This is a genomic window from Sciscionella sediminilitoris (assembly GCF_000737195.2).
GTDB classification, from domain to species: Bacteria; Actinomycetota; Actinomycetes; order Mycobacteriales; family Pseudonocardiaceae; genus Sciscionella; species Sciscionella sediminilitoris.
Genome location: NZ_JALM01000067.1, coordinates 1 through 103,113, shown reverse-complemented (window position 1 = coordinate 103,113; position 103,113 = coordinate 1). Strand labels below are relative to the sequence as shown.

The window sequence follows — 103,113 nt, the reverse complement described above, 5'->3', positions numbered from 1 at the left end:
TGCCGTCCATGGTGGTGGCGTGGCCGATGCCTTCGCGCAGGGCTTGTTCGGTCATGGTGACCATGATGGTGAACGGTTCGCCGCCTGATTCGGGAAGATTATCCGGATTCGCTGCAAGTTGGACGATCTCGGCGAACGCGTCCGCATCCCGTTTACTCGGGTGTCGACCTTCCGGGCTGCGGTTCTTGCCCAGCGCGTCGAGGACACCGCGCAGCTTCAAGCCCGTTTCGTTGTCCAGGTGTCCTTCGATGAGCCAATCACTGTTGCGCTGCTGTAGCCAGATTTCTCGGCGTGGGCGCGAGGGTTCGTGGTCATTGGGTTCCTGACCGTCCGGATTCAGCCGCGCGTGTAGTTCCCGGATCGGACGACTCAGCCCACGTGGCCCGGTCTCGGTAGCAATCGTGGCCAGACACTTTTCCGCGATCGGCCAGGACTCACCGGTCAACACATCCGCGGGCAGTTCGGCGGCGAACTTGCGGATCCGATCCACATGCTCAGCACCAACCTCACCATGCGCATACGCTTCCGCCGTGTTCGGCAGATCCGGCGGCAACGGTTCCCCGCTGATCCCCAGCGAACCGAACAACGCCCGCGCACGCTCGGCGATCCGCCGCGCCTCGGCCAAACCCACCCGCGCCACATCCTCGACCATCCGCGCGGGCGAACCCCGATACCCGAACTCCACCGCCGCACCGCGCTTGTCAAGCAGCGCAACAAGATCCAGCATCTCCGCCTCCGCGCGCCGCACCATCACGGCCTGTTCACGGAGCCGATCAAGCAACTCCCGATTCGACAACACCGCCGAACACTCCCCAGCGTTCATGACATCTATAGTACCGGAGATTTGCGCGCTCTTCCGCGGTTCGCACCGGAACCACCCGAACGGACCAGCGTGGTTATTCTGAAATCGTGGTGGGTTTCCAGACCGCTACCGGGTAGTCAGCGGTGAGCTTCCCGTGCTCGGCTCGGGTTTGCTGTTGCCATGGTCGCGTTCTTCGTGTCCCAAACTGCCCGGCGTTCCAGGAGCGGCCCGCCGCTTGCGAAACCTTGGCGACCGGTTCGCACCGGAACCGCCCGAACGGACCAGCAGCCCGAACTATCCCGTGCGTTCGTGATCGATGAACGCGGTCAACGCGTCCACGAGTGCCCCGGGTTGCTCGTCCGGAATGAAGTGCCCGGAATCCGGGATGACGGTACCTGTCGTGTTTTTCGCCCAGGGGCCGAGGGAGGCGGCCATGTCGGGTGTCGAGCCGTGGGAACCGGAGATTCCCATGACCGGGACGGTCAGGTGCTGGCGTTCGAGCGCTTCGTGGTTTTTCCGGGCCGATTCCGCGGCATCGCGGTAGTAGGCGAGCGAAGCCCGGAGGCCGCCCTCGGCTGCGATCGCGGCGGCGTAATGCTCGATCTCGGTGCTGTCGAAGGTGTCCGGGGACAGTGCTTTGACGTTCAGGAACCATTCGAGGTACTCGCGTTCACGGCCGGTGAGCAGTGTTTCGGGGAGATCGGTCACCAGATGGAACGCGAAATGCCAGGTCTTCCAGGCGTGATCGGGGTCCGTCGGGATGGTGTCGGGAAGGGTGATTCCGGGAATGCCCGCATCGAGCAGGGCGACGCCGTGCAGCTGCTCTTCGTACTTCAGTGCCAGGGAGAAGGCGACCCAAGCGCCGATGTCGTGGGCGACGAGCCAGTATTTCGGCACGTCGAGCGCGGTCACCGCGGCCTGGACGCGCGAAGCGACGGTGTGCGTGTCGTAGCTGTCCTGCGGGCGATCGGAGTGGCCCTGTCCTGGCAGATCGATGGCGATCACACGGAAGCGCTCGGCAAGGCCCGGCATCGTTTGGCGCCACGCCCACCAGGTCTGCGGGAATCCGGCCAGCAGGACGACAGCGGGGCCGCCCGGCCGACCGCCTTCCACGGCATGCAGCCGGATACCCGCCGCGTCGACCCAGCGGTGGGTGAACCCCGCGAGGTCGTGCAGTGGCAAGCCGGAGATCGGGTTCTGGCCCTCGGAGTGGTTCGTGGTGGTTGCGGATTCGGTCATGCCCCGAGTCTACCTCATCTTGGAACAACTAGTCCAAGATGAGGTCATGTGTCGCAGACATGTTCAGCTATACCGAACATGTGATATGTTCGGTATAGCTGAACATGTCGAGGAGGAACCGATGGACTCCACGGAAATCGAGGCTGCCTATCGCGCACTGCTGGCCGCGGCCGAATCGATCGGTGACCCGGCCGATCTGCCGGCGGAAACGCGCGCCAGCGTCGACTGGACGCTGAGCCACATCGCGCTCAGCGATCGCATCCTCGCCGAGGCCGTCCGCGATATCCGGGATGGTCGTGCGCCGGTCGTCGACAACCGCGATGCCATGGATGACACAGTCATCGGGGAGCTCATCGCATCGACGAGTCACCGGCAGCGGGTCGAACTGGTACGGCGCAATGCCGCCACTCTCGCCGAGGCGATCCGGACGATCCCGGAGCACGCCGCCGCTACGCCGGTCCTGGTCCGGTTGGTAGGCAGGAAGGACCAGTGGCTGCCGTGGTGGGACCTGGCCCGGATCCGGGCCGCTGAACACATTCCCGGGCACGCCGCGCGGCTCGTCTCGGCCGGGAGTGCGACCGGCTGAGTCAGCCGCGTACCGCGTCGAATTCGGCGACCGCGGACATCGCGGTCGGATCCTTGGCGTGGCTGCTGAGCACTTTCATGGCGAGGTGGCGGACCGTGGTCGGGGCGAATCGGACCACGGTTTCGGCCTCGGTGTCCGGGAATTCGCCCTTGGTGAGGCTGTGCCAGTTCTTCCCGTCCGGGGAACCGAGGATCTCGTAGCCGCGCACCGGAACATCCACGGAGGCACCGATATACGGTGGCAGGTAACGGATTCCGGACACCCGTTCGTTCTTGCCGAGGTCCACCCGCAGCACGGGCGAGCTCTCCGGGCGTGCGTTCCATGCGGTGTACGGGTCGTTGTCGATGGCCGGGCCGCCGTCATTGGTGCCGTCGGTGGCCCGCCAGCCCTGCTGGCTGAGCATTCCCGGATTGGCGCCGTAGTCCCGGTTCGCCGGATCCGCATCGCCGACCCGGTCGTAACGGTCGAAGAAGGCGCGCACATCCCCGGCGGGCTCGCCCCAGGTGCGCGCGGCGAGCACGGCGATCGGGCGCCTGGCGTAGAAATCGAACCAGGAGGCCGGGCTGTTGTGCGCCCGATCGGACCAGCGTGAGACCTTGTACCCGAGAATGTTCCGCTGCGCCGAGAAGTCGTAGGAGCCGTAGACCTCGCGCGGATCGAAATAGCCGTAGGTGCCGGGCCGCTTGCCGAACCCCGCGCTCACATAGAGTTTGGCTTCCTCGGTGCCGATGGTCGGGTACCCTTTCTGCGCCCGGTGCGGGGCCGCGCTCTTCCATTCGTCGACCACGACATTGCGGTCCGGCTTGATCGCGGTGTCATGTTCGAGGTCCCACCACTGCCAGACCTCGGTCTGTTTGCCGTGTGCGCGGATCACCGGATTGAGTTGGTTGATGAAATCGGCGAACACATCGGCGGTGGAGGAGAAGCCGCGCTTTTTCGCGTAGTCCACCAGTTCCGGGCATTTCTGTTGTTCGGCCTCGTTGGGAAGTTCGTCGCCGCCGATGTGGAACCGGGGAGAATCGAAGAGCGGCACGATTTCGTCGAGCAGGCTACGCAGGAAATCCAGGGTCTTCTTCTTGGTGACGTCGAGCATCCAGTGCCCGGTTCCCGCGCCCTCCCAGCCGGTGTCCGCCGGGTAGGAAAGGGAGCGGCAGCTGAACGACAGATCGGGCCGGTAGGCGCCGATGCGCGAGGCGTGCCCGGGAAGGTCGATCTCCGGAATGATCGTCACGTGATAGCGGCGCGCGTAATCCTGTAGCTCGCGCAGATCCCGTTTGCTGTACGCCTGTTTCGAGGTGAGCCCGGGGAATCGGTCGCTCTGGATGCGGAATGCGTTCCAGTCCGAGAGGTGCAGATGGAAGGTGTTCATCTTCCACCAGGACATCTGCCTGATCTGCTGTTTGAGATAGGAGACCGGATAGAACTTGCGGATGTCGAGCATCTGCCCGCGCTCGCCGACCTTCGGCACATCCCGCGCGGTTCCCTTCGGCAGGCTGGCCCGGTCCTTCGCGGTGCGCAATGCCTGCAGCAGGGTGCGCGTTCCGTAGAACACCCCGGCGGAACGGTTTCCGGTGATCGCCGCGGTGTCCCCGATCGCGAGCCGGTATCCCTCTGTGCCGAGGTCCTTCTCGCCCGGTGCCAGGGAGAGCGCGACATCACCGGGGCGCGCCTTGTCCGTGGTCACTGGGATTCCGCGCAATCCCTGCTCGGCGAGCTCGCCGCTGAGTTGTTCGCCGAGGCCGCGCAGGCTCGGATCGGCGACCGCGATCCGGGAACCGGAACCGAGGTGCAGGCTTCCGGTGCCGCCCTGCCAGCTGCTGATCGCGGGCACCGTGACCGGCGCCGGATTCGGCTTCTGGGCGGCGATCGCGGTACCGGGCAGCACCGTGGCGAGGACGGCGGACGCGATGATCAGCCGGATGCTCTTGCGTGGATTCCGATGCATGGCGGGCTCCTCACGGCACGATAGGCACCGACGTTAACTGTCCGAATATGCGTAGTCAACGCTGCCTTCACGCAACTTCAATCAGTAATCGGCCTCCAGGGGAGGGCAAGTCGTTCCGGAAGTGAGGGGCCGGGATTGCTTGTCGCGGTGACCCCAGCGCGTGATCGCGTGATCGCAATGAGGTAAAAGCATTCACCTGTAGGCGGCTAGTGCATGGTTTCGTTCGCAGGTTCGTGTCCACGTGATACTTTTCGTTCCCGTGACCGCCCGTGCGTTGGAGCCGGACGAACTCGATCTCGTCGCCGCACTCCAGGTGAACCCGCGCGCCTCGCTGAGCCTGCTCGCCGAGGCGCTCGACGTATCGGTGAACACCGTCCGCAGGCGGCTCAGCAGGCTCTACGAACAGCGGCTCGTACGTGTGATCGGGCAGCTCGACTGGTCCCAGTCCGGCGACGGGAACCCGTGGCACGTCTGGATCGCGGCCGAGTGCGGTAAGGCGGAGCAGGTGGCCGCCGCGCTGGCCGCCCTCGACGAGGTGCAGATGGTCGCCACCACGGCCGGGCGCTCCGATGTCTACGCCACGGTGCAGCCCGCGCACCGGGAAACCGTGCACACCCTGCTCACCGAGGGAATCCAGGAGCTGCCCGGGATCCGCTCGGCGCGCTCGGAGCTGGTGCTGCGTGCGTTCACCAAATCGAGTTCCTGGCGGCTGCCCAGGCTGGGGGAACGGCAGCTCGCCGTGCTGCGCGCCGAGGAACCGCCGGAACCCGAGACCGGGGAGATCGGCGCCGATGAGCTCACCGCGGTGCGCCTGCTGCACGAGGACGGCAGGATCAGCGCCGCCCAGGTCGCACGCGAACTCGGGGTCGCGCCCTCGACCGCGTACCGGATGACGCGCTCCCTGCTGGACCGCGGGATCGTGCGCCCGAGCGTGGAGGTGGAACCGCGGCTGCTCGGGTACCGGCTCGAAGCCCTGATCGCGCTCGATGTGGCACCGGGCGCGATCGACACGGTCGCGGAGACGCTCGCCGGGCACTCGTCCGCGCGCTATGTCACCACGGTCGCGGGAACCTCCTCGGTGATCCACGGCGGGATGTTCACCGACGAGGAGGCGCTCACCGAATTCCTCACCACCGATCTGGCCGCATTGCCGGGGATCGGTTCCTTCGAGGTTTCCATCCAACTAAATGTCCACAAGAGACATTGGCTGCGCCGGATGGATGGCTGTATCGAATCGCCACAAGGCAGGAAAGGCACATCGCATGAATGATCGTCAGCCGGCCGCGCTCGCCGAGGTAGTGCGCGGCGAACTCGTCGAGTCGGTGCATTTCGGCTCGGTGATCGCCGTGGACCCGGCGGGCACGGTGCTCTTCGAGGCGGGGGACACGCGTTCGCCGATGTATCCGCGTTCCTCGATGAAACCCTTGCAGAGCACGGCGATGCTGCGCGCGGGGCTCGCACTGGACGATGAACTGCTCGCGCTCGCCTGCGCCTCGCACGGTGGCGAGTCGTTCCACCTCGACGGGGTGCGGCGCATCCTGGACGGTGCCGGGCTCGCCGAGGCGGATCTGCAGAACACGCCTGGATTCCCGCTCGATGAGCGGGCGCGCGCGGAGTACGGGAACGTGGCCAGTTCGCTGGCGCAGAACTGCTCGGGAAAGCACGCGGCCATGCTCGCCACCTGTGTGGCCAACGACTGGCCGACCGTGACCTACCGGGCGCCCGAACATCCGCTGCAGCAGGCAATCGCGGCCACCATCACCGAACTCGCGGGTGAGCAGGTCACCGAGACCACCGTGGACGGTTGCGGTGCTCCGCTGTTCGCGATCAGCCTGCGCGGTCTCGCCACCGGATTCGGTGCGCTGCGCAAGGCGGAAACCGAGGCCGCGAAACGGATTTCGGCCGCCGTCTCCGGTTATCCGGAATGGGTCGCGATGACCAATCACGTGAACACCGGGCTGCTGCGCGCGATCCCGGGAAGCATCGGCAAGGGCGGCGCCGAAGGAGTGCTCGCCTTCGCGATCCCGGACGGTCCCGCGATCGCGATCAAGATCGGGGACGGTAATCCGCGTGCGCTGCCCGTGGTGCTGGTCGAGGTGCTGCGCAGGCTCGGCATCAGCGGGGAACGGCTGGACGAACTCGGCACGGTTCCGGTGTTCGGCCACGGGAAACCGGTCGGTGCGGTGCGCCCGGGCGTTGGGCTGTCCGGATCATGACCGCGCAGACGACGGAGAAGCAGGGGCCGCTGCTGCGGTTCCTCGGCGGAGTGGAGCGGGTCGGGAACAAGCTCCCGCACCCGTTCTGGTTGTTCGTGATCCTGTCCGTGGTGCTGGTGCTGGTTTCCTGGCTGCTCGCCGCGTTCGACGTCAGCGTGGTCTCCCCGGCCGATGGCAAGACGCTGCACGTGCGCAGCCTCGTCTCCAACGACGGCGTGCACATGATGGTCAGCGATCTGGTGGACAACTATGTGAACTTCCCGCCGCTCGGGCTGATCACGGTGGTCATGCTCGGGGTGGCGGTCGCGGACAAGTCCGGGCTGCTCCCCGCGATGATGCGGGCGGCGCTGTCCAGGGTGCCCGCCAAGTTCGTCACCTTCGCGGTCGCGCTGACCTGTATGTTCGCCCAGATCGCCGGGGATGCCGCGTTCGTGGTGATGATCCCGCTGGCGATGATCGCCTTCCGCGCGGTCGGCCGGAACCCGATCATCGGCGCGATCATCGCCTATGTCGCGGTCGGCGGGACGAGCAGCGTCGGCATGCTGCCCAGCGGAAGCGATGCGGTCATGGCCGGGATCAGCACCGCGGCCGCGCGCGCGATCGACCCGAACTATCAGGTCGGCACGCTGTCGAACTACTTCTTCTCGCTCGCCTCCGCGATCATGCTCGCGGTGGTGATCACCGTGGTCACCGAACTGGTCGTGGCCAAGCGGGTCAACGCGATGGACGCGCGGTCCCCGGAGCAGATCGAGCTCGAGGAACTGCCGGACATGTCGGTCTCGGACCTGGAGCGCAAGGGAATCCGGCGCGCCATGCTCGCCGCGGTGATCTATCTCGGCCTGCTCGTGCTCGCCATGGTGCCGAGCGGTTCGCCGCTGCGCGGGGACGGCGGGGCGATCATCGACTCGCCGCTGTTCGACGGCATCGTGGTGTTCCTGATGCTGTTCTTCATGATCATCGGTGTCACCTACGGGATCACCGTCGGCACGATCAGCAAGCCCAAGGACTTCCCGGACTACATGGGGCAGGGGCTCCGCGATCTGATTCCCGCGCTCATCCTGTTCTTCGCGATCTCCCAGTTCCTCGGCTACTTCAAGTGGTCCAATCTCGGCCAGGTCATTTCCATCGCCATGGCCCAGTTCCTGAAGGACCTCGGGGCGACGCCGGTGCTCGTGTTCCTCGGCACCGTGCTGCTGATCTGCGTGATGGATCTGTTCATCACCAGTGGTTCGGCGATGTGGTCACTGGTCGCGCCGATCCTGGTGCCGATGCTCATGCTGCTGCACATTCACCCGGAGACCACCCAGGCGCTGTTCCGCATGGCCGATGCCCCGCTGAACAGCATCACCCCGATGAGCCCGTACTTCGGGGTGGCACTCGGGTTCATCCGGCGGACCCGGCCATCGGCGGGGATCGGCACCCTCATGTCGCTCGTGCTCCCGCTCGCGGTGGTCAATCTGGTCGTGTGGTTCCTGATGTTCCTCGGCTGGTACGCGCTCGGGATTCCGCTTGGTCCGGGTGCTCCGGTCGATTAGGACGAACGGCCTAACCACGTAACATCGAAAACCTCCGATGCGATGGGCGCTGTGTTCGACGGCGTCAGCATCGGAGGTTTTCGTGTCCGGCAGATCGCGGATCGTGGGCGTACTCGGCACACTCGGCATCGTCACGCTCGCGCTCGCGGGCTGCGACACCCCGGAAAACCCGGCACCGCCACCGAGTACGTCCGCCAGTGTGCCGTCGACTGCGCCGTCGAGTGTTCCGGAATCCACGCCCACTCCGGAACCGACCACCGCGGCCCCGATCACCCCGGAGCCGACGACTCCCGTGCCGACCACGGTGGAACACACCCCGGCAGCGGCCGCCCCGCCGAAGCCCCGGACCCATCCCCGGCCCGCCAATCACGCCCCGCTGCTGACCCCGGCCGCGCCCGGCGGCGCCACCGCGCGATGCGCGGACGGCACCTACAGCCATTCCGCGCATCGGCGGGGAACCTGCTCGCATCACGGTGGCGTCGCGGAGTGGTTGTAGCTCACGGCACCCGCGAAGGCAGCCGCTTGCGTACCAGGAGATAGACGAGCAGGGCCACGGCGGCGATGCCGAGTGCGATGCCCAGATCGCGCACCGATTGCTGGCCGAGCGCGATGAGCACTCCGGCGATCGCGATCAGCGGTGGGAGCGGCCAGACCGGCATCCGGAAGGCGCGTTCGCGATCCCGGTCCCGCACCCGGCAGACGAGCGCGGAAACGGCGACGGTCAGATAGATGGTGCCGATGATGACGCTGGTGAAGGTGATCAGCGTGGTGAGAGAACTGAAGATGCACAGCAATCCGTTGCCCACGAACAGGAAGGCGAAGGCGTAGCTGGGCACTTTGGACTTGGCGGAGACGTGCGCGAAAAACCGGCCGATGGCACCGGGCAGCATCCCGTCCCGCGCGGCCGCGTAGTAGATCCGCGCGTAGCCGAGGTTCGCGGCGAGGCCGGTGTCGAACATGGCGATGACCACGCCGATGAGCAGCACGGTGGCCCCGACCGGGCCCATGACCTGTGAGGCGATCAGGGCGAGCGGGGAATCGCTTGCCATGCTCGCGCCGAGGTCCCCGATCGCGAAGGTCGCGCTGATCACGGCGAGCACTTCGACCACGATCGCGATGAGCGCGGCCAGTAGGACGGCGCGCGGCAGGCTGCGCCGGGTTCCGCGGGATTCCTCGGCGAAGTACAGCGGCCAGTCGTAGCCGTTGAACGCGAACAGGGCCGGAACCACGGCGGCGAGCACTCCGAAGATCCCGATCCCGTGCAGTGTTCCGCCCTCGCCCCGCATCGGTGCGGTGAACGGATTCCCGGTGAACTGCGGGTGCGCGAAGGCAAGCACGATGAACACCAGGATGACGCCGAGTTCGAGCACGAGCATCGCCGCGGCGACCCAGCTGGCCGGGGAGATCCGGCCCAGCGACAGCGCGGTCACCAGGACCATCATGGCCAGGGCGACCCAGCTGACCGGGAGCCCGCCGGGGATCAGCGCGGAAAGATAGGTGGCCGCGGAGGTGAGGATCGAGGCGGTGGAGGTGAGGCCGAGCAACAGGAACAGCACGGCCACCATCCCGCCGACAACGGGACCGAGTGCGCGCGTCACGATGGTGTACGCCCCGCCCGCCGACGGGAAGACCGAGCCGACCTCGGCATAGCACAGCGACATGCACAGCGCGATCACCGCGCCGATCAGGAAGGCGAGCACCACACCGGTTCCCGCGGCCTGTAATCCGGTGCCGTACACCAGGAACACCGAGGTGGTCGGGGATATCGCGGAGACCGCGATGGCGAGAACGTTCCACGGACGCAGCGCGGACTCGGCGAGCTTGCTTGTCATGCCGGGAAAATCTAGTCGCCCCGGCAGGTTCGGGTCAGCCCTGTTCCGCCTTGCTTTCCGCGGGCTGGCCCCGGTGCACCGCCTCGAGCAGCAGCTGCGAGACATCCCGGACATCCACCCCGGCGCCCTTGTCCTCGCTCTGCCGCTGGGTGAGCCCGTCGGAGATCATCACCTTGCAGAACGGGCACCCGGTGACCACGGTGCTCGCCTCGGTGGCCAGCGCCTCGTCCACCCGCTCCACGTTGATGCGCTTGCCGATCTTCTCCTCCATCCACATCCGCGCTCCGCCCGCTCCACAGCACAGCGATCGATCCGCGTGCCGGGGCATCTCGGTCAATCGCGCGCCCGTGGCGCCGGCCAGCTCCCGCGGCGGCGTGTAGACCTTGTTGTGCCTGCCCAGATAGCAGGGATCGTGATAGGTGACCGAGGCGGCGTCGGCGGGCGCGACCGGGGTGAGTTTGCCGTCCCGGACAAGGGTATTGAGCAGCTGGGTGTGGTGGGTGACCGTGTAGTTCCCGCCGAGCTGCGGGTATTCCCGGCCCAGCGTGTTCAGGCAGTGCGGGCAGGTGGTGACGATCCGGCGCTGCGCCGGTTCGCGGCCCTCGAACAGTGCGTTCAGGTTCTCCGCGGTCTCCTGGGCCTGCATCTGGAACAGGAACTCGTTGCCCGAACGGCGCGCCGGATCCCCGGTGCAGGTCTCGTTCTTGCCCAGCACCGCGAAGTTCACCCCGGCGATGTGCAGCAGTTCCGCGGTGGCGCGCACGGTCTTGCGCGCGTTGTCGTCGAAGGCGCCCGCGCAGCCGATCCAGAACAGGTACTCCACGTCCTCGGGGATCTCGCCGTCCAGCACGGGGACCTCGAAGCCGAGATCCTTGGCCCAGTCCATCCGCTCGGAATTGTTCTGGCCCCAGGGATTGCCCTTGTTCTCCAGGTTCTTGAACAGGGTGCCGAGCTCGGTGGGGAATTCGGACTCGATGAGCACCTGGTGGCGGCGCATGTCCATGATGTGGTCCACGTGCTCGATATCGACCGGGCACTGCTCGACACAGGCCCCGCAACTGGTGCAGGACCACAGCACATCCGGATCGATCACGCCGCCGTCTTCCTTCTTCCCGACCAGCGCGGTGAACTCGTGGTCCTCCTTGCCGTTCAGCAGATACGGCGCCTCCGCGGAAAGCTGATCGCGCAGATCCATGATCAACAGCTTGGGAGAAAGGGGCTTCCCGGTGTTCCAGGCGGGGCACTGGCTCTGGCAGCGCCCGCATTCGGTGCACGTCTCGAAATCGAGCATGCCCTTCCAGGTGAAGTCGGCGATCGTGCCGCGCCCGAAGGTGTCGTCCTCGCCGGGATCCTCGAAATCGATCGGCTTCCCGCCGGATTCCATCGGCAGCAGCGGGCCGAGCCCGTCCGGCATGCGCTTGGTGGTCACGTTCAGCGGGGCGAGGAAGATGTGCAGGTGCTTGGAATGCAGCACCAGGATCAGGAAACCGAAGGCGACGCCCAGGTGCGCGAGCAGGGCCACGGTCTCCAGCACTTCGAGACCGGTCGTGCCGATCCCGGAAAGCGCGTGTCCCATGCCGATCGAGACCCAGGCGCCCGATTTGTACGGGAACGTGCCGAGTGCCGCCGAGGAACCGCGGAACAGGAACATCGTCAGGATCACCAGGAAGATCAGCAGCAGCACCAGCCAGGCACCGCCCAGATGCGAGCCGAAGAACCGGGATTTGCGCTCGATGCGGGCCGGATTCTGCCGGATCCGGATGATCGCGAACACGATCAGCGAGCAGAAGGTGAGGGTGGCGATGGCGTCCTGCAGGAAACCGAGCGGTGGCCAGCTGCCGATGCCCCACCAGATCGCGAAACCGGACTGGAACAGCGAACCGTACGCTTCCAGATACACGGTCAGCAGGATGACGAAGGCCCAGAACGTGAAGAAGTGCGCGATTCCGGGTACCGACCACTTCAGCAGTTTCCGCTGTCCGAACACCTCGGTCAGCTGGGCCCAGGCGCGCGCGCCGATGTCCTTGGTGCGCCCGGTGGTGGGCTGTCCGGACCGGATCAGCCGGACCAGCCAGCGGATCCGCACTCCGGCGAAGCCGAGTCCGACGATGGTGATGAGCCAACCGATGATCAATCGAACAACCACGAGCCCCTCCACGTTGAGAGCCGAGTGCCGATCACGCTACCGCCTGGTAGCGTGATCGTGAAGTAGGACACGATACGCACCGGCCGCGCGGGATCACCGTGCGTTCGCGTAATAGTGGCTGGCCAGCGCCGCACAGCGCATTTTGCGCACCTGCCAGTGTTTGCGGAACAGGCGCGGCGCGCGCATCCGCGCCGGGTGCAGGCCGAGCCGGGAATAGTGCCGGATTCCGAAATGCCGCCGGGGTCTGCTCGCCTCGAATCGGTCGGTGACCCAGCCGAGCCAGGCCCGCCGCAACATGGTGTCCCCGCCCGATCCGGCGCGCAGTGCACTCGCGCAGAACCGGTGCAGTACCTCGAGGCCGGGCAGGGTCATCGGCTCACCCGATTTCATGAGCTCCTCGACGACACCGTGGCCCGGATGTCGCGGGTCGCCCTCGAGCCGCACCCGCAGTCCGCAGTAGGCACACTGATAACCCAAGCGAGACACCATCGTCCGCCCTCCGCCAGTCCGGGATACTCAGTGTGACACGGCTAACAGGTCGGGTGTCAATCATTCGTGTTGCGTGACTGCGCCGAGGGTGTGCCTGACGGTCCTCTGTCGTCGCGAGCGGGAGCCAGATCGGATGCATCGCAAGGCGGACGACGACAGCGCAGCGGCGCTGCGCGGGAGGAGGGCAACGCCGCGAGGCGCCGATATGGCCCCGCGCAGCAGGCTATGGGGCCGTCAGGCGCGCCCGAGTTCAAGGGCGAGTACGCCGCCGATGACGAGGGCGATGCCGATGCCCTGAACGAAACTGAGCGGTTCGTGGAACACCGTCGCGCCGATGACCGCCACGATCGCCACCCCGGCCGCGGCCCAGATGCCGTAGGCCACGCCCAGGCTCATCCCGTGTTTGAGGGAGAGGGAGAGCAGTACATAGGCGCCGAGCACGCCGATCACCACGATCGCCGAGGGCAGGATCCGGGTGAATCCATCGGTGTACCGGGTGGCCAGGGTTCCGGTCGTCTCGGCGAGGATCGCGCCGATCAGCAACAGGTAGGCCACGGGATCTCCACTCCAACAAGTTGAACATTCGCGCAACTAGTTCGAGCGTAGCTAAATGTGGGCAGATGTTCAACTAGTTTCGGTGTCGATGCGCAGGGCGTTGCGCAGCACTGAGCGGATCAGGTCGAGATCCGGCTGTTCCTCCTCCAGCAGGAAACCGACGCACATCCCGTCCACGACGGCGAGCGTTTCGCAGACGGCGGCCGGGTCCGCGGTGAACCGGTGCGCGAGTTCGGCCACGGCCTCCCGCCAGGTGCGCGCGACCGGGCGCAGTGCGGGGCGCCGGGTGGCGAGCAGATTGAGTTCCCGCTCCGCGATGGCGCGCGCCCGTCCGGATTCGGTCGGGCATTCCGCGATGAGCTGGGCAAGCGCCTCCAGCTGGTCCCCGGTCTGTTCGGTGAGCTCGCGCAGCCGGTCGGTGTAGTCCTCGGTCGCGCTGGTGAGCGCGGCGATGAGCAGATCGTCGAGGGTGGCGAAATAATAGGAGACCGAGCCGGAAGGAACCCCGGCCTCGGCCGCGACGGCCCGGTGGGTCACCTTGCTGACACCCTCGCGCTCCACAAGGCGCAGTGCCGCCGCGATGATCGATTCCCGTTTGCGCGCGCCGCGCAATCGCCTGCCATCCGTCTCGCTCATCCCCCCACGTTAGGCGAATCCGCCCCGATCGCAGCTATCGGCAAGCGGTACTCATCGGATTAGGAGTGTGCCTGGGGGCTCTCGTCCGTCGCGAGCGGGAGCCAGATCGGATGAGCCGCAAGGCGGACGACGACAGCGCAGCGGCGCTGCGCGGGAGGAGGACAACGCCGCGGATCGCCGATATGGCCCCGCGCAGCAGGACATGGAGCCCCCAGGCGCGCTCTATTAGGGTCATGGTCATGACGGAACCGCAGCGCGCGCACATCGAGGTGCCGCGACCGCCCGACTTCGACGAGTTCTGGACGGAGACGCTCCGGCTCGCCGAATCCATCGACCCAGAACCGCGGCTGATCGAACGGCCGGATCTGTCCTCCCCGGAAATACTGGTCACCGAACTGCGCTATGTGAGCTTCGGGCACGTCGAGGTCGCCGCCTGGTGCGCCCGGCCGCGAACCACGACGGGACCGCTACCGGTCGCGATGCACATTCCCGGTTATGTCTCCGAACCCGCGATCCTGAAATCCTGGGCCCGGCGCGGGTATTTCGCGGTGGATCTCGCGACGCGCGGGAAGCTGCGGGCGAATGCGGTGGTGAATCCGGGATTTCCCGGGCTGCTGGTGGACAACATCGTGGACCGCTACAGCTATACCTATCGCGGTTTCTACATGGATGTGGTGCGCGGGATCGATGTGCTCGCCGGGCTGGGGGAGACCGATGAAACCCGGTTCGGGGTGTTCGGTTCGAGCCAGGGCGGCGGGCTCGGTCTCCTGGCGGGCGCGCTGCGGCCGGAAACGGTGCGCTGTATCGCCTCGGGCTGCCCGTATCTGTGCGGGATCGCGGACGCGCCCCGGCTCACCCATTCCTATCCCTATGAGGAGATCAACGAGTTCCTGCGGATCCATCCGGAACAGGCCGCCGCGCTCGGGGAGACGGTTTCCTACTACGACGTGGTGAATTTCGCGCCCGCGGTGCGTGCCCCGGTGTTCATGCACATCGGGCTGGAGGACGATGTCTGCCCGCCGGAGACCGGGTTCGCCGTGTTCCGCGAACTGGACTGCCCGAAGGAACTGGCCACCTTTCCCGGAGCGGGGCACGATGCCGGGCAGCCGGGCGTGCAGCAGCGGATCGAGGAGTTCATGGACAAGCAGCTGGGGGTGCGGGCATGAGTTTCTGGGCCGAGCTCGACGCGGAACTGGCCGGGTTTCCCGCGCGGCCACTCGTGGAACGGTACGAACGGATGTGCACCGAGCACTTCACCGGGTACCGGGTGTGGTTCAGCGGGCTGGACGGGCACCGGCTGTTCGGTTTCCTCAGCGTGCCCGCGGGGGAGGGACCCTTCCCCGCACTGCTGGAGACCCCGCGGCACGGCAGCGTGAACAACCCGCCGCACTACAACGACCGGTTGCGCTATGTCATGTTCACCATGATGCATCGCGGCCAGCGGCTCGCCGATGTTCCGTTCGCCGCCGCCTATCCCGGGCTGTTCACCCTCGGGGTGAGCGATCCGCGCACCTATGTCTACCGCGCGATCATCGCCGACTGCCTGCGCGGCGCGGAGTTTCTTGCCGCGCACCCGCAGGCCGATCCCGCGCGGCTCGCGGTGAGCGGGGAGGATCTCGTGCTGCACACCGTGGCGCGGCGCCCGCTTTTCCGGGCCGCCGTGGTGAACACCCCGCTGCTGCACGACGCGCTGCACCGGCGTGAACACGGGCAGAGCTATCCGCTCGAGGAGCTCAACGATCTGCTGCGCGCCCACCCGGAGCGGGAAACCGCGGTGCGGGAGACCTTCGCGGTGTACGAACCCGCAACGCTGGCCCGCGACATCCGGGCCGAGGTGCTGCTCGCCGCGCCCGCCGAAGGACCGGGATGGAACGGTGAACTGCTCGCCGCGCTCGGCGATCGGGGCACCGTGTACCAGCGCGGTGCACAGGACGCCTCGGACACGCGCGCCATCGACGCCTGGCTTTCCGGACGGCTCGGCATGCCGGGAATGGCGCGGTTCGCCTCATGACCGGCTACTCCGCACCGGCCTATCGCGAACTCGGCCTGCGCCCGGTGGTGAACGCGGCCGCCACGCTCACCGTGCTCGGTGGTTCCCGGCTGGCTCCCGGTGCCGCCGAAGCGATGCGCGAGGCCTCGGCGGATTTCGTCGACCTCCCCGAGCTGCAGCGGGCCGTCGGCGCCCGCCTTGCCGAACTGACCGGGAACGCGGCGGGATACGTGACCAGCGGTGGTTCGGCCGCGGTCACCCTCTCCGTTGCCGCCTGCCTGAGCAAGGACATCACCGTGTTCGGCCCGCCGCGCCCGGCCGCGGCGGTGGCCATGTTCTCCGGGCACCGCAATCCCTATGACTACGCGGTCCGCCAGCTCGGCGCGCCGATCGTGGAATTCGGCGCGAACCGGGAGGAAATCGCGGCCGCGCTCGGACCGGAGACCGCCTGCGTGCTCTGGTTCGCCGGGGCACACTATGCCGAAGGCGCCCCGGAACTGCCGCTCGTCCTGGAACTCGCGCACCGGGCGGGGATTCCGGTGCTCGTGGACGCGGCCGCGCAGATTCCCCCGGTCTCCTCGCTGTGGCGGTTCACCACCGAACTCGGCGCCGATGCGGTGATCGTGAGCGGGGGCAAGGGATTGCGCGGCCCGCAGTCCAGCGGATTGCTGCTGGGCAGCGCGGAGATCATCGAGGGCGCCCGCGCGCACGGCGCCCCGCATCACGCCGTCGGGCGCGGGATGAAGGTGGGCAAGGAGGAACTGCTCGGCCTGCTCGCCGCCGTGCAGTGGACCCTCGGCCAGGACGAGGCCGCGCTGCTGGCCCGCTACGAACAGGCCGTCGCGCTGTGGGTGGCGGGGATCGGGGCGCTGCGCGGACTATCCGCCTGGCGCGACTATCCGAGCGAGGCCGGGCAACCGCACGGGCGCGCCATGGTGCGCCCCGATCCGGATTCCGGCTGGCGCACCGAATCGCTCGTGGACGCACTCTGGGACCGGGATCCGCGCATCGCCGTGCTCGTCGTGGACGGCGCGATCGCGCTGAACCCGCAGACCGTCGACCCCGGCGAGGAGCGCCTTGTGCTGCAAGCCTTCCGGGAAGTCTTCGGATGACTCAGCCCGGTTCCATGGCTTCGAGGATCTTCGCGAAGGCCGACTGCGCGGTCGCGGATGTGAAGGGCCCGACCGCGACCAGCGCGGCCACGAGCGCGGAGGCCTCGCCGGGGGAGAACCGGATGGGCGGGAGCTCGGCGCGGGCGTCGATGCGGTAACCGCCGCCCGGGCCGCTGCGCACGGTCAGCGGCAGCCCGGCCGCGCGCAGGGCGAGCACATCCCGCTCCACGGTCCGGGTGCTGACCCCGAGTTCCTCGGCCAGCCGCTTGCCGGTTGTGGTCTTGGGCGCGCGGATCCGGAGGTATTCGATCAGCGCGTGCTGGCGTTCGACCAGCGGCAGCACCTGATGCAGTTGCGCGGTCGGCTCCAGATCGCTCATGTTCGCTCCTTCGATTGACCGACACAGCCTTGTCGGCCACCACCGGTTAGCGTCGCATTCAGTGCCGGACGGCGCAGCACGGACACCGATGGGAGCCTCCGATGACCTGGCGCGAGGAACTGCTCGATCAGCTCGACTTCTACTGGGACTATCACCTGATGCCGCGACTGGAGGGGCTCACCGACGCGGAATACCTGTGGGAGCCCGTTCCGGACTGCTGGACGGTGCGCGCCACCGCGGACGGACCGCCGATGATCGACTGGCAGTGGCCGGTCCGGGAACCGCCGCCGCTGACCACGATCGCCTGGCGGCTGGCGCACATCGCGGTGCAGGTGTTCGGGATCCGCGCCAGCGCGCACTTCGGTGACGGATCGCTGACCATCACCACCGCGAGCTGGCCGATCACCGCGGAACAGGGACTCGCCGCCCTGCGCGAGTACCACGACGCGTGGCGCGCGGGCGTGGCTTCCCTGGACGATGCGGCCCTGCAGCGCCCGGTCGGCGAGGCCGAGGGACCGTGGGCGGACCGTTCGATGGCCACCCTGGTCCTGCACCTGAACCGGGAAGTCATGCACCACGGCGCGGAGATCTGCCTGCTGCGCGATCTCTACCGGGCCAAGCTCTAGCCCTTCAGCGTCCGGTTCAGGAACTCGAACACCAGCGCCCATTTGGTCGCCGACTGCGCATTGTCCGCGGCCCCGCCGTGCCCGCCCTCGATGTTCTCGTAGTAGCGCACATCGTGGCCGTACTCCCGCAGCCGGGCGACGAACTTGCGCGCGTGCCCCGGATGCACCCGGTCATCCCGTGTCGAGGTGAGCACGAAGATCGGCGGGTACTCCGCGTCCGCGGTGAGGTTCTGGTACGGCGAATAGTCGGCGAGCCAGGCCCACTGTTCGGGATCCTCGGGGTCGCCGTACTCGGCCATCCAGGACGCGCCGGCGAGCAGCAGGTGGTACCGGCGCATGTCCAGCAGCGGTACCTGGCAGACGATCGCGCCGAACAGTTCCGGGTACCTGGTCAGCATGACGCCCATGAGCAGTCCGCCGTTGCTGCCGCCCTGGATGCCCAGCTGCGCGGTGGTGGTGATGCCGCGCGTCACGAGGTCTCCGGCCACGGCTGCGAAGTCCTCGTACACCCGATGCCGGTGCGCTCCCTTGGCCCCGGTGTGCCACGCGGGACCGTATTCCCCGCCGCCGCGCAGGTTCGCCACCACATAGGTGCCGCCTTCGGCGAGCCAGCCGCGCCCGATGATCCCGCTGTAGTTCGGGGTGAGCGAGATCTCGAAGCCGCCGTACCCGGTGAGCAGGGTGCGCCCGTCGGCGTTCGCGGGGCGCACCACGGTGTAGGGGATCCGCGTCCCGTCCAGGGAGGTCGCGAAGTACTGGGTGATCTCCGCCCCGGAAGCGTCGAACAGGTGTGGCGCGGACTTCACCGGTTCCGGGGCCGCGCCCACGGTTCCGCGCCACAGCGTGGACGGGGTGGTGTAGCCGCACACGTCCACGAGGTAGTCGTTGCCGTGCAGCGAATCGGTGCCCACGATGTCCGCGCTGCCCAGATCGGCGAACTCCGCGGCGAGCGGTTCGGCGCGCCAGCCATCGGATGGCCGCAGCAGGCGCAGTTCCGGGCGCACATCGGTGAGCACGGTCAGCAGCAGGAAATCCCGTGTCGCGCTGAAGTCCTCGAGGCTGGAGTGCGCGTCCGGGGCGAACAGCACGGTGAACTCGCGGGCCCCGTGCAGGAAGTCGTCCAGCCGGATCGCGAGCAGGCTGCCGGTCGGGTACTCGCCCCAGTCCGAGCGCGGGTGCACGAGCAACCATTCCCGGTGCAGCGAGACGACCGCGTCCCCGGGCAGTTCGAGCTCGACCAGTTCGCCGTCGAGCACCAGATAGCGCTGCGCGGTGAAGAAATCCACCCTGCGCACGATCAGGTCCCGGGTGAATCCGGGGGTGGGATCGTGCACCGCGGACACGGCGACATCCGTCTGCTCACCCTCGAAAACCGTGCTCGCCTCGGCAAGCGGAGTACCGCGGCGCCAGCGCTTCACGATCCGCGGATATCCGGAATCGGTCAGTGAACCCGGCCCGAAATCGGTGCCGAGATAGACGGTTTCCGCGTCGATCCAGCCGATCCGGTGCTTGGCCTCGGGAAGCACGAAGCCATCCGGGAGGAATTCGCGGGTGCGCAGATCGAACTCGCGCACCACCGTCGCGTCCGCGCCGCCCCTGGAGAGCTCGACGAGGCAGCGGTCGTCCGCCGGTCGGCGCACCGTGGCCCCGCCCCACACCCAGTTCTCGCCCTCGGCTTCGGCGAGCGCGTCGACATCGATGAGTACTTCCCAGTCCGGCGTGGTACCGCGGTACTTGGCGAGCGTGGTGCGCCGCCAGATCCCCTTCGGGTGCTCGGCATCGCGCCAGAAGTTGTAGAGATACTCGCCACGCATCCGGACGTAGGGGATGCGGTCATCGGTGTCCAGCGCGTCCAGCAGTGCGGCGCGGGTCTTGGTATACCGCTCGGCTTCGGTCAGCTCGGCAAGGGATTCCGCATTGCGTTCCCGGGCCCAGTCGAGCGCTTCGGTTCCGGTGACGTCTTCGAGGTACAGATATGGATCGGTGGTCACTCGTTGCGATCGTAGTAGCGGCCGTGCGGGTGGTGGTGCCTGCGGTGCTGATCCGGGCGGTTCGAGCCCTGCCGTGCCCTGCTCACGATCAGCAGCACCGGGATCAGGATGAACAGGAAACCGGCGTGGTGCAGCACCACGGAGAGCACGGTCAGCGCGATCACCGCGACCGCGGCCACCCCGACGATCGCCGGGATGCCCATGCCCTGCCTGGCCGGTGGTTTCGGTTGCTGCCCCGCGGCCGGGGTGCCGTACCGCCCGGCCTCGAAGCCGCCGGCACCGAGCGGATCGGTCAGGAAGGCCGGTTTCGGGTCCGGCAGATCGGCGAACTCGCGCAGCACATCCCCGCGGGTGCGTGCCGTGGTCACCCGCGCCGAGCGCTGGCCGTACTCCTCGACGTCGATACGCCCGGCCGTCATGTGCTCACCGAGCGCGGAAACGGCCGATTCGCGCTCGGTGTCGCTCACCCGCAGTTTGTCCCCGCTCGATTCGGTCATGCTCTCGATGATAGGCGCATCGGAGCCACTATGCCCATGACAAACGGCAGAACCTACGGGGTTATGACTGACTGGACTTCGCCGCTGAAAAACGGGTGCCGGATCACAGCCGGTTCTGCAGCGCGTCGGCCGCGGCGAGCAGATCCTGCGCCCAGCGCGCGCCCGGGCGGCGGCCGATGCGTTCCACGGGGCCGGAAACCGAGACGGCGGCGATCACGGTGGAGGTGGAATCCCGCACCGGAGCGGAGACACTGGCCACTCCGGGCTCGCGCTCGGCGACACTCTGCGCCCAGCCACGCCTGCGCACCTCGAGCAGGGTCCGCTCACCGAACACCGCATCGGTCACGACCGCGCGCTGGGTCGCCTGATCCGCCCACGCGGTGAGGACTTTCGCTCCGGAACCCGCGGTCATCGGCAGCCGGGTACCGATCGGAACGGTGTCCCGCAGCCCGCTCGGCGGTTCCGCGGTGGCGATGCAGATGCGCTGTGTTCCATCCCTGCGGTAGAGCTGCACGCTCTCCCCGGTGATGTCGCGCAGCCTCGGCAGCACCGAGTTCGCCGCGTCCAGCAGTGGATCCGTTGCGCCCCCGGCGAGTTCGGCGAGCGCGGCACCGGGACGCCAGCGCCCGTCCGGGCCCCTGCGCAGCAAGCGGTGCACCTCGAGGCCAACGGCGAGCCGATGCGCCGTCGCACGGGGCAGATCCGTGCGTGCGCACAGTTCCGCGAGGCCGCACGGTTCCTTGGCCACCGCTTCGAGTACGGCCACCGCTTTGTCCAGAACTCCGATACCGCTAGACTGTCCCACGTCTCGATATTAGCGTCCCGAGATATGAGAAGTCCAGAAAGAACTGATCGGGAGCAGGGAACAAACCGGATTCGGTCTTGAGAAAACCCGCTCCGACCACCAGAAGACCCAAGGAGGAGCGATGGGCAAGACGCTTGCCGAGAAAGTGTGGGACGCACACGTCGTCCGGAAGGGAGACGGTGCGGAACCGGATCTGCTCTACATCGACCTCCATCTCGTGCACGAGGTCACCAGCCCGCAGGCCTTCGACGGGCTGCGGCTGCAGGGGCGTGGGGTTCGCCGTCCGGACCTGACGATCGCCACCGAGGACCACAACGTGCCGACCGAGGGCATCGATCTGCCGATCGCCGACGAGGTCTCCCGCACCCAGGTGGACACGCTCCGGCGCAACTGCGCGGAATTCGGTGTCCGGCTGCACCCGATGGGAGACGCGGAACAGGGCATCGTGCACGTGATCGGCCCGCAGCTCGGGCTCACCCAGCCCGGAATGACCGTGGTGTGCGGTGATTCGCACACCTCGACGCACGGGGCCTTCGGCTCGATCGCGTTCGGTATCGGCACATCCGAGGTGGAGCACGTGCTCGCCACCCAGACGCTTCCGCTGCGCCCTTTCAAGACCATGGCCATCAACGTGAACGGCACCCTGCGCGAGGGCGTCACCGCCAAGGACATCATCCTCGCGGTGATCGCGAAGATCGGCACCGGAGGCGGGCAGGGCTACATCCTCGAGTACCGCGGCGAGGCCATCCGCGCGCTGTCCATGGAAGCGCGGATGACGATCTGCAACATGTCCATCGAAGCGGGCGCGCGGGCCGGGATGATCGCACCGGACGAGACGACCTTCGAGTACGTGCGGGACAAGCCGCACGCCCCGAAGGGCGCCGAATGGGATGCCGCGGTGGAAGCCTGGAAGCAGCTGCGCACCGATGCGGACGCGAGCTTCGACACCGAGGTGGACATCGACGCCGATGCCCTCACCCCGTACGTGACCTGGGGCACCAACCCGGGGCAGGGACTTCCGCTCGGGGAACGGGTTCCGGATCCCGAGCAGATCGCCGACGAGACCGCGCGCGCCGCCGCCGAGAAGGCGATCGCCTACATGGGCCTGACTCCGGGCACCCCGCTGCGCGAGATCGGGGTGGACACGGTGTTCCTCGGTTCGTGCACCAACGGCCGGATCGAGGATCTGCGGGCCGCGGCCGAGGTGCTGCGCGGGCACAAGATCGCGCCGAGCCTGCGTATGCTCGTGGTTCCCGGCTCGATGCGGGTGCGCGCGCAGGCCGAGGCCGAGGGGCTGCACGAGGTGTTCCTCGCCGCGGGCGCGGAGTGGCGCCAGGCGGGTTGCTCGATGTGTCTTGGCATGAACCCGGATCAGCTCGCCCCCGGTGAGCGCTCGGCATCCACCTCGAACCGGAACTTCGAGGGCAGGCAAGGAAAGGGTGGGCGGACCCACCTGGTCTCGCCGACGGTCGCCGCGGCGACCGCGGTGCGCGGCAAGCTGTCCGCGCCATCGGACCTGACCGCGGACGCGGCCGAATACGTGGAGGTGTAACGACAATGGAACCGTTCACGAACTACACCGGGATCGGGGTCCCGCTGCGCAGCTCCAACGTGGATACCGATCAGATCATCCCGGCCGTCTACCTCAAGCGGGTAACCCGAAGCGGCTTCGAGGACGGGCTGTTCTCCGCGTGGCGCTCCGATGAGCACTTCGTGCTGAACCAGGCGCCCTTCGACAAGGGCAGCGTGCTCGTCGCGGGACCGGACTTCGGCACCGGATCCTCGCGGGAGCACGCGGTCTGGGCGCTGCTGGACTACGGCTTCCGCGTGGTGATCTCGGCCCGCTTCGGGGACATCTTCCGGGGCAACGCGGGCAAGCAGGGCCTGCTCGCGGCGCTGTGCGAACAGTCCGATGTGGAGCAGTTGTGGAAGTTGCTGGAGACCGAACCGGGCACCGAGGTGACCGTGGATCTCGAGCAGAAGACCGTTCGCGCCAAGGACTTCCAGGCGCGGTTCGAGATCGACGAGTACACCCGCTGGCGGCTGCTCGAAGGCCTCGACGACATCGGTCTGACGATGCGCTCGGCGGACCAGATCGACGCTTTCGAAGCCGCGCGCGAACCCTGGAAGCCAGTCACGACACCCCTTCCGGCCTGACGGCGGTTACGGGATCCCTTGCTACGGCGGGGATCCCGTGTCGTGTCGGGTCACATTTACTTCACCGCCCGCAAGGCGCTCACCTGCACATTTATCCCGCGACCGGGTGGATGTGTGTGTTCTGCGCAAAAAAATAGGGCGTGGCGCTTGGAAAAATCTCCTCTGAGCCTTTACCGTGTGCAATCAAGTCGGCCCGACCGGGCCGTTTTCGTAGTCTCTGGAGGGACCACGGTGAATAAGGCCCAGCTCATCGAAGAGCTCACAGATCGCCTCGGCGACAAGAAAACCGCGACGGCAGCGGTCGATGGCATGGTCGATGTCATCGTTCGTACCGTCAACAAGGGTGACAAGGTGAACATCACCGGGTTCGGTGTGTTCGAGAAGCGTGCCCGCGCCGCTCGGACCGCCCGCAACCCGCGCACCGGCGAGCCGGTGAAGGTGAAGAAGACCAACGTTCCCGCCTTCCGCGCGGGCACGAACTTCAAGGAAGTCATCAGCGGGGCCAAGAAGCTCCCGCGCGCCACCGCCGCCAAGAGCGGTTCGCGCACGACGACCGCTCGCGCCACCACTCGCCCGACCACCACCCGCAGCACCGCCGCCAAGCCGGCCACCGGTACCCGGCGCGCTGCGACCACCAAGACCGCCACCAAGTCGACGGCCAAGACCGCGACCAAGGCCGCACCGAAGACCGCAGCCAAGGCCGCGCCGAAGACCGCCGCGAAGAAGGCCACCACGGCCAAGGCGGCCCCGAAGACCGCGGCCAAGAAGACCACCACGGCCAAGGCGGCTCCGAAGGCCACGGCCAAGAAGACCACCACGGCCAAGGCGGCCCCGAAGAAGGCCACCACGACCCGCAGCAGGGCCAAGAAGTAACCTTCTTCGCAGCTGACCAAAGTGCCCCTCGGCATCGCCGAGGGGCACTTTGACTATTCAGAGTGCGGTTTTGTGGGTGGTTGGGTAGGGGAACCTGAGTGGCTCCCCGGCTCCGGGCACCGAGACTCGAGTATGCCCATACGACACGCTACGGCGGTCCTCGTCAGGGAACCACTCAGAACCCCCGCTGGTTGCGCGGCGAGGGCCGTCGCGGGGGCGGCACACCTGACCACGTGGCCACGAACTTTCGAACAACGCTCTCGTTATCTTATGCCGGTTTGGGTAATGCACTCGGGTAATAGTCGGCCGCTTCGAGCGATAATCCGTTCTCCGACTGCCGAAGGGTCAGCACCCAGACACTGCCCTTTTTGCTGCGCACCTGCCCGGTGACCGGAATACCGGCCGCGTCCATCAGGCGCTCGACCACATCCGGGATGACCCCGCCCTGACTGCAGATCGCGGTCACCGCCGCGGTTCCGGCGATCTCCAGCAGCCGCCGCGTTCCGGCGGCGCGATCCGGCCAGTACCCTTCCTCGGAAAGCAACGGTTCCTCGCCGATCTCCGCGCCCAGATCCCGCGCGAGCGGGGCGATCGTGTCCACACAGCGCACCCGTGGCGCGGAGTACACCCGTTCCGGGCCCCACAGGGCGAGCAGGCCGCGCAGGGCCTCCGCCTGGCGGAGCCCGGCATCCGCGAGCGGGCGTTCGGTGTCCGGGCCGTCCCAGTCCGCCCTGCTGCCCGCTTTCGCGTGCCGCACCAGGAGCACGGTCGCGCTGCGGGTGCCGAGTGCGGCCGCGCGTTCGAGCACCCCGGCATCGTGCGGGTAGCTCAGCAACTCGCGCGCCTGCGCCAGATCGCACCAGCGCAGTTCGTCGACCTCGTCGTTGGCGGCGAACTCGCCCCCGGTCATCCGGGCGGCGTAGTAGTGCACACTCTTCGTGCTGCCGTTGTCCGGCAGCGGATAGCGGATCTCCCCGAGACCGGCGCCGAGCGCGCAGGAATAACCGGTCTCCTCCCGGGTCTCGCGCACCGCGGCGAACGCGTGCGTCTCACCCCGGTCGAGCTTTCCCTTCGGCAGCGACCAATCGGACCGGTGCGGCCGGTGCACGATCGCGAACTGCCGTCCCTGGCCGTTCTCCCGCCAGAGCGCGACCCCGGCGGCCTGTATCTCACTCACGTGTTCTCCTCGCCGTGCCTGCGCATCATCGCGACCTGGTGATCGCGCACATTCGAACCGTCGGCGGGGGAGGCGGACCATTCCCCGCTCGCGTCCAGCACCCAGCAGCGGGTTCGCGGATCCAGGCAGGAATCGAAGACATCCCCGAGCTGCGCGGTGAGCCGGTGATCGGTGACCGCGACGAGCACTTCGACGCGGCGGTCCAGGTTGCGGTGCATCATGTCCGCGCTGCCGATCCAGTACTCGTCCGCGCCGAGGAAGTGGAACACCCGGGAGTGCTCGAGGAAACTGCCCAGGATCGAGCGCACGTGGATGCGCTCGGAGAGCCCCGGCTTGCCCGGTTTGAGGCAGCAGATACCGCGCACCACCACGTCCACGTCGACGCCCGCCTGTGCCGCGCGATAGAGCGCGTCGATCACCTGCTCGTCGACGAGCGAGTTCACCTTGATCCGGATCCCCGCGGTTTTCCCGGCGCGCGCGCGGGCCGCCTCCGCGTCGATGCGTTCGATGATGCCGCGCCGGATGCCCTGCGGGGAGGTGAGGATGCGCCGGTAGCTCGCCTGGTTCGAGTAACCGGTCAGCACGTTGAACAGATCCGTGAGATCCGCGCCGATATCCGGTTCGGCGGTGAGCAGTCCCAGATCCTCGTAGGTGCGCGCGGTCTTCGGGTTGTAGTTCCCGGTGCCGATATGGCAGTAGCGGCGGATCGTGGAACCCTCCTGGCGCACCACGAGGGCGATCTTGCAGTGCGTCTTCAGGCCGACGAGCCCGTACACCACGTGCACCCCGCTGCGCTCCAGGGTGCGGGCCCAGCCGATGTTGGCCTGCTCGTCGAACCGGGCCTTGATCTCCACGAGCGCGACGACCTGTTTGCCTTCCTCGGCAGCGGTGGTGAGCGCGTCCACGATGGGCGAGTCACCGGAGGTGCGGTACAGCGTCTGCTTGATCGCGAGCACCTTCGGATCGTGCGCGGCCTGTTCGATGAACCGCTGCACGCTCGTGGAGAAGGAATCGAAGGGATGGTGCACGAGCACATCGCCCTCGCGCAGGGTGTGGAACACGCTCTTCGGGGTTTCCCGCTCACCGAAGGCCGGATGGGTCGCGGGCACGAACGGGCGGCTTTTCAGATCCCTGCGGTCCACGCCGTAGATCTGCCACAGGAAGGAGAGGTCGAGCAGTCCGCGCACCTCGACCACATCGCGCGGATCGACCTCCATCTCGCGCTGCAGGAGTTCGAGCATGTGCTCGCTCATGTCCTCGGCGACCTCGAGCCGGACCGGTGGACCGAACCGGCGCTGCGCGAGCTCGCGTTCCATGGCCTGCAACAGGTCCTCGTCGCGGTCCTCTTCCACCTCGAAGTCCGCGTTGCGGGTGACCCGGAAGGCGCGGGCCTCGGTGACCTCCATCCCGGTGAACAGCTCGCCGAGATGCGCGGCGACGAGTTCCTCGAGCGGGAGGAAAACGGTGGGCCGGGCGCCGGGGTCCTCGCTCACATCCAGCAGCCGCGGCACGTTGTTCGGGATCTTCACCCGCGCGAACCGTTCGGTGCCCTCTTTCGGGTCGCGCACGGTGACCGCGAGGTTCAGGGAGAGCCCGGAAATGTACGGGAAGGGGTGCGCCGGGTCGACCGCGAGCGGGGTGAGCACGGGGAAGATGTGATCGCGGAAGTACCGGGACTGCCGCGTCTGGGCGTCCGCGTCCAGTTCGTGCCAGCGCACCAGGCGGATGCCGTGCGGCTCGAGCGCGGGCAGGATGTGGTCCAGGAAGGCCGTGGAGGTCTGCTCGGTCAGTTCCTGGGTGCGTTTGCCGATATAGCCGAGTTGTTCGCGCGGTGTGAGCCCGTCCGCGCTGCGCACCGAGAGTCCGGTCTCGTCGCGGCGTTTCAGCCCGGCGACCCGCACCATGTAGAACTCGTCCAGATTCGAGGCGAAGATCGCCAGGAATTTGACCCGCTCGAGCAGCGGAAGCGACTCGTCCTCGGCGAGGGCGAGAATGCGCGTATTGAAGTCGAGCCAGGAAAGCTCCCGGTTGATATACCGGTCCTCGGGCAGGTCGATGTCGACCGGTTCCACATTGTCGGTGGACGCGGGCGGGGCGGCGGGTAGCTGCCTCGGCACCTCCTCGACCGGTGGCTGGGTTTCTTCACGCTGCTCAGTGCTCACACCGTGCATTGTCGCCCATGATCAGGATATGTCGAGTTGGCCACCGCACGACGATTCGGTGAAGAGTGCGGCCGCGGTCCGTTTACCGACCCCGAGCCCGCGGGCCAGTTCCAGATCCGCCGCGGTGTCCACATCGGTACGCAGCCCGGGCAGCGCGGCGCGCAGCGGGCGGGCACCGGTCGCCTCGTGCGCGGCGGCGGAACCCTCGCCGAACCGTGGATCGAGAGCCCCACCCGGCGTGCTGAGCAGCAGCGAGGTCCCGGTTCCGTGCCGGTCCGCGCAGTAGGCCCGCCCTCCGGCGGCCTCGGTGAGCGCCGCGCCGAGCTCGGTACCGCGCAGCGCGGGCAGATCCGACTGCAGCGCACCGATGACCGAATTCGCGTCCCGGGCGCGCAGCACGGCGAAACCATGGCGCAGCGCGGCATTGAGCCCGGCGCCGGGATCGGGAACCACGTCGATGCCGAGTTCGTTCGCGCCCGCGCGCACGGCATCGTCCGAGGAGACCACGAGCACGCTGCGCACGCTCTCGGTCGTGGCCGCGGTCTCCATGGTGTCGGTGCCGATGGCGAGCGCGAGCGCCTCGTGGTCGCAGCTCACCCCGCGCAACCGGGTCTTGGCGCGGTCCAGGTTCTTGATCGCCAGGACGAGGTCGACACCGCTCGGATAGGAGACTCCCACGTGGTCGATGATAGAGCGCGTTACTCTGCAGTGGTTCCCGAGAGTGGTTCCCGAGCGTGAAGGAGTGGCATGGTCAACCCCCTGTGGCTCAACCTGGCCAGGTCGGTGTTCTACCCGGTCACGACGGGTTTGGCGAAGACCGAGGTGATCGACGGCGCGAAGCTGCCGCGTACCGGTGGGGCGATCCTGGTGCTGAACCACATCACGCACATCGACCCGCTCTACGATTCGGTGATCGTCGATAAACTCGGCAGGCGGCCGCATTTCCTCGCGAAGCATTCGCTGTTCGAGAAACCACTCGCGAAACAGGTGCTGTACGGCACCGGTCAGATTCCGGTCTACCGCGGCACCGACAAGGCGGTGGACAGCCTCGCCGAGGCGCGGTCCATGCTCGCCGACGGCGCACTGGTGATCATCTACCCGGAGGGCACCTGCACCAAGGACCCGCTCGGCTGGCCGATGATCTCGCGCAGCGGGGTCGCGCGGCTCGCACTGGACACCGATGTTCCGGTGATTCCGGCGGCGCGCTGGGGAACCCTGTCGATCATGAACCTGTACGAGAAGCGGTTCAGCCCGTTGCCCAGGTCCAAGGTCAGCGTCAAGTTCGGTGATCCGCTCGATCTCTCCGCCGAGCGCGCGGCCGGGGTGAGCGGGCGCAATCTGCTCGCGGTGACCGATACCGCCATGCGCGCGGTGCGGGACCTGGTCGGTGAACTGCGCGGGGAAACCCCTCCGGAGGAGTTCTACAACCCGCGCAAGGAGAAGAACAAAGCGAAGAACAAGGCCAACCCGGATGCCTAGCCGGATCACCGTGCTCGGGGCCGGCTCCTGGGGGACCGCCTACGCCAAGGTGCTCGCCGATGCGGGCAACGAGGTCACCGTGCTCGCCAGGCGCACCGAGGTCGCCGAAGCGCTCAGCGCGGGCAGCAATCCCGGTTATCTGCCCGATGTCGCGCTGCCCCGGATGCGCGCGGTGACCGAACCGGGTGCCGCGCTGGATGGTGCGGAGCTCGTGGTGCTCGCGGTGCCGAGCCAGTCACTGCGGGAGAACCTCGCCGCGTGGCGCGGATTGCTGCCCCCGGATGTCAGCATCGTGAGTCTGGCCAAGGGAATCGAGCTCGGCACCCTGCAGCGGTGCAGCGAGGTGATCGCGGACGCGGGCGCGATCGAACCCGAACGGATCATCGCGGTCTCCGGCCCCAATCTGGCCCGCGAGGTCGCCGCGGAACAACCGACCGCGGTCGTCTATGGCGCCCGGGAACACGAGCGCGCGGTGCGGCTGCAGGAACTCAGCAAGACCGCGTATTTCCGCCCGTACACCAACCAGGATGTCATCGGCTGCGAGATCGGCGGCGCGTGCAAGAACGTGATCGCGCTCGCCTGTGGGATCGCCACCGGACTCGGTTTCGGCGCGAACACCACGGCCACCCTGGTCACTCGCGGGCTCGCCGAGATCACCCGGCTCGCCGTGGCGCTCGGCGCGGACCCGATGACGCTGTCCGGTCTCGCCGGGCTCGGTGATCTGGTGGCGACCTGTTCCTCCCCGCTGTCCCGTAACCGGACCTTCGGCACCCGGCTCGCCGCGGGGGAAACCGTGGCCATGGCGCAGAAGGCGGCGCACGGACAGGTCGCGGAGGGGGTGAAGTCGTGTTCCTCGGCGCGCGAGCTCGGCAGGCGCTCGCACGTCGACATGCCGATCGCCGATGTGGTGCACCGGGTCTGCCATGAGGGCGCGGTGCCCCGCGCGATGGTGGCCGAACTACTCGGCCGCGAAGCGAAACCGGAACGGGATTGAGGAACCATGGAACACGGTGACGGCACCCGCTGTGCCCACGCGGGACTCGAAGTGGCACCCGGCGCGACCTTCGTGCCCAGCCCGGTTTTCGGTTCGGCCTTTCATCTTGGCGGGGCGGACTACTACGGCGGGGCTTCGAATCCGAGCTGGCGGGCCCTGGAATCCGCGCTCGGCGAGCTGGACGGCGGGCACTGCGTGAGCTTCGCCTCCGGGATGGCCGCGATCGCCACCCTGGTGCGCACCGTGGTCTCGGCGGGCGATCTCGTGGTGCTGCCCAGCGATGGCTACTACCTCGCCCGGGACTACGTGCGCACGGAGCTCGGCCGCTTCGGGGTACTGGTGCGCGAGGTGCCGACCGCGGAGATCGGCGCGGACTCGGTGGACGGTGCCGCGCTGGTGCTGCTGGAGACCCCGGCCAATCCGGGACTGGATGTGGCCGACATCGCGCGGATCGCCGAGGCGGTGCACGCGCGCGGCGGGCTGCTCGCGGTGGACAACACCACGGCGACCCCGCTCGGCCAGCGCCCGCTCGAACTCGGCGCGGATGTGTGCCTTTCCAGTGACACCAAGGCCGTCGCCGGGCATTCCGATGTGGTGCTCGGCCATGTGTCCTGTGTCTCCGGGGAACTGGCGCAGCAGCTGCGCACCGCGCGCAGGGGAGCGGGCGCGACGCCGGGATCCTTCGAGGTGTGGATGGTGCACCGCGGGCTGCAGACTCTCGATCTGCGGCTGCAGCGGCAGGCGGAGAACGCCGCCGCGCTCGCCGGGGCACTGCGCGAACTCGGGGTTCCCGGTCTGCGCTGGCCGGGAGCGGACTGGGATCCCGCGCATGCGGTGGCCGAGCGGCAGATGCGCCGCTACAACGGGGTGCTGTGTTTCGAACTGGAATCCGAGGCCGCGTTCACCCGGTTCCTGGAGCGCACCACCCTGGTCGCCGATGCCACCAGTTTCGGCGGGGTGCACAGCAGCGCCGACCGCCGCGCCCGGTTCGGAGACCCCGTTCCCGAGGGCTTCGTGCGGTTCTCCTGCGGCATCGAGAACACCGCGGACCTGGTCGCGGACGTTGTTCACGGAGTGGGACAGAGTTGACCCTGGGTGGCCGGGCCGCCATGGTGGGTGCCATGAACACGCGCGCCAGCAGCACGAGGCGGGGTCTGCTCGACCTGCGCCGGTGTGCCAGCGCGCTGTGTCTTGCTGGGTGAACTTCCCGTCCTTTCCGTTCACATCCAGCATTTTCCGAGGTATTCCCAGCGATGTTCGCCGTTCCCGAGAACACCATTGCCCTGCGCCCTGCCGTCTCCGCCGCCCATCCGGCGCGGATCGCCGCCGAGTACGCCCGTGACCGGGACCGGTGGGCGCACCTGCTGCGCTACGACCCCGATGAGCGGTACGCCGCGCTGATCACCGCCGACGAGCTGTTCGAGGTGTGGCTGCTCTCCTGGCTGCCCGGCCAGACGACCGGCCTGCACGATCACGGTGGCGCCGAGGGCGCGTTCACCGTGGTCACCGGGACCGTGAGCGAGCGGGTGATCCGCGGCGGGACCGAGGTACTGCACGAGGTCGGCGCGGGCCAGTCCCGGGTGTTCGGCATCGACTACGTGCACCAGGTGCACAACGCGGGCGTGGACCCCGCGGTCACCATTCACGTGTACCGGCCGAGCCGGGTCCCGATGCGCGAATACCGCTTCGATCCGGTCGGCGGGCTCGCCACGCTCGAATCCTAGGCACGTTCCGGGAACAGCAGACCGGCGATCGCCCGCGTGGTGGCCCCGGCGTCGTCGACCCGGACCACCCCGCTGAGCACCAGGGTCGCGAACCCGTGCACGAGTGACCAGGCCGCGGTCCCGGCCAGCCCGGAATCCGGGCCGCAGCGTGGATCGGCCGCGACCCCGCGCTGTAGTGCCTGGAGCGCCCGAACTCGCGCGGCGATCAGCTTCTCGTCCTCGGCGTGCAGCAGCCCGGGCTGGAACATCACCTCGAAATGGGCGCGGTGCTCCAGGGCGAAGGACACGTAGCGAACCCCCATCTCGATGATCCCGCCGCCGGATTCCCACGCCTGTTCGACCGTCTCGGCGAGGAGTGCGTAGCCCTCCGTGGCCAGCGCGGTGAACAGGCCCGCCTTGTCCCCGAAGTGATGGGTGGGCGCGGCATTGGACACGCCCGCCCGGCGGGCGAGCTCGCGCAGGCTCAGCGCCGAGGGGCCCGATTCGAGGATCGCCTCGCTCGCCGCGTCGAGCATGGCCCGGCGCAGATCTCCATGGTGATACGGCATACCCGCACCTTATCCCCCATCTGAACATTGACAAGATCCGCTAACGCGGGCATCTTGTCAGTGTAAAGATTGTTGATGGGGAAGGATCCCGCGATGGCACCGTTGGTCTTCTTGTTGCTCGGCACCGTGATTCCGCTGCTCGCGGGTCGCTTCGGGGTGCGCTGGCTGCGCGGCTGGCCGATCGCCGCGCGCTGCGGGCTCGCCGTGATGTTCACCGTTACCGGGATCACGCATTTCGTGGGGATGCGCGCCGAGATGATCGCGATGGTGCCGCCCGCCCTGCCCGCCCCGGAACTGCTCGTCGACATCACCGGGGTTCTCGAACTCGCCGGGGCGGTGGGCGTACTGCTGCCGTTGACCGCGCCACTGGCCACGGCGGGCCTCGGGGTGATGCTGCTCGGCATGTTCCCGGCCAATGTGTACAAGGCGCTCACCGGAACCGGGCTCGCCTTCGAGGATCAGCTGGTGCCGCGCACCGTGCTCCAGCTGCTCTATCTGGTCCCGGTGGCCGCCCTGATCCGGCATTACCTGCGCACCGGGTGGCCGCGCCGCGCGCAGTTACAGCATTCGTGAGTGCACGTGCTCCGGAACCGGGAAATCGGCGTGCAGATCGGCGGAGGGGGCCGGTTTCGTGAACGACCGCGCGATCGGCAGCACGCCGGCCCAGGTGGGCAGTTCGAGATCGGCGTCCTCGTCCTTGGGGTCCCCGGTGCGGATCTTCACCGCGGCCTCTTCGAGGGAAAGGGCGAGCACGGTGGTCTGCGCGAGTTCCTTCTTGTTCGGGCGCCGCGCGTGCTCCCAGGAACCGGGAGCCAGATGCTCGGTGAGCACCCGCAGTGCGTCGAGTTTTCGTTGCCCGGCAAGGGTTTCCGGAACCCCGTGGATGACCGCGGATGCGTAGTTGACCGAGAAGTGGAACACCGAGCGGGCGTAGACGATGCCGTTCAGTTCGGTGACGGTCACGCACACCTGGTCGCCGGTGCGCAGGCTGCGCGCCCCCGAGGAACCGTGGATGTAGAGGGTGTCGCCCTCACGCGCGTACCCGGTCGGCAGCACGCGCGGTGCCCCGTCCACGATGACTCCGAGGTGGCAGACCAGATTGCGGTCGAGCACCTCGTAGAGCGCCGAGCGGTCGGTGGCGGCTCGCTCCTTGGCGCGCCGGATGGTGGAGCGATCAGTCGGGGAGAGGGTCATACCGCCACCCTCGCCGAGAAAAGTGGCATTCTGGAACGGCCACCTGTACCGAAACTCCGAAGGCCAGTCCGTGACCCATCCGCGCGCCACCACCCCGATCACCAATCTGCCGATCACGCTCGAGCGCGATGCGGCGACCCCGCTCGCGGTGCAGCTGGCCGAGACGATCCGCACCGCGGCCGCGGACGGGGTGCTGCGTGCGGGGGACCGGTTGCCGTCCACGCGGGCGCTCGCCGCGGAACTCGGGGTCAGCCGCACCGTCACCGCGGCGGCCTATGACCAGTTGCACGCCGAGGGATGGATCGACGGCAAACACGGTTCGGGCACGTATGTCACCACCACCCCGCCGCGCGGCATCCCGCACGGCAGGGTTTCCGGGCAGGGCAAGGGCGAGCGCGAGTACATCGACCTGGCCCCGGGGGCCCCGCTGATCGAGGACATGGACCGCGCGGCATGGCGGCGGGCCTGGCGCGCGGCCGCCGACGAGGAACCGCTGCTGCGCCCGGTGCGCGCGGGCCTTCCGGAATACCGCGAGGTGATCGCCGAACACCTGCTGCGCCACCGCGGGCTCTCCGTGGCACCCGCGCGGATCGCCGAGGTGGTGCTGGCCACCGCGGGCACCACCGCGGCGGTCAACGAACTCGCCTGCGCGGTGTTCGAACCCGGTGACGTGCTCGCCATGGAGGATCCCGGGTATCAGCGCGCCGTTCAGGTGCTGCGCTCGGCGGGGGTGCGGGTGGTTCCGGTGCCCGTGGACGAGGGCGGGGTCCGGGTGGACGAGATCGATCCCGCGGCGAAGGCGGTGTACTGCTCGCCATCACATCAGTACCCGCTCGGCGGGCGGATGGCCGCGAGCAGGCGGGTGCAGCTGGTGGAACGGGCCCGGGAGCGCGGCTGGCTGGTGATCGAGGACGACTACGACGGCGAACTGCGCTACGACGTGGCCCCGCTGCCCCTGCTCGCCTCGCTCGCCCCGGATGTGGTCGTGCATCTGGGCACCACGAGCAAGATCTTCACCTCCACACTCGGCGCCGGGTGGATGATCGCCCCGCAACAGGTCACCGGGAAAGTGCTCGACTACCGCGAGCGCACCGGGGTGGCCCCGGCCGCGGCCGGACAGCAGGTGCTCGTGCAGCTGGCCCGCAACGGCGACCTCGGGCGGCACCTGCGCAAGATCCGCCGGGTACTGCACCAGCGCCGCGAGCTCGTGGTGCACACCCTGCGCGCGGCGGGGGCGGATGTGCTCGGCGACGATGCGGGCGCGCACGTCGTCGTGCCGCTGGAGAACCCCCTGCACGAGGACGCCGTCGTGCGGGGCGCGCGGGAACAGGGAATCTGGATCGACGGGCTGGCCCGCCACCACATCGGTACCCAGCAGTGGCACGGGGTCGCGCTCGGGTACACCGCCTGCACTCACGCGGAGCTGGAGCAGGCATTACCCGTGGTGGCCGGGCTGCTGAAGCGGTGCGGGTACGCTGGCTCGCCAGGTGGGCGAGGCCATTAAGGAGTCGAGTTGACGAAGAAGATCCGGGTCGCCGTGGTGTTCGGGGGCCGCAACAGTGAGCACGCCATTTCCTGCATCTCCGCATCGAGCGTGCTGGCCAACCTCGACAGGGACCGGTTCGACATCGTCGGCGTCGGCATCACCCAGGACGGTTCCTGGGTACTCGGCACCACCGACCCGCGTGAGCTCGAACTGCGGGACAAGCAGCTGCCCTCGGTCACCGACGGCACCGACCTCGCGCTCGCCGGCGGTGACCTGGTCTCCATCGACAAGCCCAGCGCGGGCGAGGTGCTTTCCGCGGTGGACGTGCTGTTCCCCGTGCTGCACGGAGCCTACGGCGAGGACGGCACCATCCAGGGCATGTTCGAGATGGCGGGCGTGCCCTATGCCGGTGCCGGGGTGCTCGCCTCCGCCGCCGCCATGGACAAGGAGTTCGGCAAGAAGCTGCTCGCCGCCGATGGGATGAGCGTCGGCCGGTTCACCGTGCTGCGCAGGGGCGAGGACGAGCCCGACCTCGACGGCTTCGGCTACCCGCTGTTCGTCAAGCCCGCGCGGGCCGGTTCCTCGACCGGGATCACCAAGGTCGGTTCGGCCGCCGAACTGCCCGCCGCCATCGCCACCGCGCGCGAGATCGACCCCAAGGTGATCATCGAGGAGGGCGTCGTCGGGGCCCGCGAGGTCGAGTGCGGAGTGCTGGAATTCCCCGACGGCTCCGTGCGCGCCTCCCTGCCCTCGGAGATCCGGATGCGCGGGGACGACTGGTACGACTTCGAGTCCAAGTACCTCGAGACCGACGAGCGCTGCGAGATCGACATCCCGGCCAAGCTCGACGACGCCGTCACCGCCGCCATTCAGGAGCAGGCCATCCGCGCCTTCCGGGCGCTCGACTGTCAGGGACTCGCCCGGGTCGACTTCTTCATCACCGAATCCGGCGAGCCCATCGTCAACGAGCTCAACACCATGCCCGGATTCACCGCCACCTCCGCCTACCCCAAGATGTGGGAGGTCACCGGCATCGACTACCCGACCCTGCTGAGCACCCTCATCGACACGGCCCTCGCGCGGGGAACCGGACTGCGCTGAGATTTCGTACCCTTCAGGTATGGCCTATCAGGAGAACGGCATCACGCTCGACGGACACCAGCTCGTCCTGCGCCGGTACTACTTCCCCTTCGGAGCCAAGCGCATCGGCTACGACCGGATCCGGCAGGCGCGGGTCACCAAACCCTCGCGGCTGCGCATCTGGGGCAGCGACGACTTCGTGCACTGGTACAACTTCGACGCACGCCGGCCGCGTAAGACGACCGCGATCGAGCTCGACCTCGGCCGCCGGTGCAAACCGGTGATCACGCCGGACGATCCGGACAAGGTTCTCGCGGAGCTGCGCGAGGCCGGTGTGACGGTGGATCGAGGGTCTGCCGACTGAGTACGACGCTCACTTGCCTGTACTTGTTGGCGTGCTGGTGGCAAGGGGGTGCTCATGACGGCTCACATCTTCGTCGACGAGGCGAGGACGCGCGGTTAGCTGATCGCGGCAGCTGTCGTTCTCCCGGGAGATCTGGGTGTCGCCCGCAAGACGGTCAGCGCTCTGGTCCTGCAAGGCCAGAAACGGCTTCACTTTCACAAAGAGGCCGACGCACGTCGACGGCAAATCCTCACGGAGATGGCCAGACTCGACGCCGAAGTTCTGCTCCATGACGGTTCGTCGCGAACGCCGCGCCGTCAGCGTGACGCTTGTCTGGTCGAGTTGATGACAGCGGTGGCCGAGCGGAACGCGCAGATGCTGGTGCTCGAGCGGGACGATCCGGTCGTTCACGTCGACCGAAAGATCCTCCATGAACGAGCCAGGGCGCTCGGCTGTGCCGCCACTCTCACCTACCGGCACTCGCGTGCGGTCGAAGAACCACTCCTGGCCATTCCCGATGCCGTGGCTTGGTGCTGGCAGCGTGGCGAACCGTGGCGATCCTGGCTGCGGGAACTCGGACTGCTGACAACGGTCACGAAGCTTTGAGCACCGTCGGATACGCGAAAACCCGGCCCACCCACCGTTCGGAAGGCTACCGGGTTCACTGCGTAGAGCTAATGCCCTACGCACCTGAATACATAGCACGATCGCGGCGACGGACGGTGACTATGGCCGTACCGGTTTCTGTGGCAGCGCCGTGCGGATGGCCGTCGAGGTGTCCTGGAGTGGTCCGGTGCCGACGGAATCGGGCACGGTCAGTGCGATGTAGACCGGCCGGTCGACCGCGTAGTAGGTCGCGCGCCCCTGATCGGCGACCCGCAGCCACTGCACGCCGGAGACGACGGTGAGCTGCGAGGTGGGCGTGAGCTCGGCGGGTTTCTCGATACCGCAGCGCAGGATGACCGGGTCCTCGGTCGCGGCCCAGGCGACGGTGGCCGGTGGGGCGGGTTTCGCGAGGGCGAGCCTGGACAGCTGCTTGCCGTCGCTGGGAATGGTGCGCGGCAGTTTCCCCAGCAGCGCGGCGCAGTCCTTGTTCCCCGCGTCGGGGGCGGGCACCGGGGCGACGGCGAGTGGCTTGTCGATCTTGTTGTGTTGGGGCTGCGCCGGTTCGTTCCCGGAATACACGCGCAGCACGATCACCCCGGCGAGCAGTGCCGCACCGAGGATCGCGGCGAGCACGATCGCGGGCTTGGGGATGCCGGTGGAATCGGTTCGCACGCGGCTAGCGTGGCATTGCTCAGAGGTTGACCACCGGGCAGGTCAGGGTTCGGGTAATCCCGGCGACATTCTGCACGCGCGCGACGACCATCTGGCCGAGGATGTCCACGTTCTCCGCTTCGGCGCGCACGATCACGTCATAGGGGCCGGTGACGTCCTCGGCGGTGGTGACTCCGGGCATTCCGGCGATCTCGCTCGCGACCTCGGCGGCCTTGCCGACCTCGGTCTGGATCAAGATATATGCGTTGACCACGGCGCGCCCCTTCGTCGTCAGGCCGGTGCTCCAGGTAGGACAGTTACCGTACCGAAGAACTTACCGTGTGAGGCCGATAGTTGGAAATCCGAACTTTCGCAGTCAAGGTGGTGCAGGTCAGGTGGATGAAACGCTAGCCTCCACGGGTGAATTCGGCGCTATCGAGCGCATCACGGACGGTCTGCGGCAACCGGCGAGCACCCTGCTCGGCCCCGGCGACGATGCCGCGGTGGTGGCCGCGGCCTCCGGCTCGGTCGTCGCGTGCACCGACACCATCGTCGAGTCGGTGGACTTCCGCCTCGACTGGTCGAGTCCGCAACAGGTCGGGCGCAAGGCCGCGGCGATCAATCTGGCCGATATCTCGGCGATGGGGGCGGTGCCCACGGCGCTGCTCGCCACGCTGTCCGCGCCCGCGGAGACCGAGCTCGCCGTGCTCGAGGGGATCGGGGCGGGCATGGCCGAGGAGGCGGCGAATCTCGGTGCCGGACTGGTCGGCGGGGATCTCTCCAGCGCGAATCAGCTCGTCATCTCGGTAACGGCGCTCGGTGATCTCGAGGGGCGGGCGGCGGTCACTCGCTCGGGAGCGCGGCCGGGGAACGTGGTCGCGGTCGCGGGCAAGCTCGGCTGGTCCGCGGCCGGTTTCGCGGTGCTCAGCAGGGGTTTCCGCGCTCCGGGGGCGGTGGTGAACGTGCATCGCTGCCCGCAGCCGCCGTATGCCGAGGGGCAGCGCGCCGCGGCGGCCGGGGCGACCGCGATGACCGATGTCTCCGATGGGCTGCTCGCCGACCTCGGGCACATCGCCGCGGCCTCCGGGGTGGCGATCGATCTGCGCGCCGAGGCGCTCACTCCGGACGACCGGCTGATCGAGGTCGGTTCGGCGCTCGGCGCGGACCCGATGTCCTGGGTGCTGACCGGCGGCGAGGACCACGCGCTCGCGGCGACCTTCGCGGTGGCCGCCGCCGTTCCCGAGCAGTGGCTGATCATCGGTGAGGTCACCGAGGGCAGTGGGGTGACGGTGGACGGCGCGGAGTACGAGGGTGCGCAGGGCTGGCAGCACTACCGCTGAGTTGCCACGGCTGTAGTACCACGGCTGTGGTACTACAGCCGAAGTGCTACGCCTGCGGTGTCCATTCGCTGCGCAGCGCGCCCATGAGCACCGCGTCGTAGCGGTGCCCGTCGTGCACGTAGGCCTCGCGCCTGCGGCCTTCCTCGGTGAACCCGGCGCGCCGGTAGGCCTCGATCGCGCCGGTGTTGAAGGAGAACACCCACAGCTCGACCCTGTGCAGATCGAGCTCGGCGAAGCTCCAGCGCACGAGTGTGCGAACGGTATCGGAGCCGTACCCTTTCCCCTGGTGTTCCGGGCCGAGCATGATGCTCAGTTCCGCGCTCCGGTTGCGCAGATCGATTCCCATCAGACCGGCCTGTCCGAGCAGTACGCCGTCGGATTTTCGCGCCACGCAGAATCCGACGGCCTCGAGTGATTCGTTCGCCGTCCAGCTCCGGAATCGTTCCGCCGAACTGGATTCGGGGACCGGGCGCACGATCATCTGCTGCAGAACCGCGATTTCCGGGTTCTCGTACCAGTTCGCCAGCACCGGAAGATCCTCCTCGGTGCGTGCGCGAAGCCGAATGTGCGATCCGTCGAGAATGCTTTTACCGTATGTCACCGAATCGGCGGTGCTGCTCCATCGCGTCACCCGCGGAATTGTGCCAGTAGGCTCGTACTGTGCTGATCGAGACCGTTCCCTTCACCCACCCGGATGTCGAAACACTCACCGAGGCGGCGCAACGGTTCTATCGGGAGCGCTACGGGGATCCCGACGAGTCCCCGATCGACGCGGCCGAATTCGCGGCACCGAAAGGCACCTTCCTGCTCGCCAGGCTGGACGGGGAACCGGTGGCGTGCGGCGGCTGGCGTTCCGGGGTGCACGGCGACCCGGGGGATGTCGAGATCAAGCGGATGTTCGTGCTCGCCGAGCATCGGGGCAAGGGCCTGGCCCGCATGCTGATCGCGGAGCTCGAACGCACCGCGGCGCTGGCGGGCTTCACCAGGGTGATCCTGGAGACCGGGACCGAGCAGCCCGAGGCGATGGCGTTCTATGTCTCAACCGGGTATCACCCGATCCCGTCGTTCGGGTATTACCGTGAGGCACCGGAAAGCCGCTGCTATGCCAAGCAACTGACGAGCAACTGACGACACCGCCGAGGAGCTGACCACCGAATGGCCATCTACGCGCTGGGCGAGCTCACCCCCGACATTCATCCGGACGCCTACGTGCACCCGGACGCGACCGTGATCGGCGATGTGCGGATCGGCGCGCAGGCCTCGATCTGGCCGCAGGCGGTGCTGCGCGCGGACACCGCGGAGATCGTGGTGGGGGAGCGCAGCAACATCCAGGACGGCAGCATCATCCACGTCTCGCCCGGGATGCCGACCGTGCTCGGGCCGGGTTCGGCCATCGGGCACAACGTGCACGTGGAGGGCGCGGTGATCGGCACCGGCTGCCTGATCGCCTCCGGATCGGTGGTGCTCAACGGCACCGAGATCGCCGACGGTGGCGTGGTCGGCGCGGGCGCGGTCATGTCGTACCACGGCAAGGTGGCCGGCGGGGAGATCGCGCTCGGGGTCCCCGCGAAATGCCGGGAGAACAAGTCCGTCAACGCCGAGATGGTGGCGGCCATCGTGGCCAACTACGTCGAGCGCGGCGCCCAGTTCGCGAAGTCCCTGCGGCGGCTCGACTAGCCCACGCTAGGGTCACCGGTCATGGCGGCAGCACCACTGAAAGACATTCTCGATCCGGGCTGGGCCGAAGCGCTCGAACCGGTCGCCGACCAGATCGCGAAGATGGGCGAGTTCCTGCGCACCGAGATCGCCGAGGGCCGCACCTATCTGCCGGCGGGCAAGCATGTGCTGCGCGCCTTCACTCAGCCCTTCGACCAGGTGCGGGTGCTGATCGTGGGCCAGGACCCGTACCCGACGCCGGGACACGCGGTCGGGCTGAGTTTCTCGGTCGCCCCGGATGTGCGCCCGCTGCCGAAGAGCCTGATCAACATCTACAAGGAGTACACGGAGGACCTCGGTTACCCGGCACCGTCCAACGGTGACCTCTCGCCGTGGGCCGACACCGGGGTGCTCCTGCTGAACAGGGCACTCACCGTGGCCCCGCGCAGCCCCAACTCGCACCAGGGCAAGGGCTGGGAGGAGATCACCGAGCACGCGATCAAGGCGCTGGCCGCGCGCGGTACCCCGCTCGTGGCGATCCTGTGGGGCCGCAACGCGCGCAATCTCAAACCCTGGCTCGACGGTGTGACCTGCATCGAGTCCCCGCATCCGAGCCCGTTGTCCGCTTCGAGTGGTTTCTTCGGTTCGCGGCCGTTCTCCCGGGCGAACGCCGCGCTGGCCGAGGCCGGGGCACCCGAGGTCGACTGGCGACTGCCGTAATAGCGCTATCTTCACTCGCGCAGATCGGTCGAGCTGTTAACCCTAGGTCATTCACCGCACTGCGCGCGCCCTTCAGCGCGGACCGCCGCTTTACCGCCGCCACACCGACCAAAGTGGGTGTCAGGGCGATGCTGGGCGGCGTCGCCAGGTGCTGGAGGCAGAGATGAACGGGATGCTGGAGGGCAAGGCCGTCGCCGTGACCGGAGCGGGTCGCGGGCTTGGCGAGGCGTTCGCCACACATGCCGCGCAGGCTGGTGCACTGGTCGTGGTCAACGACATCGAAGAGGGGCTCGCCAAACAGGTCGCGGACACCATCAACACCTATGGCGGGACCGCCGTGGTCAGCGCGGGGGACATCGCCGATCCGGACCAGGCCGCGGCCATCGTGGAGCGCTGCGTCCAGGAATTCGGCCGGATCGACGGGCTGGTCAACAACGCCGGGCTGAACTACGACACCCCGTCCTGGCGCGATGAGCCGGACCGGATCCGTGAACTCATCTCGGTGAACGTGCTCGGTTCGATGTACACCGGGACCGCGGCGCTGCGTGCGATGGCCGAAGCGGGCTGCGGTGGTTCGATCGTGAACATCTCCTCGGCCGCCTCCTTCGGGCAGCGCAATCTCGCCACCTACGCGGCCTCCAAGGGCGCGCTCGCCTCGCTGACCTACTCCTGGGCACTGGACTGCGAGGAGATCGGGGTCCGGGTGAACGCGGTCTGCCCGGTCGCGCACACCCGCATGGTGTGGAACTCCGAGCGGGCGCTGCGCGGCGCGCCGCCCTCGCGCACCCCGGCCAAGATCGCGCCCGTCGTGCTGTACCTGCTCTCCGACGAGGCGGACGGGATCACCGGGCAGATGGTGCGCTGCAACGGAAACCAGCTGCACATCATCGGCCAGCCGTACATGAAGCAGCCGGTACTCGAACGCGAGATCTGGGACAGCGAATCGGTGCGCCGTGCCTTCGACGGGGTGCTCGCCGCTCACCTGGAACCGTACGGCCTGGAGAAGCGGCGGGCACCGCGCGAGCGCGAACTGTTCGCCACGCTCGAATCGGTCAGTTAGAGCGCGGCCAGCCTCGGCACCACCGGGGCACAGTTCTGCTCGATCCACTCCGAGGGCCGGTCCCCGGGCGGCATGACGAACACCGTCTGGATACCGATCTCGGCGTAGCCCGCCATCGCCTCGACGAACCCGTCCTGGTCACCGGCATGCAGTTCGCCGCCGGTGTAGAGCATCGTCTTGTGGATCTGCGCGTAGTCCCGGCCGACATCGGCACAGTGGTTGCGCAGCACCTCGAGCTTGTGCGCGATCTCGTCGACCGAGCCGGCATCGGTGCCGAGGTTGCACGCGTCCGCGTACTGCGCGACCAACCGCAGCGTCTTGCGCTCGCCGCCACCGCCGATGAGCACCGGTGGATGCGGATCGCTGATCGGCGCGGGCGAACACAGGGTCTCGGCGAGCTGGAAATGCTTGCCCTCGAACGGTGCGGTGCTCGCCGGGTCCCACATCGCCTGGCAGACCCGCAGCGTCTCCTCCAGCCGTTCGAATCGCTCGGCGGTCGGCGGGAACGGTACCCCGAGCCCCTGATGCTCGCGCTCGTACCAACCGGCCCCGATGCCGAACCAGGCGCGGCCACCGGAGAGCACATCCAGGGTGGTCACGGTCTTGGCGAGCAGCCCTGGGTACCGGTAGGTGACCCCGCCGACCAGCAGACCGAGCCGTACCGAGGAGGTGTGCCCGGCGAGGAAGCTCAGCGCGCTGTACCCCTCGAGCATCGGTTCCTCGGCGGGACGGACCCGGTCCATCTGGAAGAAATGGTCCATCACGCTGACATCGGCGATCCCGGCCTGTTCGGCGATCGTGCCGACCCGGGCGAGCTCCCCGGCGGTGCCTCCGTCCGCGGTCTCGGATCCGGTGAATGACCAAATATGTGTGCCTAGTCGCATACTCCCGACCGTAGATCCTGGAGTGCGCTCCAGGGCAAGACCTACAGCGCTGCCAGCCGGGGTACGAGCGGGGCGGCCACCGCGTCGATCCATTCGCTCGCGGGCCGGTTCGCGGGCGGCATGAGGAACACGGTGTCGATCCCCGCCTCGGCGTAGCCGGACATCAGGTCCACGAATCCGTCCACATCGTCCTCGCCGAGCCGGGCCTTGTTGTACAACACGGTCTTCTGGATGGAGCCGAAATCGCGCCCGACGTCCGCGCAGTGCTTGCGCAGCACCTCCAGCTTGTGCCGGATCCCGTCCAGGTCGGAATGGGTGCCCATATTGGTCATGTCCGCGTACTTCGCGACGAACCGCAGGGTTTTGCGTTCGCCCTCGCCACCGATCATGACCGGTGGCCGCGGGCTGCTGATCGGCGCGGGCGAACACAGGGTCTCGGCGAGCTGGAAATGCTTGCCCTCGAACGGCGCGGTGCTCGCCGGATCCCACATCGCCTGGCTGATCCGCAGCGTCTCCTCCAGCCGTTCGAACCGTTCCGCGGTCGGCGGGAAGTGGACGCCGAGGCCGCGGTGTTCGCGCTCGTACCAACCGGCCCCGATACCGAACCAGGCGCGGCCGCCGGAGAGCACGTCGAGCGTGGTCACCGTCTTGATCAGCAGTCCGGGATGCCGATAGGTGACCCCGCCGACCAGCATGCCCAGCCGCACGGTGGAGGTGTGCGCCGCCAGGTGGCCGAGCGCGGTGTAGCCCTCCAGCATCGGTGTCTCGGCGGGCTGCAGGTGTTCGAGCTGGAAGAAGTGATCCATCACGCTCAGGTGGGTGAGGCCCGCGCGCTCGGCCGCCGCGCCCGCCCTGGCGAGCTCGCCGCCGATGCCGCCCTGGGTGTTCTCGAAGCCGGTGAACGACCAGATGTGTGTGCCAAGTTGCATGCCGGTGACGCTAGGTGCTGGAGCGCGGTCCAGGTCAAGCGCACGAAAAACCCCCGTTGCCCAGCTGGGCGAACGGGGGTTCCGGAAAGTCTCTGGCGCTCAGCCGCGGACGACCTTGCCCGCCTTGATGCACGAGGTGCAGACGTTCATCCGCTTGCGCGCGGAAACGCCGACCTTCGCGTGCACCGTCTGGATGTTGGGGTTCCAGCGGCGACGTGTCGTGCGGTGTGAGTGCGAGACCGAGTTGCCGAAGCCCGGCTTCTTGCCACAGACGTCGCAAACGGAAGCCACGTCGAACACCCCTATCGCTTGAGGATTGGTCCTTGAGAACGCATCAGTTCCGGACAAGCATAACGGTACGGCGATCGGGGGCTTGACACGGGTACCGCGAAGGGGGCGCCCGCGTGCCTGACTGGGTAGCCTGCGCGCATGGCTTGCGCGGGTCTGGGAGCGGGTGACGTGCGGGCGTGGATCTCGGCTGGTGTCCGCACGCTCGAACGGCATCGGGCTGCCATCGACGCTATCAATGTGTACCCGGTCGCCGATGCGGACACCGGGACCAATCTGGCGCACACCCTGCGCGCGGGGTTCGACGCCCTGCTGCGCACCGAGGCCCCCGATGCGGCCGCCGCGCTGCGGGCCGTGGCCAGTGGGGCGCTCGCGGGTGCCCGGGGCAACTCCGGGGTGCTGTTGTCGCAGGTCCTGCGCGGTTTCGCGGATGCGGCCGAGCCGGGTGCACCGCTCGGAACCGGGCAGCTGCGCGCCGCACTGCACCACGCGCGGACCCTGGCCTTCGACGCGGTCAGCGAGCCCGCCGACGGCACCATGCTGACCGTGCTCGCCGAGGTCGCCAAGCGCGCGCACGGTACCGAGCCCGCCGAGCTGACCGAATCGGTCGTGGCCGTGGGCAGCGAGGCATTGGAGCGGACCCGCACCCAGCTGGGCGCGCTCACCGCGGCCGGGGTGGTCGACGCGGGGGCGCACGGGCTGCTCGTGCTGCTCACCGAGCTGCACAACACCGTGGCCGGGGCGGGCGCGATCGAGTTGCCACCGCCAGGGCCCGGTCGCGCCGGGGTACTCGCCCGGCAGGCGGACGCGCTGCTGACCGTGCGCGAATCGGGGGCGAGCGAGTTCCAGTACGAGGTGATGTACCTGCTGGACACCGAGGAACCGACCGAGGCGCTCGGCACGACACTGGGCTCGATCGGGGACTGTGTCTCGATCGCCGGGGACGGGGCGGGTACCAGCACGGTGCACGTGCACTGCAATGACGTCGGCGCGGCCATCGAGGCGGGGATCGAGGCCGGGCGCCCGTACCGGATCACCGTGGCGCGGTTCGCCGATCAGGTCGCGGTGCCCAGCCGGTTCGCTCAGGAACGCGCACTGGTCACCATCGCCCGCGGGCCCGGGGTCGCCCAGCTGTTCCGCGCGGAGGGGGCTGCGGTGCTCGTGCTCGAACCCGGTGCCGAGCCGGGCGTCTCCGAGGTACTCGCCGTGCTCACCGGTACCCGCGCGGCCACGGTCACCGTGCTGAGCAACGAGCCCGAACTCGCCGAACTGATCGAGGCGGGGGCCCAGGCCGCGCGGCACGCCGGTCAGTCGGTGACCGTGATCCCCACCATGTCCCCGGTGCAGGGGCTCGCCGCGCTCGCGGTGCACGATCCACAGCGGCGCGCGGAGGACGATGTGGTCGCGATGGCCGAGGCCGCGGCCGCGACCCGGCGTGGTGCGCTCGTGTTCGCCGAGCAGGAGGCGCTGACCTGGGCGGGACACTGTGTCCCCGGGGATGTGCTCGGCATGGTGGACGGCGAGGTGGTGTTCATCAGGCACCCGGTCGTGCAGGACACCGAGGGCCTGGTCACCGAGGCGGCGGGGGAACTGCTCACCCGCATGCTCGGCAACGGCGGTGAACTGGTCACCGCGCTGCTCGGGGCGCAGGCGAGCGAGACACTCGGTCCGGGCCTGCGCGCCCGGGTGCGTGCCCAGCATCCGGAGGTGGACCTGACCGTGTACACCGGAGACCAATTCGACGCGGTACTCGTACTCGGGGTGGAGTGAATCATGCGGGACGATCAGCGGCTGCTTCCCTTGCTGGGCAAGAAAAGCGCGGACGCGCTGGAAAACGCGCTGGACATCCGGACGGTCGGCGAACTGCTGCGGCACTACCCGTTCCGGTACGCCCGCCGCGGGGAACTCACCGCGATCCGCGGGCTGGAGACCGGGGAACACGTCACGGTGATGGCCAAGGTGGTCAAGGTCGACCAGCGGCGGATGCGCAACCGCAGCGGGACCATGACCACGGTGCACATCACCGATGGGGCGGCGCAGCTGTCCTGCGTGTTCTTCACCAAGCGGGTCAAGGGGCTGAACCGGCTCGCACCGGGAGTGCAGGGGCTGTTCGCGGGCAAGGTCACCGTGTACCGCGGCTCCCTGCAGCTGGCGCACCCGGAGTTCCGGCTGCTCGATGACGACGAAGAGGTCGACGCGCAGGAGTTCACCAGTGAGCTGATCCCGGTCTATCCCGCCGCCACCACCCTGCAGTCGTGGAGCATCGCGGCCAGTGTCGGCCAGGTGCTGGACACGATGGAGACGGTGCCCGATCCGCTCGCCGGTGGCCTGCGCGAGGAACTGAGCCTCATGGAGCTGGACACCGCGATCCGGGCGATCCACCGGCCGACGAGCGAGCATGAGGTCGAGGCCGCCAAGGACCGGTTGAAATGGGACGAGGCGCTTTCGGTCCAGCTGGCCCTTTCGCTCGGCAGGACCGAGGCCGCCGGGCATCCGGCCCCGGAATGCCCGCCCAAACCCGATGGGATCGCCGCCGCTTTCGACAAGCAGCTCCCGTTCGAACTCACCGAGGGCCAGCGCGAGGTCGGCGAGACGATCGAGGCCGAACTGGCGGGCGCGCATCCGATGAACCGGCTGCTGCAGGGCGAGGTCGGCTCCGGGAAGACCATCGTGGCCCTGCGCGCGATGTTGCGGGTGGTGGACGCGGGCAAGCAGGCCGCGCTGCTCGCCCCGACCGAGGTGCTCGCCGCGCAGCACGCGCGCTCGCTTCGGGAGATGCTCGGCGAACTGGGCAATGCCGGTGAACTCGGCAGCGCGGACAACGCCACCCGGGTCACCCTGCTCACCGGATCGATGACGGCGAGCGCGCGGAAGAAGGCGCTGCTCGAAGTGGTCAGCGGGGAATCCGGGATCGTGGTGGGTACGCACGCCATCATCCAGGAGACCGTTTCCTTCGCCGCGCTCGGGCTCGTGGTGGTCGACGAGCAGCACCGGTTCGGCGTGGAACAGCGGGATGCCTTGCGCGGAAGGGGATCCGGCGATTCCACCCCGCACGTGCTCGTGATGACCGCGACGCCGATCCCGCGCACCGTCGCGATGACCGTCTACGGCGACCTCGCGGTGTCCTCGCTGCGCCAGCTGCCGCGCGGACGGTCCCCGATCGGCACCAATGTGGTTCCGGTCGCGGAGAAACCCGCCTGGCTCGAGCGCGCATGGCAGCGGGTCACCGAGGAAGTCGCTGCCGGGCACCAGGCCTATGTGGTGTGCCCGCGCATCGGGGAGGACGACGCAGCCGCCGAGGACGAGCAACCGCCAGCGGAGAACGACAACGGGCAGCGCAAACCCATCGCCGTGCTCGAACTCGCCCCGATGCTCGTCGAAGGGGCGCTGCGCGAACTGCGGGTCGGCGTGCTGCACGGACAGTTGCCCGCGGACGAGAAGGACGCGTGCATGCGTGCCTTCGCCGCCGGGGAACTCGATGTGCTCATCGCGACCACGGTGATCGAGGTCGGTGTGGACGTGCCCAACTCCACCGTCATGGTGATCATGGACGCCGAACGGTTCGGCATCAGCCAGCTGCACCAGTTGCGCGGCCGCGTCGGCCGTGGTTCCGCGGCCGGGCTCTGCCTGCTCGTCACCGAATCACCCAGCGGATCCCTTTCCCGCGAACGACTCGATGCCGTCGCGTCCACCACCGACGGATTCGAACTCGCCAAACTCGACCTGCAACTGCGCCGCGAGGGCGACATCCTCGGCGCGAGCCAGTCCGGGACCCGTTCCGCGCTCAAGATGCTCTCCCTGCTGCGCGACGAGGAGATCATCTCGGTCGCGCGCACCTACGCCGATTCGATCGTGGCCGAGGATCCGCAACTGGCCGCGCATCCGGGGATGCGCGCCATGGTCACCGAAGTGCTCGACGAGGAGCGTGCGGCTTACCTGTTCAAGGCGTGAGCTGTCCCGGGTTCCGGTTTGTACACTGCCGGTCATGATCACTTGCGTCGTGCACTACGTCATCGACCCGTCGAAAACCGAAGCCTTCGAGGAATTCGCGCGCCGCTGGATCGAGCTGGTGGGGAAGCACGGCGGGACCCATCACGGGTACTTCCTGCCCGCCGAAGGCGCCAGCGATGCCGCGCTCGCCCTGTTCAGTTTCCCGAGCCTCGCCGACTACGAGGTCTACCGCTCCCGGTTCGGCGAAGATCCCGAATTCCTTGCGGCGGACCGGATCCGGGACGAGTCGGGCTGCGTCGTGCGCTACGAGCGCACTTTCATGCGTCCACTGCTTCCCGAAGACATTCAGTGACGGCTTTCTTCCTGGAGCGTTGAATCCTGTCCGGCGCTCCCCGCCATGGGCGGACCAGGGCGGCCCCTTGACCATGGTTCCTTCAGGTCTGTAGGGTTTTCCTACATGACCGTAGGAATAGTATGGCGGTAGCGGCGGAGCGGCGCAGGGCCGCGCATCTGGGACCGGAACGGCGCAGGCCCGCGGTGCTCGATGCGGCGCTGGCGATAGCCGTGGAGCAAGGGCTCGCCGCGGTGTCGATCGCCGCGGTCGCCGAGCGGCTCGCGATCACCCGTCCCGTGGTGTACGCCTGTTTCGCTACTCGCGAGGAACTGCTGGCCGCGCTGCTCGAACGGGAGGAGCGCGCGCTGCTCGACGGCGTGCTCGAGGCGCTGGAACAGGATGTGTCCGGGGAGCCGGAGCGGGTGTTCGTCACCGGGTTCACCGCGCTGCTGGCCACGGTCGCCGAGCATCGGGATTCGTGGCGGCTGGTGTTCGCGGCTGCCGCCGATCCCCTTGTGGCACAACGGTTCGCGCGGGCGCGCACACTGGTCGCGAGCCGTGCGGCGGAATTGTTCGGCATCGCACGCGGGGAAACCGGGGACCGCGTCCTTCCGGTGCTGGTCGAGCAGTTCATGTCGATGGGTGAGGGCGCCGTGCGCAGCCTGGTGCACGGCGAAGGGGAGTGGTCGGCCGAGGAGCTCGGCGCGTTGGTCGGCCGGATGGCCTATCGCGCGTTCCAACCCGAGGAGGATTCATGAGCGAGCTTGCGAGCGAATCGACAACACAGCAGTCCCGGCGAGTGGCCGGACCGAGCGTCGGCGAGGTGCGGCCATGAGTGGCTACACCAGGCACACCTTCTGGCAGGACCGTCCCCGCGAGGATCTGGGCTTCTTCGGGCCCGATTCGCCGACCTGGAAGGTGTGGACCAGCCCGACCGCGCTGATCGCCTTCCAGCGCTCCATCGTGGTGGAGACCTTCGATCCCTTTCTCGCGGCGGCGGTCGACCAGCAGAACGGGGTGCGCGAGGACCCGCTCGGGCGGATGGACGGCACCCTCGCGTACTTCACCATCGTGGCCATCGGGGACAGCAGGTCCGCGATCGAGGCCTCCCGGCAACTGATGGGCGTACACGCCGAGGCCGTCGGCGTCGAACCGCACAGCGGAAAACGGTTCAACGCCAACAATCCGGAAAGCCAGCTCTGGATCCACATCACCGGCTGGCATTCCGTGCTGCTCTGCTACGAGAAATACGGTCCGGGAAAGCTCGGCCCGGAAGAGGAACAGCGGTACTGGGCCGACTGTGCGGTCGCCGCCGAGTTGCAGACCTGCGATCCCGAGCGGGTTCCGCGCAACCGCGAGGAACTGCACCGGTACTACGAATCGGTCCGGGACAAGCTGCACCTCTCCGCCGAGGCGAACGATCTCATCGACCGGTTCCTCAATCCGGAGTTCACCAAGGGAATACTGTGGCCCGCCGGTAAATCGATCTCGGTCGCGACCATCGCCACCATTCCGCGGTGGATGCGCGAACTCGGCGGATTCGATCAGCCGAGGGCGCTCGATCTCGCGGTGCGCCTGCCCGCCAAAGCGCTGGTGCGTGCCCTCACCCCCAGGCGGGCGCGACTGCGCGCGGCCAAATACCTCGCCCCTTCCGTTGGCCCCATCTGGAACTGGGCGCTCTGGGGAGATCCACCGCTGCGCGCCGAGACGACCACGCCCGCCCTGGCGAAGGAACGGCTCGCCGCGCGTGCGAGCTAACCGTTCGCATACGCCGACACGAGGAGAAAATTCGGCAGGTGCACATAGCTCTCGATGCCGGGAACACCGGATTCGGCGGCGACCGCGGGATCCAGTCCGGGCTCGGCGACCTCGTGCAGTCGGCAGCCGAGCGCGGCCAATTCGTTGAGATACGCCGAAACCGGGCGATGGAAATCGGGCGCGTGCTGCCCGGTGATCTCGTATTCCGCCAGATACCGCCGCATGCGGTACTCACCGTGCTCCCGCCAACTGCCCCAGAGCCCTTCGAATGCCGGATGAACGATGGCGAACACGAACTGACCGCCCGGGCGCAGGGCTGCCACGCAGGCGCGCATCGCGGGCCGCCATTCGGGGATCGCCATCAGCACCATGCTGCACACCACGGCGTCGAAGGGAGCGCCGAGCTCCGGTAGCCGCGCCAGTTCCGCCCGCACGTACTCGATGCCCTGGCCTCGTTCGGTTTCCGTGTCCCGCGCGAACGCGAACAGGCTGTCCGCGGGTTCGATGCCCACCACCTGCGCACCCCGGTCGGCGAGCATCCGGCTGAAATACCCGTTTCCGCAGCCCGCGTCCAGTATCCGGCTGCCGGACACATCCCCCAGCAGCCGTAGCAATACCGGGTTCACCAGGTGCCGCTTGGCGAAGTCACCGTCCTCCGCGGTGGCTGCCATGTACCGGCGCGTGTTCGCGGAGTCCCACCGCCGGATCGCCGCTTCGTTCGTCCACTCGGTCACCGGACCGAGCCTAGTGTGGCCGGACGTCGTCCACGACTGCCTTGACGTACGCGGACTGCGCGGCGCGGATGTCCTGCGCGGAGCGGCCGCTGGCGAGCAGTTCCTCGATGAGGTCCATGTACATCGCGGAGAGCAGGGCGTGCGCGGTATATCCGGCGTCGGGCACCGTGGGGACGGCGTCCTCGATCAGCTCCCGCAGCAGGGCGTGCATCCACCGGTAGTGGTCGGACTGCCGGATCCCGGCGGATGCGGTTTCCCGCGCGCTGATGAGGTGGCGGTTCTCGAGTTTGACGGTGAGCACCGCGTCGAGGAAGGCGAGGATCCGCTCGCAGGACGGGGTCGCGGGGCCCAGTGGCGGTTCGCCGTGTTCCACGGCCTCGCGCAGTGCGGTGAGTTTGGCGTTCCACAGGGCGTCGAGCAGCCCGTCGCGGTTGCCGAAGGCCCGGAACAGGGTTCCTTTTCCGACCCCGGCAGCGGCGGCGATGGTGTCCATCGAGATGGCGTGCGGGGTGTCGGCCGCGGCGAAGAGTTCCCCGGCCGCGGCGAGTACCCGCGCGCGGGGAACCGGCGGGCGGCCACGGCGCGCAGATGTTTCGGACTGCTGGTCCGGAAGTCTGCTAGGCTGGTGTGGACTCACAGTCCGAAAATACATCGGAGGATCGCATGGCACCAACTTCCACGCTGCCCGACTGGCTGTCGCGCAGCCTCGATGCGCTCAAGTCCGGGGATGTGGACGGCTACCTGGAGATGTACGCCCCCGACGCGGTGCACGAGTTCCCGTTCGCCCCCGAGGGGGCTCCCCGCCGCCTGGAGGGGCGCGCGGCGATCGCGGACTATATGCGCGGGCTTCCCGGTCTGCTCCGCTTCGGCCCGTTCACCGACATCCGGGTGCGGCAGGCCGAGGACGAGACGATCGTGGAATTCACCGGTCACCACCACTCGATCCCCGACGATGCGCCACGGGACATCGACTACGTCTTCATCATCACCCGTCGTGATGGCGAAGTGACGCACATTCGCGATTACATGAACCCGCTGCAACTGGTCGCGGCGTAGAGAGGAGCTTCCACCATGCCGAAATCGTTCACCGAAGCCGAACGGGCCGAATTCCTGGCCGGTGACCACATCGCCGTGGTCTCGGTCGCCGCGGAGGACGGACGCCCGCCGATGGCCTTCCCGATCTGGTACGAGTACACCTCCGGCGGTGACTTCCTGATCAACACCGGCGTCACGACCCGCAAGGCGCGGCTCATCGAGCAGGCGGGCGCGGTGACGCTGACCATCCAGAGCGGCACACTGCCGTACCAGTACGTGATCGTGGAGGGCACCGTCACCGAGGCCGTCACTCCCTCCCCGTTCGAGGTGCGTGAGCGGATCGCGGTGCGCTACATCGGCCCCGAAGGTGGTCGCGCCTTCGCCGAGAACGCGAACAGTGACGAGGCGGTGCTGTTCACCATCCGCCCCGATCGCTGGAGCACCAAGGACTACTCGGACGTATTCTGAGCTCCGGGACGCGGATCGATGCGCACCGGGCCGAAGGTGGCCGTCGTGCCGTTCGTGGCGAGCCCGATCTGCCCGTCGGCGAAGCCGTTCTGCGGATCGCTGTACCGCAGTAACGGCTTCCCGCCGAGGTGCACGGCGATCTCGGTGCCCCGGATGGTGATGCGCAGCGGCAGCTTCGTTCCCGGGCGGTAATCCGGAATACGTGTGCTGGCCACGGTTTTCCCGGTGCGCTCGATGAACAGTTCACCGTCCGGGTGCACGCCGACCAGATAGCCGGTGTCGACCTCGGCGGCATTGGAGTTGCGCAGGATCACCCCGGCCCAGCTGGTGTATCCGCCGGAACCGAGCGCCAGGGTGGTGTTCACCTCCGCATCGCCCCAGGCACGGTCGCGTACGGCGGAGACGGCATCGGGCGCGCCCGGATCGCTCTGGGTGTACTGGCCGTTCGCCGCGGACCAGTTCCCCACGGTGTGCGTCCATGCCGCGTCCCCACCGGTGAAGGAATCCTGGAACGGTTCGCGCGCATCGCCCTGTCCCTTGTCGAGGGCTTCGAGCAGTGCCTTGTGCGCGTCCACCACGCGGTTGCCGTCGCGGATGTAGCTGGTGATGCTGTCGATCACCCGCTGGCTGATGGCGCGTGCGGTCAGCGGGCTGTTCTCGGCGAGCTTGGTGAGCAGTTCGTAGTCCTCCACCCCGTCGAGCTGGGTTTCGCTGCGCAGGCTGTCGTAGATGCCGAGTCGTTTCACATCCGGGCGGACCAGATAGTTGTCCCCGGTCTGCGGCGCGTCGAAGGTATTGATCTTCACCCACGGCGGATTCTGTGACTGGTACCAGTAGTTCCAGCCCCAGTGCAGATAACCGATCCCGCCGACCTTCCAGATGAGCCAGGGGATGAGCCGGGTCTTGTCCAGGTGATAGGAGATGAATCGGTTCATCTCGTCGCCCTGCGGGCCGATCGCGGTGTACAGCCACAGTTTCGTCCCGGAAATGCGCAGATCCTGGTAGTAGGCGATGTTGCGCTCGTAGAGATTGATGACCGGGGTGACCGTGGTCAGGTTGGGATCGATGTCCGGCATCTGGTGATTGTGTGCCTCGTTCGTGCTGTAGTTCCCGTCCGGGAAATAGTTGCGGTATTTCTGGTAGAACCAGTTCGCTGCGGTGACCTGGCCCGGCTGGGACGGCTCGTCGACGGCGCTCATGATGAACCGCTTCGTCCAGCCTTTCTCGTCCAGGTGCGCGCGCAACGCGGGGAACAGCATGTCCAGGTAGGTGTTCGATTCCTGGCTGTCCGGCGGAACGAGGACCCGTTTGGTCTTACCGTCGACCTTCTTGAGCATTTCCATGTCGGAGCCGCCCGTGGAATTGGGTTCGAGCAGGGTCGGCGTGTAGATGTATTCCAGTGCGCCCGCGTCGATGAAGGTCTGCACGAACCGGTCGAACACCGACCAGTCGAAATGATAGATACCGTTGTCGTCGATCGTGGTCGCCGGAATGAGCAGTGCCTGGAAATCGGCGTAGATGACGTTGTTCCGGTGCTCGGCCATGTTCCGCGCGATGTTCCGGATCACCTGCCACCAGCGCGGGTCGTACATCCGTACCCCGTACTGCAGCGGGATCGCCTCGATGGTTCCCTTGTAGTCCCAGCCCGCCGAGGTGAACCAGTTGTTCATCTGGAAGTGCTGCTCGTTCGCCGGTGGCAGGGTCACGTCGTAGACGCGCAGCGAGACCGGAACGACGCGTGCACCCGCCTCGGTGAGCACGATGATCTGGCCGCGGTACACCCCGGGTGGCTGGTCCTCCGGAACCCGGACGCTGAAGTAGTACGGCTGGGTGAAATTCGCGGCGACCCGCCCGGGATCGTTGTCGACGAGCGCGTCGTAATAGGAATTCCCGCCATCGGGTGGCTGCTGGATGTCGCCGCCGACTTTCTGGATGTGCGGGTGGTTGTATTCCTTGCGCAGCTGCACGGCCGAGGGCGGGATGATGCCCCGGCTCCCGGCGAGCAGGCCGGTGGTCACGTGCACGAAATTCAGGTCCCGGTAGACCGGGGCGCGCACCGCGATCTGTGCGGCCTCCTGCTCGCCGCGCGCCGCGTCCAGTGATACCGAACGTGTCGGGTTCTCCGGTTCGGGGGAGGAAGAGAACACCCGGTCGGCGGAATCCTTGGTCCAAACGGCGGGCCCGGAATTCGCCGCGGCATCGGCCGGTGCGGTGAACCCGAGTGTCGCGAGGATGACGGCGAGCGCGGTGATGCCCAACCGCGTGAGCGTGCGCCGTGCCGGGGACTGCTTCGACCGGGCCTGCATGCGATCACCTCAATCTTCCGGGCCGTTTGTATCCACTCACCGCGGCTGCGGTCGCCGTTATCGCCGCGCGGGTCTGCTGCTGGGTTCGCTGGGCCACCGCAACGTAGAGCACGTCGAGCACGACAAGCTGGGCATGCCGTGCGGCGATGGCTTCGGTGTGATAGCCGAGATCCCCGACGCTGGAGGTGAGCACGAGGCGGGCCTGTGAACCGATCGGGGACTGTGCGTCATCGGTGACGGCGATGGTGAACGCGCCCTTGTCCTCCGCCTCGGTGAGCACGTCGTACACGTCACGGGTGCGGCCGCTGTGCGAAATCGCCAGCAGCACATCGCGGTTGCCGAGCAGTGCGGCCGCGGAGAGGGCGAGATGGGTGTCGCTCCACGTCCAGCAGGGCACCCCGATCCGGTAGGCGCGTTGCTGGAAATCATTGGCCATGACCCCGGAACCACCGGTACCGAAAATCTGCACCCGGCGCGCGGAAGTGAGCCGGCCCGCCGCCGTGTCGATATCGGTGAGGTTGAGTTTGGTAACCGATTCCGTGACGGCGTGCCCCACATTCGCCGAGACGACCGTGGCGATCTGCGCGAGATCGTCTTCGGCGCTGACATCGGTGCCGATCGTTGCCGCAAGCGAATCCTGATACGAGCGCCCACTGTCCGAGGCGAGTCCGAGACGCAGTTCGGAATATCCGGAAAGGCCGAGTGCCCGGCACAGCCGGGTGATGCTCCCGGTGGAGACCGCGCACGCATCGGCGAGTTCCACGATCGTCAATCGCGAGGCGGCCGCCGGATCCTCGAGGACGAGTTCGGCTATCCCGCGCTGCACTTCGGGGAGGGCGGGAAGGATCGCGCGCAGTCGTTCGCTGACGCCCGGCTCGTTGCTGGAAAGTGGTGCCACGTGCACTCCGCGTGATGTGGCGAACGGTGAGGAGAGAAAAATTATGCGCAGTACCCACTCGGCGTCAATAGGACGAACGGGCGGTGAACGAGCGCTGAACCCCGGACCGTATGGCCTATTGACATTCGGGCACCGGAGTTCCACAGTATCCAGCAATCCCTAACACGACGCGTCGAGCGGTCCGGTCGTGGCGAAAAATTCTTCACCACATCCGGATTTGCGATTACGGGGCGTCAACAGGAGGTCGGCCCATGGGACAACCGGCAGGGGCAAGCGAGGTCGGTGCGGGCGTATTTCTCACCCGTGCGCGGGAATTGCTCGACCAGGTGGCCGAGCGGAACGCCGGCGCGGTCGCCGAGGCGGCCACGATGATCACCCATGCCCTGCGTTCCGGGGGAATCGTGCAGGCCTTCGGTACCGGGCATTCCGAGGGGCTGGCCATGGAGATCGCCGGTCGTGCCGGGGGTCTGGTGCCGACGAACAAGGTGGCGCTGCGGGATCTGGTGGTGCTCGGCGGCGAACCGGCGCAGGTGCTGTTCGACGCGAAACTCGAACGTGATCCGGAAGTGGCGCACCGGTTGTACACGCTCACCGATCCGCACCCGGATGATCTTTTCGTGATCGCCTCGAATTCCGGGGTCAACGGCTGCATCGTGGAAATGGCCAAGCTGGTCAAGGACAACGGGCACGCGCTGATCGCGGTGAATTCGCGGGCGCATTCCGAGGGAGTACCGTCTCGGCATCCGAGCGGTAACAAACTGGGGGATTACGCCGACATCGTACTCGACAACGGGGCGCCGTACGGCGATGCGATTCTGCGCATGGCCGACGGTGGTTCGGTGTGTGCCATTTCCTCGATGTCCGGGGCGTTGCTCGTGCAGCTGACGATCGCGGAAGTGGTACGCGCCTTCGAGCTCGGCGATGAGCCCGCCCCGGTGTACCGCTCGGCGAACATTCCGGATGGGGACGAGCACAACAAGACACTCGAAGCGCGTTACGCCGGGAGAATTCGGCGCAGCGCATAGGGATCAAAGGAGATCACCCATGAACCTCGACAGGCGGACGTTCATCAGGGGTAGTGCGCTGGCGGGGCTGCTCGCGGTCCCGGTCATCGGTGGCTGCGCGACCGGTGGCGGCGGTGGCGGGAACACCGCGGTCACCGGGAAGGTCACCCCGGACAATCCGCTCGGCATGGCCGTCGACACTCCGGTCAAGGTGTACATCTTCGACGGCGGATACGGCTCCGAATACGCCACGAGCGTGCACAAACCGATGCTCGAGGGGAAACACAAGGGCGCCAAGGTCGATATCCAGGTCACCAAGGAAATCAACAAGGTGCTGCAACCGCAGTTCGCCGGCGGAACCCCACCGGATGTGGTGGACAACGACGGGGACAACAAGATGGACGAGGGTTCGCTGAGCGGGGACGGCCAGCTCACCGATCTCGCCCGGCTGCTGGACGCGCCCGCCTGGGATGTTCCCGGTAAGAAGGTCGGCGATCTGCTCGATCCCTCGGCGAAGGAATTCGGTACCTACAACGGGAAATTCGTCGAGGTGCTGTACACGCTGAACTCCTACGGGATCTGGTATTCGCAGAAACTGTTCCGCGAGCGTGGCTGGCAGGTGCCGAAGACCTGGGACGAGTTCGTGAAGCTGTGCCAGACCATCAAGGGCTCCGGGATGGCCGCGTACACCTATGCCGGGAAGTATCCGCAGTACCAGATGGAACCCATGCTGACCATGGCGATCAAGACCGGTGGCCTCGAGGTCATGAAGAACATCGACAATCTCGAGGACGGGGCGTGGAAGGCGGAGCCGATCAAACAGGCCGCTGCCGCCTGGCAGGAGATCGGCGCGAAATACCTCATGGAGGGGACCGCGGGAATTTCGCACACCGAATCGCAGACCAAGCAGAACAACGGTCAGGTGGCGATGCTGCCCTGTGGTTCCTGGATCGAGAACGAGCAGAAGAAATCCATTCCGCCCGGATTCGACTACGGCGTGTTCCCGATTCCCTCGCTCACCGGTTCGGACAAGCTGCCGCAGACCGCGATCCACTCCATCCCCATCGGCGGCTTCCTGGTCCCGGCGAAGGCCAAGAACCCGGGTGGTGGCCTGGAATACCTGCGCGCCATGCTGTCCAAGGAAGGGGCAACCCGGTACTCGGCGATGACCGCATCGATGACCGTGGTCAAGGACGCGATTCCGGAGAAACAGAGCCCGGGGCTCGCCTCGACGGTGCAGATGCACTCGGCCGCCGGGGAGAACGCCTTTTCCTGGCGCTTCGAATACTGGTACAAGCAGCTTTTCGACGCGGTGAAATCGGCGACCAATGAGCTCATGGCCGGACGCATGACACCGGACGCGTTCTGCGATCAGGTGCAGCAGAAAGCCGATCAGCTCAAGAAGGACCCCTCGGTCAAGAAGTACCACCGCTGAGCGGAGCAGGCGAATGCTGGCCACCCGGCGCAAATTCCTGTTCATCGTCGGTTTCCTCGCCCTGCCGGCGCTGATCTACGTGGTGTACGTGATCTCGCCGTACGTTCAGGCGTTCCAGATCGCGTTCACCGACTGGCACGGCGCCAGCCAGACCCAGAACTTCGTCGGGTTCGCCAACTTCGAGGCACTGTTCGCCGATTCCACGTTCTGGCGCGCGATCGGGCACAACGCGGTCCTGCTCGTGCTCGGCCCGCTGATCGTGCTCGGGCTCGGGATGTTCTTCGCCTTCCTGCTCACCTCGGGCGGGCGCATGGGCGGGGTCGGCGGCTCGAAGGTGTACCGGGTGATCATCTTCCTGCCGCAGGTGCTCTCCCTGGTGATCGTCGCGGTGCTGTTCCAGTCGGTGCTCAAGACCGACACCGGCGGCATGATCAACGGCCCGCTGATCGGGCTCGGCGCGCAGCCGATCGGTTTCCTCACCAGTCCGGACCTGGCCCTGTGGTCGGTGCTCGGGGTGCTGGTCTGGCAGCAGGTCGGGTTCTACGTGGTGTTGTTCAGCGCCGCCATGGGCAATGTGCCGCTGGAGATCTACGAATCGGCGCGCCTCGACGGGGCGAACCGGATCCAGATGTTCTTCCGTATCACGCTGCCGCTGCTGTGGGACACGGTGCAGACCGCGTGGGTCTACATGGGCATCGCCGCGTTCGACGTGTTCGCGATCGTCTGGGTGCTCACCGTCGACCAGGGCGGGCCCGATGGCTCCACCCAGGTGCTGTCCACCGAGATCTACCGCAATGCCTTCGTGTACTCGAAATTCGGGTACGCCTCGGCGATGGGGGTAGTGCTGTTCTTCGTGATCCTGATCTTCGCGGGCGTGGTCTTCGGGCTGACCAGGCGCGAGCGGGTGGAACTCTAGGAGGCAGGGCATGAGTATCGACGCACCCGCGCGCACCGGCCGTGGCGAGATCGAACCCGCGAACGTGAGCACCCGCAAGTCATCGGGTTTTCTCGGCGGTGTCTCGCATGTGGTGCTCTTCGTATGGGCCGTGCTCATCGTCGTGCCGATCATCTGGATCTTCGTTTCCTCGTTCAAATCCAATACCGAACTGTTCACCAATGCCTGGTCGATTCCCGGGCAGCTGCGCACCGACAACTGGGCCCGCGCGTTCAGCGAGGGGAACATCGGCCGGTTCTTCCTGAACACGATCCTGGTGGTCGCCTGTGGCACGGTCGGCACGATGGTGCTCGGTTCCATGGCCGCCTATGTGCTGGCCCGCTATCCCTTCCGGGGCAGCAGGATCATCTACTTCGTGTTCGTGGCCGGGCTGGCCTTCCCGGTGTTCCTCGCGCTGACCCCGCTGTTCTTCGTGGTGCGCAATATCGGGCAGATTCCCGGCATCGGCCAGTTCATCGGGCTCGATTCCTACGGCGGGGTCATCCTCGTCTACATCGCCTATTCGCTGCCGTTCACGGTTTTCTTCCTCACCGCGTTCTTCCGCACCCTGCCGACCCCGGTCGCCGAGGCCGCGGTGATCGACGGGTGCTCGAACACCCGGCTGTTCTTCCGGGTGATGATGCCGATGGCCAAACCGGGACTGATCAGCATCACCATCTTCAACGTGGTCGGCCAGTGGAACCAGTATCTGCTGCCCCTGGTGCTGCTTTCCGGTCAGGCCAAGGACAAGTGGGTACTCACCCAGGGCATCGCGGACATCGCGATCAGTTCCAGTTATCGCGCGGACTGGCCTGCCCTGTTCGCCGCGCTTTCCATGGCGATCCTGCCCATGATCATCGTGTACGTGCTCTTCCAACGGCACATTCAGGCCGGGCTCACCGCGGGCGCGGTGAAATAGTGCCGCTCGCGCTTGGCATGGACATCGGCGGAACCCGGACGCGGGCCGCACTGCTCGACGACTCGGGAGCGGTGCGCGGCACCGGGACCGCGGCCGGGGCGAACCCGGTCAGCGCCGGGGTGCCCGCTAGCGCGGCGCGGATCGCCGAGGCGGCCGCTCGCGCACTGCAGGGGCACCGGGGCGCGGACGTGCGCGCGGTGCTGCTCGGCATGGCGGGCGGGCACGTGCTCGCCGGGACCTTCGAGGCGATCGGCGCGGCGCTGCGCGGGATCGGTATCACCGCGAGGCCGCGGCACATCGGGGACGTGGCGCTCGCTTTCGCCGCCGGTACCGGGGAACCGGACGGCTGCGCGCTCATCGCGGGAACGGGGGCGATCGCCGGGCGGATCCGCAACCGGGCCGCGGTCCGGTACGCCGATGGGCACGGCTGGGCGCTCGGCGACCGCGGCTCCGGGGTGTGGCTCGGCCGCCGCGCCGTGCAGCACGCGCTGGACGCGCTCGACACCGACCGGCCGGACGAGCTCGCCTGCCGGGTGTACGACGCGCTCGGCGTGGGCGATCGCGAGGCCATCTATGCCGCGGTCTACGCCGATCTTCCGGGCAGCCTGGCCCGGCTCGCCCCGCTCGTGCTCGATCCCGCGGTGCCCGAGGCGTGCGCGATCCTCGACGAGGCCGCCGCGCAGCTGCTCGCCACCGCGGCCCTTGTCCGGGAACACGAGACCGAACCACTCGTGCTCGCCGGGGGACTGCTCACCGGGAACGGACCGCTCGCCGAACGGGTGCACGCGCTCGCCCGGCAGCACTGGGCCCGGGTGCACCATGCGGGCGACGGGGCGGAAGCCGCCGCCCGGTTGGCATTGCGGGAAATCTCCTGCGCGAAGGGAACGGAGCTGCGAGGATGAGCGAATGCGTAGGGTGAGCTTCGCCGAATACGGCGGTCCGGAGGTACTGCGCCTCGAAGAGGCGCCGGTTCCCGAGCCGGGGGAGGGACAGTTACTGGTGCGGGTCGCCTGCGCCGGGTTGAGTGCCCCCGTCGTGCGGCAGTTGCGCGGAAGCCCGGACGGCGGCGGGGTGGACCTGCCCTGTGCACCGGGCGGGGACATCGCGGGCACCGTGGTCGCGGTCGGCGATGGGGTGACCGGATTCGCCGAGGGGGACCGGGTGGCCGCGGTCGCGTTCACCGGTGCCTACGCCGACTACGCCCTCTCCGCGGAATCCTTCAGCATCGCGCTCGGAGATTCGGTGGACTTCGCGACCGGTGCCGCATTGGTGCGTAACGGCCAGGTCGCGCTCGGCGCACTGCGCACGGCGGGCATCCGGGAAGGCGAAACGGTCGCCGTGACCGGGGCGGCGGGCGGGGTCGGGCACCTCGCGGTGCAGCTGGCCGGACTGCTCGGCGCGGGATCGGTACTCGGCGTGGCCGGGGACAAGGCCAAGGCGGGTTTCCTGCGCGAACTGGGCGCCGCGGAGGTGCTCGGCTACGCGGAGTTCGGCGCCGAGGAGGTGGCCGACCGGGTCGTGGACGGGGTGGGCGGTGCGGTGCTCGGCCGTTCGGTCGCCGCGCTGCGCCCGTTCGGCACGGTGGTCAGCTACAGCGCGGCCGACGGCTACGTGGACGCGACCCCGCTGCGGATGGGCATGCGGTGCGTGCGCGGCTTCGGGATGGCTCCCTACGTGCGCGCCGATCCGGAACGCTACGCCGAACACGGCCGCGAACTGCTGCGTCTCGCCGCATCGGGAATGCTGCGGCCGCGCACCACCGGTTACCCGCTCACCGAGGCCGCCGACGCGCATCGGGTACTGCTCGACCGGGCGGCACTCGGCAAGGTGCTGCTGGAGATCAGCTGACCGGATCGAGCACGAAAACCGGGATCACCCGGTCGGTTTTGGACTGGTACTCGGCGTACTGCGGGAAGGCCTCGACCGCGCGCCGCCACCAGATGTCCCGCTCCTCGCCGCTGACCTCGCGGGCGGTGTAGTCGCGCTTGACCGCGCCGTCCTGCAGCTCGACGTGCGGTTCCTTCTTCAGGTTGTGGTACCAGACCGGGTGCTTCGGGGCGCCGCCGAGCGAGGCCACCGCCGCGTAGCTGCCCTCGTGCTCCACCCGCATCAGCGGGGTCTTGCGCAGCTTGCCGGTCTTGGCTCCCTTGCTGGTGAGCACGATGATCGGCAGGTCGTGCATGGTCGTGGCCTCTTGGCCACCGGACTGCTCGAATGCCTCGGCCTGTTCGCGGGCCAGCTCGAAGGGGCTGGGCTCGTACTCTCCCTGTAGTGGCATGTCCCCATCTCTACCCGATGCGCGCGGCACGCTCAAAAGACAGGCACGCCTGTATGTGAGTGTTATTCTCCGGCCGTGTCCGAGCAACCGCGAAAGCAGCGCCGTTCCCAGGAGGAACGCAGCGCGTCCATGCGGCGGAAACTGCTCGACGCGACCGTGGACTGCCTCATCGAGTACGGCTATTCGGGGACAACGACCACCCGGGTCGCCGATCGCGCCGGGGTGACGAGGGGCGCCCAGGTCCACCACTTCCACACCAAGGCCGAACTGGTCATCGCGGCGGTGCGGCACCTCGCCGAGCGCCGTTCCGTGCTCGACGCCGAACAGATCGAACGATTGCGGCGGGCCCCGGACAAGATCGATGCCGGGCTCGACCTGCTGTGGTCGGTGCACCAGGGACCGGTGTTCGCCGCGACCATGGAACTGTGGACCGCCGCGCGCACCGATCCGGAACTGCGGGCGCAGCTCAAGCAGATCGAACCCGCGGTCACCGCGAGCATCGTGGAACGCGGCAGCGCGATCTTCCCCTCCTTCGCCGAACACACCAGCTTTCGGCACTGGGTCTACACCGCCATGGACACCATTCGCGGGCTGCTCGTCGCCGAGTTCATCGACGCGGACGAACAGCGCCTCCAGCTTCGATGGCAGCGGGCGAAGGGACATCTGCGCCTCGCGGCGGAGGCCCTTGCCGTGGAGATCGGCGCGACCCCCTTGACCGCGCCGGGTGGCCCTACGGGTGGAACACCTGACGCAGCCACTCCACCAGCATCAGGCCGAGCAGCACCGCGATGACCAGGGCGATCACCGCGGGGATGAAGCCGCGGTACCGCTTGGTGCTGATGGTGCGCCTGCGCTGCGGGAACGCCTCGTACTCGGGTTCTTCCTCCTCCTGCACGATCGCCGCGATGCCGTGCGGCGGGGTCGGCGGATCCTCACCCGCCTCGGCCAGTGGTGGTTCGGGGCTGGTCAGCACGGCGGGCTTGGGGGTGCGCAGCGCGGGGGCACGCAGGGTCGAGGTGGCCCGGGACGGGGTCTTCCCGGTCGGCTGCGCGGCGAAGCCTTCGGCGATGAGTTCCTCACGGCTCGGTGCCTGTTCGGCCGCGCCGAGTGCCTCGCAGACGGCGAGCACCCCGTCCGCGGACCAGGTGTCCTTGCGCTTGCCCTGGTGGTGCAGGTGCCGGCGCAGGTCGCGCGCGTTGCCGAGGTCCTGGGCGAGTACCACGTTCATGCCCCGGCGCAGCCGCCCGTGCCCGGCGATGTGCAGGTCGTGTTCCTCGGCGGGGACGACGATGACCAGGCCGCCGATCCGCCCGACGTCCACGCCGTAGCCCTCGAGCGCCTCGCCGAGCGCGTAGATGTTCGTGTCCAGTTCGCTGGCCGGATTGGCCTGCCGGGTGCGGATCAGCGCAGGCTGGCCGTCGACGGTCCAGCTCGCCGAGGGCGAACAGCGCAGGGTGCCGCGCTGGCGCTGCAGCAGATCGGCGACCTCGATCGCGGTGATCCCGTGCGGGGTGATCGCGAGTGCGCCGATCGTCCGGTGCCCGTGCAGCTGATGCGGCACCCGGGCACCGACGAGCAGAAGTCCCGGCGTGTCCAGCGAGCTGGCGAACAGCTCCGCGATCCGCCGTAGTGCCCCCGACGAATCCTCCGCACGCCGGACATGGGTGGGTCCGACCTTGACGAGCATTCCTCTTCTCCGTAATTTGGTGCGCCCTGCCTCCATCATGCTGTGCGAAGCGAGATTTTGCAGCAGGCCACGCCAAACTTACGGGCTGAATTCGTAATCGGCGAGGCTGAAATGCTTGCTGCGCCAGATCGACTCGTAGGTGGTTGTCGGGCGCAGAAACGGTGCGTCCCCGCGCGCGTCGAAGTAGTAGCTGTTCGCTCCGGCGCAGTTGTTGTGGAACACGCTGTGCCGCAATCGCCGCCGCATCGTGGCGAAATAGCGATCGTTGGCCTCGGCGCGCACGGTCACCCTGGTCGAGCCGTTTCCCCTGGCGTATTCGATACAGCGCAGGATGTGGTTGGTGACCGCCTCGATCAGCCCGAAATACGAGGCGCCGGTGAACGCGTACGGGCCGAACATCAGCCACAGATTCGGCGCCACCGGCAGCGAGGCGCCCTCGTAAGCCTGGTACCGGTGCTCGGCCCAGAAATCGGCGAGTTCGCCTCCTTCGCTGCCATAGACCGGAAAACTCGGGATGTTACCGCGTTCGGTGGTGAGGAATCCGGTGGCCAGAATCAGCACTTCGGCCCGGCGTTCGCGGCCGTCCCGGCCGAGTACCCCGTCCGCGGTGATTTTCCCGATCGGATCGGTGACCAGTTCGACGTGATTCTTGGTGAAGGCGCGCAGGTAGCTGTTCGACATGGACGGCCGCTTGCACCCGAATCCGTAGTCCGGGGTGAGTTTGCGGCGCAGTTCGGGATCCGGCACCTGGGCGCGCAGATGCATTTTGCAGATTCGTTCCGCGGTATGCGCGACGAAGGGCAGCCGGGTGTACTGCAGCGCGGCCACGGTGAACACCGCTTCCACGGCGAGCAGTGCTCCGGTGCGCACCGCGCGCTGGGCGGCGGGGACCCGGTCGAACAGGGTGCGCAGCGGGCGTGGGAATCGCGGATCGAGTTTGGGGAACACCCAGATCGGCGTGCGCTGATAGACGGTGAGCGAACGGGCCCGCCGCGCCACCTTCGGGATCAGCTGCAGCGCGGAGGCGCCGGTGCCGATCACCGCGACATCCTTGTCCGCGAGCTCCACATCCGGATCCCAGTCCGCGCTGTGCACCAGGGTGCCCGCATAGTCCTCGAGCCCGGGGATCTCCGGCGGTTTGGGGCGGGCGAGTACCCCGGTCGCCGGGATCAGGAACCGGGTGCGCAGCGTCTCGCCGTCGGCCAGTTCGACCAGCCAGGTGTCCCGGTCCTGTTCGAACCGCGCCGCGGTGACCCGAGCCCCGAACCGGATGCGCGGTTCGAGCCCGCACTCGGTGACGCATCGCTCGGCGTAGGCCCTGATCTCGTGCCCAGGGGGAAAGGCCCGGCTGAACTTCGGGGCCGGGGCCCAGGACCAGGGATAGGAGTAGACCAGCGGGGTGTCAACGGCGACCCCGGGGTAGGTGTTGTCCCGCCAGGTCCCGCCGATCTCGGTATCCGATTCGAGGATCAGGAAGTCCTCGATCCCGGCCGCGGCGAGCCGCATGCCCATTCCGATTCCGGAGAATCCGGCGCCGACGATGATGATCTCGTGGTCCACGCTGACCACCTCCGCGAATCAGGCTAACGCAATAACCTACTTCTGAGTAGGATCATGTCCTTGGGGAGTCCCAATCGAGTCAATGCGTGCGAATTCGGGCGCCTCTACCTGCATCGATAGGCTGTGCGGTTGGAGTCGTGAATCCTTGGGAGGGGAATTCTGATGCTCGATCGAGTGGGCTGTAGACGGCCGAGAACGAGCGCGGCCATCGCGGTCGCGGTGCTGTGCGGAGTGCTCGCCGCCGGGTGCGGTGGTTCGAGCCCCGGTCCCGATCCACAGGGGCGACCGGCCCCCTCGATGAGCGAACCGGTGATCCCGCCACCCAAGGCCCTGTTGAGCAGTTCCACGAGCACCGAGCACAAGGGCGGCAAATGGGCCGCGCTGACCTTCGACGACGGGCCGAACGGCAACTACACCCGCGAGGTGCTCGAGGTACTGAAGAAATACAACGTCAAGGCCACCTTCTGCATGATCGGCAAGCAGGCGGCGAACCAGCCCAGGGTGGTCGCCGAGGTGGCCGCCGCCGGGATGCGGCTCTGCGATCACACCCTCGACCACGACGAGCACCTGCCCGGCAAGAAGCTCACCGCGATCGATCACCAGGTCGTCGGCGGGGCCGCGGCGATCGCGCGCGCCGCGGGCCCGAACGCGCAGGTGCTCTACTACCGCGCGCCGGGCGGGAAGTGGAACCAGACCATTCGCCGGGTCGCCGCGGGGCACGATCTGCGCTCGCTCGCGTGGACCGTGGACACCGCCGACTGGAAACGTCCCGGGGTGCCCGCGATCCTGGCCAAGGTGCGCCGTGAGCTCAAGCCGGGCGGGGTGATCCTGATGCACGACGGTGGCGGGAACCGCGCGCAGACCGTCGCCGCGCTGCGCCAGCTCATCCCGAAGCTGCTCGCCGAAGGCTGGCATTTCGACTTCCCGAGCCGCACCGCAGTGTGAAGTTCGCGAAAAAACTGGGCACCCAACCGGTCTTGACCGAAGTTTTTCGCGTCAATACTGTCCCTCTCGACAAGTTCTGTTTCGGACGACGAGGTCTGTGGTAGAGGGTGATTCCGCTGGCCCGGCCTGCTGTCGACACGGAGGAAGGGGCAACGCGGATGCCGTCCAGCCTGACCTGGCAGCGGATGACCCGGCGAAAATCGGTCGAGACCCTGCTGGCGGAGTCCGGCTCGGAGGACGACTCGGGTGCCCTCGACCGCTCGGTCGGGCTCGGCAAACTCACCATGGTCGGGGTCGGCTCGACGATCGGGACCGGGATCTTCGTGGTGCTCACCGAGGCGGTGCCGAAGGCCGGACCCGCGGTGATCCTCTCGTTCCTGATCGCCGGGATCACCGCGGCGCTCACCGCGCTGTGCTACGCGGAGATGGCCTCGCGCATTCCCGTCTCCGGGGCCTCGTACACCTACGCGTACGCGACCATGGGGGAGTTCGTCGCCTACATCATCGGCGCCTGCCTGCTACTGGAGTACGGGATCTGCTCGGGTGCGGTGGCCGTCGGCTGGGGGCAGTACCTCAACCAGTTCCTCACCGAGGCCTTCGGGACCGCGCTTCCCGCGGAGCTGAGCAGCGCACCGGCGCAGGGCGGCGTGGTGAACCTGCCCTCGGTGGTGCTCGTGCTCGGCTGCTGCCTGCTGCTGGTGCGCGGGGTCCGCGAGTCGGCCACCATGAACGCGATCACCGTGGTGCTCAAGCTCGCGGTCCTCGCGCTGTTCGTGTGCGTGGCCTTCACCGCGTTCAGCTCGCACAATCTGGCGCCGTTCGCCCCGCTCGGCATGGCCGGGATCGGTTCGGCCGGTTCGATGATCTTCTTCTCCTATATCGGCATCGACCTGGTGGCCACCGGGGGAGAGGAGGTACGCAATCCCAAGCGCACGGTCCCGCTGGCGATCGTGTTCTCGGTCATCGTGGTCACCGTGGTGTACGCGCTCGTCGCGCTGGCCGGGGTCGGTGCCCTTCCCTGGGGCGAGTTCGCGGGCACGAACGGCGACCTCGCCGGGATCATGCACGCGGTCACCGGGGCAGGCTGGCCCTCGCTGGTGATCGCGATCGGCGGGGTGATCTCCATCTTCGGGGTCACCCTGATCACCATCTACGGCCAGACGCGGGTGCTCTACTCGATGGGCCGGGACGGCATGCTTCCCGCGCGATTCCGTTCGGTGAGCCGGAAAACCCGCACTCCGGTGGCGAACACCTGGATCGTGTGCGTCTTCGTCGCCCTGCTCGCCGGGTTCGTCCCACTGTCCACTCTGGCCAATCTCACCAGTATGGGCACCCTGGTCGCGTTCATCGTGGTCTCGATCGGCGTGATCCAGTTGCGCCGCCGTGATCCGCGGCCCCCGCCGTTCCGGGTGCCCGGCTATCCGGTCACCCCGCTGCTGTCCATCGCCGCGTGCGTGTACCTGATCATCGGCCTGCCCACCGAGACCTACCTGCTGTTCGCCCTGTGGGTCGGCGCGGCGCTGATCTACTATTTCACCTACGGCGCCAAGCATTCGAGCCTGGAGAAGGCCGGAATGCCCGCCACGGTCCGCGAGGAGGTCGGCTGAGGCTCATGCTCACTTTCGGCGCCCCGGTCTCGGTGCACCCCGATGTCGATCCGCTCGAGGACATCCGCTGGGCGGACCGGCAACCGGGGATCGAGGCCGCCTGGTCCATCGATCATCTGCGCGGCTGGTATCCACGCGGAACCGCGCCGGGGGCGCTCGCCGATCCGCATCGCCTGCTGGACCCGTTCGCGGTCCTCGCGGCCGGAGCGACGGCGGCCGAACGCATCCGGCTCGGCGTCGCGGTCACCGATCCGTTGCGCCGCACCGGGGTGGCGCTCGCGCACGCCGCGAGCACGGTGAGCTGGCTCGGCGGGCGTGAGTTCGCGCTCGGCATCGGGGTCGGTGATCCCGGCCAGCTGCGCCCGTTCGAACTGCACTCGGGCACCTCGCGGACCGGGCGGCTGGGCTATATGCGCCCGATGCTGGACACGTTGAGCACCCTGCGCACCGATGGGCGGCTCGCGATCACCGAGACCGCCGGGTTCGGCCTGCACATCGCCGCGCACGGCCCCAGGATGCTGGAGCTGACCGCGCGGCACGCCGACGGCTGGCTGCCCACCAGCCTGCCCGCCGAGCACTACGCCGAACGGCTCGCCACGGTGCGCGCGCACGCCGAGGCGATCGGGCGGGATCCGGGAACGATTCGCCCGGAACTGTTCGTGTGGACCGCGCTCGCCCCGAGTGGCGCGGAAAGCCGGGCACTGCTGCGGCATCCGAGTGTGCGCGCGGTCGCCCTGTACCGGGGGCCGGAGGGGTTCGCCAGGCACGGTGCCGAATTCCCGCTCGAACAGGGCTACAACCCGGACGATGTCCCGCCGGAGCGGGCCACGGAACTGCTCGAGTCCATTCCGGATGCGGTGGTCGCCGATGCCGTGCTGCACGGCTCGCCGGAGCAGGTGCGCGAACAGTTGCACGCCTACGAACGAGCCGGATGCGAGCACGTCATCTGTTACGACATCGGACGGTTCGCCGACCCCGAGGGCACCGAGCGCTTCCGGGCCGGGATGCGCTCGGTGCTCGCGGCCTGAGGCCTACCCCGCCAGCTGCTTGCTGACCCACTCGTGGAAGGCGCCGATGTGGTGCTCACTGGGCACGAGCACGCCGCCGTTGCCATACGCACGGGAGGACATGGTCGGCTGGCAGCGTTCGCAGGCGTCGAAGTCCTGCTGGTTGACCCGGTGGAACAGTTCGAAGGACGCGCTCAGATCGGCCCCGGAATCGACGACCGAGCGATCGTAGAGCCAGTCGCATTCCACGATGGTGCGGTTCACGCTCACCGGGAACATCCGGTGCAGGATCACGTGATCGGGCACCAGGTTCAGGAAAACCTGCGGGTTCACCGTGATCGCGTAGTAGCGCCGGTCGTGGTCCTCGCCGACATCGGTGAGCCGGTCGAATCCCTCGCTTCCGTCCACGGTGAACCCGCCGACCTCCGCGCCGAATTCCGCGCCGTGCCCGACGTAGTACTGCGCGGCGTAGCCATCGGCGAATTCCGGCAGCACCTCGGTCAGTTCCGGGTGGATCGTGGCGCAGTGATAGCACTCCATGAAGTTCTCGATGATCAGTTTCCAGTTCGCGGCCACGTCATAGGTGATCCGCTTGCCGAGGGCGAGATCCTCGATGTGCCATTCCTCGACCGCGTTCTCATCGCCCATCCGCTCGGCGACCGCACCCATCACGGTCTCGCTGAACGATGGCGGTTCATCGGCGAGGCACACCCAGGCATAGCCCAGCCATTCCTGCAGGTGCACGCCGATGAGCCCGAACTCGGTGCGGTCGATATCGGCCATGCTCGACAGGTTCGGCGCCGCGACGAGTTTCCCGTCCAGCCCGTAGGTCCAGGCGTGATAGGGGCACTGCAGGGATCGGCGTACCTCCCCGGATTCCTCGGTGCACAGCTTCGCGCCCCGGTGCCGGCACACATTGAGGAAGGCGCGCAGCTTCTTGTCCCGGCCGCGCACCACGAGCACGCTTTCCCTGCCCACCTGGACATTGCGGAAGGAACCGGGATTGGGCAGATCCGCCGAACGGATCGCGCAGAACCAGTACTGTTCGAAAATTCGCGCTTGCTCCAGCGCGAAGGTCTCGCTTTCGGTGTACGAGTAGCCGGGCATCGTACGGATCAGGCTGGAGGGAAGCGCTGTGGAGGCGGTCATAGTCATAGGTCCTTCACGCGAGTGCGACGACGCTTGCTTGCTGGGTGCTGAGGTCTCGGCGCAGCCTGCCGAACTGCTTGGGATTGTTCACCGCGAGCACGGCGTGCAGTACGCCGTCGCGGGAATAGGTCGCGGCGAATTTCCCGCTCGCCGGGTCACCGTCGACGATCGAGACGGCATCGTCCTCGGCGCGCTGCCCGGCGAACTGCAGCCGCATGCCGTACTGATCGGACCAGAAGTAGGGGATGGCATCGCGAGGGGCGGGTGGCTCCGGGGTGCCGAGCAGGGTGCCCGCCGCTACGGCGGACTGGGTGATCGCGTTCGTCCAGTGCTCGATGCGCTGTACCCGCCCGGAGAACGGGCGGTGTGAGCTCGCGCAGTCGCCGACCGCGACCACCCCGGGAATCCCGGTGGCACACTGGGAATCGGTGACCACACCGCCGTCGATGCGCAGCCCGGAACCGGCGAGCCAGTCCACGTGCGGCCGCGCGCCGACTCCGGCGATGACCACATCCGAGGCGAGCACCCGCCCGTCGGCGAGCTCCACCTCGTGCTCGCCGACCGAACGCACCGCCGTATCGGCGATCAGCTCGACCCCGTTCGTGGCGTGCCAGCCCGCGCACACCGCGCCGAGTTCCGCGCCGAGCGGACCGGAAAGCGGGACCCGGGCGCGTTCCACGATCGTCACCGAGGCGCCGAGGTTCGCCGCCGTCGCCGCGATCTCCGCGCCGATGAACCCGGCGCCGATCAGCACGACCCGCGTGCCCGGCGTGATCCGCTCGCGCAGCGCCTTCGCATCCTCGATGGTGCGCAGCCCGAGCGCCCCGGGGAACGGGTTCGCCCCCGCCCCGGTGGCGAGCACGATCCCGTCCGCGCGGATCCGCGAGCCGTCCTCGAGTTCCACCGCGGTGTCCCCGGTGTCCAGCCGCACCGCGGTCTTCCCGAGCCGCCAGTCGAGTTCCAGACCATCGTCCTCGGGTTCACCGAGCCCGATGTCTGCCTCGTCCACCGTGCCTGCGAGGAATTCCTTGGACAGCGGCGGGCGGTCGTACGGCGCGGCCGATTCCGCGCCGATCAGGGTGACCGTTCCGTCGAATCCCTTGCGGCGCAAGGCTCGCGCGGTGTGCAGCCCGGCGAGGCTCGCGCCGACGACGGCGATCGAACGCATCAGGCGACCCCGATCTCCTCGCCGACCGGAAGCTCCGCGGGCGTCTCGTTGATCGCCACGTAGACGGTGCGATCCGAGACGATGACCTGGTGGGTGCGCACCGCCTTCTTCGCGGGCGGGCCGGATGGCATTCCGGTGCTCAGATCGAAGCAGGCCGCGTGCAGCGGGCATTCGACGCAGCCGTCCTCGACCCAGCCGTCGGCGAGCGAGGCGTCCTGGTGCGTGCAGGTGTCGTCGATGGCGTAGAGCGCGTCACCGGTGTTGAACACGGCGATCGGCACGTCGGCGTTGAACCGGAACGCTTCGCCTTCCGGGATGTCATCGATGGAACAAACCGAGATCATGGGTACCACCAGCTTCGGGGGCGTCGGGGCGGGTGATGTGTTGCTCAATAAGCAACGATCTGTGTGATACGGAACAAGGATGCCCGTACTAAGAAGTCGGTGTCAATGGGGTAACGGTCGGAATTTGGTGCGCATTACGCGTCACATTGCGTAATGCGAGACAGCCGGAGTACTCCGTTCGGGCGCATCGTGACGCGATGTAGCGCTCGAAGCGCAGCGTGTTCACTGAGTTGTGGGTGCTGGTGGGAGCGGCGGCGCTCGGGCGTGTCGATGCCCGATTCGGCCGCCGTGGCCGGATCGCCGGGCGGCCTCGGAGTCGAGTTCACCAAATGGACAAAGTTGTTAACGTTACCGTCTTGACACCTGGCGCTTTTCGTCGCCATCCTTGTTGCGTCTCGCGGGTCGCGTTGCGTATCGAGAGACTTTCATATTCTGCTCCCTGGGTTCCCCAATCGAATCGCTCGCCGGGCTTTCGGAGGTTGCGCCATGGCCGGAAAACGGGTCGTCATCATCGGTGCCGGTGTGGTCGGCGCCGCCCTCGCCGATGAACTCACCGCGCGCGGGTGGGATGAGGTGACCGTGGTGGACAAGGGCGCGCTGCCGACTCCAGGCGGTTCGAGCTCGCACGCGCCCGGGTTGGTGTTCCAGACCAACGGATCGCGCACCATGGCCGAACTCGCGCGCTACACGGTGGAGAAGTTCTCCGAGCTGCACACCGAAGAGGGGCCGTGTTTCCTCCCGGTCGGCGGGCTCGAGGTGGCGACCAGCCCGGAACGGCTCGCCGAACTGCACCGCAGGGCGGGCTGGAATGCCGCATGGGGAATCGACTGCGCGATCGTCTCCCCGCAGCGCTGCCAGGAACTGTGGCCGATGCTCGACGTGTCCAAGGTGTACGGCGGGCTGCACGTTCCCGGGGACGGGATCGCCAAGGCGGTCCGCGGGGTCACCGCGCAGCTCGACCGCGCCGTCGCACGTGGTGCCCGGCTGGTCGAGCGCACCGAAGTCCTGGATGTGCATACCGAGAACGGTGTGGTGACCGGGGTTTCCACCGATGCGGGCGAACTCGCCGCGGATGTCGTGGTGTGCTGCGCCGGGATCTGGGGCCCGAAGGTCGCCGCGATGGTCGGGCTCAGCCTTCCGCTCACTCCCTTGGCCCATCAGCTCGCGTGGACCAGCCAGGTTCCGGCCAACGCCGGGCAGCGGGACGAGGCGGTCCGGCCGATCCTGCGCAATCAGGACGGCGACCTGTACTACCGGGAACGGTTCGACGGCCTCGGTATCGGTTACTACGGGCACCGGCCGATGCCGGTCGCCCAGGAGGGCATCCTCAGCTGCACCGAGGCCGAGGTGATGCCGTCGGTGCACTCGTTCACCGAGGAGGATTTCGCGCCCGCGTGGGAAACCACGCGCGGACTGCTGCCCGCGACCGCCGAGGCGAAGATCGAGGAGGGGATCAACGGGTTGTTCTCGTTCACCCCGGACGATATGCCGCTGCTCGGCGAGGCCCCGGACGCGCGCGGGTTCTGGGTGGCCGAATCGGTGTGGGTCACGCAGTCGGCCGGGGTCGGGCTCGCCATGGCGGAATGGATCACCGAGGGCTATTGCTCCTCCTTCGATCTGCATTCCTGCGAGCTCACCCGGTTCGACGAGTATCAGCTCGCCCCCGACTACGTGCTCGCCCGCGACTGCCAGAACTTCGCCGAGGTCTACGACATCAAGCACCCGCTGCAGCCGATGGCCGAACCCCGGCCGCTGCGGGTCAGCCCGTTCCACGCCCGCCAGGAGGAACTGGGCGGCTACTTCCTCGAGGCGCACGGATTCGAGCGCCCGCAGTGGTACGAGGCGAACGCGAACCTCGTCGAGGGCCGCGATATCCCGGTGCCGAACGACTGGGCCGCCCGGTACTGGTCGCCGATCGTGGGCGCCGAGGCGCAGTACACCCGCGAACGTGTGGCCCTCTACGACATGACCGCACTGCGCCGGGTCATGGTCACCGGTCCGGGTTCCGCGGAATTCCTGCACTACATGGCGACCGGGAACGTGACCCGCTCGGTCGGCTCGGTCGGCTACAACCTGCTGCTCGACCGGGACGGCGGGATCCGCAGCGATGTCACCATCGCGCGGCTGGGCCGCGAGGAATTCCAGCTCGGCGTGAACGGGCACGCGGATGTGGACTGGCTGCGCGGCCACGCCCCGCAGGGAGTGTCCATTCAGGACATCACCTCCGGCACCTGCTGCCTCGGCCTGTGGGGGCCACTGGCCAGGGAGGTGCTGCAACCGCTCACCACAGCGGATTTCTCCCACGAGGGGCTGAAGTTCTTCCGCGGCAAGCGTGCCTACATCGGGAACGTCCCGGTGACCGCGCTGCGCCTTTCCTACGTCGGTGAACTCGGCTGGGAGCTTTACACCACCGCCGATCTGGGGCTCAAGCTCTGGGACACGCTGTGGGAGGCCGGCCGGGAACACGGCATCATCGCGGCCGGGCGCGGCGCGTTCAACAGCCTCCGCCTGGAGAAGGGGTACCGTTCCTTCGGCGGGGACATGGGCTACGAGCACGATCCCTGGGAAGCCGGGGTCGGATTCGCTGTCAAGGAAGCGAAGGCCGAGTTCTTCGGCAAGGACGCGGTGCTGGACCGCAAGGATCGGGTGACCCGGCGGCTGACCTGTCTGACCCTGGACGATCCGGTCGAGGTCGTCATGGGGCACGAGCCGGTGTTCCATGACGGATGCGCGGTCGGTTACGTGACCAGCGCGGCCTACGGGTACACCATCGGCCGCGGCATCGCCTATGCCTGGCTGCCCGCGAACCTCACCGAACCGGGCACCTCGCTGAGCATCCGCTACTTCGACCGGGATGTGGCCGCTACCGTGACCGAGGAGCCGCTGCTCGATCCGGAGATGAAGCGGATGCGCTGTTAAAGGGTTCGCGTGGGCACGGGGGTTCTGCGACCATGCGTGCGTGTCGGAGAACTCCCAGGTGCCCACCGAGCCGGTCGCCGTCCCGCCGGGGATCATCGCCCTGGTCGGTGCGCCGAGCGCGCTTCCGGTGTGGCGCAACGATCTCGGCGGCCTCACCTTCCGGATCGACGGGCAGCGGTATCTGAAATGGGCGCCCGCCGACGAACCCGAGCTCGATCTCGCGGGCGAGGCGAAGCGGATGACCTGGGCGCGGCAGTGGGTACGGGTTCCCCGGGTACTCGAGCAGGGCGCGGACACCGAAGGATCCTGGCTGATCACCGAGGCGATCGAGGGCCGGTCCGCGGTGGACCCGCGCTGGATCACCGAACCCGGGACCGCGTGCTTCGCGATCGGCAAGGGATTGCGGATGCTGCACGAGACGCTTCCGGTGCCCGAGTGCCCCTTCGACTGGAGCGTGGAATACCGGAAGCTCGCTGCCCGCGAGGAGATCGGGCCGCCGCCACCGGTCGATGCCGTGGTCTGCCACGGAGACGCGTGCGCCCCGAACACCCTGCTCGCCGAGGACGGCAGCGTCGCGGGACACGTGGACCTCGACGCGCTCGGGGTCGCCGACCGCTGGGCCGATCTCGCCGTCGCGGCCTGGAGCACCGAATGGAACTACGGTCCCGGATACGAGGACACCGTGTACCGCGGCTACGGCATCGAACCCGATCCGGAGCGGATCGCCTACTACCGCAGGCTGTGGGACATCACCTAGGGCGTGTCCGGCGCGGGAGCCGGGAGTCTGCAGCCTCCCGGCGTGGTCAGCTCAGCCGTGCGGCGGCGTACGCGGTCATCGCATCCCGCTGGTACTCGGCGAGCCCGGCGGCGATCTCGTCGTAGGCCGATTTCCACTGTGGGTCGTCGACGAGCTGCTGTCCCAGGTGCTCGTATGCGGCGGCAGTGGGTGTCCAGAATCGGCACATGCCCTGATAGTGCAAGTCGACCTCGGCCTGCACCGCCGGGGCGTCCACCGGTGTCCCGGCGGCCATGAGTTCTGCCATCCGGATCATCTGCGCGGTGGTTTCCCGCTGCATCCGCTCGTGGTCGGCTGGGGTGAGGCCGTCGGTGAACCGCTTCGACTCTTCCCATTGCCGTGGCCAGTTGTGGCGGGCCTCGGCCTCGTGCTGTGCACCGTCGAAACCCGCGAAGAGGTTCTCGGGTTTGTTGATCTTCGGCATGTCACTGCCGTCCTCTCTGCTCGTCAATTCCGCGATGGTTCGGGCGACCGTCTCGGTCAGGGTGGCGAGCCGCGCCTGTTCGGCGCACAATCGCGCGTAGTGCGCGCGCAGTGCGTCCACCTCGTCGGTCTGGTGATCCAGGACTTCGGCGATCTCGGTGAGTCCGAGGCCGAGTTCCCGCAGCACGAGAATCTGCTGTAACCGCAGCAGCTCGCTTTCCTGGTAGTAGCGATAGCCGTTGCTGCCGACCCATGCCGGGTGCAGGATCCCGATCTCGTCGTAGTGCCGCAGAGTCCGTGACGTCACACCGGACATCCGGGCGACGTCCGCGATCGACCAAGCCATGCCGGTCTCCTATCATCGCGCGGCCGGTCCGTCCGACCGCACAACCGACGATAGAAGTTGACGTTGCGGAAAGGTCAAGCGCTTGGGATATCAGCTAGCTCTGCATGTGGCCGAGGATCAGCTTCACCACCAAGAGTGGCGCGATCCAGGCCAGTGCCGCGGGGATCCCGGGCAGCAGCACGAAAACCGTGATCGCGATGCCCGCCGTCGCGAACCCGAGCGGTGCGCGCAGTTCGGCCGGGGCGAGCCCGGTGAGGACCGCGGCGGCCAGTGTCACCAGGTAGACGAGTGCCGCCGCCGTCCAGGTGAACCCGGGGAACAGCGCGGCGAGTACGAAGGGGTGAATGTGCACGGCGACGAACCCGATGTGCCGCAACGGTTTCCCGCTCGTGTGGAACCGCCGTTTCGCTGCCGGGGTCGCGTTCACCACCGCGCCGCCGAACAGATCGAAGCCGAGCACGAGTAAAACGATCAGCTGCACCGGCCCGTACTGCTCGGTCAGCCCGAGTGCGAGGCAGCCGAACAGGCCGATGGTGGCGGCCCCGTAGCTGACGGCGAGCTCCCCGCCGGATGCTCCGGGAGCGACGGTGAACGCGTTCAGCCGCCGGAGTGCGGTCGCTGCGGTCACGGAAAGCCTCCTGGGATCGTGGTGAATATTCAGTTACCATAGTAAACATGTATTCACCAGACGATCGAACCGCCAAGGCGGTGATCCGGGACACGGCCATCGAGCTGATCGGCCGCAGCGGGATGGAATCCGTTTCGCTCAAACAGATCGCCGAGGCGGCCGGGGTCTCCCAGGCGCTGATCATCAAGCACTACGGATCCCGGGAAGGACTGGTCACCGCGGCGAACGAACACGTACTCGGCCTGATGCGCGATGCCCTCGAAGCCGTGGCGCTCGGCGAACCGGGAGCGCCCCTTTCCGCGGTCCTCGAATCGCTGGACTCGCGCTACCTCGCCCGGCTGCTGCTGTCTCCCGGCGGGCACGGCCAGCTGATGTTCGCCGAACTCGCCGAGTACAGCCGTGCCCTGATCGCGCGGTTGAGCGAGGAAGGCAAGATCGGTGAGGGGATCGACACCGAACGGCTGGCGCTGATCCTGCTCGCGCACGACCTGTCCAGCGTGCTGCTCCGGGACCGGATCACCGAGGCACTCGGCGAGGACCCGCTCGGTGCGGGCGGACTGGAGCACTGGATGGGGATCGCCGATGCGCTCTATCGCGGCCGGGCGCTGGAGCTCTAGGAGAACACCACGGTGCGCAGACCGTCGATCAGCACCCGGTGCTCCACGTGCGCCTGCACCGCCCTGGCGAGCGCGAGCCGTTCGGCGTCCCGGCCCACCACGACCAGTTCCTCCGGGGTGGACACGTGGTCGACCCGGATCACCTCCTGGTCGATGATCGGCCCCTCGTCCAGATCCGGGGTGACATAGTGTGCGGTCGCCCCGACGAGTTTGACTCCGCGATCGTAGGCCTGGTGGTACGGTTTGGCGCCCTTGAAGCTGGGCAGGAAGGAGTGGTGGATGTTGATGACCCGCCCTTCGAGCAGCTTGCACATCTCATCGGAGAGCACCTGCATGTAGCGGGCGAGCACGGTGAGGTCGATGCGGTATTCCTGGATGAGCGAATACAGTTCGGCCTCGGCCTGTGGTTTGTTGTCCTTGGTGACCGGGATGTGGATGAACGGGATCCCATAGGACTCCACCAGCCGCTGGAAATCCCGGTGATTGGAGACGACGGCGGGAATGTCGATGCGCAGTTGCCCGGTGCTCCACCGGTAGAGCAGATCATTGAGGCAGTGCCCGTATTTCGAGACCATGAGCAGCACCCGGGAACGCTCGGTGCTCTCGTGCATGTCCCACTGCATCCCGTACCGCGCGGCGAGATCGGCGAATCCGGAGCGCAGCCCTTCGATGTGGATGTTCTCGTCCTTGCTGACGAACTGCATGCGCATGAACAGCCGGTCGGTGCGCGGTGAATCGAACTGCCGGTGCTCGACGATATCGCAGTTGTGCTCGACGAGATATCCGGTGACCGCGTGCACGATTCCCGGTTGTTCGGCGCAGGTCAGGGTGAGTACGAATCCGTTGTCCACGCCTCACCACCTGCTCGCGGCCGCGTCGAGCAGCCAGTCGGCGAGGTAGTCCGCGAACGAGGCGCGCACCAGGATCCGGTAGTCCGGCGTGTTCCCGTACTGCCACAACAGAACCTGGGTCTTGCCGATCAGGGTCTGCGCGCAGTGCCCCTCGCCGAAGACGCGCGGATGCAGGTCGAGCGCGCAGCCCTTGGCGAGCACCTCGCGCGCCCGGGCCCCGCTGATCTCGATCGTGGTGCGGTTCGCGGACAGATCGAGCACCGAACCGCTGACCGTGCCCAGTGCCTCGGTGGCCAGTTCGATGATCCGCGACGCGTCCCCGTCCGCGCCGTAGATCAGCCACTCGTCCGGTCCGAGCCACACGGCCGCGCGTTCGCCGCCGCTGCACACGGTGTTCGGCACCACGGGAAGGGGCACGCCGAGCGCGATCCCGATCGCGTCCGCCGCCGCGCTCGCCGAGTCGACGCGCACGTTCACCATGGTGCGGAATCCGGCCTCGCGGATGTCCATGCCCGAGGCGGCGAACTCGGCCTCGCGTTCGCCGAGCGGACTGGTTCGCAGCAGGCTAGCCGTCACGGCGGGCTCCTTCCTTGTCGTAGAAGATCGGTTCGGTGACGGTGGCCGAGACCAGCCGGTCGCCGATCGGGGTGCGCACGGTCTGTCCGATGCGTTCGCGCCCGGAGCGCAGCAGGGCGAGTGCGAAGGTCCTGCCCAGTGCCGCGCTGTGGTAGCTGGAGGTCACGTGGCCGAGCATGGGAACCGGGGCCACTTCCGGGGTGACCGGGGTGTGTTCGCCGATCAGCTGGGAGCCCTCCGGGATCAGCGTCCCGTGTTCCTCGGGCAGCAGGCCGACGAGCTGTTTGCGGTCGGCGCGCGCGGTGTCCGGGCGGGAGAGCGAGCGTTTGCCGACGAAGTCCTTGCGTTTGGAGACGATCCAGTCCATGCCGAGATCGATCGGGGTGACCGTGCCGTCGGTGTCCTGGCCGACGATCGGGAACCCTTTCTCCGCGCGCAGCACGTGCATGGTTTCCGTGCCGTACGGGGTGATCCCGAATTCGGCACCCGCACGCTCGATCTCCCGCCAGGTCGCGAGCCCGTGCCAGTTGGCCACGTTCACCTCATAGGCGAGTTCCCCGGAGAACGATACCCGCACGATGCGCGCGGGGATTCCGTTGCTCAGCACGGTTTCCCGCACGGTCATGAACGGGAAGTCGGCGTTCGACACGGCCAGCTCCGGTGCGATCGCGCCGATGACCTCCCGGGAACGCGGGCCGACGACGGCCACCGTTGACCACTGCTCGGTCACCGAGGTGGCCCAAACATCCAGTTCGGTCCACTCGGTCTGCAGCCATTCCTCGAACCAGTCGAGTACCCCGGCCGCGCCCCCGGTCGTGGTGGTGAGCGTGTAATGGTTCTCGGAAAGCCGCAGTACCACCCCGTCGTCGAAGACCATGCCATCGCAGCCGCACATGATCCCGTACCGGGCGGAGCCGATCGCCAGCTTCTTGAAACCGTTGGTGTAGAGGCGGTTGAGGAATTCGCCCGCGTCCGGGCCGATCAGGTCGATCTTGCCGAGCGTCGAGGCGTCCATCATGGCGACCCCGGTGCGCGCGGCCGCGCATTCGCGCAGCACCGCCTCGTGCATGTCCTCGCCCTCGCGGGCATAGAACCACGGCCGCTTCCACTGGCCCACGTTCTCGAACTCGGCGCCCAGCTCCAGGTGCGCGGGATGAATCGGTGTGGTGCGCACCGGATCGAGCAGTTTCCCGGTGTCCCGCCCGGCGAGCAGTTCGAAGGAGACCGGGACCGCGGGTGCGCGGAACGAGGTGGTGCCGAGCGCGCCCGGCGATCCCATACCGCGCAACCAGGCCAGCACCCCGACCGCGGTGAGCCCGGAGGTCCTGCCCTGATCGGAACCGGTGCCGATCGTGGTGTATCGCTTGATGTGTTCCGGGGAGCGCATGCCCGCTCCGCAGGCGCGCGCGATGTCGGCGACCGTGGCATCCCGCTGCAGATCGACGAAGTGCTCGCGCCATTCGGCCGGTTTCCCGGTCTCGGCAGGCACGATCCACACCGGACGTTGCTCGGTCTCCACCCGGGTGGCACGTTCGGAGATCCACGGCCGCAGCGGCGAATCCGGCGCCGGGTAGCCGCAGCTCTCCGCCGCGCTCACCCCCGCGAACCGGCCGTCGGCCACGCAGCGGGCGAAGCCGTAGCGCCCGCGCGCCGCCCCGGCGATGTGCTGGCGCTGGCGGCTGTGCTCGGGAAGGAAGGCCGCGAGTGTCTCGTTCCACCGCAGCTTGCCGCCGGATTGGCTGAACAGTCCCACATCCGGGCTCCAGCCACCGGATACCGCGAGCAGATCGGCCCGGATGGTGCGCACCGTGCGGCGCGGCTGTTCGAACCGGACGACCCGTACCGCCTCCACGGAATCGGTGCCGGTTGCCTCGGCCACGACGCAGTCGGCGAGCACTTCGATGCCCGCCTGACAGGCCATCGCGGCGAGATCCTCCGGTGGTTCGGCGCGACTGTCCACAATGGCCCGCACACTGACCCCGGCCGCGGCGAGGTCGAGCGCGGCCTCGTAAGCGGTGTCGTTCGTGGTCGCGATGACCGCCTCGGAACCGGGAAGCACCGCGTACCGGTTCACGTAGGCGCGGGTGGCATCGGCGAGCATCACCCCGGGAAGGTCGTTGCCCGCGAACACGATCGGCCGCTCGTTCGCCCCGGTCGCGAGCACTACGTGATGCGCGCGGATCTTCCAGAGCCGTTGCCGGTCCAGGGTTTCCCCGCGTTCCACGGCGAGCAGGTAGTTCTCGTCGTAGTAACCGAATGCGGTGCACCGGGACACGACGGTCACCTCGGGCCGCGCGCGCAGCAGTTCGGCGGCGCCGCTCGCCCAGTCGAGCAGTTCCGTATCGGTGCCGCGCAGCAGTGCACCGCCGAGCTCGGGCTGATCATCGAGCAGCAGCACCCGCGCGTCACCCTCGGACGCGGCGAGCGCGGCGGCGAGACCGGTCGGCCCGCCGCCGATCACCAGGACATCGGTGTGCGCGAACCGGGTGTCCAGGTCCTTGGTCGCCGAGTTCGGTTCCAGCGCACCGATCCCGGAGAGGGTGTGCACCGCGAGGCCTTCGGTGAGTTCGACCGTGGTCGCCGGGAGCATGGGGGAGCTGCCGCGCCCCTCTACCCGTATGAGCGCGTTCGGTTCCTCGTTGCCCGCGCCGAAGATCCCGCGCGGCCGGGACCGGTAGAGCGAAGGGGCGACGGTGCGGATCCCGTTCGCGAGCATCGCCGAGGCCACCGTATCGCCCCGGTAACCGAGGATCTCGGTCCCGTCCACGGTGGCCCGCAGCGGTTCCGTGCGGTCGATCCGGCCGCCTTCGGGGAGCCGTTCACTGTTCGCCGTCATGCCGGTTGTCCTTCCCCGATCCGGTACACACCAAGGAATTCATTGGTCCGGGTGTCCCGGACCGCGTTGAACCACCGGCGACAGCCCGCCGCGTGCATCCAGCGCTCGGCGAACGGTCCCGCCGGATTGTCCCGGTAGAACAGGAATTCGGCCCATTCGGTGTCGCCGGTCTCGGCCGGAGCACTGGGATAGTCGACGTGCGCCTGTCCGCCGTAACGGAACTCGGTCTCCTCGCGCTGCCCGCACCACGGGCACTCGATCAGCAGCATCGGTACTCCTTCAAGCGGCCTAGTGCGCCACGCCCGCGGCGCCGTGTTCATCGATGAGCGCGCCCGTGGTGAACCGCTCGAGACCGTACGGTTCGGCGAGCGGGTGCGCCTTGCCCATGGCGATCGTGTGCGCGAACACCGAGCCGACCCCCGGTGTCGCCTTGAAGCCCCCGGTTCCCCAGCCGCAGTTGACGAACAGCCCTTCGAGCGGGCTGGGCCCGATGATCGGCGAGGCATCCGGGCAGACATCCACGATCCCGCCCCAGGTGCGCAACACGTGCGCGCCCGCGAAGATCGGGAACAGCTCGATCGCCGCGGCCATCTGGTGCTCGATGGTCTGCACCGATCCGCGCTGGGTGTAGGAGTTGTAGGCATCGATGCCCGCGCCGAGCACCAGCTCACCCTTGTGCGCCTGGCTGACGTAGACGTGCACGTGGTTGGACATCACCACCGTCGGGTGCACCGGTTCGAGCAGCTCGGAAACCAAGGCCTGCAAGGGATGGCTCTGCACCGGGAGCCGGAATCCGGCCGCTTCGGCGAGCACGCTCGAGTACCCGGCTGCGGCCATGCCGACCCGGCCCGCCCGGATCGGCCCGCGCTCGGTCTGCACTCCGACGACCCGGTCCCCGTCCTTGAGGAAACCGGTCACCTCGCAGTTCTGCACCAGATCGACGCCGAGCTGATCGCAGCGCCGGGCAAGCGCCCAGGCGACGTGGTCGTGCTTGGCGATCCCGGCGCGCGGTTGCCAGGTCGCGCCGAGCACCGGATACCGGGTGTCGCTCGAGGTGTTCAGGATCGGGCAGATCTTCGCGACCTCGTCCGGATCCACCCACTCCGCGTCCACCCCGTTCAGTTTGTTGGCCGAGACCCGGCGCACCGAATCTCGCACGTCCTGGAGCGAGTGCGCGAGGTTGAGCACCCCGCGCTGGCTGAACAGGAAGTCGTAGTCGAGCTCATCCGGCCAGCCCTCCCACAGCTTCAGCGCGTGCTCGTAGATGGCAGCACTCTCGTCCCACAGGTAGTTGGAACGGATGATCGTGGTGTTGCGCGCCATGTTGCCGCCGGCGAGCCAGCCCTTCTCCAGCACCGCGATGTTCCGGATGCCGTGTTCGCTCGCCAGGTAGTACGCCGTCGCGAGGCCGTGCCCGCCGCCGCCGATGATCACGACGTCGTACGAACGCTTCGGCTCGGGATTGCGCCAGAGTTTCGCGGGATGCTCGGGGAGTGTGTGCGCCACGACTGCCCTCCAGTCTGCTGAGCAATTGAACTGCAAACTGATATATCAGTCGTCGGCTACGATAGGGCGCATGGCTGGACGTGTCAATGCCGCCGATCAGGGCGCACCGCTGCTCGCGGAGCGTGCCTACCTGGGGTTACGCGATATGATCGTCACCCTCCGGCTGCCGCCCGGGGCGCCGATCCACGAGGACCGGCTCTCCGCGGAGCTCGAGGTGGGGCGCACCCCGCTGCGCGATGCCGTCAAACGGCTCGAGGCCGAAACCCTCGTGGTGATCTATCCGCGCCGGGGCACCTTCGTCACCGAAGTCAACATCACCGACCACGGCCTGATCGCCGATGTGCGCCGCCAGCTGGAAGGGCACGCCGCCGCGCGGGCCGCCGAACTGGCCACCGAGGAACAGCGCCGCGCGATGCGCGCCCTGGTGACCAGCCTGCGTAAACAGCGCGGCGACAAGCAGCGCAGCATGCAACAGGACGCCGATGTACACCGGTGGGTTTACGAGAGCGCGCACAACCGGTATCTGGAAGCCACGCTGAGCCACTACTTCAATCTCTCGCTGCGCATCTGGTACCTGTTCCTCGACCGGCTGCCCGAGGCGGACCACACGGGCGAACACGTCCGGATGCTGCAGGCGATCATCGAAGGCGATGCCGAACAGGCGCGCAAGCTCGCGATCGCGCACGTGGACCAGTTCGAACAGTCCGTGCGCGACGTGCTCTGACTCTCCGCATCGCCGCGCGAAAAACCGGATGTGCGCGCCCGCGCCGCGCTGTTATCGTTCGCGCCGTGGCACCAGTGAGCTCTGCGACCCCGAAGGCGTCCTGAGGACCTTTCTGCGCCCTGCCGTGGTGCGGCAGGGCCGTCTCGGCATGCCCTGGTTGATCCACATTCCTGGAATTCCCGTTGCGCGCTTCCTGTTCCCGTGCACCCGCTGCACGCCTGCCGATCGTCCGCCCCGAAGTGGGCAGGGATCCGCCGCAGTCGGCCGCCGACCGAGCGAGACCGACGAGCCGAAAGGATCCCTATGTCCAGTTCCATGTTCCGGAAGAAATCCCGTGCGCGGGTGCGCAGGCATCGCGCGCGGTGGAAGGCGAAGGTCGCGGCACCGCAGCTGACGCGGTGCCCGGCCTGCGGCGCACCGACACCGGCACACCACGCCTGCCCGGCGTGCGGCGTGTACCGGGGCCGGTCGACCAGGTGAGTGAACGTGGTGGCCCGTCGGCAGCGGCGGGCCACCACGCCCGGGACGGTCGCTATCGCCCTTTGATCGGCCCGCCGAAACCGAACCGAACCGGAACATTCCGCACACATCGGGGCGGCTGGGCACCCGGGGAGATCAGCAGCCGCACCACGAAACCACGGCCGATCCTGGTGATCCCGAATGCGTGCACCCCGTCGCGTTCCGAATACCGCTGCTGCAGGGTTTCGAGCGCCCGCTTCGCCTGTGCGTAGCTTGCCGGGCCGCAGTGCGTCGCCCGTACCCGGCTCATCGGCGTCGGCGTGGGTAACGGTGAGACGCGCGCGGGTGTGGACGAGGAGGCCGGGGGAGCGGAGCGCCCCACGCCGCAACCGCAGAGCAGGACCGCGAGACAGGCGGCCGCCACGGCGAATCGCACGGGATTCATTCCCGCTTATCGCCGTCGCGGCCCGCTCGTTACACGACCGGATAACTCTGCCCACTCGTGCTGTTACGCTCCGCGCCATGGCGATTGTCCGTGGCGTGCTGGCCCGGCTGCCGAGATCATGGCGCGCGATGCTGCACCGGCACCGTGAGCTGGTGAAGTTCGCCGTGGTCGGTGGCGTCTGCTTCGTGCTCACCAACCTGGTCAACTATGGGTTGAAGTTCACCGTGCTCTCCGCGAAACCGGTCGTCGCGCTCGGTACCGCCGTACTGATCTCGACGGTCGTTTCCTATGTGCTGAGCCGGGAATGGTCGTTTCGCACCCGGGGCGGCCGCGAACGTTCCCATGAGGCCGCACTGTTCTTCTTGATCAGCGGCATCGGGATCGGTATCAATGCGCTCCCGCTCGCCGTTTCGCGATGGGTTCTCCACCTCGAGGTGCCCTATGTCGGCCTGTTCACCCAGGAGGCCGCCGATTTCGTCAGCGGCATCATCCTGGGAACCCTGATCACGACGGTATTCCGGTGGTGGGCGTTCACCCGCTGGGTTTTCCCGCGCTCCGATGCCCGGCAGCACGATTCGCGGCGCAATCGTGCACTGCCCGAGGATCACGAAAAGCACGCCGCCTGAACGGGCCGGTGGCGCATCGACGGTGACGGCACCGCCGATGCGCCGCCGTGGAATTCGAGCCCCGAAGATCAGCGGTTCGAGGCGTCCCGCACGAACTTGGCCAGATCCTTGGACTGCTGGAGCCTGCTCGGCTCGTGCACGTACATCATGTGGCCCGCCTCGTAGTAGGCGCGCTCGATGTTGTCGTGCAGGTGCTCGGGAATCTTGAGCTTGGCAAGGCAGTCCTCGGCCGCGTGGTGCGGGGTTGCCCCGTCGTAGTAGCCGAACGCGACGTGCACCTTGAGGAATTCGTTTCCGCGCATCGCGGAGGCGAGTTTGTCGGTCACCGTCGTGGACGCGTTCTCGAATTCCTTGTACGACCACTCCTGAATGACTTTCGGGTTGATGTATTCATACGGGAGGTCGTTCTCGTATTCGAGTTCGGCGCGCACATAGTGGTTGAAGGTCGCGGTGTAGGAACCGGCGATCTGCATGAACGGGTCGGCGGTGATCTGCTCGCCGATCCCGTCCACCGGGGAACCGGTGAACCGGCCGTCCATGCGTCCGATCGCCAATCCCTCGTCCCGCAACAGTTCGGCGAAGAAGTGCAGGTGTTCGATGCGCAGATTGCTGCGCTCGACGTAGTCCTCGCTGAGCCCGGTCAGCTCGGCGAGTTTGGCCACGGTCGCGGTGCGCTCCTGTTCGGAGAGGCGCGCGCCCTGGGCGAGGGCATACGGATAGTCGCGGTTGGCGAATTCCTCGGCCTCGGCGACGACCTCGGTGAGCGGGCGATCCCCGTGTTTGCCGTGATAATTCGCGATGGCCGCATAGGTGGGCAGGAAAAGGGCGTAGGGCCGGTCGTTTCCTTCAGAGAAGAACACGCTCCCCATGTCGATGACCGAGGAAAGCAGCATGATCCCGTTCAGGAAAAGGCCGTAGCGCTGTTGCAGATGTTCGGCGAGCGCGCCCGCGCGGATGGTGCCGTACGACTCGCCCGCGAGGAATTTCGGCGACATCCAGCGGCCGTTGCGGGAGGTCCACAACCGGATCACCTCGCCGATGGATTCCACATCGCCGGTGAAACCGTGGTAATCGCCCGGTTTGTTGCCCTTCGCCGCGCGTGAGTACCCCGTCGAGACCGGGTCGATGAACACCAGATCGGAGCTGGCGAGCAGGGTCTCGGGATTGTCCGCGAGCCGGTAGGGCGGCGGTTCGAGGGCTCCGGCGTCCCCGGAGACGACCCGGCGCGGTCCGAGCAGCCCCATGTGCAGCCACAGGCTGGCCGCGCCCGGTCCGCCGTTGAACGCGAAGGTGACCGGGCGGCTCCCCGGCTCTGCCCCGTCGAGGGTGTACGCGGTGAGGAACACCTCGGCCTTCGGCTTGACCCCGTCGACCTTGCCGTCCTCGAGCACCTCATCGCGCAGGACGAGCCTTCCGGTCGTCGCGGTGTAGTTCAGCTTCTTGCGCTTGACCGTGATCTGGTGGCTCGTGGTGACCAGATCGTCGGCCGGGGCCTCGGTTTCGGTCTTCTCCGCGGGTTTCTCGGTCTGCTCGTCTGCCATGCCCGTACCCTATTCGTTTTCCCGGCGGCGCGCGGGAGGATGACCGGCATGCGTACGCCGGAACGGATCGCCCCGGAGGCGGGTGGGCTCGCCGAGCTCGACTCCCTCCTCACCGAATGCCGTGCCTGCCCGCGGCTCGTCGCGTGGCGGGAGCACATCGCCGAGGTCAAGCGGGCCGCGTTCGCCGATCAGCGGTACTGGGGCCGACCGGTGCCCGGATTCGGCCCGCCGGACGCGCGGATCCTGATCATCGGGCTCGCCCCGGCCGCGCATGGCGCCAACCGGACCGGGCGGATGTTCACCGGGGACCGCTCCGGCGATGTGCTCTACGCGGCACTGCACGCCGAAGGCCTCGCCTCCCAGCCGCACGCGATCGCCGCCGACGACGGGCTTTCCCTGCGCCATACGCGGATCACCTCACCCGTGCACTGCGCGCCGCCGGAGAACAAGCCGACGACGGCCGAACGCGATACCTGCCGGCCGTGGCTGCACCGGGAACTCGAACTGCTCGCGCCCAGCCTGCGCGTGGTGCTCACCCTCGGCGCCTTCGGCTGGTCGTGCGCGCTCACCGAACTGGCCGGTGCGGGCTGGCCGGTGCCGAAACCCCGGCCCAAGTTCGCGCACGGGGCGAGCGCGAAGATCGGGGAGCTGACCCTGCTCGGCTGCTATCACGTGTCCCAGCAGAACACCTTCACCGGACGGCTCACCCCGGACATGGTCCGCGCGGTGCTGCGGGAGGCGAAGCGAGTGGCCGGAGTGGACGGTTAGCGCGTCACCCGGTGGCGGAGGTAGACGACCCCGGAGGTGAAGGTGCGGGTCTCGACGAGTTCGAGGTCCACCCGGTGCTCACGCTGGGGAAAGAACGGGATGCCACCGCCGACCAGCACCGGGTGGATCCGGACCCGGTACTCGTCGATCAGGCCCAGCCCAGCCGCTTCGGCGGCGAGGGTCGCGCCGCCGATGGCGATGTCGCCGTGCCCGGGCTCGGTGCGCAACCGTTCGAGCTCCCCGGCCACACCCCCGGAAGCCAGGCGGGCGTTGCCCCGTACCGCGGACAGGGTCCCGGAGAACACCACCTTGGGCAGCGCGGTCCAGAGCGCAGCCCATTCGAGCTGCGCCTCGTCGAGCTCGGTCTCCTGTTCGGCGGTCTCCCAGTACAGCATCGTCTCGTACAGCCGTCGTCCCAGCAGATAACCGCCGACCCCGCGGAGCTCCTCGAGGTGTGAGCGGAAGACCTCCTCGTCGGGTTCCGTCCAGTCGAAGCCGCCGTCGGGTCCGGCGATGCGGCCGTCGAGCGAGACGTTCATCGAACTGATCACGCTGCGCATCGGAAGTCCTCCTCGTCGAGTGGGTTCGACGGTGTGACCGCCGGATGTCGCGCGCGTCATCGGAGGCCGATCGGTTGACTCCGCGTGTCCGCCCGAATGCGGAAAAAACATCCATTACCGGATGGCCGTACCGGATCGTGCGACGGGTCGCTTGATCGGTTCCGCACACGATTCAGCGCAGGTCAGCGAGCCCGGTCACATTGCGGTGGGGTTGCGGTGAAGTCTTGGTCAAACAGTGAGACGATAGAGGCATGGCGAAAGGTAAGGAACAGCCGGCCAGGATAGTGATCCTCGGCGGCGGCTATGTCGGGTTATACACCGCTCTGCGCTTGCAGAAGAAGCTCCGTGCGAAGGAAGCCTCCGTCACGGTGATCGATCCGCAGCCGCACATGACCTACCTGCCGTTCCTTCCGGAGGCCGCAGCCGGCTCCATCGAACCGCGCCATGTCGTCGTTCCGCTGCGCCGGACGCTCAAGAGGTGTCACGTCGTGACGGCCTCGGTCACCAACATCGAGCACGCCAACCGCCGGGTGACCGTCGAAGCGGCCGACGGGCACGTCGAGGAGATCGGTTACGACTACCTGGTCGTCGCGCTCGGCTCGATCACCCGGCTGCTGCCCATTCCGGGCCTCGCGGAGCAGGGCATCGGCTGCAAGACCATCGGTGAAGCCATCTACCTGCGCAACCGCGTGCTGTCCCGGATGGACCTCGCCTCGTCCACGCTGGACCCGGAGGAGCGCAAGAAGCTGCTGACCTTCACCGTGGTCGGCGGCGGGTTCTCCGGTATCGAGACGCTGGCCGAGCTCGAGGACATGAGCCGGTACGCCACCAAGTACTACGAGAACATCGAGCCCTCGGACCTGCGCTGGGTGCTCGTCGAGGGTGCCGGGCGGATCATGCCCGAGGTACGCGAATCGCTCGGCGTGTGGACCGCGGAGCAGCTCGAGGCGCGCGGCATCGAGATCTACCTGGACACCCTCGCCAAGTCCTTCGAGAACGGTCACGTGCAGCTCTCGGACGGCACCGAGTTCGACTCGGACACCATCATCTGGACCGCGGGCGTCAAGGCGAACCCGGTGCTCGCCGCCTCCGATCTGCCCATCGACAAGCGCGGCCGGCTCAAGGTCAGCGCGGGCCTGCAGGTCGAGGGGCAGCCCATGGTGTTCAGCGCCGGCGACTGCGCCGCGGTTCCGGACCTTTCCAAGACCGCGGACGACCCGACCGCGACCTGCCCGCCGAACGCCCAGCACGCGGTGCGCCAGGCCAGGGTGCTCGGCAAGAACCTGCTCGCGGTGCTGCGCGGCGGCAAGCCGAAGGACTACTACCACAAGAACCTCGGTTCGGTGGCCTCGCTCGGCCTGCACAAGGGTGTCGCGGACGCGATGGGCATGAAGATCAAGGGCTTCTTCGCGTGGCTGTTCCACCGCGCGTACCACGTGATGATGATGCCGACCTTCTCGCGCAAGATCCAGATTCAGCTGGACTGGGCGATCAACGGCATCTTCCGCCGCGAGATCGTCTCCATGGGCCAGATCAACGAGCCCAAGAAGGCCTTCGAGAAGGCATCCAAGAGCTGACCCGGCCATGGCCGGAGGGGGCACGTCGCACTACGCTTGACGTGCCCCAGTAGCCCAACGGCAGAGGCAGGCGACTTAAAATCGCCACCGGTGCGGGTTCGAATCCCGTCTGGGGCACGGAAAAGGCCACCGTTCGCTGCCCGCTGTGGCAAGCTGACGCCCAGAACGATCTCCGGATCGAAAGGTGCCTGGCTTGCGTGTGCTGCTCGTCGAACCCGACGAAGATCTGGTCGTGGCGTACCGCTTCGTGTTGCGGGAAGCCGGTCTCCAGGTCGACGCGGTGGAGGCCTTCCAGGCCGTCGAACCCGCACTCGCGGAGAAGCCCTACGACGCCGTCGTTTTCGATCGTCGGTTACTCGAGGAGCACCCGTCCGGATACCTCACCGATGAGCGAATGGCGGACTGGCGGGTCCCGATCGTGCTGGCGTACCGCCTCGATGACGGAACGTTCGTCGTGCCGGATGTCGCCGGGCGGCAGGTGCCCTCGATTCCGCCGAGCGGATCGGTTGTCACACAGCGCACGGTCGTCCGGCCGTCCGTCCACCGCGTCGGGGAGCTGGAAATCGACACGGAGCGGCGCGAGGTGCACCGTTCCGGGGAATTGCTGAGCTTCACGCGCAGCGAGTTCGACGCGCTCGCCCTGCTCGCGGCCAACGTGGGCGATCCGGTTCCCGATTCGGAACTGCTCCACCATGTCTGGAGCGACCGGGTCGATCCGGGGGCCGGGCGGCTCCCGATGCTGATCGACCGGCTGCGTCGCAAGCTTCGCCACCCCGTACAGGTCAAACGGGTACCTGACTACGGATACCTGCTCAGTGCCGAAGTCGGTGTCGAACCGCCGCCCCGGCCAAGCGCCGATGAACGGCCGGTCGATCCGGTCCCGCCGAGTGCCATGCTCGAACTGCCGGGGAACCCATTTCGCCCGGTCGCCAGACCGTCCGTCCAGCACGTCGGGGACCTGGAAATCGACACGGTACGGCGCGAGGTGCACCGTTCAGGCGAATTGCTACCGGTCACCTCCGAAGAGTTCGACGTGCTCGCCCTGCTCGCGGAGGACGTGGACCGTCAGGTCTCCGAAGCAGAGCTGACCGCACGCATCTGGAGCCCGATCGATCCGCCCGCCGAGCCACTCGCGGTGCTGATCACCCGGCTGAACCGCAAGCTGCGCCCATCCGTGTCCATACGGGAGGCAGACAGCGACGGATACGTACTGGCGATCGAACCGGTGCCCGCATCGGAGCTGACCATCCCGGTCACCGTCTACCTGAGCGAGGAATCCGCGCATCGCGAGGTGCAAACGGCGGTCGAGGACCTGATCCAGGCGGCGGGCGCGGACATCGTGCATCGGGACAGGCCGGTGTTGGGCTCCTGGTTTCGGCGGATGTGGGCCAGGATGGGCCCGATCGCCGATTCCGAGCTCGGGCGTATCGCCACCCACACCCTCGAATCCCGTCTGGTGCTCGAGCAGGACGCCACGGTCACCGCGACGATGATGCAGCACCTGGGACCGTTACTGGCCGGGCTGCAAAACACCAGGGACGCGGTGATCCGGGTCGGCGCGCTGCTGATCGTGAAGGCCGACTGGGCCGTTTCCGTGCACCAGCTCACCGCGGAACAGCAACTCGTGCTCGATCACCACCCGCAACTGCTCACCGCGCCGCACGAGGTGCTCGATGCCCTGCGGCTGCCCGCGGATGCCGGGCACGGTGACCAGCAGGCGATCGGAGCGCATCCGCCCGATCTTTGCTAGCCGCGCCGCGTCATCGGCTTGGTTGCGGGCTCGGCTTCGGGATGCTGATGTGCAGGGAGTACCCGGTTTCGTCGGCGTGCGTGGTCAGCGTTCCCTCCAGCAGCTCGACGCGTTCGCGCAGACCGACAAGGCCGTGTCCGGCGGATGGCAGTTCCAGTGCTGTGGTGGCCGCCGTGTTGTGCACGGTGAGCGAAAGGAGATCCCGTTCGGTGCGGGCGGTGATGTTCGCGGTGGCGCCGGGGGCGTGTTTGCGAATATTGGTCAGTGCCTCCTGGACGGTGCGGTAGATGGTGCGCTGCACGGTCGCGGGGAGGTCATCGGGGAGCCGGACGTCTGTGGTGGCGGGGATTCCGCTGTCCGCGATGAGCGTGCCGAGATCGGCGATGGTGGGTTGCGGAACCAGGGGCGCGGGGCCCTCGTCGGCGCGGAGCACGGTGATCATCTGCCGCAGTTCGTCCAGTGTCCGGACCGCGAGGCCGCGGATGTTCCGTGCCGCGTCGCCGACCGTGGAGTCCCGGGTGTTCACCTGGAGCGCACCGGACTGGACGGCGATGAGACTGACCTGGTGGGAGACGGCATCGTGCATTTCCCGGGCGATCCGGTTGCGTTCGGTGGTGAGGATTTCGTGTTCGCGGCGGTCGCTCTCCAGCTGCCGTGCCTCACCGAGCTCCCGTAAGCGGGTGGTGAGTTCCGCGCGGGTGCGCACGAGCAGCCCGAAGGCGATCGGTGCGGCCACGGTCATGATTCCGTAGATGATGGAAAGCCCGATATCGCGGACATCCTCGAGATCCGGCCAGTCGATGGCGAATCCCGCCAGGGCGATCACTCCCGCGAGGGCGATGGCCCAGCGGCGCGGTTCGCTCACGGCGACGGAGTAGAGCGCGAGGAGGGTGGCGATCATCGGGGACACGGTGAACAGTGCGGGCAGCACCAGCAGGAACGAGAGCCATGGTGCCCGGTTGCGCAGGACGAGCCCGGCCGCGGCGATGCTGGCCAGGACGATATCGGTGACAGAGTTCGATTCCAGCGGAAGCAGACCGTCGGCGAGGGCGATGCCGACCAGGAACACGTGCATGGACACCGTGGCCAGCCGGGTGCCCCGGATCATCGGTGTTCCATCGGGCGGGTGTTGAGCCCGCCGCGTTCGGCGACCAGCGCCGCCTGCAGCCGGGTGGTGACCCCGAATTTCGCGAGAATTGCGCTGACGTGGTCTTTCACGGTTCCCGTGCTGACATGGAGCCGGCGGGCGATCTCGGTGTTCGATTGGCCCAGGGACAGCCGGGCGAGTACTTCCCGTTCTCGCTGGGTCAGGGTCTTCAGCAGCCGGGCCGCCGTCCGGTCACCGGCACCCAGGTATCCGTCGATGACGGTTCGGCTCACCTTGGACGAGAGCGCGATCCCGCCGGCCGCGAGGGAACGGATCAACAGGGGAAGCTGTTCCGGATCGGTGTCCTTGACCAGAAAACCGGCGGCACCTTCGCGCAGGGCCCTGGCGATGTAATCGTCCGAATCGAAGGTGGTCAGTATCGCGACCACCGGTGGTGCGTCCAGGCGGCGAATATCGGTCAGAATGTCCATTCCGTTGCGCTGCGGCATGCGGATATCCAGCAGCACCACATCCGGGCGATCCCGCGCGATAACGTCCATCGCCGTGACTCCGTCACTGGCCGACACCACCTCGATATCCTCGGCGGCGTTCAGCATCATGGTGAATCCCGACCGGACGAGTGCCTCGTCGTCGATGATCGTCACCCGGATCATGCTCGTCCTTTCTGTCCCGAGAACCAGCGTATAGCGTTCGGTGCGGCCCGGGTAGCGATGGTGTTCGCGGTGGCCACCTGGCGGGGGTGAACCCGTCAGGTGGCGGATACGAATGGCGGGACAATCCGGCTAGATTGGCGAACGTACCCGCTTGATCGCTGAACGGAAAGATTCTGGCAAGGCGCGTGGCGATCGATTACTGGACTAATTTTCCAACCGCTGAAATGTATCAGATCACAATTATCCTCTTGATCGCCTCGCTCATGAGTCTCCTGGCGCTCGCCGCCTATCAGGAGGTCAGGAGTCAGCGAAAAGTGCGGATCGGCGTAGCCCGGGCGCGGGAAAAGCGGCGATCGTTGCTACGGGCGATCGATACCGCGGCCCGGGATGGCGCATCGATGTCCGCGGCCGCTGCGCAAGCATTGGAGGACGCCAGGGACAGGCTGGTCCTCTGCGATCGGCAGCTGGCCGAGGTGCATTCGATACGGCAGGCGGACTGGGCGAGTAGAACGGCAGCCGAGGGGCTGGCCTATGTCGATGCCGCAAACGTTGCGCTGGACATCGGAAGCCCGCCGGGACGTTGGTCCTGAGTCAGGACGGCCGATATGGCGCCGTCACCGAAAACCGCTGTGTCCTTGTCGACGGTGCCGAATATGCGGCCGCGCCCTGTTCCGGCGCGAGGATGTCGTTCTACCACCCCGGCGGGACCGTGGCGTTCCGGCTGGTTCCGCGTGGCTGGTACAGCCTGCCCTGGTGGCGCGATGCCGCGCGCTTCGGCTATTGGTCGAATACCGCGACGGGCATTTACTCCGCCCTGTTCCAGGACATGCCCGGCATTCCGGACGTCAAGGCGTGGAAGAAAGGTGCCGGGGCGGATCCCGAGGACGATCCCTTCGACGAGGTGCGCGACTGGTGACCCGAACAGCACCGGGAGCACACCGCGCCCCGGGCTGTTCGGACGTTGGGCTGGGCCCGCTCCGAATCAGGGCAGGATCGAATCCACGTAGCCGCCGTCCACCCGAACCGCGGCCCCGGTCGTCGCCGAGGCGAGCGGGGAAGCCAGGTAGGCGGAGAGGTTGGCGATCTCCTCCGGTTCGATGAGCCGCTGCAGCAGCGACTGCGGCCGGTGCAGGCGCATGAATTCCCGCTGCGCCTGATCCCAGGGCAGCGCGGGATCCACCAGCTGGTAGACGAAATCCTCCACCCCCGCGGTGTGGGTCGGCCCGGCGATCACGGCGTTCACCGTGACCCCGGTACCCGCCGCCTCCTTCGCGAACCCGCGTGAGGCGGCGAGCAGCGCCGTCTTGGAAACGCCGTAGTGGATCATCTCGGCGGGGATGACGATCGCCGAATCGCTGGCGATGTACTGGATCCGTCCCCAACCGGCCTCGGTCATACCCGGAAGATAGGCGCGGGTGAGGCGGATCGCGGCGAGCACGTTCACCTCGAAGTAGCGCCGCCATTCCTCGTCGGTGATCTCCATGGCGGGCTGTGCGCCGAAGATGCCGAGGTTGTTGACCAGGATGTCGGCCTTCGGCAGCGCGCCGAGCAGTTCCGCGGTGCCTTCCTCGCTGGTCACATCCGCCGGGGCGCCGATGAGTTCCGCCCCGGGCACCTGTTCGGCGAGCTCGGCGACGGCGCGGTCGACGGTCTCGGCTTTGCGCCCGTTGACCGCGACCCGGGCCCCGGCCGTGGCCAGGTTCCTGGCGATGGCCAGTCCGATGCCCTGGGTGGAACCGGTGACGAGTGCGGTTTTCCCGCTGAGATCGATACGCATGGTTTCTCCTGCGAATTCAGGCGCGGTTGAAAACGTCCGGGTCGGGCCCGGTCCGGTGGCCCGCTTCCAGGCCGGCGATGCGCTCGGAGTCCGTGGTGTCCAGTTCGAATCCGAACACCTCCAGGTTCTCCCGGATCCGCGCCGGAGTCACGGACTTCGGGATGACCACGGTGCCGCGCTGCAGATGCCAGCGCAACACGATCTGTGCGGGTGTGCGGCCGTGTTTCGCGGCGAGTTCGGCGATGACCGGCTCGCCGAGCAGTTCCCCGCCCTTGGCCAGCGGGCTCCATGCCTCGGTGACGATGCCCTGCTCGGCGTGGAATGCGCGCAGCGACTCCTGCTGCAGGTAGGGGTGCAGCTCGATCTGGTTGACCGCGGGTACGAGCGCGCTGGTCTCGGCCAGCTTCCGCAGGTGCGTGGGCTGGAAGTTGGATACTCCGATCGCCCGGATGCGGCCGTCGGCGTGCAGCTTCTCGAAGGCGCGCCAGGTTTCCGGGTACTGCTCGAGCGCCGGGGCGGGCCAGTGGATCAGGTACAGGTCGAGGTAGTCCAGGCCGAGCTCACCCATGCTGGTGTCGAAGGCGCGCAGGGTGTTGTCGTAGCCCTGGTCGGCATTCCACAGCTTGGTGGTCACGAACAGGTCCTCGCGGGCGAGTCCGGATTCGGCGATGGCCCGCCCGACTCCGGACTCGTTGCCGTAGGCGGTCGCGGTGTCGATGCTGCGGTATCCGGCCTCGAGTGCCGAGCTGACCGCCGCGACGGTCTCGGCCTCGGGTACCTGGAAGACCCCGTACCCGAGCTGGGGCATGGTCACACCGTTGTTCAGTGTGACGTTCGGAATGGCGGGCATGGCGGTGATTCCTCCCGAGTCGGTAGTATAGAGCGTGCGAAGCAACTACCAGCCTACGCCGGTAGTTGCACACGCGGGTTATTGCAAGGACAACTGTAGCAGAAGTGCGGGAGTGGTGAAGGTGTCACTGGCCGAGGATGCCGTCGAGGCACGGGCGAAGGGCTGGCGCACCCTTGCCTCGCTGCACGCGCGTATCGAGGACCGCCTGGAGCGCGCGCTGCGGGCCGGGCACCAGCTCTCCGTCAGCGAGTTCACCCTGCTGGAAGTGCTCTCCCGGCAGGACGGATTCCACCTGCGGATGAGTCAGGTGTCGAACGCGGTGGTGCTGAGCCAGTCGGCGACCACCCGGCTGGTGAGCAGGCTGGAGAATCGCGGTCTGTTGCAGCGTTATCTGTGCCCGACCGATCGGCGCGGCATCTACACCGAGCTCACCGATGCGGGGCAGCGGCTGCTGCGCGAGGCCACCCCGACCCACGATGCCGCACTCGCCGAGGCGCTCGAGGAAGCGGGCGATCGGGCCGAGCTCGCCCCGCTGGTGCGCGCGCTCGCGAAGCTCCCGAAGTCAGCTCAGTAGCCCGCGCGCGAACCAGTCACCCGGCCCGGTCACCCCGGGAACCACGTAGAAGTACCCGCCGCCGAAGGGCGCTACGTAGTCGACGAGCGGTTCGTCGATCAGCCTGGTCTGCACGGTTTCGAACTGGCGGTGCAGATCCTGTTGGTAGCAGACGAAAATGTGCCCGGCTTGCATCGTCGAGTTCAGGTCGATGCCGAGGTCGTAGTTGTAGGAGCGGCGCAGCAGCCGTTGTGGTTCGGTCGGCGCGGTGCGCGGATTGGCCAGCCGGATGTGCGCGTCCATGGGAATCACCGAACCCTGCGGATCGGCAGCGTAATCGGGTGTGTCGAACTCGTTGCTGCCATCCAGCGGGGCACCGGAATCGCGGCGCCTGCCGAACATCCGCTCCTGTTCGTTGATCGAGACCCGGTCCCAGAACTCGACGTTCATCCGGATCAGCCGCACCACCTGATAGCTGCCGCCACGGGCCCATGCGGGTTCGGCCGGATCGTCCACCCAGATCAGCTGCTCGGCATTGTCCCCGGTCGGATTGGCGGTGCCGTCCTTGAACCCGAGCAGGTTGCGGCCGGTTCCGCTCGGCCGCGGTGGCGAGTTGTACCCGTCCATCTTCCACCGCGGTTGCATCGCGCCCCTGGTGTGCCGTGTGATGTCGCGCAGCGCGTGGTGGATCGTGTCCGGATGGTTGGCGCAGCACTGCACCAGCAGATCCCCGTGCAGCCAGGCCGGGTCGGGCTGATCGTTCGGGAAGGTGCGCATCGGGGTGAGCCGTTTGGGTTTGCGGTCGCTGAGGTCGAACTTCTCGAACAGGCTGGCGCCGAGTGAGAGGGTCACGGTCAATCCGTCGGCGGGCACCACGCCGCCGAGCACGGCACTGTCCGCGGGCGGCTGCCCGACGCCGAGATCCGGTGGGGTTCCGCCGGTGCACAGGAACCGCGCCCGTTCGGTGAGCGTGCGCAACAGTTCCGCGAGCCCGGCGCGATCGTGCGCGGTCACGTCGAAGGCGGCGAAACAGGCGTTGCTCTGTTTACTTGCCGGGCCCGGGGTGAGGATCCCGGCCTGCTTCTCGCCGTGGAAGGGATACGCGGCGGCGGTGGTCGTTCCGGGTTGGCTCGCGCTCGCGTCGACCCGCGCGCCCTCGGCGAGCAGTCCGGCGGTCAGCGCGGTTCCCGCGGCACCGCTCGCGGCACCACGGAGGAAATCCCTGCGGTTGACACTCATCGCATTTACTCCAGTGTGGACAGTCAGTGCGTCGGGGGGATCTCGAGCAGGTCGGGCACGGTGTCGAGGGTTTCCAGCACCGCACCGAGCGCGGCGTTCACCTGCTGGCGCACCGGAAGCGGCACGTCCGCGTGCGCGCGGCCGCCGGTTGCGGCAACGGCCTGGTGCAGCCGGTCGAGCTGGCCGGAGATGCGGCGCACCAGACCGGGTTCTCGTTCGGTCAGCAGTGGTTCCAGTTCGCCGAGCAGCACCCGGGTAACGGTGATGTCGGCATCGGTTTCGGCATAGCCCGCGTGCGCACCCTGATCACTGACCCCGGAGAGGTGATCGCGCTGCGCGTCCTCGAGGGCTTCGTGGGCGCGAACCGGGAGATTGGTCGGGTCCCCGGCGAGGTCATCGGAACCGAGGTCATGCACCACGGTGCCGATATCGGTGAGCAGCCGGTCCGCGACCGGGAGCAGTTCCTGCGGGCTCTGCCCGTGCCAGAGCCCGTATTCCAGTCGGTGCAGCCCAGTGAACCCGGGATCGCTCGCGCCGCCGGGCAATCCGTCGGGCAGCCCGGCCACGGCCGTGCCCGCCTCGCCGAAACTGTTGTATGAGGCACCGACCCGTTCCCAGTCGAGCTGCGCGGTGCGCCAGGTGTCCCGGGCGGAGTCCAGGTCCCCCTTGGCGAGCTGATCGCGTAGCCGCCGGGTGTCGCCGGTGAGCTGGTTCAGTACTCCGGCGGCATACCGCTGATACGCCTGGTTCGGTCCCTCCAGGTCCTCGGTCCGCACCGGTTTGACCGCGCGCGGGCCGCCCGGGGTGAGCCCGTGCACCGTGACCGCGGCGGAGCTCATCGCGGGTTTCCCGGACATCAGGCACCGGAAGCTGTAGGTCCCCGAGCCGAGCGTCGCGGTGAGCTGGGCCGTGGTCGCCGGGCCGATCGTCTCGATCTCGCCGATGATCGCGCCCCCGGAATCGTCCAGATTGATCTCGCCCGCTTTGTCCGAGCGGTTGGTCACGGTGAAGGTCTGCGCGCCGGAACGGGCGGTCGTCCAATCCTTCGCGCAGGAGTCCCCGGTCACCGTCACGGTGGTCGCGGTTGCGCTCGGCGCGGGCAGCGTGACCACCACCCCGGTCGTGATCAGCACCGGAACCACGACCAGTACCGCGGCCACCAGCCAGGTGTGCCGCCCGGCCAGGTACGCCCAGCGGCTCGGCTGCTCCGATCGCTCCGGCTGCTCGGCCGGGGCAGCCGGGCGCGGTGCGGTGTTCCTGGCGCGCAGGAACACGGTCAGCGTGATCGCGAGGTAGACCACCCAGGCGACGACCTGCAGCACGGTCATCCGCGGGGCGAGTTCGGTGACCCCGGTGATGATCGATACCCACCAGGAGCCCGGATCGATGCTCCCGGTCAGATCGAAGGCGACCCAGGTGTGCCCGGGCAGTATCCCGGCGTCCTGCAGGTCACCGAGGCCATAGGCGAGCACCCCGGCCGCGATCACCAGCAGCACGATGGCGGTTCGGTTGAAGAAGACGCCGAGATTGAGCCGCACCGCCTGCCGGTAGAGCAGCCAGCACAGGCCGATCGCGATGGCCAGGCCGAGCGCCGCGCCGAACAGTGGGGCGACCGTGGCACCGGAGGCCTTGACCGCCGTCCACAGGAACAGCGTGGTCTCCAGTCCCTCCCTGCCGACGGAGAGGAACGCCGTGAGCGTGAGCGCGCCCGCGCCGATGGCGACCGCGCGGTGCACCTCCCCGCGCAGCTGCGCCGACATGCTCGCCGCCGTTCTGCGCATCCAGAAGACCATCCCGGTCACCAGTGCCACGGCGAGCACGCTCAGCGTTCCGCCCACGATCTCCTGCGCCGAGGAGGAGAGCACATCGGTCGAGTAGGTCAGGATGGTCGCGAACCCGGCGGCGACCGTGACCGCGCCGAGCACGCCGAGCCAGATCGGGGCCGTGCTGATCCGTTCGCCGTGCGGCACGGCCTTGCGCACCGCGGCGAGCAGGATGCTGACCACGAGCCCGGCCTCGAGGCCTTCGCGCAGCCCGATCAGCATGTTCGGCAAAGCGTCTGCCCAGGACATAAGCAGGGATGGTAAGGCAAACCTAAGCTCAGTGCAGCGTGGCCTGAGGCACTTCTACCCAGGGGAAACGGCCAACTGCGCGGGGTATCGGAGCCGCGGCAGGACGAGCTCGCTGATCTCCAGGTCCACGACCGCCGCGCTGTGTTCGCGGGCATCGTCCACGATCGATCGGTTCGACCGGGACAGCAGGTCGATCGAGCTCAGTGCCTGCTGTACTGGAGGCATGAGCAGCGCACCGGACTCGGGCCGGGTGGATTTCCACCATCACTTCCTTCCCAGCGGCGAACAGGCCACTGCCATGATCCGGCGGCTCATGGTGGACACGGAGTGGTCGAGCCCGGATGTGTCCTTCCCGCGCTGGACCCCGGAGATCAGCCTTTCGGCCATGGACTCGCTCGGTATCCGGACCGCGATCCTGTCCCTGCCGAACGATCTGGAACACGCGCTCGCGCCCGAGCAGCGGCGAGGCTTCGCGCGGGAGGTCAACACCGGGGCCGCGCGGATCGTCGCGGAACACCCCGGGCGTTTCGGTTTCTTCGCCCACCTGCCGACACCCACCGATATCGACGGTGCCCTCGAGGAACTGCGTTATGCCCTGGACACCCTCGGTGCGGACGGGGTGACCCTGACCAATGTCTACGGCAACGGCGCCGAGGCCCGTTCGCTCGGCGATCCGGTCTTCGAACCGTTGTGGGCCGAACTCGACCGGCGCGGCGCTCTGGTGTTCCTGCACGGCGAACAGACCTTCGGCAGCAATGGCGCGCCCAGCCGGTTCCTTCCGGTCCCGGTCAGCGAAGTGCCCAACGAGACCTACAAGGCCGCCGCGGACCTGGTCACCAGCGGTCGTAAACGGCAGTTCCCGAACGTGCGGATCATCCTGTCCCACTCCGGTGGCAGCACACCGTTCCTCGCCTCCCGGGTCGCCGGATTGTCCCCGCTCCTGGGCTGCGAGCTCACCCCCGAGGAGATCATCGCGGACTTCCGCACCTTCTACTTCGAGACCGCGCTGTCCGGTTTCGAAACCAACCTGCTCGCGCTGGAGAACTTTGTGCCCGCCGGACAGATCCTCTTCGGCACCGATTTCCCGGCCATCCCACGCGACACCGCCGCCTGGTACACCGGAAACGTGGACCGGTACTGCGCCGACCGCCCCGAACTATTCGGCAGGCTGATGCACGGCAACGCGGAACGGCTGCTGCCCAGGCTGTCTCCTCGATAGGGTGGAGCCACACGTTCCCGGCAAGGGCGGACGGAGGTGCACGGTGCCGATGTCTTTCGAGCGCGCGCTCGTCCGTGCCGACGCCGCAAGCCTGGCGTCCCTGCTGCACGCCGACCCATCCGGGAGCACCACGCCCGTCGACGGTCTCGCACCCCTGGTCGTCCTGCTCACCCGGTCCGATGCCCGGCAGCCGGTGATCCGCGAATGCGCACGGATCCTGCTCGACGCGGGTGCCCGGCCGGACGGCGACGCCTTCTATCACGCCTGTGAACACGGCGGGGCACAGTTGCTCGAGCTGTTGCGGGTGCCGGATTTCGCGTTCGCGGTCAACCACAAGCTGGATTTCGAGGACCGTGCGGGCCTGCACTGGTTCCTGCGCCAGGACATCGATGTGAACGCGCACCGCTGCCTGCACCACGCGATCGCGCGCGGTCGCGGAACGACGATCCTCGAAGACCTCATCGCGGCCGGGGCGGATGTGAATCTGCCGTGGGACCGCTGGGACATCGGACGGCTCCCGCTCGCCCTTGCCGCGCGCTGCGGGCACCTCGCCGGCTACGAACTGCTGCGGGCGCACGGTGCGAGTGCCGAACTCGACGAGGTCGATGCCGCGGTGCTCGCGATCGCCGAAGGCCGTTCGGTGCGCCTCCCGGATGCCGTGCCACCCGCGCTCGGCATGGCCGGCGAGGACTACGGCTGGATACTCGGCCAGTTCGCCCTGCTCGACCGGATCGAGGTTGTGCGTGCCCTGCTGGACGCGGGGCTGTCCGTGGACACTCGCGGCTGGAGTGGTTTCACCCCGATCGATCAGGCCGCCATGCACGGGCGCACCGGGATGGTCCGCCTGCTCATCGAACGCGGAGCCGATCTGACCGACTGTGCCTTCGACGAGGACGGCCCGACCCCGTTGGACTGTGCCCTGTGGGGAGTGGTCGACAACCCCGCCGAGGACGGTGACTTCCCGGGGACCGTGACGGCATTGCTCGAGGCAGGCGCGCCGACGAGGCGCGAGCCACCGATCGGAAACCCCGCGATCGACGCACTCCTGGAGGCCTGGGTCACACCACCGGACCGGTGAGCGGGGCCTGTCGTGCGTACACCGCGCTCACAGCCACTCTGACCTGGGATGATCATTTAGGGGACCCCCCTGTTTGAGGGGTGTTCGGCGTCGTGTAACTTTATTCCTGTCAGCGCGGCACGGACCCGGTGAAAACGGGGCCGAGCGTTGGTGGAGAGTACAAGCCCCTTTGATTGTGGCCGGGTTTCCGGTTGTGGTCGGGTGTGCGTGTGTTCTTTGAGAACTCAACAGTGTGTCATGCTTTTTATGTTTTTTGGTGTGTTTTTACCCCCGTTGGACAGTGGAAAGCTTGTGGGCCTTTTTGGTTCTGGTTTTCTGGTTGTTGACGGTTTTTGAGTTTACATTTTTTTGCTTGGATATTTT

The 103,113-nt window shown here is 67.8% G+C and carries 107 protein-coding genes and 1 tRNA gene; 57 read left to right on the top strand and 51 right to left on the bottom strand.

Annotated elements, in window-relative coordinates; all coding sequences use genetic code 11:
• Together AD72_RS24200 and AD72_RS24195 are read right to left on the bottom strand one after the other, a co-directional pair.
• Positions 1-823 (bottom strand): DUF222 domain-containing protein (locus AD72_RS24200; protein WP_031468864.1); only part of this gene is annotated, 823 nt, incomplete at its 3' end.
• 273 nt (positions 824-1,096) lie between these two features.
• Positions 1,097-2,041 carry an alpha/beta fold hydrolase gene (locus AD72_RS24195; RefSeq protein ID WP_031468863.1) on the bottom strand — a complete coding sequence of 315 codons (945 nt, stop codon included), beginning with the start codon at positions 2,039-2,041 and terminating at the stop codon, positions 1,097-1,099.
• A 121-nt stretch (positions 2,042-2,162) separates the two neighbouring features.
• Here AD72_RS24195 and AD72_RS24190 point away from each other — a divergent pair, with 121 nt between their 5' ends.
• Positions 2,163-2,627, top strand: coding sequence for a hypothetical protein (locus AD72_RS24190; RefSeq protein ID WP_156365355.1), 465 nt, complete (start codon positions 2,163-2,165; stop codon positions 2,625-2,627).
• A 1-nt stretch (position 2,628) separates the two neighbouring features.
• On the opposite strand, the gene AD72_RS24185 is transcribed toward AD72_RS24190, so the two are convergent.
• On the bottom strand, positions 2,629-4,572 hold the full coding sequence (locus AD72_RS24185; RefSeq protein WP_037347168.1) for a family 20 glycosylhydrolase: 1,944 nt from the start codon (positions 4,570-4,572) through the stop codon (positions 2,629-2,631).
• A gap of 259 nt (positions 4,573-4,831) precedes the next feature.
• Here AD72_RS24185 and AD72_RS24180 point away from each other — a divergent pair, with 259 nt between their 5' ends.
• From AD72_RS24180 to AD72_RS24165, 4 genes are all read left to right on the top strand, one after another.
• Positions 4,832-5,842 carry an Lrp/AsnC family transcriptional regulator gene (locus tag AD72_RS24180; RefSeq protein ID WP_031468860.1) on the top strand — a complete coding sequence of 337 codons (1,011 nt, stop codon included), beginning with the start codon at positions 4,832-4,834 and terminating at the stop codon, positions 5,840-5,842.
• Positions 5,835-6,788, top strand: coding sequence for an asparaginase (locus AD72_RS24175; protein WP_031468859.1), 954 nt, complete (start codon positions 5,835-5,837; stop codon positions 6,786-6,788). Before AD72_RS24180 ends, AD72_RS24175 begins: the two co-directional genes overlap by 8 nt.
• On the top strand, positions 6,785-8,323 hold the full coding sequence (locus tag AD72_RS24170) for an AbgT family transporter (RefSeq protein ID WP_031468858.1): 1,539 nt from the start codon (positions 6,785-6,787) through the stop codon (positions 8,321-8,323). The genes AD72_RS24175 and AD72_RS24170 overlap by 4 nt, the downstream gene beginning before the upstream one ends.
• A gap of 82 nt (positions 8,324-8,405) precedes the next feature.
• Entirely contained in the window at positions 8,406-8,819 is a 414-nt protein-coding gene (locus AD72_RS24165; RefSeq protein WP_051898952.1) for a DUF3761 domain-containing protein, read from the top strand.
• A gap of 1 nt (position 8,820) precedes the next feature.
• On the opposite strand, the gene AD72_RS24160 is transcribed toward AD72_RS24165, so the two are convergent.
• The 5 genes from AD72_RS24160 to AD72_RS24140 form a co-directional block, all read right to left on the bottom strand.
• On the bottom strand, positions 8,821-10,155 hold the full coding sequence (locus AD72_RS24160) for an APC family permease (RefSeq protein ID WP_031468856.1): 1,335 nt from the start codon (positions 10,153-10,155) through the stop codon (positions 8,821-8,823).
• A gap of 34 nt (positions 10,156-10,189) precedes the next feature.
• On the bottom strand, positions 10,190-12,301 hold the full coding sequence (locus AD72_RS24155; protein WP_051898951.1) for a (Fe-S)-binding protein: 2,112 nt from the start codon (positions 12,299-12,301) through the stop codon (positions 10,190-10,192).
• A 93-nt stretch (positions 12,302-12,394) separates the two neighbouring features.
• Complete coding sequence (locus AD72_RS24150; protein ID WP_051898950.1) at positions 12,395-12,778, bottom strand: hypothetical protein; 384 nt, start codon at positions 12,776-12,778, stop codon at positions 12,395-12,397.
• Positions 12,779-13,024: 246 nt separating this feature from the next.
• The gene (locus tag AD72_RS24145) at positions 13,025-13,345 is read right to left on the bottom strand and encodes a DMT family transporter (RefSeq protein ID WP_031468853.1); all 321 of its coding nucleotides are present in this window, start codon (positions 13,343-13,345) and stop codon (positions 13,025-13,027) included.
• Positions 13,346-13,414: 69 nt separating this feature from the next.
• On the bottom strand, positions 13,415-13,981 hold the full coding sequence (locus AD72_RS24140; RefSeq protein WP_031468852.1) for a TetR/AcrR family transcriptional regulator: 567 nt from the start codon (positions 13,979-13,981) through the stop codon (positions 13,415-13,417).
• Positions 13,982-14,220: 239 nt separating this feature from the next.
• Here AD72_RS24140 and AD72_RS24135 point away from each other — a divergent pair, with 239 nt between their 5' ends.
• From AD72_RS24135 to AD72_RS24125, 3 genes are read left to right on the top strand one after another with little or no spacing between them, the layout of a single operon-like run.
• Positions 14,221-15,147: an acetylxylan esterase gene (locus AD72_RS24135; protein ID WP_197285059.1), complete on the top strand. Its 927-nt coding sequence runs from the start codon at positions 14,221-14,223 to the stop codon at positions 15,145-15,147.
• On the top strand, positions 15,144-15,992 hold the full coding sequence (locus tag AD72_RS24130) for an acetylxylan esterase (RefSeq protein WP_031468850.1): 849 nt from the start codon (positions 15,144-15,146) through the stop codon (positions 15,990-15,992). The genes AD72_RS24135 and AD72_RS24130 overlap by 4 nt, the downstream gene beginning before the upstream one ends.
• Entirely contained in the window at positions 15,989-17,083 is a 1,095-nt protein-coding gene (locus AD72_RS24125) for a PLP-dependent transferase (protein ID WP_051898948.1), read from the top strand. The genes AD72_RS24130 and AD72_RS24125 overlap by 4 nt, the downstream gene beginning before the upstream one ends.
• Position 17,084: 1 nt before the next feature.
• Here the strand turns inward: AD72_RS24125 and AD72_RS24120 are convergent, their stop codons facing one another.
• The gene (locus AD72_RS24120; RefSeq protein WP_031468848.1) at positions 17,085-17,462 is read right to left on the bottom strand and encodes a helix-turn-helix transcriptional regulator; all 378 of its coding nucleotides are present in this window, start codon (positions 17,460-17,462) and stop codon (positions 17,085-17,087) included.
• Positions 17,463-17,563: 101 nt separating this feature from the next.
• Between AD72_RS24120 and AD72_RS24115 the strand changes: the two genes are divergently transcribed.
• Positions 17,564-18,088 carry a DinB family protein gene (locus AD72_RS24115; protein WP_031468847.1) on the top strand — a complete coding sequence of 175 codons (525 nt, stop codon included), beginning with the start codon at positions 17,564-17,566 and terminating at the stop codon, positions 18,086-18,088.
• Here the strand turns inward: AD72_RS24115 and AD72_RS24110 are convergent.
• The 3 genes from AD72_RS24110 to AD72_RS24100 form a co-directional block, all read right to left on the bottom strand.
• Entirely contained in the window at positions 18,085-20,079 is a 1,995-nt protein-coding gene (locus AD72_RS24110; protein ID WP_031468846.1) for a prolyl oligopeptidase family serine peptidase, read from the bottom strand. The two genes, AD72_RS24115 and AD72_RS24110, sit on opposite strands and share 4 nt — an antisense overlap.
• Entirely contained in the window at positions 20,076-20,576 is a 501-nt protein-coding gene (locus AD72_RS37220) for a DUF1707 SHOCT-like domain-containing protein (RefSeq protein WP_051898947.1), read from the bottom strand. The genes AD72_RS24110 and AD72_RS37220 overlap by 4 nt, the downstream gene beginning before the upstream one ends.
• Positions 20,577-20,679: 103 nt before the next feature.
• On the bottom strand, positions 20,680-21,381 hold the full coding sequence (locus AD72_RS24100; protein WP_051898946.1) for an IclR family transcriptional regulator: 702 nt from the start codon (positions 21,379-21,381) through the stop codon (positions 20,680-20,682).
• Positions 21,382-21,502: 121 nt separating this feature from the next.
• Here AD72_RS24100 and leuC point away from each other — a divergent pair, with 121 nt between their 5' ends.
• From leuC to AD72_RS24085, 3 genes are all read left to right on the top strand, one after another.
• Entirely contained in the window at positions 21,503-22,933 is a 1,431-nt protein-coding gene (gene leuC, locus AD72_RS24095) for a 3-isopropylmalate dehydratase large subunit (protein ID WP_031468843.1), read from the top strand.
• A gap of 5 nt (positions 22,934-22,938) precedes the next feature.
• Positions 22,939-23,538 (top strand): 3-isopropylmalate dehydratase small subunit, encoded by a 600-nt coding sequence (leuD, locus tag AD72_RS24090; RefSeq protein ID WP_031468842.1) that lies wholly within the window; start codon positions 22,939-22,941, stop codon positions 23,536-23,538.
• A gap of 231 nt (positions 23,539-23,769) precedes the next feature.
• Positions 23,770-24,411, top strand: a complete 642-nt coding sequence (locus tag AD72_RS24085; RefSeq protein ID WP_031468841.1) for an HU family DNA-binding protein — start codon at positions 23,770-23,772, stop codon at positions 24,409-24,411.
• A 268-nt stretch (positions 24,412-24,679) separates the two neighbouring features.
• Here AD72_RS24085 and AD72_RS24080 read toward each other — a convergent pair whose 3' ends face one another.
• Genes AD72_RS24080 through cofC form a run of 3 tightly spaced genes read right to left on the bottom strand, consistent with a single transcriptional unit; the run spans position 24,680 to position 28,428 of the window.
• Positions 24,680-25,588, bottom strand: a complete 909-nt coding sequence (locus tag AD72_RS24080) for an NUDIX hydrolase (RefSeq protein ID WP_031468840.1) — start codon at positions 25,586-25,588, stop codon at positions 24,680-24,682.
• Positions 25,585-27,759 carry an RNA degradosome polyphosphate kinase gene (locus AD72_RS24075; protein WP_037347166.1) on the bottom strand — a complete coding sequence of 725 codons (2,175 nt, stop codon included), beginning with the start codon at positions 27,757-27,759 and terminating at the stop codon, positions 25,585-25,587. The genes AD72_RS24080 and AD72_RS24075 overlap by 4 nt, the downstream gene beginning before the upstream one ends.
• Positions 27,760-27,771: 12 nt before the next feature.
• Positions 27,772-28,428, bottom strand: coding sequence for a 2-phospho-L-lactate guanylyltransferase (cofC, locus tag AD72_RS24070; protein WP_031468838.1), 657 nt, complete (start codon positions 28,426-28,428; stop codon positions 27,772-27,774).
• A gap of 69 nt (positions 28,429-28,497) precedes the next feature.
• Between cofC and AD72_RS24065 the strand changes: the two genes are divergently transcribed.
• From AD72_RS24065 to AD72_RS24050, 4 genes are all read left to right on the top strand, one after another.
• Positions 28,498-29,229, top strand: coding sequence for a lysophospholipid acyltransferase family protein (locus AD72_RS24065; RefSeq protein WP_031468837.1), 732 nt, complete (start codon positions 28,498-28,500; stop codon positions 29,227-29,229).
• Positions 29,222-30,223 carry an NAD(P)H-dependent glycerol-3-phosphate dehydrogenase gene (locus tag AD72_RS24060; protein WP_031468836.1) on the top strand — a complete coding sequence of 334 codons (1,002 nt, stop codon included), beginning with the start codon at positions 29,222-29,224 and terminating at the stop codon, positions 30,221-30,223. Before AD72_RS24065 ends, AD72_RS24060 begins: the two co-directional genes overlap by 8 nt.
• Positions 30,224-30,229: 6 nt before the next feature.
• Positions 30,230-31,312 carry a cystathionine gamma-lyase gene (locus tag AD72_RS24055; RefSeq protein ID WP_031468835.1) on the top strand — a complete coding sequence of 361 codons (1,083 nt, stop codon included), beginning with the start codon at positions 30,230-30,232 and terminating at the stop codon, positions 31,310-31,312.
• Between the two features lie 164 nt (positions 31,313-31,476).
• Positions 31,477-31,947, top strand: a complete 471-nt coding sequence (locus tag AD72_RS24050; protein ID WP_031468834.1) for a cysteine dioxygenase — start codon at positions 31,477-31,479, stop codon at positions 31,945-31,947.
• On the opposite strand, the gene AD72_RS24045 is transcribed toward AD72_RS24050, so the two are convergent.
• Positions 31,944-32,495 (bottom strand): TetR/AcrR family transcriptional regulator, encoded by a 552-nt coding sequence (locus AD72_RS24045; protein ID WP_031468833.1) that lies wholly within the window; start codon positions 32,493-32,495, stop codon positions 31,944-31,946. The genes AD72_RS24050 and AD72_RS24045 overlap by 4 nt on opposite strands.
• Before the next feature lie 93 nt (positions 32,496-32,588).
• Between AD72_RS24045 and AD72_RS24040 the strand changes: the two genes are divergently transcribed.
• Positions 32,589-33,068 (top strand): DoxX family protein, encoded by a 480-nt coding sequence (locus AD72_RS24040; protein ID WP_031468832.1) that lies wholly within the window; start codon positions 32,589-32,591, stop codon positions 33,066-33,068.
• Here AD72_RS24040 and AD72_RS24035 read toward each other — a convergent pair.
• Entirely contained in the window at positions 33,054-33,689 is a 636-nt protein-coding gene (locus AD72_RS24035; RefSeq protein WP_031468831.1) for a pyridoxamine 5'-phosphate oxidase family protein, read from the bottom strand. The two genes, AD72_RS24040 and AD72_RS24035, sit on opposite strands and share 15 nt — an antisense overlap.
• 70 nt (positions 33,690-33,759) lie before the next feature.
• On the opposite strand from AD72_RS24035, the gene pdxR reads away from it, so the two are divergent.
• From pdxR to AD72_RS24020, 3 genes are read left to right on the top strand one after another with little or no spacing between them, the layout of a single operon-like run.
• Positions 33,760-35,193, top strand: a complete 1,434-nt coding sequence (pdxR, locus tag AD72_RS24030; protein ID WP_031468830.1) for a MocR-like pyridoxine biosynthesis transcription factor PdxR — start codon at positions 33,760-33,762, stop codon at positions 35,191-35,193.
• A gap of 9 nt (positions 35,194-35,202) precedes the next feature.
• Positions 35,203-36,276 carry a D-alanine--D-alanine ligase family protein gene (locus tag AD72_RS24025; protein ID WP_031468829.1) on the top strand — a complete coding sequence of 358 codons (1,074 nt, stop codon included), beginning with the start codon at positions 35,203-35,205 and terminating at the stop codon, positions 36,274-36,276.
• Between the two features lie 19 nt (positions 36,277-36,295).
• On the top strand, positions 36,296-36,619 hold the full coding sequence (locus AD72_RS24020) for a PH domain-containing protein (RefSeq protein ID WP_051898945.1): 324 nt from the start codon (positions 36,296-36,298) through the stop codon (positions 36,617-36,619).
• Between the two features lie 9 nt (positions 36,620-36,628).
• On the opposite strand, the gene AD72_RS36785 is transcribed toward AD72_RS24020, so the two are convergent.
• The 3 genes from AD72_RS36785 to AD72_RS24005 all read right to left on the bottom strand — a co-directional run bounded on the left by AD72_RS36785 (position 36,629) and on the right by AD72_RS24005 (position 38,129).
• Positions 36,629-37,030, bottom strand: coding sequence for a hypothetical protein (locus tag AD72_RS36785; protein WP_156365354.1), 402 nt, complete (start codon positions 37,028-37,030; stop codon positions 36,629-36,631).
• A gap of 294 nt (positions 37,031-37,324) precedes the next feature.
• Positions 37,325-37,876 carry a DUF3515 domain-containing protein gene (locus AD72_RS24010; protein WP_031468827.1) on the bottom strand — a complete coding sequence of 184 codons (552 nt, stop codon included), beginning with the start codon at positions 37,874-37,876 and terminating at the stop codon, positions 37,325-37,327.
• Between the two features lie 19 nt (positions 37,877-37,895).
• Positions 37,896-38,129, bottom strand: coding sequence for an Lrp/AsnC ligand binding domain-containing protein (locus tag AD72_RS24005; RefSeq protein ID WP_031468826.1), 234 nt, complete (start codon positions 38,127-38,129; stop codon positions 37,896-37,898).
• A 121-nt stretch (positions 38,130-38,250) separates the two neighbouring features.
• Here AD72_RS24005 and AD72_RS24000 point away from each other — a divergent pair, with 121 nt between their 5' ends.
• Positions 38,251-39,195: a thiamine-phosphate kinase gene (locus tag AD72_RS24000; RefSeq protein ID WP_031468825.1), complete on the top strand. Its 945-nt coding sequence runs from the start codon at positions 38,251-38,253 to the stop codon at positions 39,193-39,195.
• Between the two features lie 46 nt (positions 39,196-39,241).
• Here AD72_RS24000 and AD72_RS23995 read toward each other — a convergent pair whose 3' ends face one another.
• Positions 39,242-39,796 carry a GNAT family N-acetyltransferase gene (locus AD72_RS23995; RefSeq protein WP_063890792.1) on the bottom strand — a complete coding sequence of 185 codons (555 nt, stop codon included), beginning with the start codon at positions 39,794-39,796 and terminating at the stop codon, positions 39,242-39,244.
• 59 nt (positions 39,797-39,855) lie between these two features.
• On the opposite strand from AD72_RS23995, the gene AD72_RS23990 reads away from it, so the two are divergent.
• The 4 genes from AD72_RS23990 to AD72_RS23975 all read left to right on the top strand — a co-directional run bounded on the left by AD72_RS23990 (position 39,856) and on the right by AD72_RS23975 (position 42,631).
• Positions 39,856-40,323, top strand: a complete 468-nt coding sequence (locus tag AD72_RS23990; protein ID WP_031468823.1) for a GNAT family N-acetyltransferase — start codon at positions 39,856-39,858, stop codon at positions 40,321-40,323.
• A gap of 27 nt (positions 40,324-40,350) precedes the next feature.
• A complete protein-coding gene (locus AD72_RS23985) occupies positions 40,351-40,872 on the top strand; it encodes a gamma carbonic anhydrase family protein (protein ID WP_031468822.1) in 522 nt (173 codons plus the stop codon).
• 21 nt (positions 40,873-40,893) lie between these two features.
• The gene (locus tag AD72_RS23980; protein ID WP_031468821.1) at positions 40,894-41,571 is read left to right on the top strand and encodes a uracil-DNA glycosylase; all 678 of its coding nucleotides are present in this window, start codon (positions 40,894-40,896) and stop codon (positions 41,569-41,571) included.
• A 163-nt stretch (positions 41,572-41,734) separates the two neighbouring features.
• Positions 41,735-42,631 carry an SDR family NAD(P)-dependent oxidoreductase gene (locus AD72_RS23975; protein WP_031468820.1) on the top strand — a complete coding sequence of 299 codons (897 nt, stop codon included), beginning with the start codon at positions 41,735-41,737 and terminating at the stop codon, positions 42,629-42,631.
• On the opposite strand, the gene AD72_RS23970 is transcribed toward AD72_RS23975, so the two are convergent.
• The 3 genes from AD72_RS23970 to rpmB all read right to left on the bottom strand — a co-directional run bounded on the left by AD72_RS23970 (position 42,628) and on the right by rpmB (position 44,735).
• Positions 42,628-43,515 (bottom strand): LLM class F420-dependent oxidoreductase, encoded by an 888-nt coding sequence (locus AD72_RS23970; protein WP_031468819.1) that lies wholly within the window; start codon positions 43,513-43,515, stop codon positions 42,628-42,630. The two genes, AD72_RS23975 and AD72_RS23970, sit on opposite strands and share 4 nt — an antisense overlap.
• 41 nt (positions 43,516-43,556) lie before the next feature.
• Positions 43,557-44,444: an LLM class F420-dependent oxidoreductase gene (locus AD72_RS23965; RefSeq protein ID WP_031468818.1), complete on the bottom strand. Its 888-nt coding sequence runs from the start codon at positions 44,442-44,444 to the stop codon at positions 43,557-43,559.
• A 99-nt stretch (positions 44,445-44,543) separates the two neighbouring features.
• Positions 44,544-44,735 carry a 50S ribosomal protein L28 gene (rpmB, locus tag AD72_RS35910; protein ID WP_026197237.1) on the bottom strand — a complete coding sequence of 64 codons (192 nt, stop codon included), beginning with the start codon at positions 44,733-44,735 and terminating at the stop codon, positions 44,544-44,546.
• A 138-nt stretch (positions 44,736-44,873) separates the two neighbouring features.
• Here rpmB and AD72_RS23955 point away from each other — a divergent pair, with 138 nt between their 5' ends.
• The 5 genes from AD72_RS23955 (at position 44,874) to AD72_RS23935 (ending at position 50,775) form a co-directional block, all read left to right on the top strand.
• Positions 44,874-46,502 (top strand): DAK2 domain-containing protein, encoded by a 1,629-nt coding sequence (locus tag AD72_RS23955; RefSeq protein ID WP_031468817.1) that lies wholly within the window; start codon positions 44,874-44,876, stop codon positions 46,500-46,502.
• Positions 46,503-46,505: 3 nt separating this feature from the next.
• A complete protein-coding gene (recG, locus tag AD72_RS23950) occupies positions 46,506-48,683 on the top strand; it encodes an ATP-dependent DNA helicase RecG (RefSeq protein ID WP_031468816.1) in 2,178 nt (725 codons plus the stop codon).
• Positions 48,684-48,717: 34 nt separating this feature from the next.
• Entirely contained in the window at positions 48,718-49,035 is a 318-nt protein-coding gene (locus tag AD72_RS23945) for an NIPSNAP family protein (protein WP_031468815.1), read from the top strand.
• A 122-nt stretch (positions 49,036-49,157) separates the two neighbouring features.
• Complete coding sequence (locus AD72_RS23940) at positions 49,158-49,775, top strand: TetR/AcrR family transcriptional regulator (RefSeq protein ID WP_031468814.1); 618 nt, start codon at positions 49,158-49,160, stop codon at positions 49,773-49,775.
• Positions 49,776-49,848: 73 nt separating this feature from the next.
• Positions 49,849-50,775, top strand: a complete 927-nt coding sequence (locus AD72_RS23935; RefSeq protein ID WP_051898943.1) for an oxygenase MpaB family protein — start codon at positions 49,849-49,851, stop codon at positions 50,773-50,775.
• On the opposite strand, the gene AD72_RS23930 is transcribed toward AD72_RS23935, so the two are convergent.
• On the bottom strand, positions 50,772-51,509 hold the full coding sequence (locus AD72_RS23930; RefSeq protein ID WP_031468812.1) for a class I SAM-dependent methyltransferase: 738 nt from the start codon (positions 51,507-51,509) through the stop codon (positions 50,772-50,774). The genes AD72_RS23935 and AD72_RS23930 overlap by 4 nt on opposite strands.
• A 10-nt stretch (positions 51,510-51,519) precedes the next feature.
• Entirely contained in the window at positions 51,520-52,146 is a 627-nt protein-coding gene (locus AD72_RS23925; RefSeq protein ID WP_037347157.1) for a TetR/AcrR family transcriptional regulator, read from the bottom strand.
• Between the two features lie 26 nt (positions 52,147-52,172).
• Between AD72_RS23925 and AD72_RS23920 the strand changes: the two genes are divergently transcribed.
• Complete coding sequence (locus tag AD72_RS23920) at positions 52,173-52,565, top strand: nuclear transport factor 2 family protein (protein WP_031468810.1); 393 nt, start codon at positions 52,173-52,175, stop codon at positions 52,563-52,565.
• Positions 52,566-52,580: 15 nt separating this feature from the next.
• Complete coding sequence (locus AD72_RS23915; protein WP_031468809.1) at positions 52,581-53,012, top strand: pyridoxamine 5'-phosphate oxidase family protein; 432 nt, start codon at positions 52,581-52,583, stop codon at positions 53,010-53,012.
• Here AD72_RS23915 and AD72_RS23910 read toward each other — a convergent pair.
• Both AD72_RS23910 and AD72_RS23905 read right to left on the bottom strand, forming a co-directional pair.
• A complete protein-coding gene (locus tag AD72_RS23910) occupies positions 52,994-55,318 on the bottom strand; it encodes a DUF4091 domain-containing protein (protein WP_031468808.1) in 2,325 nt (774 codons plus the stop codon). The two genes, AD72_RS23915 and AD72_RS23910, sit on opposite strands and share 19 nt — an antisense overlap.
• Before the next feature lie 4 nt (positions 55,319-55,322).
• Positions 55,323-56,216 (bottom strand): MurR/RpiR family transcriptional regulator, encoded by an 894-nt coding sequence (locus AD72_RS23905; RefSeq protein ID WP_051898941.1) that lies wholly within the window; start codon positions 56,214-56,216, stop codon positions 55,323-55,325.
• Positions 56,217-56,467: 251 nt separating this feature from the next.
• Here AD72_RS23905 and AD72_RS23900 point away from each other — a divergent pair, with 251 nt between their 5' ends.
• The 6 genes from AD72_RS23900 to AD72_RS23875 are packed head-to-tail and all read left to right on the top strand — an operon-like array spanning position 56,468 to position 62,356.
• The gene (locus AD72_RS23900) at positions 56,468-57,241 is read left to right on the top strand and encodes a sugar isomerase domain-containing protein (protein ID WP_031468806.1); all 774 of its coding nucleotides are present in this window, start codon (positions 56,468-56,470) and stop codon (positions 57,239-57,241) included.
• A 19-nt stretch (positions 57,242-57,260) separates the two neighbouring features.
• Positions 57,261-58,655, top strand: a complete 1,395-nt coding sequence (ngcE, locus tag AD72_RS23895) for an N-acetylglucosamine/diacetylchitobiose ABC transporter substrate-binding protein (protein WP_031468805.1) — start codon at positions 57,261-57,263, stop codon at positions 58,653-58,655.
• Between the two features lie 13 nt (positions 58,656-58,668).
• The gene (locus AD72_RS23890) at positions 58,669-59,571 is read left to right on the top strand and encodes a carbohydrate ABC transporter permease (RefSeq protein WP_031468804.1); all 903 of its coding nucleotides are present in this window, start codon (positions 58,669-58,671) and stop codon (positions 59,569-59,571) included.
• A 10-nt stretch (positions 59,572-59,581) separates the two neighbouring features.
• Entirely contained in the window at positions 59,582-60,508 is a 927-nt protein-coding gene (locus AD72_RS23885; protein ID WP_037347155.1) for a carbohydrate ABC transporter permease, read from the top strand.
• Positions 60,508-61,410 (top strand): N-acetylglucosamine kinase, encoded by a 903-nt coding sequence (locus AD72_RS23880; protein ID WP_051898940.1) that lies wholly within the window; start codon positions 60,508-60,510, stop codon positions 61,408-61,410. Before AD72_RS23885 ends, AD72_RS23880 begins: the two co-directional genes overlap by 1 nt.
• A 4-nt stretch (positions 61,411-61,414) precedes the next feature.
• Positions 61,415-62,356, top strand: a complete 942-nt coding sequence (locus AD72_RS23875) for a quinone oxidoreductase family protein (RefSeq protein ID WP_031468801.1) — start codon at positions 61,415-61,417, stop codon at positions 62,354-62,356.
• Here AD72_RS23875 and AD72_RS23870 read toward each other — a convergent pair.
• Entirely contained in the window at positions 62,349-62,786 is a 438-nt protein-coding gene (locus tag AD72_RS23870) for a nitroreductase family deazaflavin-dependent oxidoreductase (protein WP_031468800.1), read from the bottom strand. The genes AD72_RS23875 and AD72_RS23870 overlap by 8 nt on opposite strands.
• A gap of 75 nt (positions 62,787-62,861) precedes the next feature.
• On the opposite strand from AD72_RS23870, the gene AD72_RS23865 reads away from it, so the two are divergent.
• The gene (locus AD72_RS23865; protein ID WP_231644946.1) at positions 62,862-63,578 is read left to right on the top strand and encodes a TetR/AcrR family transcriptional regulator; all 717 of its coding nucleotides are present in this window, start codon (positions 62,862-62,864) and stop codon (positions 63,576-63,578) included.
• On the opposite strand, the gene AD72_RS23860 is transcribed toward AD72_RS23865, so the two are convergent.
• Positions 63,517-64,473 (bottom strand): NERD domain-containing protein, encoded by a 957-nt coding sequence (locus AD72_RS23860; RefSeq protein ID WP_031468798.1) that lies wholly within the window; start codon positions 64,471-64,473, stop codon positions 63,517-63,519. The genes AD72_RS23865 and AD72_RS23860 overlap by 62 nt on opposite strands.
• Positions 64,474-64,551: 78 nt before the next feature.
• Positions 64,552-66,033 (bottom strand): flavin-containing monooxygenase, encoded by a 1,482-nt coding sequence (locus AD72_RS23855; protein WP_197285057.1) that lies wholly within the window; start codon positions 66,031-66,033, stop codon positions 64,552-64,554.
• A 162-nt stretch (positions 66,034-66,195) separates the two neighbouring features.
• Between AD72_RS23855 and AD72_RS23850 the strand changes: the two genes are divergently transcribed.
• The 3 genes from AD72_RS23850 to AD72_RS23840 all read left to right on the top strand — a co-directional run bounded on the left by AD72_RS23850 (position 66,196) and on the right by AD72_RS23840 (position 69,613).
• Positions 66,196-66,978: a polysaccharide deacetylase family protein gene (locus AD72_RS23850; RefSeq protein WP_231644945.1), complete on the top strand. Its 783-nt coding sequence runs from the start codon at positions 66,196-66,198 to the stop codon at positions 66,976-66,978.
• Between the two features lie 158 nt (positions 66,979-67,136).
• Entirely contained in the window at positions 67,137-68,585 is a 1,449-nt protein-coding gene (locus AD72_RS23845; protein WP_037347153.1) for an amino acid permease, read from the top strand.
• A gap of 5 nt (positions 68,586-68,590) precedes the next feature.
• The gene (locus tag AD72_RS23840; protein ID WP_037347151.1) at positions 68,591-69,613 is read left to right on the top strand and encodes an LLM class flavin-dependent oxidoreductase; all 1,023 of its coding nucleotides are present in this window, start codon (positions 68,591-68,593) and stop codon (positions 69,611-69,613) included.
• Positions 69,614-69,616: 3 nt separating this feature from the next.
• Here AD72_RS23840 and AD72_RS23835 read toward each other — a convergent pair whose 3' ends face one another.
• From AD72_RS23835 to AD72_RS23825, 3 genes are read right to left on the bottom strand one after another with little or no spacing between them, the layout of a single operon-like run.
• Positions 69,617-70,741 (bottom strand): aromatic ring-hydroxylating oxygenase subunit alpha, encoded by a 1,125-nt coding sequence (locus AD72_RS23835; protein WP_156365353.1) that lies wholly within the window; start codon positions 70,739-70,741, stop codon positions 69,617-69,619.
• 13 nt (positions 70,742-70,754) lie between these two features.
• Positions 70,755-71,909 carry an NAD(P)/FAD-dependent oxidoreductase gene (locus AD72_RS23830; protein WP_031468793.1) on the bottom strand — a complete coding sequence of 385 codons (1,155 nt, stop codon included), beginning with the start codon at positions 71,907-71,909 and terminating at the stop codon, positions 70,755-70,757.
• On the bottom strand, positions 71,909-72,253 hold the full coding sequence (locus tag AD72_RS23825; RefSeq protein ID WP_020497392.1) for a bifunctional 3-phenylpropionate/cinnamic acid dioxygenase ferredoxin subunit: 345 nt from the start codon (positions 72,251-72,253) through the stop codon (positions 71,909-71,911). The genes AD72_RS23830 and AD72_RS23825 overlap by 1 nt, the downstream gene beginning before the upstream one ends.
• Positions 72,254-72,739: 486 nt before the next feature.
• Between AD72_RS23825 and AD72_RS23820 the strand changes: the two genes are divergently transcribed.
• Positions 72,740-75,172 (top strand): GcvT family protein, encoded by a 2,433-nt coding sequence (locus AD72_RS23820; RefSeq protein ID WP_031468792.1) that lies wholly within the window; start codon positions 72,740-72,742, stop codon positions 75,170-75,172.
• 40 nt (positions 75,173-75,212) lie between these two features.
• A complete protein-coding gene (locus AD72_RS23815; protein WP_031468791.1) occupies positions 75,213-75,929 on the top strand; it encodes an aminoglycoside 3'-phosphotransferase in 717 nt (238 codons plus the stop codon).
• 46 nt (positions 75,930-75,975) lie between these two features.
• On the opposite strand, the gene AD72_RS23810 is transcribed toward AD72_RS23815, so the two are convergent.
• Both AD72_RS23810 and AD72_RS23805 read right to left on the bottom strand, forming a co-directional pair.
• The gene (locus AD72_RS23810) at positions 75,976-76,737 is read right to left on the bottom strand and encodes a MerR family transcriptional regulator (protein ID WP_031468790.1); all 762 of its coding nucleotides are present in this window, start codon (positions 76,735-76,737) and stop codon (positions 75,976-75,978) included.
• Positions 76,738-76,831: 94 nt separating this feature from the next.
• Positions 76,832-77,365 (bottom strand): hypothetical protein, encoded by a 534-nt coding sequence (locus AD72_RS23805; RefSeq protein ID WP_031468789.1) that lies wholly within the window; start codon positions 77,363-77,365, stop codon positions 76,832-76,834.
• A 47-nt stretch (positions 77,366-77,412) separates the two neighbouring features.
• On the opposite strand from AD72_RS23805, the gene AD72_RS23800 reads away from it, so the two are divergent.
• Positions 77,413-77,982: a TetR/AcrR family transcriptional regulator gene (locus AD72_RS23800; protein ID WP_051898937.1), complete on the top strand. Its 570-nt coding sequence runs from the start codon at positions 77,413-77,415 to the stop codon at positions 77,980-77,982.
• Here AD72_RS23800 and purU read toward each other — a convergent pair.
• Genes purU through AD72_RS23775 form a run of 5 tightly spaced genes read right to left on the bottom strand, consistent with a single transcriptional unit; the run spans position 77,979 to position 83,751 of the window.
• Positions 77,979-78,833, bottom strand: coding sequence for a formyltetrahydrofolate deformylase (purU, locus tag AD72_RS23795; protein ID WP_031468787.1), 855 nt, complete (start codon positions 78,831-78,833; stop codon positions 77,979-77,981). The two genes, AD72_RS23800 and purU, sit on opposite strands and share 4 nt — an antisense overlap.
• 3 nt (positions 78,834-78,836) lie before the next feature.
• Positions 78,837-79,409: a sarcosine oxidase subunit gamma gene (locus tag AD72_RS23790; RefSeq protein WP_031468786.1), complete on the bottom strand. Its 573-nt coding sequence runs from the start codon at positions 79,407-79,409 to the stop codon at positions 78,837-78,839.
• Positions 79,399-82,245 carry a 2Fe-2S iron-sulfur cluster-binding protein gene (locus tag AD72_RS23785; RefSeq protein WP_031468785.1) on the bottom strand — a complete coding sequence of 949 codons (2,847 nt, stop codon included), beginning with the start codon at positions 82,243-82,245 and terminating at the stop codon, positions 79,399-79,401. Before AD72_RS23785 ends, AD72_RS23790 begins: the two co-directional genes overlap by 11 nt.
• Complete coding sequence (locus tag AD72_RS23780; protein ID WP_020497383.1) at positions 82,242-82,514, bottom strand: sarcosine oxidase subunit delta; 273 nt, start codon at positions 82,512-82,514, stop codon at positions 82,242-82,244. The genes AD72_RS23785 and AD72_RS23780 overlap by 4 nt, the downstream gene beginning before the upstream one ends.
• Positions 82,515-82,533: 19 nt before the next feature.
• Entirely contained in the window at positions 82,534-83,751 is a 1,218-nt protein-coding gene (locus AD72_RS23775; RefSeq protein ID WP_031468784.1) for a sarcosine oxidase subunit beta family protein, read from the bottom strand.
• Positions 83,752-83,821: 70 nt separating this feature from the next.
• On the opposite strand from AD72_RS23775, the gene AD72_RS23770 reads away from it, so the two are divergent.
• Both AD72_RS23770 and rpmF read left to right on the top strand, forming a co-directional pair.
• Positions 83,822-84,475: a GntR family transcriptional regulator gene (locus tag AD72_RS23770; RefSeq protein WP_031468783.1), complete on the top strand. Its 654-nt coding sequence runs from the start codon at positions 83,822-83,824 to the stop codon at positions 84,473-84,475.
• Positions 84,476-84,778: 303 nt separating this feature from the next.
• Positions 84,779-84,955 (top strand): 50S ribosomal protein L32, encoded by a 177-nt coding sequence (gene rpmF, locus AD72_RS35905; protein ID WP_082469122.1) that lies wholly within the window; start codon positions 84,779-84,781, stop codon positions 84,953-84,955.
• A 52-nt stretch (positions 84,956-85,007) separates the two neighbouring features.
• Here rpmF and AD72_RS36780 read toward each other — a convergent pair whose 3' ends face one another.
• Complete coding sequence (locus AD72_RS36780; protein ID WP_156365352.1) at positions 85,008-85,379, bottom strand: hypothetical protein; 372 nt, start codon at positions 85,377-85,379, stop codon at positions 85,008-85,010.
• A 77-nt stretch (positions 85,380-85,456) separates the two neighbouring features.
• On the opposite strand from AD72_RS36780, the gene AD72_RS23760 reads away from it, so the two are divergent.
• On the top strand, positions 85,457-86,005 hold the full coding sequence (locus AD72_RS23760; RefSeq protein WP_051898936.1) for a GtrA family protein: 549 nt from the start codon (positions 85,457-85,459) through the stop codon (positions 86,003-86,005).
• Positions 86,006-86,073: 68 nt separating this feature from the next.
• Here the strand turns inward: AD72_RS23760 and AD72_RS23755 are convergent, their stop codons facing one another.
• Positions 86,074-87,546, bottom strand: coding sequence for a S10 family peptidase (locus AD72_RS23755; protein WP_031468780.1), 1,473 nt, complete (start codon positions 87,544-87,546; stop codon positions 86,074-86,076).
• 48 nt (positions 87,547-87,594) lie between these two features.
• Between AD72_RS23755 and AD72_RS23750 the strand changes: the two genes are divergently transcribed.
• Positions 87,595-88,314 carry a uracil-DNA glycosylase gene (locus AD72_RS23750; RefSeq protein ID WP_031468779.1) on the top strand — a complete coding sequence of 240 codons (720 nt, stop codon included), beginning with the start codon at positions 87,595-87,597 and terminating at the stop codon, positions 88,312-88,314.
• Here the strand turns inward: AD72_RS23750 and AD72_RS23745 are convergent.
• Positions 88,311-88,874 (bottom strand): dihydrofolate reductase family protein, encoded by a 564-nt coding sequence (locus AD72_RS23745; protein WP_031468778.1) that lies wholly within the window; start codon positions 88,872-88,874, stop codon positions 88,311-88,313. The genes AD72_RS23750 and AD72_RS23745 overlap by 4 nt on opposite strands.
• Positions 88,875-89,125: 251 nt before the next feature.
• On the opposite strand from AD72_RS23745, the gene AD72_RS23740 reads away from it, so the two are divergent.
• The 3 genes from AD72_RS23740 (at position 89,126) to AD72_RS23730 (ending at position 92,201) form a co-directional block, all read left to right on the top strand.
• Positions 89,126-90,451, top strand: a complete 1,326-nt coding sequence (locus tag AD72_RS23740) for an NAD(P)/FAD-dependent oxidoreductase (protein ID WP_031468777.1) — start codon at positions 89,126-89,128, stop codon at positions 90,449-90,451.
• Between the two features lie 43 nt (positions 90,452-90,494).
• Positions 90,495-90,568 (top strand) — tRNA-Leu (locus AD72_RS23735).
• 82 nt (positions 90,569-90,650) lie between these two features.
• A complete protein-coding gene (locus tag AD72_RS23730; protein WP_031468776.1) occupies positions 90,651-92,201 on the top strand; it encodes a winged helix-turn-helix domain-containing protein in 1,551 nt (516 codons plus the stop codon).
• 10 nt (positions 92,202-92,211) lie between these two features.
• On the opposite strand, the gene AD72_RS23725 is transcribed toward AD72_RS23730, so the two are convergent.
• Complete coding sequence (locus AD72_RS23725; protein WP_051898935.1) at positions 92,212-93,309, bottom strand: sensor histidine kinase; 1,098 nt, start codon at positions 93,307-93,309, stop codon at positions 92,212-92,214.
• A complete protein-coding gene (locus tag AD72_RS23720) occupies positions 93,306-93,962 on the bottom strand; it encodes a response regulator (RefSeq protein WP_031468774.1) in 657 nt (218 codons plus the stop codon). The genes AD72_RS23725 and AD72_RS23720 overlap by 4 nt, the downstream gene beginning before the upstream one ends.
• A 185-nt stretch (positions 93,963-94,147) precedes the next feature.
• On the opposite strand from AD72_RS23720, the gene AD72_RS23715 reads away from it, so the two are divergent.
• A complete protein-coding gene (locus AD72_RS23715; protein ID WP_156365350.1) occupies positions 94,148-94,552 on the top strand; it encodes a hypothetical protein in 405 nt (134 codons plus the stop codon).
• Between the two features lie 92 nt (positions 94,553-94,644).
• Complete coding sequence (locus AD72_RS23710; protein ID WP_051898933.1) at positions 94,645-94,878, top strand: hypothetical protein; 234 nt, start codon at positions 94,645-94,647, stop codon at positions 94,876-94,878.
• Positions 94,879-94,944: 66 nt separating this feature from the next.
• On the opposite strand, the gene AD72_RS23705 is transcribed toward AD72_RS23710, so the two are convergent.
• Positions 94,945-95,739: an SDR family NAD(P)-dependent oxidoreductase gene (locus tag AD72_RS23705; RefSeq protein ID WP_031468773.1), complete on the bottom strand. Its 795-nt coding sequence runs from the start codon at positions 95,737-95,739 to the stop codon at positions 94,945-94,947.
• A gap of 16 nt (positions 95,740-95,755) precedes the next feature.
• Complete coding sequence (locus AD72_RS23700; RefSeq protein ID WP_031468772.1) at positions 95,756-96,589, bottom strand: aldo/keto reductase; 834 nt, start codon at positions 96,587-96,589, stop codon at positions 95,756-95,758.
• A gap of 121 nt (positions 96,590-96,710) precedes the next feature.
• Between AD72_RS23700 and AD72_RS23695 the strand changes: the two genes are divergently transcribed.
• Complete coding sequence (locus AD72_RS23695) at positions 96,711-97,163, top strand: MarR family winged helix-turn-helix transcriptional regulator (protein WP_031468771.1); 453 nt, start codon at positions 96,711-96,713, stop codon at positions 97,161-97,163.
• On the opposite strand, the gene efeB is transcribed toward AD72_RS23695, so the two are convergent.
• Genes efeB through AD72_RS36775 form a run of 3 tightly spaced genes read right to left on the bottom strand, consistent with a single transcriptional unit; the run spans position 97,152 to position 100,678 of the window.
• Positions 97,152-98,381 carry an iron uptake transporter deferrochelatase/peroxidase subunit gene (gene efeB / locus AD72_RS23690; RefSeq protein WP_031468770.1) on the bottom strand — a complete coding sequence of 410 codons (1,230 nt, stop codon included), beginning with the start codon at positions 98,379-98,381 and terminating at the stop codon, positions 97,152-97,154. The genes AD72_RS23695 and efeB overlap by 12 nt on opposite strands.
• A gap of 23 nt (positions 98,382-98,404) precedes the next feature.
• Positions 98,405-100,453, bottom strand: a complete 2,049-nt coding sequence (gene efeU, locus AD72_RS23685) for an iron uptake transporter permease EfeU (protein ID WP_031468769.1) — start codon at positions 100,451-100,453, stop codon at positions 98,405-98,407.
• 54 nt (positions 100,454-100,507) lie between these two features.
• The gene (locus tag AD72_RS36775) at positions 100,508-100,678 is read right to left on the bottom strand and encodes a hypothetical protein (protein ID WP_156365349.1); all 171 of its coding nucleotides are present in this window, start codon (positions 100,676-100,678) and stop codon (positions 100,508-100,510) included.
• Between AD72_RS36775 and AD72_RS23680 the strand changes: the two genes are divergently transcribed.
• Positions 100,677-101,672, top strand: coding sequence for an amidohydrolase family protein (locus tag AD72_RS23680; protein ID WP_031468768.1), 996 nt, complete (start codon positions 100,677-100,679; stop codon positions 101,670-101,672). The two genes, AD72_RS36775 and AD72_RS23680, sit on opposite strands and share 2 nt — an antisense overlap.
• 49 nt (positions 101,673-101,721) lie before the next feature.
• Complete coding sequence (locus AD72_RS23675; RefSeq protein WP_031468767.1) at positions 101,722-102,750, top strand: ankyrin repeat domain-containing protein; 1,029 nt, start codon at positions 101,722-101,724, stop codon at positions 102,748-102,750.
• Positions 102,751-103,113: the final 363 nt, after the last annotated feature.

Excerpts from the sequence above, each read along its gene's own strand:
- AD72_RS23760 (WP_051898936.1), top strand. The coding sequence starts at position 85,457 with ATGGCGATTGTCCGTGGCGTGCTGGCCCGGCTGCCGAGATCATGGCGC.
- AD72_RS23875 (WP_031468801.1), top strand. The coding sequence starts at position 61,415 with ATGCGTAGGGTGAGCTTCGCCGAATACGGCGGTCCGGAGGTACTGCGC.
- AD72_RS23700 (WP_031468772.1), bottom strand. The coding sequence starts at position 96,589 with ATGCCCGCCATTCCGAACGTCACACTGAACAACGGTGTGACCATGCCC.
- AD72_RS23720 (WP_031468774.1), bottom strand. The coding sequence starts at position 93,962 with ATGATCCGGGTGACGATCATCGACGACGAGGCACTCGTCCGGTCGGGA.
- AD72_RS24185 (WP_037347168.1), bottom strand. The coding sequence starts at position 4,572 with ATGCATCGGAATCCACGCAAGAGCATCCGGCTGATCATCGCGTCCGCC.
- efeU (WP_031468769.1), bottom strand. The coding sequence starts at position 100,453 with ATGTCCTGGGCAGACGCTTTGCCGAACATGCTGATCGGGCTGCGCGAA.
- AD72_RS23820 (WP_031468792.1), top strand. The coding sequence starts at position 72,740 with ATGGCCGGAAAACGGGTCGTCATCATCGGTGCCGGTGTGGTCGGCGCC.
- AD72_RS23850 (WP_231644945.1), top strand. The coding sequence starts at position 66,196 with ATGCTCGATCGAGTGGGCTGTAGACGGCCGAGAACGAGCGCGGCCATC.
- AD72_RS23675 (WP_031468767.1), top strand. The coding sequence starts at position 101,722 with ATGTCTTTCGAGCGCGCGCTCGTCCGTGCCGACGCCGCAAGCCTGGCG.
- ngcE (WP_031468805.1), top strand. The coding sequence starts at position 57,261 with ATGAACCTCGACAGGCGGACGTTCATCAGGGGTAGTGCGCTGGCGGGG.
- recG (WP_031468816.1), top strand. The coding sequence starts at position 46,506 with ATGCGGGACGATCAGCGGCTGCTTCCCTTGCTGGGCAAGAAAAGCGCG.
- AD72_RS24045 (WP_031468833.1), bottom strand. The coding sequence starts at position 32,495 with ATGCCGTATCACCATGGAGATCTGCGCCGGGCCATGCTCGACGCGGCG.
- AD72_RS24135 (WP_197285059.1), top strand. The coding sequence starts at position 14,221 with ATGACGGAACCGCAGCGCGCGCACATCGAGGTGCCGCGACCGCCCGAC.
- AD72_RS36775 (WP_156365349.1), bottom strand. The coding sequence starts at position 100,678 with ATGCCTCCAGTACAGCAGGCACTGAGCTCGATCGACCTGCTGTCCCGG.
- AD72_RS24125 (WP_051898948.1), top strand. The coding sequence starts at position 15,989 with ATGACCGGCTACTCCGCACCGGCCTATCGCGAACTCGGCCTGCGCCCG.
- AD72_RS23770 (WP_031468783.1), top strand. The coding sequence starts at position 83,822 with ATGGCTGGACGTGTCAATGCCGCCGATCAGGGCGCACCGCTGCTCGCG.
- AD72_RS23940 (WP_031468814.1), top strand. The coding sequence starts at position 49,158 with ATGGCGGTAGCGGCGGAGCGGCGCAGGGCCGCGCATCTGGGACCGGAA.
- AD72_RS24175 (WP_031468859.1), top strand. The coding sequence starts at position 5,835 with ATGAATGATCGTCAGCCGGCCGCGCTCGCCGAGGTAGTGCGCGGCGAA.
- AD72_RS23810 (WP_031468790.1), bottom strand. The coding sequence starts at position 76,737 with ATGGCTTGGTCGATCGCGGACGTCGCCCGGATGTCCGGTGTGACGTCA.
- AD72_RS23975 (WP_031468820.1), top strand. The coding sequence starts at position 41,735 with ATGAACGGGATGCTGGAGGGCAAGGCCGTCGCCGTGACCGGAGCGGGT.
- AD72_RS24035 (WP_031468831.1), bottom strand. The coding sequence starts at position 33,689 with ATGACCCTCTCCCCGACTGATCGCTCCACCATCCGGCGCGCCAAGGAG.
- AD72_RS23935 (WP_051898943.1), top strand. The coding sequence starts at position 49,849 with ATGAGTGGCTACACCAGGCACACCTTCTGGCAGGACCGTCCCCGCGAG.
- AD72_RS23985 (WP_031468822.1), top strand. The coding sequence starts at position 40,351 with ATGGCCATCTACGCGCTGGGCGAGCTCACCCCCGACATTCATCCGGAC.
- efeB (WP_031468770.1), bottom strand. The coding sequence starts at position 98,381 with ATGAGTGTCAACCGCAGGGATTTCCTCCGTGGTGCCGCGAGCGGTGCC.
- AD72_RS23835 (WP_156365353.1), bottom strand. The coding sequence starts at position 70,741 with ATGACCGCCTCCACAGCGCTTCCCTCCAGCCTGATCCGTACGATGCCC.
- AD72_RS24140 (WP_031468852.1), bottom strand. The coding sequence starts at position 13,981 with ATGAGCGAGACGGATGGCAGGCGATTGCGCGGCGCGCGCAAACGGGAA.
- AD72_RS23955 (WP_031468817.1), top strand. The coding sequence starts at position 44,874 with ATGGCTTGCGCGGGTCTGGGAGCGGGTGACGTGCGGGCGTGGATCTCG.
- AD72_RS23725 (WP_051898935.1), bottom strand. The coding sequence starts at position 93,309 with ATGATCCGGGGCACCCGGCTGGCCACGGTGTCCATGCACGTGTTCCTG.
- AD72_RS24050 (WP_031468834.1), top strand. The coding sequence starts at position 31,477 with ATGTTCGCCGTTCCCGAGAACACCATTGCCCTGCGCCCTGCCGTCTCC.
- AD72_RS23870 (WP_031468800.1), bottom strand. The coding sequence starts at position 62,786 with ATGCCACTACAGGGAGAGTACGAGCCCAGCCCCTTCGAGCTGGCCCGC.
- AD72_RS23755 (WP_031468780.1), bottom strand. The coding sequence starts at position 87,546 with ATGGCAGACGAGCAGACCGAGAAACCCGCGGAGAAGACCGAAACCGAG.
- AD72_RS23785 (WP_031468785.1), bottom strand. The coding sequence starts at position 82,245 with ATGACGGCGAACAGTGAACGGCTCCCCGAAGGCGGCCGGATCGACCGC.
- AD72_RS23710 (WP_051898933.1), top strand. The coding sequence starts at position 94,645 with ATGTCGTTCTACCACCCCGGCGGGACCGTGGCGTTCCGGCTGGTTCCG.
- AD72_RS23965 (WP_031468818.1), bottom strand. The coding sequence starts at position 44,444 with ATGCAACTTGGCACACACATCTGGTCGTTCACCGGCTTCGAGAACACC.
- AD72_RS24190 (WP_156365355.1), top strand. The coding sequence starts at position 2,163 with ATGGACTCCACGGAAATCGAGGCTGCCTATCGCGCACTGCTGGCCGCG.
- AD72_RS23745 (WP_031468778.1), bottom strand. The coding sequence starts at position 88,874 with ATGCGCAGCGTGATCAGTTCGATGAACGTCTCGCTCGACGGCCGCATC.
- AD72_RS24115 (WP_031468847.1), top strand. The coding sequence starts at position 17,564 with ATGACCTGGCGCGAGGAACTGCTCGATCAGCTCGACTTCTACTGGGAC.
- AD72_RS23900 (WP_031468806.1), top strand. The coding sequence starts at position 56,468 with ATGGGACAACCGGCAGGGGCAAGCGAGGTCGGTGCGGGCGTATTTCTC.
- AD72_RS23750 (WP_031468779.1), top strand. The coding sequence starts at position 87,595 with ATGCGTACGCCGGAACGGATCGCCCCGGAGGCGGGTGGGCTCGCCGAG.
- AD72_RS23800 (WP_051898937.1), top strand. The coding sequence starts at position 77,413 with ATGTATTCACCAGACGATCGAACCGCCAAGGCGGTGATCCGGGACACG.
- AD72_RS23845 (WP_037347153.1), top strand. The coding sequence starts at position 67,137 with ATGCCGTCCAGCCTGACCTGGCAGCGGATGACCCGGCGAAAATCGGTC.
- AD72_RS24160 (WP_031468856.1), bottom strand. The coding sequence starts at position 10,155 with ATGACAAGCAAGCTCGCCGAGTCCGCGCTGCGTCCGTGGAACGTTCTC.
- AD72_RS24060 (WP_031468836.1), top strand. The coding sequence starts at position 29,222 with ATGCCTAGCCGGATCACCGTGCTCGGGGCCGGCTCCTGGGGGACCGCC.
- AD72_RS36785 (WP_156365354.1), bottom strand. The coding sequence starts at position 37,030 with ATGGAGGATCTTTCGGTCGACGTGAACGACCGGATCGTCCCGCTCGAG.
- AD72_RS23890 (WP_031468804.1), top strand. The coding sequence starts at position 58,669 with ATGCTGGCCACCCGGCGCAAATTCCTGTTCATCGTCGGTTTCCTCGCC.
- AD72_RS23825 (WP_020497392.1), bottom strand. The coding sequence starts at position 72,253 with ATGATCTCGGTTTGTTCCATCGATGACATCCCGGAAGGCGAAGCGTTC.
- AD72_RS23705 (WP_031468773.1), bottom strand. The coding sequence starts at position 95,739 with ATGCGTATCGATCTCAGCGGGAAAACCGCACTCGTCACCGGTTCCACC.
- AD72_RS23680 (WP_031468768.1), top strand. The coding sequence starts at position 100,677 with ATGAGCAGCGCACCGGACTCGGGCCGGGTGGATTTCCACCATCACTTC.
- AD72_RS36780 (WP_156365352.1), bottom strand. The coding sequence starts at position 85,379 with ATGAATCCCGTGCGATTCGCCGTGGCGGCCGCCTGTCTCGCGGTCCTG.
- AD72_RS23860 (WP_031468798.1), bottom strand. The coding sequence starts at position 64,473 with ATGCTCGTCAAGGTCGGACCCACCCATGTCCGGCGTGCGGAGGATTCG.
- AD72_RS23740 (WP_031468777.1), top strand. The coding sequence starts at position 89,126 with ATGGCGAAAGGTAAGGAACAGCCGGCCAGGATAGTGATCCTCGGCGGC.
- rpmF (WP_082469122.1), top strand. The coding sequence starts at position 84,779 with ATGTCCAGTTCCATGTTCCGGAAGAAATCCCGTGCGCGGGTGCGCAGG.
- AD72_RS23910 (WP_031468808.1), bottom strand. The coding sequence starts at position 55,318 with ATGCAGGCCCGGTCGAAGCAGTCCCCGGCACGGCGCACGCTCACGCGG.
- AD72_RS24055 (WP_031468835.1), top strand. The coding sequence starts at position 30,230 with ATGGAACACGGTGACGGCACCCGCTGTGCCCACGCGGGACTCGAAGTG.
- AD72_RS24195 (WP_031468863.1), bottom strand. The coding sequence starts at position 2,041 with ATGACCGAATCCGCAACCACCACGAACCACTCCGAGGGCCAGAACCCG.
- AD72_RS37220 (WP_051898947.1), bottom strand. The coding sequence starts at position 20,576 with ATGACCGAATCGAGCGGGGACAAACTGCGGGTGAGCGACACCGAGCGC.
- leuD (WP_031468842.1), top strand. The coding sequence starts at position 22,939 with ATGGAACCGTTCACGAACTACACCGGGATCGGGGTCCCGCTGCGCAGC.
- AD72_RS24065 (WP_031468837.1), top strand. The coding sequence starts at position 28,498 with ATGGTCAACCCCCTGTGGCTCAACCTGGCCAGGTCGGTGTTCTACCCG.
- AD72_RS23920 (WP_031468810.1), top strand. The coding sequence starts at position 52,173 with ATGGCACCAACTTCCACGCTGCCCGACTGGCTGTCGCGCAGCCTCGAT.
- AD72_RS24170 (WP_031468858.1), top strand. The coding sequence starts at position 6,785 with ATGACCGCGCAGACGACGGAGAAGCAGGGGCCGCTGCTGCGGTTCCTC.
- AD72_RS23840 (WP_037347151.1), top strand. The coding sequence starts at position 68,591 with ATGCTCACTTTCGGCGCCCCGGTCTCGGTGCACCCCGATGTCGATCCG.
- AD72_RS23980 (WP_031468821.1), top strand. The coding sequence starts at position 40,894 with ATGGCGGCAGCACCACTGAAAGACATTCTCGATCCGGGCTGGGCCGAA.
- AD72_RS23885 (WP_037347155.1), top strand. The coding sequence starts at position 59,582 with ATGAGTATCGACGCACCCGCGCGCACCGGCCGTGGCGAGATCGAACCC.
- AD72_RS24130 (WP_031468850.1), top strand. The coding sequence starts at position 15,144 with ATGAGTTTCTGGGCCGAGCTCGACGCGGAACTGGCCGGGTTTCCCGCG.
- AD72_RS24075 (WP_037347166.1), bottom strand. The coding sequence starts at position 27,759 with ATGCACGGTGTGAGCACTGAGCAGCGTGAAGAAACCCAGCCACCGGTC.
- AD72_RS23915 (WP_031468809.1), top strand. The coding sequence starts at position 52,581 with ATGCCGAAATCGTTCACCGAAGCCGAACGGGCCGAATTCCTGGCCGGT.
- AD72_RS23970 (WP_031468819.1), bottom strand. The coding sequence starts at position 43,515 with ATGCGACTAGGCACACATATTTGGTCATTCACCGGATCCGAGACCGCG.
- AD72_RS23830 (WP_031468793.1), bottom strand. The coding sequence starts at position 71,909 with ATGCGTTCGATCGCCGTCGTCGGCGCGAGCCTCGCCGGGCTGCACACC.
- AD72_RS24020 (WP_051898945.1), top strand. The coding sequence starts at position 36,296 with ATGGCCTATCAGGAGAACGGCATCACGCTCGACGGACACCAGCTCGTC.
- AD72_RS24040 (WP_031468832.1), top strand. The coding sequence starts at position 32,589 with ATGGCACCGTTGGTCTTCTTGTTGCTCGGCACCGTGATTCCGCTGCTC.
- leuC (WP_031468843.1), top strand. The coding sequence starts at position 21,503 with ATGGGCAAGACGCTTGCCGAGAAAGTGTGGGACGCACACGTCGTCCGG.
- AD72_RS24120 (WP_031468848.1), bottom strand. The coding sequence starts at position 17,462 with ATGAGCGATCTGGAGCCGACCGCGCAACTGCATCAGGTGCTGCCGCTG.
- AD72_RS23945 (WP_031468815.1), top strand. The coding sequence starts at position 48,718 with ATGATCACTTGCGTCGTGCACTACGTCATCGACCCGTCGAAAACCGAA.
- AD72_RS23780 (WP_020497383.1), bottom strand. The coding sequence starts at position 82,514 with ATGCTGCTGATCGAGTGCCCGTGGTGCGGGCAGCGCGAGGAGACCGAG.